The organism is Cyanobium gracile UHCC 0139, assembly GCF_034931325.1.
Taxonomy (GTDB): Bacteria; Cyanobacteriota; Cyanobacteriia; order PCC-6307; family Cyanobiaceae; genus Cyanobium; species Cyanobium gracile_B.
The window spans coordinates 71431-182175 of sequence record NZ_JAYGHX010000007.1; the positions used below are offsets into that span (position 1 = coordinate 71431).

The window sequence follows — 110745 nt, forward strand, 5'->3', positions numbered from 1 at the left end:
GGGGGGGGGGGGGGGGGGGGGGGGGGCAGGGGGGGGGGTCGGGGGGGGGGGGGTCTGGGGGGGGGTGCCGGCACCGCCGCTGCCGCGGCGGCTGGGGCTTGAGGCGCTGGAGCGCTGGCTGGTCGGCGTGGCGGCCTTGGCGGTGGTCCGGCGCGGCTGCCGGGTCGCCGGGCTGGAGCGGGCTGCCCGCGGGGCCCGGGTGGCGGCCGCTGGCTTGGGGTCTGCCGGCTTGGCCAGCGCCGCCGGTGGCAGAGCCGGCGGGGTGCCGCCAGCGGCCGCCGCCCCGGCCGCCGCGGCTGGAGCGGCCGCCGGCGTTCCCGGTGGGGGGGCCGGGACCGGGGCCGGGGTGGGGGTGGCGGCGGGACCGGATCGGGGCGTGCGGCTGGCCATGGGACGGGCGGGGAGAGGAGGAACGGTCGTGGAGGCGATGGGAGGGGCGCCTACCCGTCCGGCTCCCAGAAGTCGATGATGCCGCCGATGGTGAGATCGGTGTGCGTTTCGGGGTTGCCGCAGGCGAAGCGGGCGGCCGAACCGCTGGCGGTGAAGACCCAGTTGCCGGGGGAGGCCCCGACTGGATCGACGGCGACGCTGAGCTTGCCCTTGGTGCTGCGCAGCACCCGCAGGTTCCAGTGCTCGAGGCCGGGCACCCTCTGGGTGCAGACCAGCGATCCGGTGACCTGCATGATCTCCATCAGGCCTTGCCTCCCTGGGGCGCCGGCGCACCGCTGGGGGTGCCGCTCGGTGGCGGGGTGGCCTTGCCGGCGTCGGGATCCCAGTGGTCGATGATCCCCACGATCGTGAGGTCGCTGGGATAGGACTTGCTGCCCGCCGCTTCGCGGGCGGCGGAACTGCCCACACAGATCACCCAGTCGCCCGGGATGCAGCCCACGGCGTCGACGGCCACCTTCTGGGTGCTGCCGTCCTGGACCACCTGCAGGTGCTTGTGCTCGAAATCGGGGATGCGGTTGGTCGAGACCAGCGGTTTGACCACCTTGCAGATCAACATGCTCAGTGCCCTCCTGCGGTGGTGAGGCTGATCGTGGAACCTACCGCCTCGGCGGGCGTGTGACGCTCCTGATCGCGCACGGTGAGCAGGGCATGGAGCAGGCCCTGGGCGAAGAGGTCCGGGTACCGGTTCTCGATCGCCTCCTGCACCCGTTGGGCGTGGCGCACGGCCCGCTCCCGGGCACCGGGCACCTTGCCGTTGTAGTCGAAGCGCACCACCACGGGCACCGGCAGGCCCCGGGACACGTTGAGGCCCTTGAAGATCTTCACGCCCACGTCCATGTCGGGGGCGCCCTCCTCGACCGTGTCCATGTAGGCGAAGTAGGTGAGGTTGCGCAGGTGGATCTCCTTGAAGCCGATGCCCACGCCGATGAACCGCTCGGCATGGCCGGCATCGGCGTAGTGGCCGTCGTGGTACTGGCGCACGTAGTCGATCTGGGAGATGTTGTGCTCCAGCAGCCGGGCGATCAGGCGCACCATGCCGGGATCGGGGGCGGAAGCCGCCGCGGCCTCGGCCAGTTCGGCGATCCGGCGCCGGGCCTCCTCGGGATGCAGATGGCGGGTGGCCTCGTACACCGTGGCGGCATCGAGCCATTGATCCAGGCGGGTGCTGCCGTCCATGCCCGGCACGTGGACCCGGATGGCGTCGGTGTCAGTGTCGATGCCCAGCAGCAGCAGGTCGACGGAGGCGCCGCAGCAGAAGCTGTTCTCCACGGCCTGCTGGAACTCCATCAGCCGCTGGCGTCCGCAGCTGGCCGCCAGGGCGTCGTCACTGCCGTGGGCGGCACAGCCTTCGTGGGTGGGGTCGAGGGAACTGAAGTGGTAGAGCACCACCTTCAGGTAGCGGGTGTCCTCGTGGGCGGGGTTGGGGACGCCCTCCCGGTAGCGGCGGTGTTCGGTCTTGACCCAGCGGTTGACCGTGTTCTCGACGTCGAACAGGGCCCCGGCGTGGGGACGGCGCCGCACCGAGCTGAAGGGCAGCCGCAGGGCGAAAGCGATGGCATGGGCCAGGCGACCATCGGCGCAGGGGGTCACATCCAGCAGGTGGAAGCCGCAGGAGAGCAGGAAGGCGTTGAAGTCCTCGGCGGCGGCGCTGCCGGGCTGGCCGTGCAGCGGATCGTCCCGGAAGAAGCCGTCGCTGGTCTGTTCGTAGGTCTCGAAGACGCACCAGGCGAACAGGCTGCGCATGTCGAGCTGGCTGACCCAGGCCTTCTCCAGGATCGGCAGGGGCAGGCTGAAGCCCAGCTCCGACTGGGCCAGGGCCTGGGCCCGCTCGACGAAGTCATCCTCGTGCTGCAGGGCGGAGAGCCGCTTGAGCACGGGCACGATCCGGTCGAAGGCGTCCTTGACGCCGCGGTCGTAGCTCTCGAGGGCGGCGTTGGCCGCGTGGTCGGTGAGTGGATGGGAGCTGCCGGAGGCTGCCTGGCCGAGCCGCACCGCCGCCAGCCGCCGGGAGAGATCGGCGCCGGAGGGGGCATCGGGACGGCGCCGGGGGGCTCTCGGAGCGAGGGGACGGATCGTGGGGGCCGGGCGGCGGGGCATCAGGGGTTCAGCCGCGGGCTCCGCCGGAGACCGTGATCAGGGAACCGGCGCTGGTGCTGCCACTGGATCCGGTGATCTTGTTGGTGGGCTCGGGCAGGGTCTCGTTGCGCTTGTTCTGGAAGCCGGGCATGGCCGACATCGGGCCGACACGGCTCGGGTTGCGGCGGCGGGCCGAGGCCCCTTCGGTGCCGGTGACGTGCTTGCCCCGGTCCCAGTCGTCGCCGGTGATGTTGAGGCCGGCGGAGATGCCCTCACCGGTGACCCGGGAGGTGGGACGGGCGTCCTCATCAACGGTCACCGGAGCTGCCGCCGCCGGCTGGCGCAGGCGCACCCGCTCCTGGCCGGGACGGTCGAAGCGGAACTGCTCGGTGCCGGTCACCTTGTCGGCGGCCATGTCGAAGGGGCCGGTGATGCGGTTGCCCTGCTCGTAGCTGTTGCCGGTGACGCCACCGGGGCGCTGGCGGGCACTCTGGGCGGCCCGGGCCGGCGACTGGACGCTGAACTGCTGCCAGGGCTGGGCGGTCAGGGGCTGGGGGAAATCGGCGTCCTGGCTGGTGGCGGCCCCGCAGGCCTCGTTCAGCTGGTCGCCGCCGATGTAGGGGGTGCCGGTGATGTCCTCGCAGGCGCCGCGCTCGGCGCCGGTCATGACGCCGCCGATGCCGGGCTGAATCCCGGTCATCACGGTGCCCATGCGCACCGGGGTGCGCTGGCGGATCTCGCTCAGGCGGTCGGAGGAGCACCAGGCGCCGGCCTGCTCCATGCCGGCGTAGGGGGTGCCGGTGACGGCCTTGCAGGTGCCGGGCTCATCGCCGGTGACCTTCTCGGAGCGGCCGGTGCGGGTGCCGCTGACCACCAGCGCCTTGTTGGTGACGCTGAAGCCCACCTTCGCGGCTTCCGGAGCCGGTTTGGTGCCGCAGAACTGTTCGTACTGCTGGGTGCCGATGTATTCGTCGCCGGTGACCAGGCGGCAGGAACCCGGTTCGTCGCCGGTGACGTGCTCGCTGCGGCCCACATGGGTGCCGGTGATGCCGGTGCCCCGCAGGGTGTGCAGGCTGCTGACCTTGGCGGGGGCGCGGCCGGGCACCTCAGATTGGTCCCCGACGTACTGGGTGCCGGTGAGCTGGCGATGGGCGCCGGGCTCGTTGCCGGTGACCCGCTCGGAGCGTTCCACGATCACGCCGGAGACCGGCCGGCCCGCCGTCGTGCGGGTCAGGCCCACCTTGCGGGGGGAGGGGGAGGTGGTGCCGCACCAGGCGGCGCTCTGGTTGGCGGAGATGTACTCGGTGCCGGTGACGTTCTTGCAGGTGCCGGGCTCGTCGCCGGTGACCTTCTCGGAACGGCCGACCTCGTTGCCCGTCACCCGGTTGCCGTGGCTGGTGGCGCTGACGCGCACCTTGGCGGGCTGCAGGGGGGTGGGATCGCTTTGGCAGAAGGTGCGGAAGATCTCCGCCCCCAGGTACTCGGTGCCGGTGACGGGACGGCAGGTGCTGGCCTCGTTGCCGGTGGTCTTGAGGGAGCGGTTGGCCTGGGTGCCGGTGACCACCTGGCCCCGGACCGTCTCGCTCACCCCCACTTTCCAGTGGGCATCGGCGGCGGCATCGATCTTGGCCTGGCCGCGACGGGGGCCGGTGGGGCGGGAGCCGCCGCTGCGGGAACTGCCGGCGGAGCCGACCTTGCATTTGAGCTCCCGCACCTTCTGGGCCAGCTCACGGCTGCTCATGTCCGGGTTGGACTGGCGGGCCACCGAGGCGGCGACGGAGCTGGTGGGGGCGCTGGCGGACTTGCCCCGCTTGGAGAGGGCTTCGCGCCGAGCCATGACGATGGCCCGGCTGGGGTTGTGCTGGGCGGTGCGCTTGGGGGTGCCGTTGCGGCGCTCCCCGGTGCGGGCGCTGCGGTTGGCCAGTGAGGCCCCCAGACCGGAGGACGCGGGGGCGGGGGCAGCGGCGGCGGCCGGGCTGGCGACCACGGCGGGGGTGGCGGCGGCGCTGGACCTGGTGGAGCGCATCACCTCCTGACGGGTACGGTCGCTGGAGGTGTCGGCCCGCTTGCCACGGCGGGAGAGGGCCTCACGGCGCTCCAGCACCAGGTTGCGGCTGGGGTTCGCCAACGGCTTGGCGTTGCTGCGATGGCCGGAGACCGAGGCGGAGGAAAAAGAAGCGGAAACGCCCCGACGCGGGGCGGCGCCGCGGCGGGAGGGGGAGGCGGCCGGAGCCGGGGCCGGGGTGGCCGGGGCGGCACTCACGGCCTCGGTGCGGGTGCGTTGGGCGTCAGCGGCCGTGCGCACCCGTCCCGGGGAGGACATGAACTGGGCGGAGGCTTTCTTGCCGCCGTTGGTGAGGGCCTTGCGGCGCTCCAGAGCTGCTTCCCGACTGGTGGTTCTGGCCATGTCCGCCCCGTGAATGGATGATCAAAAGTGATGGATCCCGACCGCCGGCCGGGATCCGCTGTGGTCGCTGGATCAGCGGCCTTCGAACACGACGAAGCAGGCGCCCTGGCTCTGGGTGTAGGCGTCGTAACCGACGAGGCGCACGTGGTGGTCGGGGTAGGCCCGGTGGCAGGACTCCAGTTCGTTGACGATCACACCGAGATCCTTCTCACCGAAGAAGGGCAGCTTCCAGTACGACCAGTAGGTGGCCATGGAGCGGCTGGGGTGGACGTGCTCGACCAGGGGGCTCCAGCCCTGGGCAATGATGTAGGCGATCTGGTCGTAGATCTCGTCCTGGGTCATCGGCGGGAGGAAGCCGAAGGTCTCCAGGGTGGCGACTGTTTGATAGTCACCCACGGTGCTCTTGAAGGGCATGGGGATCCTTGTGGGGAATGGGTTGGGGAACCCGGTCCCGCTGACCGTGGGTGGGAGCACCCTCGGTCAGCGGAGGCAGGGCGTGGGGCCGGGGTGTCGGATCAGCCGACGTCGAGCTTGTCGACGGTGTCGAACTCGAACTTGATTTCCTTCCAGGTCTCGAGGGCGATGGCCAGCTCGGGGCTGTGCTTGGCGGCTTCCGTGAGGATGTCGCGGCCTTCCTTCTCGATCTCGCGGCCGGCGTTGCGGGCCTTGACGCAGGCTTCGAGGGCCACCCGGTTGGCGGCGGCGCCGGCGGCCGAACCCCAGGGGTGACCGTGGGTGCCACCACCGAACTGGAGCACGGAGTCGTCACCGAAGATGGCGACCAGGGCGGGCATGTGCCACACGTGGATGCCGCCGGAGGCCACGGCGAAGACGCCGGGCATCGAACCCCAGTCCTGATCGAAGAAGTTGCCGCGGGTGCGGTCTTCGGGGATGAAGGACTCGCGCAGCTGGTCGATGAAGCCCAGGGTGGTCTGACGGTCACCCTCGAGCTTGCCCACCACGGTGCCGGTGTGCAGCTGGTCGCCGCCGGAGAGGCGCAGGCACTTGGCCAGCACCCGGAAGTGGATGCCGTGCTTGGGATGGCGGTCGATCACCGCGTGCATGGCGCGGTGGATGTGGAGCAGCATGCCGTTCTTGCGGCACCACTTCGACAGACCGGTGTTGGCGGTGAAGCCACCGGTGATGTAGTCGTGCATGATGATCGGCTGCCCGAGTTCCTTGGCGAACTCGGCCCGCTCGTACATCTCCTCAGGAGTGGCGGCGGTGCAGTTGAGGTAGTGCCCCTTCTTCTCGCCGGTTTCTTCCTGGGCGAGCTGGACGGCTTCGGCCACGAACTCGAAACGGTTCTGCCAGCGCTGGAAGGGCTGGGAGTTGATGTTCTCGTCGTCCTTGGTGAAGTCGAGGCCGCCGCGGAGGCATTCGTAGACCACCCGGCCGTAGTTCTTGCCGGACAGGCCCAGCTTCGGCTTGATGGTGCAACCCAGCAGGGGACGGCCGTACTTGTTCATCCGGTCGCGTTCGACGCAGATGCCGTTCGGCGGGCCGGGGCAGGTCTTGATGAAGGCCATCGGGAAGCGGATGTCTTCCAGGCGCAGGTGGCGCAGGGCCTTGAAGCCGAACACGTTGCCCACCAGGGAGGTGAGCACGTTGGTCACGGAGCCTTCCTCGAACAGGTCGAGGGGGTAGGCGATGAACGCGTAGAAGGACTCCTTGTCACCAGGGACGTCTTCGATGCGGTAGCAGCGGCCCTTGTAGAAATCGAGATCGGTGAGGAGCTCGGACCACACGGTGGACCAGGTGCCGGTGGAGGACTCGGCGGCCACGGCGGCCGCCACCTCTTCCTTGGGCACACCTTCCTGGCCGGTGCACTTGAAGCAGGCCAGCAGGTCGGTGTCGAGGGGGACGTAATCGGGAGTCCAGTAAGTGTCGCGGTACTCCTTGACCCCGGCGTCGTACTTCTTGCTCATGGGATTGTTCGGATGGGTTCGGATGGAAAACTCAGAGGGTCAGTCGACCGCTCAGTCCTTCGATCCCAGGCCGAAGCTGCTGTTCAGCGCCGGCTCCACCTCACGGTGGGGACGGGCGATGATGTGGGCGGCCACCAGGCCGTCGCCCACCCGCTCGCAGGCATCGGCGCCGGCACGGACGGCGGCGTTCACGGCACCGGTTTCACCCCGCACCAGGACGGTCACGTAGCCGCCACCGACGAATTCGCGACCGATGAGGCGCACCTCGGCGGCTTTGGTCATGGCGTCCGCCGCTTCGATGGCGGGCACCAGACCGCGTGTCTCGATCATGCCGAGGGCGATGCCCATGGTTTCGTTTGCCATTACCTGCTCCTGGAGGAGGGGGGTGGAATGTTCGTGTGCAACCTTGCTCCTCCGTCAAACCCTCCGTCAAGCGATTGGGAGCCGGGCGGCCATCAAGGTTTTCGGATCGGCTGATAAGGGCAGCTGATCAGTGCAACATAAAAAGCAAGCTTTGCTTGATCGCCGCCGCGCGGCGCGCCGCCCCTGCGTGCCCCCAGCCCGTCCCGGAGGCTCAGAGCGGCTCGGCGCTGGAGACGAACCCGACCCCGCCATAGCGCTTCAGCAGGGGCCGCAGAGCGGTGCCCACGGCCCCCAGCAGCTCGTCCTCCACGAACACGATCACGTGGGCATTGGCCCCCAGCCCGCTGAAGTCCATCGCTTCGGAGATCTCACCCGAGGGGCCCATGCCGGTCACGTGCCGCATCACCGAATAGCCCGTCGCTCCGGCGGCGGTGATGGTGCGGCAGACACGGTTCAGTTCCCGTTCACTGAGAAAGAGATCGATGCGCTTCATGGGAATGGGGCGACGGGTCGGCAGGGGTCGGCGGGTGGTGGATTCAGCCGGCCGGAATGAAGTGGCGGGTCAGCGCCATGTAGAGCGGAATCCCGATCACCACATTGAAGGGGAAGGTGAGACCCAGGGCGGTGGAGATGTAGAGGCTGGGGTTCGCCTGCGGGACGGTCATGCGCATCGCCGCCGGCACGGCGATGTAGGAGGCGCTGGCGCAGAGCACCATGAACAGCAGGGTGTTGCCCTGTCCCAGCCCCAGCAGGAGGCTCACCAGCAGCCCCAGCAGGGCATGCAGGGGAGGGGCCAGCAGGGAGAAGCCGATCAGGAACGCCCCCGCCTGCTTGAGGTCCCGCAGCCGCTGGGCCGCCACGATGCCCATGTCGAGCAGGAAGAAACAGAGGGCTCCGTAGAAGAGTTTCTCGGTGAAGGGATCCATCTTCGCCAGACCCGCCGGACTGAAGGCCGCCACCACATAACCGATCACCAGGCTGCCGATCAGCAGGTACACCGAGCCATTCAGAAAGGCCTCCTGGAGAATCTCCCGCCAGCGCAGACTGCCGCCGCCGTTCTGCTGATCTCCGGCCATCTCCGCATCCTCGGCAGGGGCCGAGAGCCGGGCCAGGATCACCCCCACCACGATCGCCGGCGATTCCATCAGGGCCAGGGCCGCCACCATGAAGCCGTCGAAGTTCACCTCGACGACATTGAGGAAGTTCTCGGCGGTGATGAAGGTGACGGCGCTGATCGAGCCGTAGGAGGCGGCGATGGCGGCGGCGTTGTAGCCGTCGAGCCGCAGCCGCAGGAACAGGAAGCTGGTCAGCGGCACCAGCAGCGACATCGCCACCGCCGCCCCGACCGTCAGCAGCACCTGGGGGCCCAGACCGCTGTGGGCCAGCTCCATGCCCCCCTTGAAGCCGATCGCCAGCAGCAGATAGAGGGAGAACAGCTTGGGCAGCGGCGAGGGGATCTCCAGGTCGGAGCCCACCAGCACCCCCAGGATGCCCAGAAAGAAGAAGAGAACCGGCGCGGAGAGAAGGTTCTGTAGGACCAGGCTCGACTGCATCGCCCTCCGGCGCCCAAAGGGTGGAGGCAACCTAGGGGCGAATCCGGCCCCAGGCCGTCACCGGTCGCGCAACGTTGCTCCTCCGGTTCGTCCGATCGCGAGCGAATTCCCTATCGTCCGCCCGGGGCAGGAACCCTGGAGTTTTCCGGGGGTGGAATGTTCAACCCGTCCTGCCCCACCCCTTCCCTACCGCTCTGCACCACAATGGGGCCCCCCGTGGGCCCGGCTTGTCCCTTTCCCCCTCTCCACCGGTCCTGGTGATCGCCAGCGGCAACCCCCACAAGGTGGCCGAGATCACGGCCATGCTCGCGGGGGTCGGTCCGGAGGTGGGCCTGGACGTGCGTCAGCAGCCCAGGGACCTGGAGATCGAGGAGACGGGGCTCACCTACGCCGAGAATGCGCGCCTCAAGGCTTCCACGGTGGCCGCGCTCACGGGCTGCTGGTCGCTGGCCGACGATTCCGGCCTGGAGGTGGATGCCCTCGATGGCCGCCCCGGCCTGTTTTCGGCGCGCTACGCCCCCACCGACCACGAGAAGATCCACCGGCTGCTGCACGAGCTCGGCGATTCCCTCTACCGGGGCGGCACCTTCGTCAGCGCCATGGCCCTGGCCGACCCCACCGGCGCGGTGGTGCTGGAGTCGGAGGGGGTCTGCCGGGGGCTGATCCTGCGGGAGCCCTCCGGCCATGGCGGCGGCTACGACCCGCTCTTCCATGTGCGGGAGGCGGGCTGCAGCTATGCCGCGATGGGCGAGCACCTCAGGAGCCGGCTCGGCAGCCGCGGCAAGGCCGCCCGGGCGATGGCCCCGGGACTCAAGCGGCTGCTGGGGCTGGCCTGAGCCGGCCGGGTGCCGGGCCGCTGACGCTCAGCTGCGGGAACCGGCGTTGATCTGGGCCACGGCGCGCATGGCGGCGGCGGCGGCCTCCTCCACGTCCCCCTCCTTGCCCGCCAGGGTGAGGCGGCCGAAGGCCCCCACCGCCTTGACGTCCACCACGGTGATGTTGGAGCTCTTCTCGGCCTCGTTGGCGGCGATCAGCACGTAGCCCGCCGGTTCGGTCTCGAGGATGAACATGCTCATCCCCGCCTGGATCATCGAGCCGCGGCGGTTCTGGCGGTTGATCAGCACGGCGTGGTCGGGGGTGATCGCCCGGATGATCTCGGTCCAGGTGACCTCGCAGCGGCTGCGCAGCTCCACCCGGCTGCCGATGGCCTCCAGGACCACGTCGCCGGAGTGGAGCACGTTGCTCTGGTCGCGGTGGTAGAGGGCCAGGGAGCCGAAGGCCCGTTCCACCACCATCTGGCCGAGCCGCACCGTGCTGGCCTTGAGGGCGATGTCGGTGACCCGGTGCACCGCCATGCCCGGGGAGACCTCCAGCCAGAGGCAGGCATCACCGGGGATCGGCAGGAAGCCATGGGACACCGTGCCCATGTACGACGCCAGCTGGGGCTGGAGGGAATCCAGGAAGACGTAGGTGCGCAGTTCGATCGACTGCACGTGGCTCGACTGGCGGGCCAGCCGCCGGCCTTCGCTGTCGGTGGTGATCACGCAGCTGGCCCCGGAGGCCTCACCGCTCACATCGGTTCCCGTGATCCGCAGGCTCGCCGCCTTCCTGCGGGCGTCCGACCGGTCGTCGCGAAGGAAGGAACGGGCACTCTGCGAATCCATCACGGCGCGAGGCGCCAACCCCCGGAACAAACGGTCGTTTCGATCCTCGGGGTGGTTGAAGCGCCGGGATCTCTGGCCGCCGCCAGGGGCAGTCCAGAAGGGGAGGGTACTCCCGGGCGGAGCGCCGGCGGTGGGCGCCTGGTCTAGGGGCCGCCCCGGCTGGTTCCATCGGCCATGCAGACCCGATCGCGGCCGGAGCCTTTGGCCGCATAGAGGGCCCGATCGGCCTGCTCCATCAGCCGGGAGAAATCGCACGGCTGGGAGGAATTTTTGGTGCTGACCCCCAGGCTGACCGTGAGGCGCCCCCCGGGGGCCTCCCCCTCCAGATTGAGCTGCCGCACCGAGAGGCGGATCCGTTCGGCCACCAGCAGGGCCGTCTCCCGGTCGGCCTCCGGCAACAGCACCAGGAACTCCTCACCACCGAGGCGGTAGGTGTGGTCCTGCTCCCGCACCGACGCGTTCAGCACCCGGGCCAACTGCTTGAGCACCCGGTCGCCGGCTTCGTGGCCGAAGGTGTCGTTCACATCCTTGAAATGGTCAAGATCCAGCTCGATCAGGGAATAGCTGGCCGGCAACGTCGCCTCAGCCAGGGCCCGCCGGTTGGCCAGCCCCGTGAGCGGATCTGTGAGGGCCGCCAGGTTGAGGGTGGCCACCTCGACGGCCTTGCGCTGGTCCTCCAGCAGATGGTCCACCCAGGGGCGCATCGATTCGGTGAACTCTCGCAGCATCCGTTCCATGTCGGGATCGAACGTGTGCCGCCCCCCCTCGCCCTTCAGGGCCAGCACCATGGCGGGATGGCCGAGAAGGCAGATGTGGTGCCAGTCGGCGGGCGGCTCCCGCAGCTCGGGATGGTCTGTGAAGGCATTCCAGGTGGTCCAGCCGTCGATGGGCATGTTCACGGACAGCTCGCACTCTCCAGGCTGGCCGGAGGATTCGAGGATGGTGGCCATGGCGCGGACCATGCCCAGGGGGCTGCTCTGGTGCATGAGGGCATCGCTCAGCTGGCGCCGGGCCTCGGCGATGCGGAGGAGCCGTTTCAGGTCCACGTCAGCGTCAGCCAGGCAATACACACCGCATTCGGTGGCGGCCATGGCGGTGAACATCTCATTGACGATCGAGGCGGCAATGATGTGGCCGTGCTGGGGGGCGATCAGGTCGATCCGTGGCCAGCGGGAGCGGATGCGGGCCAGGCCGGCGCTGAGCAGCTCCCGGCTGGGCATGTAGTGCTGATGAAAAGGCTGGGCGTTCTTGATGATGTAGGTCGCATCGCTGGACTCCAGCACGCTGCTGTCGGGGACGAAGCCGCCGAACAGGTCCGAAGAAAAGAGGGTGTGGCTGAACGTGTCATAGGACACCATCGCGCCAGGGAAATGGAGATACGGCGTGAGCTGGAATTCCAGCCGTCGCCCCCCTTCCAGGGGCAGACACCAGCCGTGCTTCTCGACCAGATAGGTGGAGAAACGATGGGCGTAGTGGCGGATCAGGGCGTTGGCGCGCCATTCGGTGACCACCTGTACGTCGGGGTGCGTCAGGATGTCGCCCAGCCTGGGCAGGGCGGCGCAGATGTCAGGGTCGGGGTGGTGACAGACGAGCCAGCGGATCGCGCCGAGATCGGTGATCGATCGCAGCTTGGCCAGGGTGCCGTCGATCGTGAGCGGCGAACCCGGATCGATCAGGACGCCGTCCGAACCGTTGGGGATGAAATAGGTGTGGCACTGGAAATGGTCCTTATCCAGCCGAACTCCCACCCACCACACCCCCGGGGCAATTTCGACGGGATCGTCCGGGAGGGCTGCCGTCTCGATCCGCTGGGGGGGAGTCTGAGGACTGGGTCGATGCAGCGAACGGTCCATGGAGAAGGTGAGCCGGCTCCGCGTCGCGCAGGGATGGAGACACGAATGGAGACCGTCTTTCCATCGTGATTCAGCAGGTCCGGATACTTGCGACTCCGAAGGCAACCGATACCTTCCAGTTCAACCTTTCCAGGCGCGACCATGGCCACCCGGCGCACCGCCACCACCACCCCTTCCACCGCCGCCGACGCTTCCTCCGCACCCGGCGTGGCCAGCGAGACCCAGCCCTTGCGCCATCCCCTCGATCAGGACACCGTGTCCGAATGGATCACCCGGGCGCTCGATGAGGGGGTGCGGCCGGAGCAGGCCCTCGCCTTCATCGGACTCGGCCTGATGCGGCGCATGGGCGGCGGCCTCGGAGACGGCTTCGCTGACTGGAAGGACGACGCCGACGCGGATCACCCGGTCGACCTGACGGCGCTGCGCCAGCGGCTCGAGATCACCGACCTGGCCATCCGCACCGCCGCTCCCCTCAGCACCGCCGAGGTCACCCAGCTGATGGGGGCCCGGCCGGGGGCCGCGCTGGTCGAGCGGGGCGGACTCACCGCCCGCCGGCTGGGGCGCAACGTGTGGAAGCTCAGCCGCAGCGCCGACAGCGACCGCGAGGAGCGCAGCATCGGGTTCGGCGAGGGATTCCGGCGCCGTCTTTGAGCGCGGGAACCCGCACACGATCCCGAAAAGATGTAACGCAGTCGGGCGGGGACCCCGCCGTCCCCGCTAACCCATGGAGGCTCCATACCTGGCGATCCCCTCCATGGGTGTATCCGCTCCACCGGTTCAGCCGTCACCCCCGGACATCCTCAAGGAGAGCGGCCAGCGGGAAGTGTTCTGCGGCCTCACGTCCATCGTCTGGCTGCACCGCCGCATGCCCGACGCCTTCTTCCTGGTGGTGGGCTCCCGCACCTGCGCCCACCTGATCCAGTCGGCGGCCGGCGTGATGATCTTTGCCGAACCCCGCTTCGGCACGGCGATCCTGGGGGAGCGGGACCTGGCGGGTCTGGCGGATGCCAACGAGGAACTCGACCGTCTGGTGAAGGATCTGCTGGAGCGTCGGCCCGAGATCCGCACCCTTTTCCTGGTGGGCTCCTGCCCCAGCGAGGTGATCAAGCTCGACCTGGCCAAGGCGGCCGAACGCCTCAACACCCAGCTGCTCGGACGGGTGCGGGTGCTGAACTACTCCGGCAGCGGCATCGAGACCACCTTCACCCAGGGGGAGGACAATGCCCTGCTGGCCATGCTGCCCCTGCTGCCCTCCTCCGAGGAGGAGCAGCTGCTGATCGTGGGCACCCTGGCCGATGCCGTGGAGGATCGCTTCCGGTTGATCTTCGAGCGGCTGGGCATCACCACGGTGCGCAGCCTGCCGCCGCGGCGCTCCACCGACCTGCCTCCCGTGGGCAAGGGGACGCGGGTGCTGCTCGCCCAGCCCTTCCTGAGTGCCACCGCCCGGGCGCTGCAGCACCGGGGCGCCACCCTGCTGAGCGCCCCGTATCCCTTCGGCGTGGAGGGCAGTCGCGACTGGATGGCCGCCGCCGCCCATGCCTTCGCCGTGCCCGCCGAGCGCTTCAACGCGGTGCTCGACCCGCTCGTCGAGCGGGGGCGCCGCGCCCTGGAGCCCCACCGGCAGGTGCTCGCCGGCAAGCGGCTGTTCCTGCTGCCGGACTCCCAGATGGAGATCCCCCTGGCCCGCTTCCTGAGCCGGGAATGCGGCATGGAGCTGGTGGAGGTGGGCACCCCCTACCTGGATCGCCAGCTGATGGCCGCTGACCTGGCCCTGCTCCCCCCCGACACCCAGCTCAGCGAGGGCCAGGACGTCGACCTGCAGCTGGAACGGGTACGGGCCGCCCGCCCCGACCTGGTGCTCTGCGGCCTGGGGCTGGCCAATCCCCTCGAGGCCGAGGGCATCGCCACCAAGTGGTCGATCGAGCTGGTGTTCAGCCCGATCCACGGCTGCGACCAGGCCGGTGAACTGGCCGAACTCTTTGCCCGCCCCCTGCGGCGCCGGGCCGTGCTGCAGCTCTCCTGAAACCCCCATGGAACTGACCCTCTGGACCTACGAAGGCCCCCCCCACGTGGGTGCCATGCGCATCGCCACCTCCATGGAGGGGGTGCACTACGTGCTCCATGCCCCCCAGGGCGACACCTACGCCGACCTGTTGTTCACGATGATCGAGCGGCGGGGACTGCGGCCCCCCGTCACCTACACCACCTTCCAGGCCAGGGATCTGGGCGGTGACACCGCCGAGCTGGTGCAGCGCTCGATCCGCCAGGCCGTCGAGCGCTTCCAGCCCGAGGCGCTGCTGGTGGGCGAGAGCTGCACCGCCGAGCTCATCCAGGACCAGCCCGGCGCCCTGGCCGCCGGCATGAACCTGGGGGTGCCGATGGTGAACCTGGAGCTGCCCGCCTACTCCAAGAAGGAGAACTGGGGCGCCGCCGAGACCTTCTACCAGCTGGTGCGCACCCTGCTCAAGCCCCAGCTGCCGGCTCCGGGCACCCCCAAGCCGTCCCCGTCCCGCTGGCGCGAGGAGGGTCGCCGCCCCCGGGTCAACCTGCTGGGCCCGAGCCTGCTGGGCTTCCGCTGCCGGGACGACGTGCTGGAGATCACCCGGCTGCTGGCCGAGCACGGCATCGATGTGGCGGTGGTGGCCCCCCTGGGGGCCCGGCCCGCCGACCTGGAGCGCATCCCCACGGCTGACGCCAATGTCTGCCTCTACCCCGAGGTGGCGGGCCCGGTGTGCAGCTGGCTGGAGCGCAGCTTCGGCACCCCGGTGGTGCGCACGGTGCCGATCGGCATCGGCGCCACTGCCGCCTTCCTGCGGGAGCTGCACGGTGTTCTCGACCTGGCGCTGCCGGCCGAGCTGCAGGAGCTGGAGGGTCAGCCGAGCGAGGCCGAGCGCCGCTCGCGGCTGCCCTGGTACTCCAAATCGGTGGATTCCACCTACCTCACCGGCAAGCGGGTGTTCATCTTCGCCGATGCCACCCACGCCATCGCCGCCGCCCGGATCGCCTCCAAGGAGCTGGGCTTCCAGGTGGTGGGCCTGGGCAGCTACAGCCGCGAGCAGGCCCGGGAGGTGCGGGCCGCCGCCGCCGAGCTGGGCCTGGAGGCCCTGATCACCGACGACTACCTGGTGGTGGAGAAGGCCATGGCCGAGGCGGCGGCGGAGCTGGTGCTGGGCACCCAGATGGAGCGCCACAGCGCCAAGCGGCTGGGGCTGCCCTGTGCCGTGATCAGCGCCCCCCTGCACGTCCAGGACGTGCCGGCCCGCTACTCCCCCCAGATGGGCTGGGAGGGGGCCAACGTGATCTTCGACTCCTGGGTGCACCCGCTGATGATGGGCCTGGAGGAGCACCTGATCGGCATGTTCCGCCACGACTTCGAGTTCGTCGATGGCCACCGCAGCCACCTCGGTGACGGCGCCCCGGCGGCGGCCTCGGGCGCCGACAATGAGGCCCCCACGGCCACGGCCCCGACCCAGGTGCCGGTCCCGGCGTCCGTCGCCACCGCCGCCCCGGCTCCGGGCACCACCACCGCCGGTGCCGCCGTCCGGGAGGCCCTCGAAAGCCTCTGGACGGCCGATGGTGAGGCCGAGCTCGCCAAGATTCCCTTCTTCGTGCGGGGCAAGGTGCGCAAGAACACCGAAGCCTTCGCCCGCGAACGGGGCCTGGAGCGAATCGATGCCGAAGCCCTGTACGACGCCAAGGCCCACTTCAGCCGTTGAGGCCCCTCTTCTGCCGTTGAGGGACTCTCTGGCGATGTTTCGGTTTGCGTGATCCCCTGACAGCCGGGATCCGATCTGAGCAGGCTGTTTCTGACGCGTGATCCGCCGGTTGTCCGGCTTCCCCTTGTTTTTCCTATGACCACCACACTCACGTCTCCCCCGAGCACCAACCCCCGCGAAGATGGCGAGGGCAGCCTGCAGGTGCATCAGGACGCGTCGATGAACATCGAGGAGGGGGCCCTGGTGATCGCCGTCTACGGCAAGGGCGGCATCGGCAAATCCACCACCTCCTCCAATCTCTCGGCCGCCTTCTCCAAGCTGGGCAAACGGGTGCTGCAGATCGGTTGTGATCCGAAGCACGACTCCACCTTCACCCTCACCAAGAAGATGGTGCCGACGGTGATCGATATTCTCGAAACCGTCGATTTCCACACCGAGGAGTTGCGTCCCGAGGACTTCGTCTTCGAGGGCTACAACGGTGTGATGTGCGTGGAATCGGGTGGCCCCCCGGCCGGCACCGGCTGCGGCGGCTACGTGACCGGACAGACGGTCAAGCTGCTCAAGGAGCACCACCTGCTCGAGGACACCGACGTGGTGATCTTCGATGTGCTCGGTGACGTGGTCTGCGGCGGCTTCGCGGCCCCCCTCCAGCACGCCCACTACTGCCTGATCGTGACCGCCAACGATTTTGATTCGATCTTCGCCATGAATCGGATCATGCAGGCGATCAATGCGAAGGCCAAGAACTACAAGGTGCGCCTCGGCGGAGTGATCGCCAACCGCTCCGAGCAGACCGACGAGATCGACAAGTTCAATGAGCGCACCGGCCTGCGCACCATGGCCCATTTCCGCACCGTGGACGCGATCCGCAAGTCACGGCTCAAGAAGTGCACCATCTTCGAGATGGAAAGCACGCCGGAAGTGGAGGCCGTTCAGGAGGAGTACCTCAGCCTGGCCCGCAAGATGCTCAGCGATGTGGAGCCCCTGGAGGCCGAATCCCTCAAGGACCGGGAGATCTTCGATCTGCTCGGCTTCGACTGAGGGCCAGCTGACGGACCCCGGCGGGCCCGTCAGATCTCCGCGGCGGCCCGCTCCACCAGTCGACGGGCCACCGCCTGCACCCCCGTGTGCTGGTAGGTGTCGGTGAAGGCGTCGAGGAAGGTGGCCATCTGCTTGAAGCTTCCCTGCCAGGGGCCCAGGGTTCCCTCCAGGGCCTGAACCGCCTTCTGGCCGGTGAGACCCAGCTGGCTGGTGAAGCCGCCGGCCCAGCCCAGCCACGGTTCGATGCTCCGGCGCAGGAAGCTGAGATGGGCCCCATCACCACGTCCCGGCAGCAGTCGGGCCATGCCGGCATAGGCGGGCAGCTGGTGCAGGTCCCGCCTGTCAACGCCTCCCAGCAGGTCATCCAGCCGCGACAAGGCCTGGTCGCCCAGGGGCAGCAGGGCATCGAAGCAGATGAGGGCGGCCATCCTCACCCGGGCCTCCCCGGCGTAGTCGCCCAGGGCGGCGGCGAAGTCGCCGAAGCTGTCGCCGGGCAGGCCGTTCACCTGGGTGAAGGCCAGCATCTCGGCGGCCACCTTCAGGCTCAGATCCGCCGCCTGCAGGGTGTCGCTGGTGGGGGTGAGATCGGCGACCCGCTTCACCAGCGGCAGGGCGCCGCCGATGTTGGCCAGCAGCCTCAGGCCACCGGCCGCCTTCTGGGAGCGGTTGACGGCGTCGTACAGGCTCAGGGCACGGCCATAGCCCTCGTGGCGCGCCCGACTCAGCAGGTCGGCCCGCGCCCGCACCTGGCGGATCAGCTCCGGATCGGTGCTGCCCAGCACGTCGGCGATCAGCGCGTCGGCCCGGGTGATGTTGGGCCAGCCGCCGGGCACCAGGGTGCTGAGGCCCTTGAGGGCCAGCACCGTCAGGTTGCGCCGGGGCAGACGCTCGAGGCGCTCGAGAACAGCGCTCATGCCGCGGGCCCGGGGCTGGCAAGGCGCTCAAGGCTCTGGCGACCGGCGGACGGGTTGCCGCCGGGTAGAGCGGCCCGTGGCCCGGTCGCTGGCTGCAGTGCCGCCAGGCCCTGGAGGTTGAATCGCCCCAGCAGCTCCTGACGCTGCTCGGGGTCCAGTCCCTCCCCCTGGCCGATCACCTTGACCTGGAAGCGGTCGGCCACCAGCAGGGCGGTGGCCTGCGGACCCTGTTCCACCAGCGGCCAGCCCTGCAGGCGGCTCGGGCTGGCTTGGAACTTGTTGCGGGCCTCCGGAGCTGTGGTGACATCGGAGATGGCCAGCAGGGCCTTCAACTGGCCACCACGCTTGAGCCTGGCTTCGCTGAAGCCACGCTTTTCCTGGGTGAAGACCAACTGGTCTCCTTCCTCCGGCTCCGGAAACAGGCGGTTGAAGGCAGCACCGTTCACCACCTGGCTCAGCGGCACATCGGCCACCGTCCCGCCCGGCAGCCAGGAGCGGAAGGGCAGGAAGAGGAAGGCACCGATGGACAGGCTGACGACCAGCAGCAGCCCAACTCCCCAGCGCAGCGTGCGGGCCATCCTCAGGTCAGCCCCACCAGCTGGATGGAGAGGTCCCACATCCGCTGGGCCGTCACCGGGTTGCTGGCCTTCTCCGAGAGCTCCTGGCTGAACTGCTTGCCCCCCTTCGTCTGCCGGTTCCCCCAGCTCCAGTGCACCCCGGAGACGGCGAACTCCGGATCCGCCGCCACCTGGGCCACCCGTTCGCCCGCCAGGGCCTGGCTCACGTAACCGCCGGTGATGTTCTTCTGGAACCAGGGGAAGATCGTCTGGAAGGCCCGCGGCGTGTGGCGGAACAGGGGCGTGTCGGCCACACAGCCCGGATAGAGGGAGGTGAACACGATGCCGGTGCTGTCGTGCAGCCGGCGGTGCAGCTCCTGGGTGGTGATCATGTTGCAGAGCTTGCTGTCCTTGTAGGCCTTGCCTGGCTTGAAGCTCTTGCCGCTGGCCATGGCGATCGGCGCCTTGAAGCCGGCGGCGAAGCCCGACAGGTCGCCGAGATCGGCGGGCGCGGGGATGGGGATCTTGCCCCCCAGCTCCTTGGAATTGGCGGTGACGGTGCCCAGGATCACGAGGCGCCGCGATGGGTGGGAGGAACGCTTGAGGTCCTCCATCAGCAGGTGGATCAGCAGGAAGTGGCCGAAGTGGTTGGTGGCCATCGAGATCTCGTAGCCCTGGGGCGAGCGCTCCGGATGCTTCAGCCGCGGCAGGTAGACCGCCGCATTGCAGACCAGGGCATCAAGGGAGCGGCCGGTGGCACCGAAGGCGTCCACCAGGGCGCGCACGCTGTCGAGATCCGCCAGATCCACCTTCAGGTGGGTCACCGCAGCATCGGCGATGCCCAGGGCTGCCTGGGCCCGCCGGGCCTTGTCGGTGTCCCGGCAGGCCATCACCACATGCCAGCCCCGATCCACGAGGGCCTTGGCGGCGAACAGACCGACACCGGAGGAGGCGCCGGTGACCAGGGCCGTTCCGGGAACGCCGCTGCTGGCGGGGGAAAGGGCGGTGTCACCGGATGGGGTCACCATGGCGTTGCTGATCCGCGGGCGAAGGGGGCCCCAACCTACGGACGGGATCCCTGGTTTCCGGATCCGGACGCGGCGGATTCAACAGTTGGAAACGGACGGCTCGACTGCCAGATCACCCGCAGGCGATTTGGGGCGATCCACTGGCTCTGCTCCCGGATCAGGCGCTGCTCCCCCTCCACCATGAACAGGGCATCGAAGCGTTCCCGGGCCTTGACCAGCTTGGCGTTCTCCAGCTCCAGCACGGCGGCGATCTCCCCCTGGCTCTCCATGCGCTGCTGGTAGGCGCCGGCGAGGCGGAACAGGCTGACGCCGGTGAGGGCGACCAGTCCCAGCTTGACCGCCAGGCCGATCAGGCTGCAGACCAGCTCCTGCCGCTCGGCGGACAGGGAGAGGAGCTGGCTTTCACGGCTGTAGCCGCCGGCTTCGCCGCCGGCACGGACGGACTCGATGCCGGAGCCGGCGGCCGCCACCTGGCCCTGCAGGCCGGGAATCGGGTGCAACGGGAACGGACCGACCGCGCCATCCCCGGCCACCTGAAGAGACCGGGAACGCCGTGGACGGCCCGTGGAGCTGCGTGCAGCGGGGGGCTGGCGCCGGGAAGGCTGGGGCTGGGTCTGGCGCACCTGAGGGAAGGCTGCGAGCCCTCCGCTTGTAGCAGCCTGCCCGGGCCTTGCCAAGGGAGCGGCGCTGCAGCTTCAGGCTTTGTAGAGGCTGAAGCAGAGACGGACGGCCAGCACCCCGGCATGGGCCGCCACGATGAGGGCGATCAGCACTTCGGCCTGGTTGATCGGAGTGACCATATCCTTGACGGTGAATGGAGTTTGACCGACCCATTCTTCGGCCATCGCGAGCTACGGTCCAGCCTCCGGCCCTGCCCTGTCACAGCTCTTGATGGCGCCCCAACCCTGCCCCGAGCCCCTGAAGGTGTCCGCCGCCCAGGTGCTCGGCCTCGACCTCTCCCCCCTGGCGGGCCTGGCGTCGCTGGCGCCGGCCGCGCTGCTGACCGCGGCCGGCGGCCTGGTCCTCGACTTCGACTGGCCCCGGGAGGCGGAGGATCCGCGCGAACTTTCGGAGATCCCGGAACTGCGGCTGTGGAGCCTGCGGGCCGATGCGCTCCATCCCTGGCTGCCCCTGGTGCTGGAGCGCAGCGGCGGCCAGCTCACCCGCCATGTGGCCATGCTGCTTCCCCATGGCTTCAGCCCCACCGAGGGAATCCGCTTCGCGCCCGAGAGCCTGGAGCTGTGGATCACCCAGCGCCTGTTCCTGCTCGACCACTGGGCGGCCTCCGGGGGGATCGAGTGCCGCGCCAGCCTGGGCCAGATGGCCGCCGTGCTGGGCTACGAGCTCGACCCCGGCTTCTGGAGTGTGCTGCCCTGAGCCTCCAACCAGAGACCGAGGGCGCGGCGGCCGCTGTCCACCGCCAGCACCAAAGTGATGGCGCGCAGCATCCAGACCAGCCGTTCCTCCCGGACCCGCTCGAGCCGGGAGGCCGACCACTGGGCCGCCACCGCCGCGGTGCCCCCCAGCACCAGGCCGATGAGGGGATTCGCCCGGCCATCGGCCAGGAAGGCCAGCGAGGCGCTGCAGGCGGAGGCCAGCACCGCCAGGGTGCTGTAGCGGATTGCCGCGTGGACCGGCATCCGCAGCACCCCCACCATCACCGGCACCATCACCAGGCCGCCGCCCACCCCCAGCAGCCCGGCCGCCACCCCCGCCAGGACGCCCACCAGGGCCATGGAGAGGGCCAGTTCCAGCGGGCGCGACTCCGGCATCCCCTGCTCCAACGGGCTGCGGGGCCGGATGAGCCCGGTGAGCAGGGCATAGAGCAGGGTCTGCAGGCCCATCAGCTGCCAGCCGGCCAGCCCCTGGCCCAGGCGGCTGAACAGCCCGGCGCTGAGGGCGGCCCCGGCGATGATCGCCACCGCCCCCGGCCAGGCGAGCCGGCCGCTGCGCACATGGGCGATGCTGCCGCCGAGCGTGGTGGGAACGATCGCCAGGGTGCTGGTGGCCAGGGCCTGGTGGGGCGTCAGCCCCAGCAGCAGCAGCAGGGGGGAGAAGATCAGCCCACCGCCGATGCCCAGCAGTCCGGAGAGCAGGCCGGCCACCAGTCCCAGGGGCAGCAGCGGCAGCAGACTCCAGATCAGGGTCGGGGCCTTCGGCTGACCAGGGGGTCATCATGACAGGGCCACCTGTCCCGTCCACGCCGCCGGAGGCTCCGATGCGCTGGGTCCGTTCCACGTGCCTGGACGGGGACTGGCAGATGGCCATTGACGCTTGGCTGCTGGAGGGGCCGCCGACGCCGGCGTTCCGGCTCTACCGCTGGTCACGGCCCACCCTCTCACTGGGCTGGCATCAGCGGCGGCTGGAGCCCCACTGGTGGGACCTGCGGCGCCAGGGGCGCATCGACCTGGTGCGCCGCCCCAGCGGCGGCCGGGCCGTGCTCCATGGCGCCGACCTCACCTACGCCCTGGTGTGGCCCCGGCCGCAGGGAACCCGATCGGAGGTCTATGGCCGGGCCCTCACCTGGCTGGTGGAGGCCTTCGCCGCCATGGATCTGCCGCTGCAGTGCGGCCGCCAGGCGGCCAGCCTGCAGCGCAGCAGCTGCTTCGCCACCAGCACCGTCGCCGACCTGGTCCACCCCAGCGGTGCCAAGCGGGTGGGCAGCGCCCAGCTCTGGCGCGGCGGCCATCTGCTGCAGCACGGTTCGATCCAACTGGACCCCTGCCCCCATCTCTGGCGGGCGGTCTTCGGCGGCGATCCGCCGGACCTCGCTCCCCTGCCGCTGGCGGGGAACGACCTGGAGGAGCATCTGCTCGGCTCGGCGGCGCGCTTTCTGCCTTGGCCCTCCGTACCGGATCCCGGCGTTGAACCCCTGTCGTCTTCACGGCCGCCCCTGGCCCCCCTGGGTGGGGAGGAGCTGGCCTCGATCGAACCCCTGCGCGTCCGTTATCGGATGATCGCGTCGGCTACCGGCTCACCGAGTCCGTCAGTGGAGAGACCTCTCCCGAACTGACCATGCCGCGGGCCACCTGGCCGAGGGCCATGCCCAGGGGGTACCCATTCTCCCGGCGGGCGACGGTGAGCAGGTTGGCGGGGAGTCGCAGTCCCAGCTTCTTGAGCACCGCGTCCCCCAGTTCGGGGCGCTCCACGGTGCCGCAGGGAAGTCCAGCCGGACTGAGCACCAGCAGCCGCTGATGGTTGCCGTCGTCCAGCTGGAGGGCGGCCTGCCAGAGCGGGGCGGATTCGGGGATGGAGGGCAGGCTGGAGAGGGGCTGGAGGTGGTCCCCCACCCGCTCCCTGTCCCAGCACTGGACTGGCAGGGACTGCAGGGGTTCGTCATCGATGAACCCCTGCCAGCGACCTCGGTCGCAAACCAGCAGCCACTCCGCTGGGCCGTTGGTTTCCCGCTCGGCTGGGGGAGGAGCCCCGTCGCCGGCCTCGGCGATCGGTGGGGCCGCGCCGAGGCGCAGCCGACTCAGCTCCCGGAGGGTGGTGTCGGCCTCCAGCACCCGGAAGCGGCGCTGGGCCACATCCCGGACCTTGAGGTCCTTGAGGGCCTGCTGGACGACCAGCATCTGCTTCTGGTTGCGGGCCGCCCCAAGGCCGAACCAGCCAAGCAGGATCAGCCAGGCGCCGGCGATGCCACCCCCCCGCAGCAGCAGCACCGTGCCCATGCCGACGGCGAACAGGGACAGAAAGCGGCCGCAGGCATTGGCCACCTCGACCCCCCGCCGCTGGCTGCCGGAGAACTGCCAGACCAGGGCCTTGACGATCAGCCCACCATCGAGGGGCAGGCCGGGCAGCAGGTTGAACAGGCCCAGGATCAGGTTGAGGGCACCGAGCCGTTCCACCATCTGGCCCAGTACCGGGGCGACATGGCTGGCGGTATGGGTGGAGGCCAGCAGGCCGAACCCCAGCACCAGGCTCACTGCCGGTCCCGCTGCCGCCACCATCAGGGCGCCGCGGGCGGTGGAGCATTCCCGCTCGACGCTGGCCACACCGCCCAGCAGGAACAGGGTGATGCTCTTCACCTTGACCCCCTGGCGCAGGGCCACAAGGGAATGGCCGAGTTCGTGCAGCAGCACGGAGACGAACAGGGCCAGGGCCGTGACCAGGGCCACGGCCCAGAGCGCCGCCGGCGCAAGCTGGCCGCCCAGGCTGAGCGCGTACTGCTGCTGGAAGGCCAGGGTGGCGAGCAGCAGGATGACGAACCAGCTCGGGTGGATGCGCAGGGGGATGCCGCGGATCGTCAGCAGTTGCCAGCCTTCACCCACGGGCACCGTCCGCTCGGAGATCCGGCCGCGGCCGGAGTTGTACTGCCCATCCTAGAAAGACAGACCAGCCGCTCCGATTCCGGTCACCACTCCGCTGCTCAAGATCTGCGGGCTCCGGGAGCCGGCGCAGGCCACCGCCATCGCGGCCTTGGGGGCCGATGCGATCGGAGTCATCGCCGTTCCAGGCTCGCCCCGCTACGTGCCGCCGGAGCAGCGGTTCGGCCTGTTCGCCGCCATGGCCGCCGGTCGCCCCTCCAGGGCTGCCGGCCCCGAAGATTGCTTCGGCGTGCTGGTGACGGCCGATCCGGGGGACGACCAGCTGGAGGAGCTGGCGGCGGGCAGGGGCCATGCGGTGGTGCAGCTCCATGGCGACGAGAGCGTCGAGCGCTGCCGCGAACTGGGCCGGAGACTGGGGGTGCGCCTCTGGAAGGCCCTGCGGGTGAGGACGCCCGAAGACCTGGAGCGGGCGGCCGCCTACGCAGGTGTGGTGGAGGCCCTGCTGCTGGATGCCTGGCAGCCTGGCCAGCTGGGGGGGACCGGGCACCGGATTCCGATCGCGTGGCTGGAGGACTTCCGCCCGCCCATGCCCTGGTGGCTGGCTGGGGGCGTCGGGCCCGGGACGGTGGCCGAGCTGCTGGGCCGGCTGCGTCCCGATGGGCTGGATGCCTCCAGCGCCCTGGAGGAACGCCCCGGGGTCAAGGACCTGGGGCGGGTCGCGGCCCTGGTGGCGGCGGTGCGTGGATCCGGCAGCGGTTGATTGGCGTTTGGCCGTGCCGGGTGCAGGATCGGTGCAGCCCGATTCCTGACCCCGCACTTGGCCTTCCTCCGCTGTCCTTCGCGAGCCCGTGTCGTCCTCCCCCTGGCCCTGCTGCTGGCCTCACTGCCAGGGGCTCCCGTGCTCCGGGCCCAGGACCTGGTGGGCTGCCAGCTGGTGGACGGCACGCTTCAGTGTGTTCCCGGGGTGACGGCCGATCCCCAGCAGCAGATCCAGCTGCTGCGCCAGCAGATCGCCGGCGATCAGCGCATCGAGGGGGCAGTGGAGCAGCGGATCGCCGGACTCGATCAGCTCCTGCTCCAGGGCGAGGCCATGCAGGGGGCCCTGCTGCAGGCGACGGCGGCCGCCGAAGGGCTGGCCTCCCTTCCCCCCAGTGCCTTTCACTGGTACCGGCTGTCTCCCGGGCAGCTTCAGTGGCAGCTGATCCAGGGAGCCAGCGGCCCCACCTACGCGCTCACGCCCGACGATGTGGCCTCCCGGGTGATGGTGGTGGTGGCGGTGCCCACCCCCGGGGGGAGCCAGCGCAGCGTTTCCCAGGTGGTGGGGCCGATTGCTCCCCGGCCGGGGAACTGAGACGGCTCAGGTGCTGAGCAGGGCCTCCTGCTGGCGCACGAGCTCGAAGAACTCCTGCTTCAGGCTCGGGTCGTGGCGGAAATCACCGCGCACGACTGAGTTGACCATGCTGGTCTGGGGTTCTTTCACCCCGCGCCATTTCATGCAGTAATGCTGGGCCTTGACCAGGATCGCCAGTCCGAGGGGCTGGCAGAGCCGCTCGATCTCGTTGGCGAGGATGATCACCGCCTCCTCCTGAATATGGGGACGGGAGAAGACCCAGTCGGCGACGCGGGAGAACTTCGACAGGCCGATCACCCGCTCACCGGGTTTGATGCCGATCCAGCAGTTGCCGAGGATCGGCACCAGGTGGTGGGAACAGGCGGAACGGATGGAGATGGGCCCCACGGTGTAGATCTCATCGAGCTGCTTCACGTTGGGGAAGCTGGCGATCTTCGGCTGCTCGTGGTAACGGCCCTTGAACACCTCGTGGAGGTACATCTTGGCGACCCGCTCGGCCGTCTCCTCGGTGTTGTGGTCGTTCTCGATATCGATCACCAGGCTGCGCAGCAGGTCGCGCACCTTGCCGGCCACCTCGATCTCCAGCTGGTCGAGCTCACCCTCGCGCAGATGGTCGGAGATGTTGTCGTTGGCCAGAAACGGGATTCCTTCCTTCTGCAGCCGTTCGCGGATTCGCAGGCTGACGGGGATGGGGGTGGTGACCGGAGCGGCCTGACGGGCGCTGAGGCCGCTGGGGAGGGTGGATGTCATAAGGGGGGTTAGAAGGCTCCGGCGGCCGGCATCAGGGTGAGGTCCTCAACCGTCTGGCTGTGGGGTTGCCGCGCAAGGTAGAGCAGGGATTCGGCCACCTGCTCGGTTGAAAGCATGGCACGTCGGTCGAAGGAACTGTGGACGGTTTCACTGTCCCAGAGGGGTGTATTCACCGCCCCCAGGGTGAGGGTGCTCACGGCGATGCCGGCGGAACGCTCCTCCGCCTCGAGGCAGCGGCTGAAGGAGGCCAGGGCCGCCTTGCTGACGCAGTAGGCCCCCCACTCGGGAAAGGCGTTGCGGGCGGCGTGGCTGCTGACGTTGATGATCCGTCCGCCACCCGCCTGGCGCAGGGCGGGCAGCACCGCCTGGCAGACCTGGAAGACGCTGGTGAGGTTGAGTTGCAGCAGCCATTGCCAGCGCTCGATCGGCATCGCCGCCAGGGGACCGGTCCAGGCGGCCCCGGCGTTGTTGATCACCACCGAAGGCAGCAGGCCACGGCTGAGCAGTTCGGCCAGGGCGGGGGCGATGGCCTCCGTCCGGCTCAGGTCGAGGGACAGAGTCTCGACGCGGCGGCCCAGGGCCCGCAGCTCGGTGGCGAGCCCGTCGAGGTCGGCCAGGCTGCGGGCCACCAGCAGCAGGTCGTAGCCCTCGGCGGCGAAACGGCGCGCGCTGGCGGCGCCGATGCCGCGGGAGGAACCGGTGATCAGAGCGACGGGCAAAGGGCGGAGCGGCAGGGAGGCAAACCCTACGGCGCGTGGGCGTGGTCTGGCGTCGCCCCCTCCAGGACCTGTCCCATGCGACGGTATTTGGCGTAGCGGGCCTCCAGCAGGGCGGATTCGCTGCAGGTCTGCAGCTCCGCAAGGTGGCTGAGCAGCGCCTGGCGCAGTGTTTCCGCCGCCTGGACCGGCGCCCAGTGGTTGCCCCCGGAGGGCTCCTTCAGCAGGGCATCCACCAGGCCGAGCTGCAGCAGATCGGCGCCGGTGATGCGCAGGGCCTCGGCGGCGGCGGGGGCCTTCCCGGCGTCTCGCCAGAGGATCGAGGCGCAGGCCTCGGGGCTGGCCACGGTGTACACGCTGTGCTCGAACATCAGCAGGCGGTCGGCCACGCCGATGCCGAGGGCGCCGCCGGAGCCCCCTTCCCCGATCACCACGGCGATGATCGGCACCCGCAGCCGGAACATCTCGCGCAGGTTCACGGCGATCGCCTCACCCTGGCCCTCCTCCTCGGCCTTGACGCCGGCGTAGGCCCCGGGGGTGTCGATGAAGCTGAGGATCGGCAGGCGGAAGCGATCGGCATGCTCCATCAGCCGCAGCGCCTTGCGGTAGCCGCCCGGGGAGGCCATGCCGAAGTTGCGCGCCACGTTCTCCTTCATGTCGCGACCCTTCTGATGGCCGAGCAGCACCACGGGCTGGTCGCCGATGCGACCCACGCCGCCGACGAGCGCGCGATCGTCGTTGCCGCGGCGGTCGCCGTGCAGCTCGATCCACTCGTCGGTGATGACCTGGATGTAATCGAGGGTGCTGGGCCGCTGGGGGTGGCGGGCCACCTGGATCTTCTGGGCCGGGGACAGGGAGCTGAAGATCTCCTCCCGCCGCCGCGTGGCGAGGGTCTCCAGCTGCAGCAGCTGCTGACTCACGTCCACCTCGGAATCACGCGCCAGCTGCCGGATCTGCTCGATCTGCTCCTCGAGCTCCACCAGCGGTTTCTCGAACTCCAGCAGGACGCGGCGGGCCATAGGGGGCTCAGGCGGGGGGATCAGGGGATGGAGAGGCTGGGGACTGCTGCCGGCACGTCCAGGCCGAGGGCCTGGAAACCGTGGCGAAGGGAGGCGGCGCCGATCAGGTCCATCTTCTCGAGGGTGATGTTGTTGCGGCCCCAGCTGAAGTTGGTGTGCAGCCCTTCGAACTCCAGCAGCATCGCTTCGGCGAAGCAGGCGAACATCTGGCGCTGGGGTCTGGCCATTTCAGCGGCTTCCATCATCTGCCAGCCGATGTCGGAGCCGAATTCGACGATGCCGCCCTTGAGCACGTGGATGCCGTCGCCGGCGGCCCTGGTGTCCAGGTTCTTGGGGTAGCCGCCGTCGACCATCAGGCAGGGACGGGGCAGCCGGCTGGGGTCGATGCTGCTGGCCTGGGCCAGGCTGGCGACCCAGACCACCACGTCGGCTTCGGACAGGGCCTCCTCGAGGGGCAGGATCCGACCACCGCCCAACTCCTGCTGGAGATCAGCCAGGGGCTGGGGCCGACGGGCCACCAGCAGCAGCTCCTGCACGCCGGTGCGCTGGGAGAGCCAGCGGCAGACGGCGCTGCCGATGTCACCGGTGGCACCGACGACAGCCACTTTCGCCAGGTGCAGGTCGATGCCCAGCTTCGGGGCGTTTTCCTCCACCTGACGGCAGAGGACCCAGGCGGTGTGGGTGTTGCCGGTGGTGAACCGCGTCCAGTCCAGGGTGGTGGCCCGCACCTGCTGCTCCCGCAACAGCTTGAAGTCCTCGAAGATGATCGAGGTGAAGCCTCCGAGGGCGGTGATGTCGATGCCGGTCTTCTGGGCCAGCTCCATGGCGTTGAGCACCTTGCGCTTGGCCGTCTTGAAGCGACTCAGCATCTCGGGCACGAACACCGAATCGATGTAGGCCCCTTCGATGCGCTTGCCCGTGGGGCTGGTGACACTGATCCTCTCCACCAGCTGGGGGGGAGCACTGCACCACATGTCCAGATCCCCCTCGGCGTACTCCTCGAATCCCAGGCTCCGCGCCAGGTTGCGGGCCGCCGCGAAGCTGGTGGAATGACCGATCAGGCCGAACATGCAGAAAGGAGAAAGCGGCGGCAGGGACGGGGCCGGATGTCGCCGACGCTACATCCTCCCCAGGGGTGGGGAAGGGGGGCGGCTCAGCCCACCAGGGCCGCGGCGGCCATCCGGGCGATTTCCCTGGGGGTGAAGCCGATGTCGGTGAGGGCGTCCTGGTAGGCGATCAGGAAATCCTCGATCAGGTCTTCCTTCTCCATGTGCAGCACAGCGGCATCGGCGGCCACCCGATCCAACATGCGGCGCACGTGGGGGAGGTTGTCGCGGTTGGCCTGCTCCAACTCGGCGCGGGACTCCTCGAGATGGGCCTTGAGCCACTCCTGGCCGTAGTTGAGGTGGGTGTACTCGTCCTTGACGACCCCCTCGGTGATCTTGCGGGCGAACGGATCGGCCACAGGGATATAGATGTGATAAGCCGAGATGGCGAAGGCTTCGATCAGCAGGGCCTGGATCAGCAGGCAGGTGACCACCTTGCCCTCCTGGAGGGCCGCCTGGAAGTTGTTGCGCAGGGGGGAGAAGAACTCCTGGGCGAAGGGCATGTCAGCGGTGACGCCGAGGTTGTTGCCGCAGGCGGTGAAGCCCTTCATGTGCTTCAGCTCCATACGGGCCAGCCGGGCCAGTTCCTCGGCCTGGTCGGGCAGCAGGGTGCCGAGGGACATGTAGTTGTCGTGGGCTTCCTGCTCGCCTTCGATGACGATCGCGTTGATGCGGCTGTAAGCGTCCTTGTAGGCGGCGGTGCTGAAGTCGGGCAGGTCGCTCCCCTCGATCGGGCCCACCGGATCCAGGGAGGAATCGACGGACGTGGTGGTTGCGAGGGTGGGCATGGGAACCACGGGGATAAGCAATCTCACAACTTTAGTCACGCTCTGCCGGATGTCGGCGGCCAGTCGCTGCGCAGCAGGGCCTCCAGCCGCTGCTCCCAGCTCTCCACCAGGAGCCCGAACAGCTGGCGGCCCAGCTCCTCGCTGGCGCCGGAGGGATCACCGATCACGCCGCTGGCACTGATCTCCTGCGTGCGCCAGGCGCTGGGGCAGGCCCCTTCCAGGCTCCAGCCGGCGGGCGGTGCCAGGGTTTCACCGGGGCCGTCGGCGGCGGGGAGGGGGCCGGCGAAGGCCGGTTCGAGACACAGCATCAGGCTCGTCTCGGCCAGGCCGGCGTGAAGGCCGTTGCTGCGCTCCGGCTCGGGAATCAGCGCTGCCAGTCCATCGGCGCCGCGCCACAGGAAGCAGGGCAGCACCGCCAGGTCGGGTTCCAGCACCCGCAGCTCCCGGGCCGCCGCCTCCAGCAGGCCGATCTGGCCGCCGTGGGCGTTGAACAGCACCAGCCGCCGGAAGCCTGCCGCCGCGACCCCCCGGCCGACGGCGCGCACCAGGTCGATCAGCAGCCCGGCCGGCAGGCTGAGGGTTCCCGGGAAACCCAGGTGCTCCGGTGAGAAGCCCAGGCTCTGCAGCGGCAGGCGCCAGATCGGCAGGTCGGGAGCAAGCCGGTCCAGCACTGCTTCGGCCACCCGTTCCGCGAACAGGGCATCGGTGCCGAGGGGCAGCAGCGGACCGTGCTGTTCGACGGCGCCGAGGGGCCAGAGCACGGTGCTGCCCGGACGGGCCGCCTGCTCACGCACCGTCGTCCAGCTGAGGCTGGCGAGGCGTCGTTCGGTGCTGGGGGGCATCGGCGGGGGAGGACCGGCCTCCGAAGGGTGATTCGTACAGTGTGGAGCCCCGTGCTTCGCTGAGGACCTCCATGGCAGGAACCGGCAACCCCGCGCCGCGTCAGCCCCGGAACCCCGCCCAGCGCCCCACGCCGCCGGCGAGGCCTTCCGGGTCGGCCCCGGCGCCGCTGCGCAAGCCCCCCCAGGTGTTGATGATCAAGAAGGAGGATGAGGTGGCGCCCGAGCCCCCCCTCGCCCCGGCCGCCCCCGGCCCGTCCGTCGCCCCGTCGGCGGCCTCCGGACAGGTCGCCGCGCCGGTACGGCCCCCCTCGCCCCCCGCCGAGGACGGCGACCGCTTCGATCTGGAGGGCATCGAGGGCCTGACCATGGCCGATCTGCTCGGACCGGCCCCGGATCGGCGCGGCGGCTCGGCCCGGTCAGCCGGTCGGGGCCCCGCCGCCTCCGAGGCCGCCCCTGGTGAGCCCCCTCGCCAGGCCCGCACCGTGGATGACTTCGACTTCGATGAGGAGGCCTTCCTCGCCGCCCTCGATGAGAACGCCCCGGTCGGCACCACCGGTGAGGTGGTCCAGGGGGTGGTGATCGGCATGGAGAGCGACGGTGTGTATGTCGACATCGGCGGCAAGGCCCCCGGCTTCATGCCCAAGAGCGAGTGCGGCCTTGGGGTGATCACCAACCTCAAGGAGCGCTTCCCGAAGGGACTGCCGATCGAGGTGCTCGTCACCCGCGAGCAGAACGCTGACGGCATGGTGACGATCAGCGCCCGCGCCCTGGCCCTGCGCCAGAGCTGGGAGAAGGTGCGCCAGTTGGAGAAGGAGGGCAAGGTGGTGCAGGTCAAGGTGAACGGCTTCAACCGCGGCGGTGTCACCTGCGACCTGGAGGGCCTGCGGGGCTTCATCCCCCGCTCCCAGCTCAACGAGGGGGAGAACCACGAGGCCCTCGTCGGCCAGACCCTGGGCGTTGCCTTCCTGGAGGTCAACGCCGAGACCCGCAAGCTGGTGCTCTCGGAGAAGCGGGCCGCCACAGCCGCCCGCTTCGCCACCCTGGAGGTGGGGCAGCTGGTGGAAGGCCAGGTGGTGTCGATCAAGCCCTATGGCTTCTTCGTCGACCTGGGCGGTGTCAGCGGCCTGCTGCACCAGTCCTCGATCACCGGCGGTGCCCTGCGGGATCTGCGCGAGGCCTTTCAGCAGGGTGAGCACCTCAAGGCCCTGATCACCGCCGTCGATCCCGCCCGGGGCCGCATCGCCCTCAACACCGCCCTGCTCGAAGGTCCCCCCGGCGAGCTGCTGATCGCCAAGGACATCGTGATGGCCGAGGCCGAGGACCGGGCCCACCGGGCCCGCTCGCTGCTGCGCCAGCAGGAACAGGACGCAGGATGAGCGCAGCGGTAGCGGTGCAGGCCCCCGGCCCGGACTGGGAGCTCGATTACTACTCCAGGCCGATCCTGGAGGTTGATGGCAAGAAGCGCTGGGAGGTGCTGATCTGCTCGACGGCGGGTCTGCAGCCAGCGCCGGCCCCCTTTCGCTGGTCGATGGCCTGTCCGGCCGCCAGCGTCAACTCCCAGTGGCTGCGCGGGGCGATCGAGGCGGCCCTGGCGGCGGCCGCCGAGCAGGGCTACGGCCCGCCGCGGCGGCTGCGCTGCTGGCGCGGCTCGATGCGGGCCATGGTGCAGCGGGCCGCTGAAGGCCTCGGCCTGGAGCTGGTGCCGAGCCGGCGCTGCTATGGCCTGGTCGAGTGGCTGCGGGAGCGGCAGGCCAGCGTCTACCCCCTGGAGCCGGGCTACATGGCCGGCCCCCTCGCCCCGCCTCCCCAGCCCATTCCGCCGGTGGCCCTGCCCCTGCCGGAGGCAGCCCGGGGCGACAGCTGGAGCTGGGCCACCCTGAGCGCCGCCACCCTGGCCGAGGCCGGCGGCTGGGAGATCGCTTTCCCCGGCCTGGTGGCCCTGCCGTCCGACATCGATCCCGCCACACCGGTGCCCGGGATCCGGCTCTTCAGCCGCCGGCGGGCCCTGGCCATCGCCGGCTGGCTGTCCGGTCTGGAGCCGACCCGGCTTGAGGTCAGCGCCGGCCAGCTGGTGCTGGAGGCCGGCCTCGAGGATCGCTGGATCCTGGCGCGACTGCCGGAAGAGGAGGCGCGGCTGGCCCAGCAGGCCTTTGCGGAGGCCCGCGAGAGGGCCGGCGGCCTCCAGTTCATCGCCATCCAGGCCAGCGAGGAGGCTTCCACCCTCGAGGGCTTCTGGCTGCTGCGCGACCTGCCCGAGGGCTGAGGCGCATGGCTGAGGCGCTCGAGCCCCCCTTCGATCGGCCCGATGCCGGCTTCAACGACCTCCCCGGCTGGACCTGGGTGGGCACCTATGGCGGCCACTACCTCCAGTGCGACCTGCTGGCGGCGTTCGAGCACGGCTTCTTCACCCGCCAGTGGCAGGGCCGGCCGCCGGAGGAGCTGGCTGGCGCCCTCAGCGCCGGCGTCAGCGTGCACCGGACCCGCCAGGTGCATGGCGGTGCGGTGCTGCCTGCTTCCGCAGCCGAGCGGGAGCCCTGGCCGGAGGCGGACGGACTGCGCAGCGACCGGGGCGGCCAGAGCCTCTGGGTGTGCGGGGCCGACTGCACCCCCGTGCTGATCGCCGACCCCGCCAGCGGCCGGGTGGCGGCCTGCCACGCGGGCTGGCGCGGGGTCGCGGCCAGGATCGTGCCGGCGGCGATCGAGGCGCTGGTGGCGCGCGGCGCCAGCCGTGACCGGCTTGTGGTGGCGCTGGGTCCGGCCGTGGCCGGCTTCCGCTACCAGGTGGAACGCTCCGTGACCCTGCAGGTGGCCGCCGCCCTGGCGGCCGAGGACGGCGCCCCGCCGCAGGAGCAGGCCCTGGCCGATCTGGAGCGCTGCGGTGCCCTGCTGACGGATCCCGCCCCCGGCCGCGATCGGCTGGACATCCGACGGGCCACGGCACTGCAGCTGGAACGCCAGGGGATCGCCCCGGAGCGGATCGGCCACTGCCCGCTCTGCACCGTGGCCGAACCGGCCCTGTTCCACTCCTGGCGCCGCGACGGGGTCAGGGCGGTGCAGTGGAGCGGTGTGGTGTCGCAAGGCTGAGCGCCACCGCCTCGGCCACCTTGATGCCGTCGATCGCCGCCGACAGGATGCCGCCGGCATGGCCGGCCCCCTCCCCCGCCGGGAAGAGCCCCGGTGTGTTGAGGCTCTCGAGGCCGGTGGGGTGGCGCTGCAGCCGCAGGGGCGAGGAGGTGCGGGTCTCGACGCCGGTCAGCAGGGCCCCCGCCATGGCGTAGCCGGGGATGCGGCGGGCGAAGACCGGCAGGGCCTCCCGGATCGCATCGAGCACATAGTCCGGCAGGCAACCGTCCAGGCTGCCGAAGCGCAGGCCGGGCTGGTAGGAGCCCACCACCGCCTCCGGGGGGGGCTCCCGGCTGGGCCTGTGCTCCAGGAAATCCTCCAGCCACTGGGCCGGTGCCCGGTAGTCGCCGCCGCCGGCGCTGAAGGCCTGCCGCTCCCAGTGGCGCTGGAAGGCGATCCCGGCCAGGGCCTCCTCCCCCTCCCGGGCGTAGGGCGCCAGATCCTCCGGGGTGATCGGCACCACCAGGCCGCTGTTGGCATTGCGCTCCCGCCGGGAGTGCTGGCTCATGCCGTTGGTGACGACGCAGCCCTCTTCGGAGGTGGCCCCCACCACCAGGCCGCCGGGGCACATGCAGAAGCTGTAGACGCTGCGGCCGGCGTTGGCTTCGCCGTTGCAGTGGTGCACCAGCTTGTACTCGGCGGGGCCCAGCCGCGGATGGCCGGCCGCCTCCCCCCAGCGGGCCCGGTCGACCAGGGCCTGGGGATGCTCGATCCGCACCCCGACCGCAAAGGGCTTCGGCTCCATGGCCACACCGAGGTGATGCAGCATCGCGAAGGTGTCCCTGGCGCTGTGGCCCGGGGCCAGCACCAGATGGTCGCAGGCGATGGCGGTGCCGTCGGCCAGCCGCACGCCCGCCAGGCGCCGCTCGGGTCCGTCCCCCAGGAGCAGCGCGACCACGTGCTGACCGAAACGGACCTCGCCCCCCAGCGCCTCGATCCGGGCCCGCAGCCCCCGCACCACCGTGGCCAGCTTGAAGGTGCCGATGTGGGGGTGGTGCAGGGTGAGGATCTCCGGATCGGCCCCGGCCGCCACCAGCTCCTCCAGCACCTTGCGGATGTAGGCGGGGTTCTCGCTCACCTGGCTGTAGAGCTTGCCGTCGGAGAAGGTGCCGGCCCCGCCCTCGCCGAACTGGGCATTGGAGCCGGGATCGAAGCGGCGGCGGCCCTGCCAGAAGCCGAAGGTGTCCGCGGTGCGCTCCTTGACCGCCTTGCCGCGCTCCAGCAGCAGCGGGCGCCAGCCCATCTGGGCCAGCAGCAGGGCGGCGAAGTAGCCGCAGGGGCCGGCGCCCACCACCACCGGGCGCAGCTCCGCGGCGGCTCCCTCGGCCCGGGCCACCGGGCGGTAGCGGTTGTCCGGGGTCGGACGCAGATGGGGGTCGCCGGCGTAGCGGCGCAGCAGGCGGCGCCTGGCGCCGGCCTCGAGTTCCAGGTCGAGGCAGTACACCAGGGCGATGGCGCCGCGCCGCCGGGCATCGACGCTGCGCTTCACCAGGTGATGGCCGCGCAGCTCACCGGGGACGAGCCTCAGCCGGCGGGTGATGGCCGCCTCCAGGTCGGCGGCGCTGTGATCGAGCGGCAGTTTCAGCTCGCTGAGGCGCAGCACGGCCGTGGCAGGTGGAGGGCTGCTGGCGTTCTAGGGCACGGCGGGATTGGCGCCAACGCTTGTGGCGTCCCCTGCCGATCCGCTTCGGAAGGTGCCATGGTGGAACCTGATCGCGCCTGGGGCCGGATTTCGGATGGGTCTGGCTCACTGCCCTCTCTGCATGGGTCTGGCGGCGCTCTGCGTGGTGCGCTGCGGTGCCCATGGCCTGCTGCTCTGGCGCCTCCTGTTCCATCCTTCCGGCCCCGCGGCGGCCTCAGCCCCGGGCCGCTGGGGTGAGGCCGCCTGCTGAGGCTGCAGCGTCCAGCTCGGCCTCCAGGGCGGCGATGGCGATGCGGGTGGGTACCACCGCATCGGGGTTGAGGCTGATCGAGTCGATCCCCTCCTCCACCAGGAAGCGGGCGAAGTCGGGATAGTCGCTGGGGGCCTGTCCGCAGATGCCGATCTTGCGGCCGCAGCGGCGGGCCGTGCGGATCGCCAGCCGGATCATCTCCTTGACCGTGGGATGCCGCTCGTCGAACAGGTCCGCCACCAGGGCCGAGTCCCGGTCGAGCCCCAGAGTGAGCTGGGTGAGGTCGTTGGAGCCGATCGAGAAGCCGTCGAAGCGCTCGGCGAAGGCCTCGGCGCCGATCACGTTGCTCGGCAGTTCGCACATCACGTACACCTCCAGGCCGTCCCTCCCCCGCACCAGCCCCTCATCGGCCATCACCTCCAGCACCCGGTCCCCCTCCTCGGGGGTGCGGCAGAAGGGGACCATCGGGATCACGTTGGCCAGCCCCATCAACTCCCGCACCCGGCGCAGGGCCCGGCACTCCAGCGCGAAGGCGGCGCGGAAGGCGGGGGCGTAATAGCGCGAGGCCCCGCGCCAGCCGATCATCGGGTTCTCCTCCGCCGGCTCGAAGGCCGCCCCGCCCAGCAGGCGGGCGTACTCGTTGCTCTTGAAGTCGGAGAAGCGCAGGATCACCGGCCGGGGATGGAAGGCGGCGGCGATCCGGGCCATGCCCTGGCTGAGCAGGTCCACGTAGTAGTCGGCCGGCGCGTCGTACCCCGCCACCAGCGCGGCGATGGCCGCCCGGTCGGCCGCCGCCGTCACCCGCTCGGGCTGCAGCAGGGCCATCGGGTGCACCCGGATGTGGTTGGCGATGATGAATTCCAGCCGGGCCAGGCCCACGCCGTCGCAGGGGATCGAGGCCAGGTGGAAGGCCTCTTCCGGGTTGCCCACGTTCATCAGGATCCGGGTGCGGGTGGCCGGCAGGTCGCCGATGGCCTGCTCCTCCACCCGGAACGGCACCGCCCCCCGGTAGACGTGGCCCACGTCCCCTTCGCAGCAGCTCAGGGTGACGGTGTCGCCGTCGGCGATCCGGCCGGTGCCGTCGCCGGTGCCGACGATCGCCGTCAGGCCCATCTCCCGGGCGATGATCGCCGCGTGGCAGGTGCGGCCCCCCTGGTCGGTGACCACCCCGCTGGCCTTGCGCAGGATCGGCTCCCAGTCAGGGTCCGTGCGGCGGGTGACCAGCAGGTCGCCGTCCATGAACCGGGCGATCTCGCTGGGATCGCTGATCACCCGGGCCCGGCCGCTGTTCACCGAGGCGCCGATGGCCCGGCCGCTGGTGATCACTTCGGCCGTGTGCGGCTCCAGGTGCCAGCTGCGCAGCACCGCTCCGCCCCGGCGGGATTCCACCGTTTCCGGCCGGGCCTGGAGGATGAACAGCTCGCCGCTGAGGCCGTCCTTGGCCCACTCGATGTCCATCGGGGTGGGCACCCCGCGGCGTTCGCCGTAGTGGCGCTCGATCACGCAGGCCCAGCGCGCCAGCGTCAGCGCCTCCGCGTCGCTGAGGGCGAAGCGCCGGCTGTCCTCCGGGGACACGGCTTCGTTGCGCACCGCCCGGCCATCGCCGACGCCAGGGTCGGCATAGACCATCCGCAGAGCCTTGCTCCCCAGCCGCCGGCTCAGGATCGGGGCGAACCCCTGCTCCAGGGTGGGCTTGAAGATCAGCCACTCATCCGGGTTCACGGCGCCCTGCACGACGTTCTCCCCCAGCCCGTAGGCCGCCGTCAGCAGCACGGCGTCGCGGAAGCCGGTTTCGGTGTCGATGCTGAACATCACCCCGGAACTGGCCAGATCGGAGCGCACCATGCGCTGCACCCCGATCGAGAGGGCCACCTCCAGGTGGTCGAAGCCGTGCTGCTGCCGGTAGACGATGGCCCGATCGGTGAACAGCGACGCGTAGCAGCGCCGGCAGGCCTCCAGCAGCGCCGCCTCCCCCTCGACGTGCAGAAAGGTCTCCTGCTGCCCGGCGAAGCTGGCCTCCGGCAGATCCTCGGCGGTGGCGCTGGAGCGCACCGCCACCACGGCCGGGCCGCCTCCGAAGGCCAGCTCCCCGCACTGCTCCCGGTAGGCGGCCAGGATCGCCTGCGCCAGCGGTGGCGGCAGTTCCGCCTGGCCCAGCCGCTCCCGGGCCCCCTGGCCGGCCGCCTGGAGGGCTGCCAGATCGTCCGCATCCAGCCCGTCGAGCAGCTCGGCCAGCACCGGCCGGAGCCCGTTGGCGGCGATGAACAGCCGGTAGGCGGCGGCCGTGGTGGCGAAGCCTCCCGGCACTCGGACACCGGAGGGCCCCAGGCGCTGAATCATCTCCCCCAGGGAAGCGTTCTTGCCGCCCACCTCGGCGATGGCGTCGAGGCCGACCCTGGCCAGCGGCACGACCAGCCGATCGGAGTCCCGCATCCCCTTCGCCCTGACTGCTCCAACTCTGGGCCCGCCCACCCGTGCCGGCGCCGGGCTGTGATCTTTGGTCGTCGCGTTGGTGTCGCCGCCGGCGCTCAGGGTTCGGGGTCGGAATCGGTGGGGGGCGGGCCGGGTTCGGGCAGCAGCTGGGCCAGCAGACCGGCTCCCATCAGGACGGCGCCGAGGGTGAGGGCCAGGCCCCGGTTGGCGGCGGCCGGGCCGTCCACCCAGGTGCCGGCGGCCAGGAAGGCGGCCCCCAGCAGCAGGGTGGGCACCAGCACGATGCCTTTGGCGGTGCGGTTGAGGCTCACGGGCAGGCCTCCGGCCGCGCCAGGCCGGCATCGATCAGGCCGCTGGCGATGTCGTCGCCGCCGGCCAGCAGGCTCACCCGGGCCAGCAGGGTCCCGTCCCGCTGGCCCATGGGGCGCAGATTCACCCTGGTGCGGCGGGGCAGGGCCTGCCGCAGCCAGGCGACCGCCTCCGTCTCCTGGCCTGGCGCCAATTCCATGCAGGCCAGTTCGACGGGGTAGCTGCGGTTGCCGTCACCCACCTGGAGCAGGGTGCCGCTGCGCACCTGGAACACCTCCGCCGCCGCCGCCGCCCCGGGCCCGGCGATCACCAGGGCCAGTAGGAGCGCGAGCAGGGTCAGAGTTTGGCGCCGCAACTGGGGCAGAACAGGTGGGCGCTGGCGGTGGTGCTGCCGCATGCGTTGCATTGGCGGATGGTGTCGATGGCCAGTTCGGGATGGCTGGGCAGGCCCACCATCTGGGCGTTGCTGGCGCCCGGGGGCACCATCGGGTAGCAGTTCTCGTTGCGGCGCACGCGGACATCGACGAACACCGGACCCGGATGGGCCAGGGCCTCGGCCAAACCGGACCGGAGCTGGGCCCGGTCGGTGATGCCGATGCCCTTGACGCCGAAGGCCTCGGCGAGGGCGGGGAAATCGGGCATGCCGCCCGTCATCTCGGAACTGGAGTAGCGCTCCTCGTAGAAGCTTTCCTGCCACTGGCGCACCATCCCTTGCCAGCCGTTGTTGAGCACCACCACCTTCACCGGCAGCTGGTACTGGCTGAGGGTGCCCAGCTCCTGGATATTCATCAGGATGCTGGCATCACCGGCCACGCAGATCACCGTCTCGTCGGGGAAGGCGGTCTGGACGCCCATGGCGGCGGGCATGCCGAAGCCCATGGTGCCCAGGCCGGCACTGCTGATCCAGCGGCGGGGTCCGTTGCGCAGAAACTGGGCTGCCCACATCTGGTGCTGGCCCACATCGGTGGTGTAGTAGGCCTCGGGCGCCAGCTCCCGCAAGGCGATGACCACCTCCTGGGGGGCGATCTCACCGGTGGGCTGGGGGATCACCAGGGGGTAGTGGTGCTTCCAGGTGTCGATGCGCTCCAGCCACGCATCAGTGCGGCGGTTGGAGCCCTCACCGATCGAGGCCTGCAGCAGGGCCTCGAGGGCCTGCTTGACGTCGGAGACGACGGGCACCTCCGGCACCCGGTTCTTGCCCACTTCGGCCGCATCGATGTCGATGTGGATCACCTGGGCCCGGGGGGCGAAGCTGTCGAGACGGCCGGTGACCCGGTCATCGAAGCGGGCCCCGACGGCGATCAGCAGGTCGCACTCGGTGACGGCGAAGTTGGCGTAGGCGGTGCCGTGCATGCCGAGCATGCCGACGGCCAGGGGATGGTTCTCGTCGAAGGCCCCCTTGCCCATCAAGGTGGTGGTGACCGGCAGCCGGAAGCGTTCGGCCAGCTGGTGCACCTCGGCGTGGGCGTCGGAAGCGATGGCGCCGCCCCCGACGTAGAGCAGGGGCCGCCGGGCCTGGCGGATCAGGGCCAGGGCGCCATGGATGGCCTCCGGTCTGGGGGCCGGCGAACGCTTGAAGCCCGAAGGGATCGCCGATCCCGGTGCCACGGGGGTGTAGTCGAACTCCTCGGCCCCCACATCCTTGGGGACATCGATCAGCACTGGCCCCGGCCTGCCGCTGGCGGCGATCAGGAAGGCCTCCGCCACGATGCGGCCGATGTCGGCGGGGTCGCGCACCACCCAGGAGTGCTTCACGATCGGCAGGGTGATGCCGAAGATGTCGGTTTCCTGGAAGGCATCGGTGCCGATGGCAGCCCGGGGGACCTGGCCGGTGATGACCACCATCGGCACCGAGTCCATCTGGGCGGTGGCGATGCCGGTGACCAGGTTGGTGGCGCCGGGCCCGGAAGTGCCGAAGCAGACGCCCACCCGGCCGGTGGCGCGGGCGTAGGCGTCGGCGGCGTGGGTGCCGCCCTGCTCGTGGCGCACCAGGATGTGCTTCAGCCATCCCCGGGCCTCCGCCTTGTGGAGCTCGTCGTAGATGGGGAGAATCGCGCCGCCCGGATAGCCGAAGATGTGGCGCACGCCATGGCGGTGCAGGGCATCCATCAGGGCGTAGGCCCCGCTCACCCGCATCGGCGTCGACGATGGCTGGGACGCCTCAGTGTTGGGGGCACTGGGGCTGCTGGTCCCGGCGGCGGCGATGGCGGAAGGAAGGGGCGTGAGCGTCACGGCGGCGGCTGGGGTCGGGCGAAGGGGAGGGAATCGTCAGGATGGGAGAGCGGTGGGCCCGGGAGCCAGGCGTCCGGGCAGGGGTCTCGGAACCATCAGCGGAAGACACCAAGGTTAGGTCGCTGGAGGGGGTTTGGGTTGCGCCGACGCCGGCTCTCCGCCATGGCCCGCAACACGCGGGCCGGATCCATCCAGGCGCCCCGGTAACGCAGGCCCCAGTGGAGGTGGGGGCCGGTGGTGCTGCCCGTGAGGCCGATGTGGCCAATGACCTGGCCGGTGGCGACCCGCTGCCCCACCCGCAGCAGGACGCCACCGCTGCGGTAGACACCATGGCCGGCCTGACCCCCGAGGTGGCAGTAGATGTGCTCGTAGCTGCCCGAGCGGATCACCAGTCCGTTGCCGCAGCCGCCGTCGACGATCACCTCGCTCACCGTTCCGGCCCACCAGCTGCGGATCGGTGATCCCAGGGGCGCGGCGATGTCGATGCCGTAGTGGGGACGGACGTCGCCGCTGAGGGGATGGGAACGCATGCCGAAACCACTGGTGTAGCCAGCGAAGCTCGCCACCGGAAACACCCCCCGGCCCCAGAGGCTGGCGTTGCGGGCCTCGACGGGCAGGGTCTGGCTGCTCAGTCCCAGGGTGGCGGCGATCACCAGCGAACGGCTCCGCAGGCCGGGGCGCCTGGGGCGATCAGAGCAGTCCAAGGGCATGCAGGGGACCGTGACCGGTGAGCAATTCCAGCAGAAAAGCGGAGAATCCGACCATCGCCAGCCGGCCATTCCAGACCTCGGAGCTGTTGTTCCAGCCCCAGGCCCACTTGTCCTGGGGATAGAGCTTCACCTTCTTGGGCAGCTGGGCCGCCATGTCGAGGTTCACCTCCGGGCCCGCCATGGCTTCGTGCACCAGATCGGCGAGGCCCTGGATGAAGGTGGCGTCGGTGTCGAGGGCCGGCACGCGGCGGAAATGGCTGATACCGGCCTCGGTGGCGATCTCCCGATACTCGATGTCGATCTCCTCGAGGGTCTCGATGTGCTCGCTGACGAAGCTGATCGGCACCACCACCAGCTCCTGGACGCCCTGCTCCCCGAGTTCCCGCAGGGCATCCTCGGTGTAGGGCTTGAGCCATTCCACCGGCCCGACCCGGCTCTGATAGGCGAGGGTGGAGGGGTTGGGGTGGCCCAGCAGCTGTTCGAGGCGCTCCATCACCAGGGCGGCGCAGGCCTCGATCTCCTTTTGATAAGGGTCGCCGGCCTCCTCCACGTAGCTCTTGGGCACCCCGTGGGCACTGAAGAAGATGTGGGCCGAATCGGGTGCCTCGCAGTTGCCGATCTCCCGGGCGATCAGCCCGGCCATGGCATTGATGTAGCCGGGATGGTCGTACCAGCTGCGGATGCAGCGGATCGGCAGCCGGCGGAAGGCCGGGTCGGCCTGGCGGAGGCGCTGCAACTCCCGGAAGCTGGAGCCGCTGGTGCTGATCGAGAAGTGGGGATAGAGGGGCAGCACCACCACCTCCTCCACCCCGTCGGCCTTGATGTCGCCCACCGCCGATTCGGTGAAGGGGTGCCAATAGCGCATCGCCACGTAGCTGGTGGCGTCGACACCCTGCTGGCGCAGGCGGCTCTGCAGTTCCCGGGCCTGCTGCTCGGTGATGCGGCGCAGGGGGGAGCCGCCGCCGATGGAGCGGTAGGCCTCCTTGGACTTGCCGCTGCGCAGGGTGCTGATCAGCCAGGCCAGGGGTTTCTGCAGCGCCGGCGTCGGCAGGCGGATGATCTCCGGATCGGAGAAGAGGTTGTAGAGGAATGGCCCGACGTCCTCGATCCGCTCCGGACCGCCGAGGTTCAGCAGCAGCACGCCGACCCTGGCCATGCCTTCGATCAGAAAGGCAGAGCGTAACCCCGCCTCCCCACCGGCGGCTGCCCGGCGGGTCACCGAGGCCCACCCTGGCGGCGCCGGGACGGCAGGGGTAGCGTCCGGCCCAGCTCCCCGATCGCCCCACCATCCCCCCGGCCGCCGATCTGACAGAACTGGTGCGGCAGCGGAACCGGCAGCTGGCGGCCTCGGGCACCGGCCTGCGGCTGGAGATCCGCCAGCAGCGGCTCGGCCTGCGCGGGCCCCTGCCCTGTCCGAAGGGCACGGCGGCACGGCCGGTGCAGCGGATCAGCCTGGGGCTGCCGGCCACGGCGGAGGGGGTGGCCGCCGCCCTCGACCAGCTGGCCCGGGTGCGGGAGGCCATCGAGCGGGGTCGCTTCTCCTGGGAGCACTGGCGCCGTCGGCCGGCCGCGGCCGCCCCTTCCGCAGACGCCGTCCCCGCTGGGCAGCCATCCCCTGCTCCGGCACCCCTGGCCTCAGCTGGCGGCCCCGCCGGGGCCGCGGGACTCACCCCGCTGCTGGCGGGCTTCGAAGTCGCTTTCTTCGCCGATCCCCGCCGCCGCCGCCGGCCCGCCGGCAGCCGCAGCACCTGGAGCGGCGCCTACCGGCCCTATCTGCGGCGCCTGGCGACGCTGGCCGCCGCGTCGGGTGAGGCGACGGTGGCCGTCGATGTGCCCCTGCTGGAGCGGGTGCTGGAGAGCTATCCCCTGGCCAGCCGCAGCCGCCAGCAGTGCGGTCTCGCCCTGGGGGCCCTGGCCCGCCACCTGCAGCTGCCCCTGCCGGCCGACTGGAGCGAGCGCAGTGGCGGCTACGGGCTGCACGTGGCCCGCTTCCGGGGCCTGCCCAGCGACGCGCGCATCCTGGAGCTGGTGGCGGCCATCCCCAACCCCCGCTGGCGCCTGGCCTACGGCCTGATGGCCACCTACGGCCTGCGCAACCACGAGGTGTTCTTCTGCGACCTCTCCGCCCTGGCGCCGGGGGGCGACCGGGTGCTGCGGGTGCTGCCCACCAGCAAGACCGGGGAGCACCAGGTGTGGCCGTTCCAACCCGACTGGGTGGAGCGCTTCGGTCTGGAGGGCCTGGGGGAGGGTGGCGCGGAGCTGCCCCGGGTCTGCACCGACCTGCGCCGCACCACCCTGCAGCAGGTGGGCCGGCGGGTGGCGGAGCAGTTCCGCCGCTATGGGCTGCCGATCACCCCCTACGACCTGCGCCACGCCTGGGCCGTGCGGACGATCCACATCGGCCTGCCGGACACGGTGGCCGCCCGGATGATGGGCCACTCGGTGGCGATCCACACCCGCACCTACCACCATTGGATCACCCGGCGGGACCAGCAGCAGGCGGTCGACACGGCCCTGGCACGGCTCCGCCAGAGTGCCCCAAACGGACACCGCTCCCCATGACGGCGCACGCCTCCCCGACCCCTGCCGCCACGGCGGACGACACCCTGGCCCTGGATCGCCAGGCCGAGGAGCTGGGCCCGGGGGGCGACCTGGCCCCCGAGGTGGACCAGGAGGCCTACCGCCGCCGCATGCAGCGCCGCCGCGAGGTGCAGCAGCAGCGGGTGGGCGAGCGCAACCTGGAGAAGGGGCTGGTGCTCGTCTTCACCGGCGAGGGCAAGGGCAAGACCACGGCGGCCCTGGGCCTGGTGCTGCGGACCCTGGGCCACGGCGGCAAGGTGGCGGTGGTGCAGTTCATCAAGGGCGGCTGGCAGCCGGGTGAGGCCCGGGCCCTGGAACGTTTCGGCGACGACCTCCACTGGCACGCCCTGGGGGAGGGCTTCACCTGGGAGACCCAGGACCGGGAGCGTGACCGCCAGCTGGTGCAGAGCGCCTGGGAGCGCTCCTGCGCCTACCTCGCCGATGGCGAGCGCCAGCTGGTGGTGCTCGACGAGATCAACGTGGCCCTCAAGCTGGGCTATCTCGAGCCCGAGCGGGTGCTGGAGGGGCTGGCCCTGCGGCCGCCCCTCACCCATGTGGCCCTCACCGGCCGCGGCGCCCCGCCGGCCCTGCTGGAGCGGGCCGATCTGGTGACGGAGATGAAGGTGGTGCGCCACCCCTTCCGGGAGCAGGGGGTCAAGGCCCAGGCGGGCATCGAGTACTGAGATCGTTCTGAAGGCGGGCCAGGCTGCAGACCAGCACCGACAGCCCGCTGACCAGCAGGGCCCGGTGCACCTCCGGCTCGCGCCAGAACCCGGGGCTGCCGCTGGCCCGGTCCAGGGCCGAGAGCGTGAGCCGGGCCATCACATCGCTGCCGCGGGGGCCGCGGGGGGCGGGAGATCCGGGCGGGTCGATGGCCATGGCGGTGCTCCTTTGGGGCAGTGAAGCGGGTGTCGCCGGCGCCGGCAACCTGGTGGCGGCGAGGGAGGGGTTGCTACTGTTCGGCCGATCGCACGAGTCGATGGCCTACAGGCGCGTTCTCCTCAAACTCAGCGGTGAAGCGCTGATGGGTGACCAGGGCTATGGGATCGATCCCGCCATCGTTCAATCGATCGCCAAGGATGTGGTCGAGGTGGTCTCCGGTGGCACCCAGCTGGCGATCGTCGTCGGCGGTGGCAACATCTTCCGGGGCCTGAAGGGGTCGGCGGCGGGCATGGACCGGGCCACGGCCGACTATGTCGGCATGCTGGCGACGGTGATGAACGCCATCACCCTGCAGGACGGCCTCGAGCGGGCCGGGGTGCCCACCCGCGTCCAGAGCGCCATCTCCATGCAGGAGGTGGCCGAGCCCTACATCCGCCGCCGGGCCATCCGTCACCTGGAAAAAGGACGGGTGGTGATTTTCGGCGCCGGCTGCGGCAATCCCTTCTTCACCACCGACACCACCGCTGCCCTGCGGGCGGCCGAGATCAACGCCGACGTGATCTTCAAGGCCACCAAGGTGGACGGGGTCTACGACAAGGATCCCGCCAAGCACAGCGATGCGGTCCGCTACGAGACCCTCACCTTCCTCGACGTGCTGAGCGGCGAGCTGGAGGTGATGGACAGCACCGCCATCGCGCTGTGCAAGGACAATGCGATTCCGATCGTGGTCTTCGACCTGTTCGGCTCGGGCAACATCGGGCGGGCGGTCGCCGGTGAGCCCATCGGCACCAGCATCGTGCCAGCGCCCCCCCGCTGACGTCCCCTCCCCACCACCCTTCCCCTGCCATGGATCTCGAAGCCAGCATGCGCAAGTCGGTGGAAGCCACCCAGCGCACCTTCAACACCATCCGCACCGGTCGGGCCAACCCCTCCCTGCTCGACAAGCTGACCGTCGAGTACTACGGCTCCGAAACGCCGCTCAAGTCGCTGGCGACGATCTCCACCCCTGACGCCCAGACGATCCAGATCCAGCCCTTCGACAAGGGTTCGATGGCGCTGATCGAGAAGGCCATCGCCATGAGCGATCTGGGCCTCACCCCCAACAACGACGGCCGGGTGATCCGCATCAACATCCCGCCCCTCACCGAGGACCGCCGCAAGGAGCTCTGCAAGCTCGCGGCAAAGTACGCCGAGGAGGGCAAGGTGGGCCTGCGCAACCTGCGGCGCGAGGGGATCGAGCGGATCAAGAAGCAGGAGAAGGACGGCGAATTCTCCGAGGACCAGAGCCATGACGAGCAGGAGAAGGTCCAGAAGCTGACCGATCGCTACATCGCTGAGCTGGAGAAGCACCTGGCGGACAAGGAAGCCGACATCCTCAAGGTGTGAGCAGCCCTGCCGATGCCGACGTGATCGTCGTCGGGGCCGGCCCCGCCGGCGGCGCGGCGGCGTTCCACCTGGCCGCCCGGGGACGCCGGGTGATCCTGCTGGAGGCCCAGGAGCAGGGACGTTCCAAGCCCTGCGGCGGTGGCATGGCCGCCTCGGTGCAGCGCTGGTTCCCCTTCGATCTGGCCCCCGCCGTCGACCAGGTGATCCGTCGGGTGCGGTTCACCTGGTGCCTGGAGGATCCGGTGACGGCCGAGCTTCCCGGGGAGGCCCCGTTCTGGATCGTGCGCCGCAGCGTCCTTGATGCCTTCCTGGGGCAGCAGGTGGTCGAGGCCGGCGGCGACCTGCGCCATGGCTGCCGGGCCGAGTGGATCGAGCGCACTGGCGATGGCCTCTGGGAGGTCGCCGGTCCTGGGGATCTGCGGCTGCGGGCCCGGGCCGTGGTGATCGCCGATGGCTCCGGCTCCCGCTTCGCGGCGCCCCTGGGCCTGGGGCCGGCCCGGCCCCGCTTCGCGGCCACCGTGTCGGTGGAGGTGGCGGCGGATCCCGACCCCGCCGACATGGCGCGGTTTGAGTTCGGCCTGGTGCACCACGGCTTCTGCTGGGTGTTTCCCCGCCGGGGCGGCTACAGCATCGGGGTGGGCACCTTCGTCGGCCAGCAGGAGGCCGACAGCGGGGCGGTGCTCTCCGCCCTGCTGCCCAGCCTGGGGCTGCCGGAGTCGGCGGGGGAGAGGCGCCGCGGCCAGCTGCGCCTCTGGAACGGCCACCACCCCCTGCATGGACAGGGCCTGGTCGCGGTCGGTGACGCCGCCTCGCTCTGTGACCCGTTCCTGGCCGAGGGCCTGCGTCCGTCCCTCCTGAGCGGCTGTGAAGCGGCCGCGGCCCTCGACCGCTGGCTGGATGGCGACGGTCCCGCCCTGGAGCACTACAGCCTGCGCATGCGCGAGGCCTGGGGCGATTCGATGGCCTGGGGCAAACGCATCGCCCAGGTCTTCTACCGGGTGCCGCGGGTGGGCTACCAGCTCGGCATCAAGCGGCCCACCGCGCCCCAGCGGATCGCCCAGATCCTCTCCGGGGAGATGGGCTACGGCGAGATCGCCCAGCGGGTCATCCGCCGGCTGCTGTTCCAGCGGGGCTGAGCGCCCAGGATCGTTGCCAGGGCCTGACCGGGCTCAGTTGCGGGTCACCCCCTTGAGGTCCCGCAGGCGCTGGTCGATGGAGCCCAGCAGCTCGATGGCGAACATGGGCGCCTCCTGGACGGCGAACAGGAACTTCTCGCGGTTCATCACCAGCAGCCGGCAGGGGGTGAGGGCCGTGGCATGGCCATAGCGGCGGTGGTCCTGGGTGACCAGGGCCCCGGCCCCGAAGACGTCGCCGGCCTGGATGTCCTCGTGGCCGGCATCGGCGTTCCAGCTCAGCCGCACCGTCCCCTCCAGCAGGCCGAACATGCAGTCGCCGGGTTCGCCCGCGCGGAAGATGACGGAACCGGCCTCGACGTCCCTCACCTCACCCTTGTCGGCGAGGGCGCGCATGGTGTCGAGGGCGTGGACGGTGTGGGCCATGCGCGAACAGGGAGGGAAACCATCCTTGCCCATCAAGGTGAACAACCGTTCAAGGCCGGGGCCGCTGCCGGGTGGCCCGGGTTTCAGCGGCTGATCGCCAGCGGCGCGCCCAGGCCGCCACGCACATCCTCGGGGGCGAGACGGCCGTCGTTATCGGTGTCGAGGGCATCGAAGACGGCATCGCTGCCCAGCCATTCCTCCCGGGTGATGCAGCCGTCGCCATCGAGGTCGTTGAGCAGGAAGATCTCGTGCACCGCGTGGGTGAAGGCCGCCCCGCCCTCGATCACGGCCAGGCGATGGGCCAGCTGGCCTTCGAGGGTCTCGATCGCCTTGGAGAAGCCCCGGATGCCCTCATCCAGCTTCTCGCTGGCCATGGCATCGGACGCCATCATCGTGCGGAAGGTGGCTTCGTCGATGTGGATCCGCTCTTCGCTGGCGCCCGGATGGGCGGCATCGAGGCGGCGTTCCAGCAGACCGTCGCTCTGGCGCAGCTGGTCCATCAGGGCCGGGGAGATGGTCAGCAGGTCGCAGCCCGCCAGTTCGACGATCTCGTCGATGTTCCGGAAGCTGGCCCCCATCACCTCGGTGCCGTAGCCGTGGGTTTTGAAGTAGTTGAAGATCCGCGTCACCGAGAGCACGCCGGGATCCTCCGCCCCGGGATAGCTGTCGCGGCCGGTGGATTTCTTGTACCAGTCGAGGATGCGCCCCACGAAGGGGGAGATCAGGGTGATGCCCGCCTCGGCGCAGGCCACGGCCTGGGCGAAGCCGAACAGCAAGGTCAGGTTGCAGTGGATGCCCTCGCGCTCAAGCACCTCCGCCGCCTTGATCCCCTCCCAGGTGGAGGCGATCTTGATCAGCACCCGGTCGGTGCCGATGCCCGCCTGGGCGTAGAGGCCGATCAGCTTGCGGGCTTTGGTGATGGTGGCCTCGGTGTCGTAGCTGAGGCGCGCATCCACCTCGGTGGAGACCCGCCCCGGGACGATCTTCAGGATCTCCTTGCCGAAGGTGACGCTGATCTCGTCGATGGCCTCGCGCACGACGTCCTCGGCGGGGGCCTCAGCACCGATCACCTCCCTGGATTCGTGCAGGGACCGGTCGATCAGCTCCTGGTAGGTGGGAATCTGGGCGGCGGCCAGGATCAGGGAGGGATTGGTGGTGGCATCCCGCGGCGTGAACTGACGGATCGCGTCGATGTCTCCGGTGTCGGCCACGACCACGGTCATGGCGGCCAGTTGTTCGAGAAGGTTGGCCATCGTGGAACGGTGTCGGGCGCGATGTCTGCTGGCCCCGACGCTAGCCATGGCCCCCCGCGGCGAGGCACGGGGGTTGTGGGAATGAGGACAGGGCGGCTCAGGAGCGGCTGGCCTTGGCGGTGACCCGGGTGGTGGGCTCGGTGGGGGGCACCTTCTCGATCACCAGCAGGGCCTCGGCAATCTGTCGGGCCACCGGCAGGGCCACGGTGGAGCCGTAGGCATTCCCCCCCTGGGGCTCGTCGACCACCACCAGCACCACGTAGCTGGGATCCTCCGCCGGCAGGATCGCCACGAAGCTGCAGATCCGGGCCCCCGGGATGTACACCCCGTTGCGGGCCTTCTGGGCCGTGCCCGTCTTGCCGGCGATCCGGTAGCCAGGAATTTTCATCCCCTTGCCGTTCTCCACCACCGATTCCATCCACTTGACGACGGTGCGGGTGACGGCCGGATCGAGCAGCTGGACGCCCGTGGGTGCGGTGGCGCTGGCCAGGGCATCGCCGGAGCGGAGCCCGCGGGTGATGTGGGGGCTCACCAGCCGGCCGCCATTGGCGAGCATCCCGTGCAGCTGCAGCAGCTTGAGGGGGGTCAGGGAGAAGCCCTGGCCGAAGGCGGCGACCGCCGGCTCGATCGGCGCCGAGGTGAACTCGCTGCGGCTCTTGAGCTGACCGGCCACGGCCCCGGGCAGATCGGTGTCCGGCATCTCGTCGATGCCGAAGGCCCGCAGCCAGTGCCAGAAGCGATCGCGCTTCACCTGGGCCATGGCCTTCACCATCGCCACGTTGCTGGACACCTGCAGCACCGTGGGGAAGTCGATCAGGCCGTTGGCGCGGCGGTCATGGTTGAAGATCGGCCAGCCTCCGATCGTCAGCTGCCCCACGTCGTTCACCTTGTCGCCGGGGCGGATCGCCTTCTCCTGCAGGGCCAGGGCCAGGTTGATGGGCTTGAAGGTGGAGCCTGGCTCGTAGAGATCCTGCACCGACCACTCGCGGAACAGGGCGGGGCTGTAGCTCCAGAAGCGGTTGGGGTCGTAGGTGGGGGTGGAGGCCAGGGCCAGGATTTCTCCGTTGCGGGCATTCATCACGAGAGCCGCGCCCTGCTTGGCTCGCCACTGCTTCACCTGTTTGGTCAGCGCCTGCTGGGCCACCTGCTGCAGGCGGGCATCGAGGGTGAGCTGGAGCCGCAGGTCGTCGCCGTAGAGCGATCCGGCCTGGAGGCCGTCGGGCAGGGGGGTGCCGTCGGCGCCGCGGCGCATGCTCAGGGTCACCTCCTGGCGGCGCAGGTCCCGGTCCCGGCTCTGCTCCAGACCAGCCTGGGCGACCCTTTCGAGGTTGAGGAAGCCCACCACGTTCGCGAACAGGGACCCCTGGGGGTAGACGCGCTGGGGATAGGCCTCGAGATCAAGGCCGCTGATGCCGAGCTCCTTGACCCGGTTCGCCGTTTCCGGGTCCAGGCCGGTGGCGAGCTTGACGCCGCTGCGGCGGCTGCCGATGGTCTGCAGCAGGACGCCCGGCGGCTTGGCCAGCACCTTGGAAAGCTCCCTGACCACATCGGCGGGAGGACGGATCTGCTGGGGCTCGTCGCCGGGAAGGTTGAAATAGCGCGGGTGGGCCCACAGGGTGTAGCGCTCCTCATCGAGGGCCACCAGCCGTCCCATCCGGTCGACGATGGTGCGCCGTTTGCCGATGGGGGTGATCGCGTGGGTCTGGATCGCCCTGGCCCGGGCCTGGAGCTGGGGTGCCTGCACCACCTGAAGCCAGGCCAGCCGTCCGGCCAGCCCCACCAGGGCGGCACAGAGCAGGAGATAGACCGTGAGCATGCGGCCGGTGGGGATCGGCTGAATCTCCACAACCCGGCGGGTCGCCGCTCCCCTGGGGCGGCGACCGCCCCCGGCGGCGGTCGCCTGGGGCCGGCTCTCGCCAGGCCCGGAACGGGAGGCGGGGGGCATCAGTAGCCGGCCGGGATGGCCCGCAACTGAAAGCCGGCCAGCAGCGGCAGGGGGGCACGGGGGCGGCTGCTGCGGGGTTCAGGCAAATGGATGAGCTTGGCGCTGCTGGTGGGCTCCAGCAGGCCGGGGCGCCGCACCAGGCTGAGGTGATGCTGCTCGAGCAGGGCGGATGACTCCTGCATGCGGTGCTCGAGGGTCTTGGAGGCTTCCAGCTTGGCGAAGCTGTAGGCCCACTGGTTCTGCCAGTGCAGGGTGAGGGCGCTCAGGCCGAGCATCGAGAAGCCAAGCCCCACCAAGGCTCCGCTGCTGATCCGATGCAGTCCGGCCAGCCAGGGGGCCTGGCGTTCGATCCTGCGCGCCGAGAGGGATCCCTCAATCAGCTGCAGGGGCCTCTGCAAGGGCCTCGGTTTCGGCAGCGGCGTCTGGCTGCGTGGGGCGGGGGAGGCGGCCAAGGGACCTGATAGGCACTGCGCAAGTGAACCACCCATCGGGGACCGCAGCAAGCGGTGTCAGTCAGCGAGAAAGAGGAGATTCATGAAGGTCATCCCGTTCCAGAGGGCGTGCATCAGCACGGCGCTTCCCAGTCGACCGCTGCGCCAGCGCAGCCAGCCCAGGCCCAGGCCGAGCACGAACAGCGGGGCCAGTTCCGCCAGGCTCAGGTGGGCGATCGCGAACACGGAAGCACTCAGCACCACCGCGCCGGCTCCCCCGAGCCTCTGGCCTGCCACCGGCAGCAGCACCCCCCGGAACAGGACCTCCTCGAACAGGGGCGCCACCACCAGGGCGGTGACGGCGAAACAGGCGAGCGCCAACGGGTCGGCGCTGGTCAGGACGAGGTCGAGGAGGGGATTGCTGCCCCCAGGGTCGGCCCAGATCCGGTCGATCGCCCAACTCGAGGCCGTCACCACCGGCAGCACCATCAGCAGGCTGGCCAGGGCACCGGTGAGGGCGGACCTGGCCGGCCGCCATCTCCACTGCAGCCAGCCCCCCGCCGGCGGGACCCCCCGGCGGGGCAGCATCAGGGCCAGCAGCAGCAGCGGGGCGGCCATCAGGGCGGCGTAGAGCACCAGCACCTCGATGCCCTGGCTGAGGGCCCTCGGGGCGTCCAGCCGCTGCAGGGCGATCTGCAACGGCGGCTGCACCAGCATCGGTACGACGACTTCGCCGAGCACCACGAAGCCGCCAGCGATCAGCAGGGTCACATCGACCGGGCTCAGGGGCGGTCCCACCAGCGGCGGCGCGGCGGCAAGCCGGCCGCGCCAGGCCAGCCAGCCCTGCCGCAACAGCAGGGCGGCCCCACCGAGAAGAAACAGGGCCGGCAGGGTGGTCACCGCCAGCAGCATGAGCAGCAGCCGCAGGGACCTCTCCTCCGCTGGACAGGCCCCCGGGTCCCCCGGCAGCTGTTCACAGACCAGCTGCTGCACCATCAGGGGGGGCGACCAGGGGGCGAGCAGCTGCTGCCGCCGCTCCGCGGCCACGGATTGCCCGTCGAGCAGCGCCTGGATCAGGGGACGCCGCACGGCGTCCACCTGGGTAGCCAGCTGCCGCAGGCCGGTGTCGTCGTCCAGGGCCGCCGGGGTTCCGGCGTCCCGCTCCAGCAGGGCCCGTTCGAGGCGGCGCAGGGCCAGGGGCGGTTCATCGGCCGCCTCCATCTGGCGCCGGAGTTCATCGCCCAGCTCCCGGCGCGGGTCTTCCCCGGTCAGCAACGGCCGCAGTCCCTCGGGAACGGCCTCGGCCGCCAGGGCGGCCAGCTCGAGCTGCCGCAGGCTCAGGGAATCGACCACCGACGGCCGCTCGAGGCTGTCGATCAGCCCGCCCACCCAGAGCAGGGCGCACAGCACCAGGCTGAGCAGGGCCAGCAGGCTCTTCCAGCCCGGGGGGGAGGCGGGCGGTCCAGATCGGGAAGGGGTTCCGTTCAACCGGACCACCTCGGCGGCGATGGGTGCTGATTCTCCCCTGCGCCCGGCCACGGCCCGTCCCATACGATGGCCTCGCCTGCGCCACAAGCACCTTGCCCCTTCGCATCGTGCTGGTCCGCCATGGGCTGAGCAGCTTCAACCTGGAGCACCGCATCCAGGGCCGTGACGACCTCTCCAACCTCACCGAGGAGGGGCAGCTCCAGGCCCGTCGCACCGGGGAGGCCCTGGCGGAGCTCGCGTTCACCGCCGTCTACAGCTCGCCGCTGCAGCGGGCCAGCGCCACCACGGCCGCCCTGCTGGCCTGCCACGGCTCGCCGCTGGCCCCCGTCTACGACGACGATCTGCTGGAGATCGACCTGGCGCCCTGGAGCGGACTGCTGCGCAGCGAGGTGCGGGCCGTGGATCCGGAACAGGAGCGTCGCTGGCGTGAGGCCCCCGAGACCATGGAGCTGCGCCGTGCCGACGGCAGCCGTTTTCTGCCGGTGCCCGAGCTGCTGGATCAGGCGGGCCGTTTCGCCGATGGCCTGCTGGCCCGCCACGACGATGACGACACCGTGCTGGTGGTGGCCCACAACGCCATCCTGCGCTGCCTGGTGCTGCACCTGCTCGGCCTGCCCGCAAGCGGCTTCCTTCGCCTCAGGCTCGACAACGCCTCGATTTCGGTGCTCAACCTGGTCCGCGGCGAGGACGGGCGCCCGGCGGTGCAGCTGGAATCCCTCAACGGCACCGCCCACCTGGGCACCGCCCTGCCGCCGTCCGGACCGGGGTGTCGTTTGCTGCTGGTGCGCCACGGCGAGACCGACTGGAACCGGGAGGGGCGTTTCCAGGGCCAGATCGACATCCCCCTCAATGCCCATGGCCTGGCCCAGGCGGAGGCGGCGCGGGCCTTCCTGGCCCTGATCCCGCTGCAGCGGGCCTACAGCAGCGACATGGCCCGCCCCCTGCGCACCGCCGAGGTGATCCTGGGCTCCCATCCCGGCGTGCCGCTCACCACCACCCGGGGGCTGCGGGAGATCGGCCACGGCCTCTGGGAGGGTCGGCTGGAAAGCGAGATCGCCGCCGGCTGGCCCGACCTCCTCGCCGCCTGGAAGCGCACCCCCGAGACCGTGCAGATGCCGGAAGGGGAGACCATCGGTGAGGTCTGGGACCGGTCGCTGGAGGCCTGGAAGCGGATCGTCGCCGGACTGGATCCGCAGGAAACGGCCCTGGTGGTCGCCCATGATGCGGTCAACAAGACCATCCTCTGTGCCCTGCTCGGCCTCTCCCCCGCCGACATCTGGGCCATCAAGCAGGGGAACGGCGGCGTGACCGTGATCGACTATCCCCGGGGGGCGACGGCGCCGCCGGTGGTCAGCGCCCTGAATCTCACCGCCCATCTGGGGGGCGTGATCGACCGCACGGCCGCCGGCGCCCTCTAGCCGGCCCACCCCACCGAGGCCCCTGCCATGGTCCGTCAGCTGCTGATCCGCGGGGTGACTCTGCTGGAGGCCCCGGGGCGGCCGCCGCGGCGGGCCGATGTGCTGCTGGAGGACGGGATGCTGCGGGCGATCGATCCGGAGCCGGGCGTGGTCTCCGGGGAGGGCGGCGCCACGTTCGACGCTGAGGGCTGCTGGCTGGCACCGGCCCTGGTGGATCCCCACAGCGTGCTGGAGGACCCCCTGCAGGGGCGGGCCGAAACCCTGGCCAGCCTCGGGGAGGCCGCCGCCACGGGCGGGTACGGCACCGTGGCCCTGCTGCCCTGGGCCTCCAGCTGGCGCGACCGGCCCGAACGGCTGGCGTGGAGCTGGCCGGAGCCGATGCGGCTGCTCCGCTGGGGCAGCTTCAGCGTCGAGGGCCTCGACCGGGACCTGGCCCCCCACGGCGACCAGCTGGCCGCCGGCGCCTGCGGCCTGGCGGCCGGGGCGGCCCTGCCGCCGCTTGATCTGCTGGAGCGCGGCCTGCGGCTCGGGGAGATGGGGGACCGGCCGGTGCTGTTGCCGCCACGGGACGGTTCCCTGGCCCGGCGGGGGTTCGTGCGGGAGCGGGTGGAGGCCCTGCGGGCAGGCTGGCCCCTTGATCCCCCCGGCAGCGAGACCCTCCCCCTGGAGACCCTCCTCTCCCTGGCCGACGACCTGCCCGGCGCTGGCCTGCGGCTGATGAATGTCTCCACCGCCGAGGCGGTGGCTCGGTTGCGGCGCCATGGCCGTCCGCCACTGACATCGGTGGGCTGGTGGCATCTGGTCGCCGACAGCGGCGGCCTCCATCCCGGCGATGAGGGCTGGCTGGTGGAGCCGTCCCTGGGGGGACCGGACGACCGGCACGCCCTGATCGAGGCCCTGGCCGAAGGGGTGATCGCCGCCGTCGCGGTGCACCACATCGCCCTGGATGCGGAGGAGGAACTGCTGCCCCTCGACCAGCGCCGCCCTGGCGTGGCGGGTCACGGCCTGGTGCTGCCGCTGCTGTGGGAGGAACTGGTGGGACGCCGGGGCTGGCGGCCTGAGCAGCTCTGGCAGGCGCTCTGCTGGGGCCCGGCCCGCTTCCTCGACCTGCCGGAGCCGGCCCTGGCGGCCGGCACGGGCCAGTGGTTGCTGTTCGACCCCCGCCGCCCCTGGCGCTGGGAGGACGCTCCCACCGGCTCCCTGGCGGCCAACCGGCCCTGCCGGGGGCGGGCGCTGCAGGGACGGATCCTCGCCAGCGGTCTCAGCGATCCGGCGCGTTGGGCTCTGGCAGCGGACCGGCCGAGCTGAACGGGAAGAAGCGCCAGAAGGCCCGGCCGATCAGTTCGCTTTCGGGCAGCAGTGGCCCGCCCGGCCAGAAGCGGGCATCCCAGCTGTTGGCCCGGTTGTCGCCCATCACCACCAGATGGCCGGGGGGCACCACGACGTCGATGGTGCGGCAGGGGCCGACCCCCTGGCGATCGACCGGGCAGTAGTTCCTCACGTAGGGCTCGTCGAGGGGGCGGCCGTTGATGCTGACCCGACCGCGGGGGTCGGCCACCACCCGCTCGCCGGGCAGGCCGATCACCCGCTTGATGTAGGCATCGCAGGCCGGCTGCTGGATCCCGGGCAGGGAACCGATCAGGGGAAGGTTGACCAGCAGGCAGCGCAGCGCCCCCGGCTTGGTCGGACCGGTGAGGATCGGATCGAAGTGGTAAGGGGAGCGGAACACCACCACCTCGCCGCGCCTCGGGGGGCGCTGGCGGAAGGACAGCTTCTCCACCAGCAGCCGGTCCTGGAGCTGCAGCCCCGGAAGCATCGAGCCGGAGGGGATGTAGCGGGCCTCCAGCAGGAACTGGCGGATGCCCAGGGCCACCGCCAGGGTGATCAGGACGCTGCGCCAGAAGGCCCAGGGGCTCTCCTCCTGCTCCTCGTGGCGACGGCGCGGCCCCGGGGGGGGCGTCGGCTCGTCGTGGGCGCCGTGGTCGGCCGGTGGATCCGAGGGGCTCAAGGGGTTCGTGCGGCAGGTTCCATGGTCGGCAGGCAGATTAGGCACGCACCCGCCCGCTGCGTCCCCGATGGCACGCCCACGCTGGCACCAGACCCTGACCGCGCCCTCGAGTCGGCTGGAGCGGCGCTGGGATCGCTTCGTGGCGCTCTGGGCCGCCCTCAACCTGCTCTGGGTCGCCTTCGACATCAGCTACATCCCCCTGCGCACCTTCTGGCTGCAGCGCAACCTCTACCCGCTGCCGTCGGTGCCCCTGGCGGTGCCGCTCACCTTCATTCCCGACATCACCCCCTGGGTGGATCCGATCAAGGGGATCGAGCCCCACCGGGAGACCCAGGCCTACCTGCGCCAGTTCGACCGCCTGGATGCGGCCCTGGGCCAGGGTCCGACGGGAGCCGTCACTCCGATCCAGCGCCAGCTGCTGGCGGAACAGGCGCGGCTCACCGCCGAGATGATCGATTCCAACCCGATGCAGGCCTCGGGCACCTCCGGCACCCTGGAGAAGATCAAGAACCGACTGCGCCAGCGGGCCGACCGGGACTCGGCCAAGCAGGCGGCGGCGGTGCTGCTGAGCCCGGCCTGGATCGATGCCCATCCCTGGTCGCAGGAGCGCCTGTTCTGGCGCCAGCAGGTGCTGCCCCTGGTGGCTACCACCTACTGGCGATCGATCGACGAGAACGGTCGCCCCACCGACCACTTCTGGCGGTACGACCTGCTCCTGTTCCAGAGCGTCTTCGCCCTCGACATCCTGCTGCGGGCCATCCGGCTGCGCCGCCGCCTGCCGGGCCTGAGCTGGGGCCGGGCCCTGCTGCGGCGCTGGATCGACCTGCCCCTGCTGCTGCCGTTCTGGCGCTGGCTGCGGGTGGTGCCGGTGATGGAGCGGCTCCACACCAGCGGCCTGATCAGCATCGAACCGCTGCGGGCGGTGATCAGCCGGGCGGTGGTGGCCCTGCTGGCGGTGGAGCTGTTCGAGGTGCTGGCCCTGCAGCTGATCGACGGCCTTCAGCAGCTGATCCGCTCGCGCCGCTGGCCGATGCGGATCCGGGCGCTGCGCAGCCATCAGATGGTGGTCAGCAACGACGAGCGGGAGCTGGTGGAACTGGTGCGGATCTGGGGCCCCCTGCTGCTGGTGCGGGTGGCCCCGCGCCTGGCCCCTGAGCTCCAGGGGGTGCTCGGCCATGCCCTGCAGCAGAGCCTGCAGAACGCCATCGTGCCGCCGGGCCTGCGCCAGCTTCAGCCCCTGCTGCAGGTGGAGAAGGGGCTCAGCCGCCAGCTCGCCGGGGGCATGGTCGAGAGCCTGCTCGACCTCACCCGCACCACCGGTGAGCGGCTCAGCCGCCGCGACGACCAGCAGCTGGAGCTGCTGCAGCGCTGCATCGACCGTTTCTGGGAGGAGCTCGCCGAGGCCCTGGAAAGCGGTCCGGCCCTGGAACGCTCCCAGCAGCTGCTGTGCACCTTCCTTGAGGAGTTCAAGGGCAACTACCTCAGCCAGATCAGCAGGGCCGGCATCGAGGGGCTGATCGAAGAGCTCGATCAGATCATGGTGAAGGGCTCCCAGGGGCCCCAGGAGCGGACCGATGCCCCTTAGCCCAGCAGCCCCTCCCATTCCTCTGGACGGAATCCGGTGAGGATGCGCCCGGCCGGCGTCACCAGGAAGGGACGCTTGACCAGGCGCCCATCGGCCGCCAGGGCGGCCAGGGCCGACTCCCTGTCCATCGCCTTCACGGTGGCGGCACCCAGGGCCCGGTAGCTCTGGCCACTGGTGTTGAACAGCCTGCCGAAACCCCCGAGCTGTTGGTGGGCCTCGGCCAGCAGGGCCACGGACGGCGGCCTGGTGGTGATGTCGATGAGGTTGAAGGGAATCTGGCGTTCCCTCAGCCAGGCCAGCGCCTTGCGACAGGTGCCGCAGCCGGCGTACTGATAAACGACGAGCTCGGCCTGGTCGTCGGCCATGGTGCCTACTTGCGGCCGACCAGCGCCTTGAGGGCCCCGACCAGGCTGTTGGACCCCTTGCCCACTCCGGCATCGGGCTTGGTGCGGATGGTCACGTCACCGTTGACGGTGGTGCGGCAGCTGAGGCGGTAGCTCGCGGGCCGATCCGCCAGGTAGACCTCCTCCACGTCGCTGCGGGGGGAGAGGTTGCGGGCGCCCTCCACCACCTCAACGACACAGGTGCCGCACTGGCCGAGGCCACCGCAGTTGTTGAGGTTGTTGAGGCCCGTGTAGGGATTGACGCCGGCGTCGAGGGCCGCCTTGCGGAGATTGGCCCCTTCGATGCAACCAACCTGCTGGCCTTCCTTTTCGAAACGGATGGTGGGCACGGTCGATCAGGGGTGAGGGGCGCCGCCCAACTTAGGTCACACCACGTCCTTTCGATCCCCGTTTCGTTGCCTTGAGAAAGGATCGGGAGGCTCGGGAGGGGCTGCCTACGATGGCCGGGTTGCCCGCACACCTTGCTCTCCTCCGACCCCGCCCCGGCCCGGCAAGGCACCTACGACCTGGTGGTGCAACAGCTGATCCCCGGCTACGCCAGCCTCGCCCGCCTCTCGGTGGCGCTGCTCTCCTCCTCTCCCCTGGCCTCGCGCCAGGACGCCGCCGTGCTGGTGGCTGGATGCGGCACGGGGGCCGAGCTGCTGGAGGCTGACGCCCAGCGGCCGGACTGGCAGCTCACGGCCATCGATCCCTCGGCGGAGATGCTGGCGGTGGCACGGCAGCGCCTGCAGAACCGGGGCCGGATCGACTGGCACCACGCCACGGTGGAGCAGCTGGGAGCCGAGGCCCGCTTCGATGGCGCCCTGTCGGTGCTGGTGCTCCAGTCCCTGCCCGACGACGGCACCAAGCTGGCCTTCCTTTCCGCCCTGGCCCGCAGCCTCCGGCCCCAGGGGCAGCTGGTCCTGGTTGACCTGATGCGTCCGGAGCGCTCCCCCCTCTCGGGTCAGGTGGCGGAGGCCTGGCGCTGCTTCCAGCGGGCCAGCGGGGTGGATGGCGAGGCGGTGGATCTCACCGCCCAGATCCAGGGCTTCCATCCCATCGGCATCGCCCGTCTCACGGCCCTGGCGGAGGCGGCCGGTCTCAGCGATCCGGCGCCGTTCTTTCAGGCCCTGGACTTCCAGGGCTTTCTGCTACAGCGACGGGCCTGAGGCGACGATCCCCCGATTCCTGCTGGCCGGGAAGCAGCGGTCGGTCCATGACCACTCCGGCCAGGGGCACCAGCAGGGTCAGCAGACCCAGCAGAACACCGCCGAGGGCACCGACGGGCTGGTCGAAGAACAGGGCTGCCGAATCCTCAAGGCCTCTCCCGGGGCTTTTGCCGCTGCGGGTGGGGCCTCCGGAGGCGGAGGGACGGGGAAGGGGCGTTCGGGGGCCCGGACTGTCCGGGTCTCCGTTGGATTCAGCTTCACCGCCATCGGGGACGGGGCCGAGGCCGGCTGGGATGGGACCCGGCATTCCGGTGCCCGGGGAGGCGAGGGCGGCGGTGGTTCCGCGATGGGAACCGGAACGGGACTGGGGACGGACGGGTCGGACGTGATCCATGCGTTCGTGCAGCGGAGAGACCCGGTGCACTGGACGGAGAACAAAGGTTGTTTGGAATGATTGTGCCACCGATCGGCTCGATCAGCTTCCGGCGACGGCAGAACGCCAGGGTGACCTGACTCAGGCCGCCGGTCGGGACTGGGAGTGCCTGTGCAGGTGCAGGTCGGCGGGAGGGACCTCGGCCCCGTCGAGGCGGGCGCGGATCGCCCGCAGCTCCTCCAGGATCGACGCCAGCAACTGCTGGGTGGCGGTGGAGGGCGAGTTGAGCACCTCGACGGTCACCTCCTTGATGCGCAGCACGTCGCGGGCGAAGCGGGCCACTTCGTGGGGGTGGAAGACCAGGGGCTCCTTCTGGTCGCTGCGGTATTCGGGATTGAGCTTGCGGGGGTTGAAGGGGGGGTTGAGATTGCGGGGATCGGTGTTGGTGTAGCGGTACACCGAGGCGCGGGAGCGGTTCAGGGAGCGCTGAACCTCATCGATGCCGATCAGGGTTTCGGTGTCGGTGCGGGATTCCCCCTGCAGGGCCAGCGGCGCGGCCGGCGAAGCGGTGGAACCGCCCGCGGGAGAGCCGACCGGTGCAGGGTGAGCAAGCATGAGACTGGCGTTGGACGCACTGGACTAACGGCAGACCATAGCAGAGTTTTTCGTCGGTGGCCCGCCGCCATCAGGGGCAGGCTCGTTGCGGCGACTCGCTCCCGGCGGCAGGCCGCGGGCACGCCGGGCCGGCGGTGATAGCGTCCAGCGCCGAACAGGACTTTCTCCATGCGCGTCTCCCGCCTGATGCTGGTGACGCTTCGCGACGACCCGGCCGAAGCCGAGATCACCTCCCACAAGCTGTTGCTCCGCGCGGGCTACATGCGCCGCCTGGCGCCCGGGATCTTCGCCTACCTGCCCCTGCTCTGGCGGGTGCTCCAGAAGATCTCCGCCATCGTCCGCCAGGAGATGGCCGCCGTGGACGCACTCGAAACCTTGCTGCCCCAGCTGCAGCCCGCCGATCTCTGGCGCCGCAGCGGCCGTTGGGACGGCTACACCGCCGGGGAGGGGATCATGTTCCATCTGATCGACCGCCAGGAGCGCTCCCTCGGCCTCGGCCCCACCCATGAGGAGGTGGTCACCGAACTGGCGGCCGACCTGCTGCGCTCCTACCGCCAGCTGCCGGTCTGCCTCTACCAGATCCAGACCAAGTTCCGCGATGAGATCCGCCCCCGTTTCGGCCTGATGCGGGGGCGGGAATTCATCATGAAGGACGCCTATTCCTTCCATGCCGACGAGGCCTGTCTGCGGCGCACCTACGCCGCCATGGACGGGGCCTACCGGCGCATCTTCGAGCGCTGCGGCCTGCGGGCGGTGGCGGTTGAGGCCGACAGCGGCGCCATCGGCGGTTCCGCCAGCCAGGAGTTCATGGTCACCGCCGAGGCCGGCGAAGACCTGATCCTGGCCAGTCCCGACGGCCGCTACGCCGCCAACCAGGAGCGGGCGGTCTCCCTGCCGGTGCCCGCCGTTCCCCTGCCGGCGGGCCCCTGCCGGACCCTGGCCACCCCGGACCAGACGAGCATCGAGGACCTCTGCACGGCCCACGGCTTCGATCCCACCCAGACGCTGAAGGTGTTGCTGCTGCTGGCCCGCTTCGCCGCCGCACCCCCCCGTGGGGTGCTGGTTTGCCTGCGGGGCGACCAGCTGCTCAACGAGGTCAAGCTGGCCAACGCGGTGACGGCCCGCTGCCCTGACGCCGGCTCCCTGCTGGAGGTCGTGCCGTTGCTGGCCGGTCATCTCGAGTCGCCCGTGCCCTTCGGCTTCCTGGGCCCCCATCTGCCGGAACCCCTCCTGCGCCAGGCGGATCCCCCGGCGGCGGCCGCCCCCCTGCTGCGTCTGGCCGACCCCTCCGCCGCCGAGCTGGAGGCCTTCGTCTGCGGCGCCAACCGCGTCGACGCGCACCTGGTGGGGGCCCGCTGGGGCGAGCTTTGCCCGCTCCCCGAAGTGGTGGATCTGCGCGCGGCCCAGCCGGGGGAGCGCTGCCTCCACGACCCCTCCCAGCGGCTGGAGGCGGCCCGGGGCATCGAGGTCGGCCACATCTTCCAGCTGGGCCGGAAGTATTCCGAGGCCCTGGAGGCCCGCTTCACCAATGAGGCCGGCGAGGACGAAGCCCTGTGGATGGGCTGCTATGGCATCGGTGTCTCGCGTCTGGCCCAGGCCGCCGTGGAGCAGAACCACGATGCCGACGGCATCCGCTGGCCCGTGGCGATCGCTCCCTACGCAGTGATCATCGTCATCGCCAGCAGCCAGGATCCGGTGCAGGTGGCCCTGGCCGAGGAGCTCTACGGCCGCCTGCTCGCGGCCGGGATCGATGTGTTGCTGGACGATCGGCCCGAGCGGGCCGGTGTGAAGTTCAAGGACGCCGATCTGATCGGCATCCCCTGGCGGCTGGTGGTGGGCCGTGGCGCCGGGGAGCGGACGGTGGAACTGGTGGACCGCAGCGGTGGCACTGGCAAGCGGGACCTGTCGGCGGACGCCGCTCTGGAGCAGCTCGTGGAGCGGGTCGGGCTCCAGGGTGCATCCCCGTAGGATTTCGCCAGACGCCGTTCCTCCCTTGGTCGCCTTCCTGCGCCGCAGCCTGCTCCGTCCCCTGCTGGCCCTCGGCCTGTGTCTCTGCCTCGGACTGAGCGGCTGCAGCCAGGCCCCCGGCGGCCTCAGCGGCAACTACGTCGATGACACCGTCAGCGTGGCCCAGACCCTGCTGACCACCATCGCCCTGCCCCAGGACGACCCCGCCCGCCAGGAGGCGGAGGTGCAGGCCCGCCAGCTGATCAACGGCTACACCGCCCTGTACCGCCCCCGCCAGGACATCCACGGCCTGGCCTCCTTCACCACCATGCAGACCGCCGTCAACGCCCTGGCGGCCCACTACGCCGGCTACGCCAACCGCCCCCTGCCCGATCCCCTGCGCAGCCGCCTGGAGAAGGAGCTCAAGAAAGCTGAAGCGTCGGCGGTGCGTGGCGCCTGATTCTTTGACGTAGGGGGCCTCGATCTGAGAAGCTCTCCCCTTGTGCTTAGAAGCGGCTCCGGGCCGCTGTTTCCTTGGCCAATGTTGTCGTCATCGGTGCGCAATGGGGTGACGAAGGGAAAGGCAAGATCACCGATCTGCTGAGTCGCTCCGCCGATGTCGTGGTCCGCTACCAGGGCGGGGTCAACGCCGGGCACACCATCGTCGTCGAGGACCGGGTCCTCAAGCTGCATCTGATCCCGTCCGGGATCCTCTACCCGGACACCATCTGCCTGATCGGGTCGGGCACGGTGGTGGACCCCAAGGTCATGCTGGGTGAGATCGACACCCTGCTGGAGCTGGAGATCGACGTCTCCGGGCTGAAGCTGGCCTCCACGGCCCACGTGACGATGCCCTACCACCGCCTGCTCGACCTGGCGATGGAGCAGCGCCGCGGCGACCGCCGCATCGGCACCACCGGCCGCGGCATCGGGCCCACCTATGCCGACAAATCCGAGCGCAACGGTATCCGGGTGATCGACCTGCTCGACGCCGACTGCCTGCGCGATCGCCTGCTGGGGCCCCTGGCCGAGAAGAACGACCTGCTCGAGAAGGTCTACGGGATTCCGGCCCTGGATCCGGAGGCGGTGATCGAGGAGTACGCCGCCTACGGTCGCCGCCTGGCCCCCCACGTGGTGGACTGCACCCGCACCATCCACGAGGCGGCCCGAGCCCGCAAGAACATCCTGTTCGAGGGGGCCCAGGGCACCCTGCTCGACCTCGACCACGGCACCTACCCCTACGTCACCTCCTCCAACCCGGTGTCGGGCGGTGCCTGCATCGGTGCCGGCGTCGGCCCCACCCTGATCGACCGGGTGATCGGCGTGGCCAAGGCCTACACCACCCGGGTGGGCGAAGGCCCCTTCCCCACCGAGTTGGAGGGCAGCCTCAACGACCACCTCTGCGACCGGGGCGGCGAGTTCGGCACCACCACCGGCCGGCGCCGCCGCTGCGGCTGGTTCGACGGGGTGATCGGCCGCTATGCGGTGCAGGTGAACGGCCTCGACTGCCTGGCGATCACCAAGCTGGATGTCCTCGATGAGCTGGACGAGATCCAGGTCTGCGTGGCCTACGAGCTCGACGGCCGCCGCATCGACTACTTCCCCAGCAGCTCCGACGAATTCGCCCGCTGCCGGCCCGTCTTCCGCAGCCTGCCGGGCTGGCAGTGCTCCACCGCCGACTGCCGCAGCCTGGAGGAGCTGCCCCCCACCGCCATGGCCTACCTGCGCTTCCTGGCCGAGCTGATGGAGGTGCCGATCGCCATCGTCTCCCTGGGCGCCCAGCGTGACCAGACGATCGTCGTCGAGGATCCGATCCACGGTCCCAAGCGGGCCCTGCTCAGCGTCTGAGCCGGAGCCCTACGGCCTCTCCGATCTTCAGCTCTCTCCTCACCCCCCTCCCGGATCCCCTTGACCAGCACCGCCAAGCGCTTCGACGTGGTCGGCATCGGCAACGCCATCGTCGATGTGCTCGTCCAGGCCGACGACGCCTTCCTCGAGACCCACGGCCTCACCAAGGGCACCATGGCCCTGGTGGATGAGGCGCAGGCCGAACGGCTCTATGCCAGCGTCGGCGCCGGCCTCGAGACTTCCGGCGGTTCGGCCGCCAACACTCTGGCGGGCATCGCCCAGATGGGCGGCCAGGCGGGCTTCATCGGCCGGGTCCGGGACGACCAGCTCGGGGCGATCTTCGCCCACGACATCCGGGCCGTGGGGGCCAGCTTCGAGACCCCCCCCGCCGCCAGCGGTCCCTCCACCGCCCGCTGCCTGATCCTGGTCACCCCCGATGCCCAGCGCACCATGTGCACCTATTTGGGGGCCTCGGTGGGGCTGGATCCCGCCGACCTTGATCTGGAGATGGTGCGCCAGGCGAAGGTGCTGTATCTGGAGGGCTACCTCTGGGACAGCGAGGAGGCCAAGCGCGCCTTCATCGCCGCCGCCGAGGTGATGCGCGCCAGCGGTGGCGAGGTGGCCCTCTCCCTCTCGGATGCCTTCTGCGTCGAGCGCCACCGGGAGAGTTTCCTGGAGCTGGTCGACGGCCATGTCGACGTGCTGTTCGCCAACGAGATGGAGATCACCGCCCTCTACGGCGCCGACAGCTTCGAGGCGGCGGCCGACCAGGTCCGCGGCCGCTGCAAGGTGGCGGCCCTCACCCGCAGTGAGCAGGGCTCGCTGCTGCTCAGCGGCGACACGACCCTGGCGATCGCGCCCTTCCACCTCGGCCCCCTGGTGGACACCACCGGCGCCGGTGACCTCTACGCCGCCGGGTTCCTCTACGGCCACACCCGGGGCGAGAGCCTGGAGCGCTGCGGACGGCTCGGTTCGCTCTGTGCCGGCCAGGTGGTCACCCAGCTGGGTCCCCGTCCCCAGGCGTCCCTGCAGGAGCTGGTGGCCCGCCACCTGGGCTGAGCGGCAGCTGCTCCAGCAGCCAGCGGCCGTAGGGGCCATCGCTGGCGGCCGTCCAATGGATCCATTCGGGAGTGTCGTAGCTGTGCAGCTCCCCCAGGGCGCGGCACAGCTCCTCCAGCTGAGCGGGGGTCGTCTTGAGCAGCAGCTGCACCTCCTCGCTCCGCTCCAGCCGGCCCTGCCAGCGGTAGTGCGACACCACCGGGTGCAGGCTGGCGCAGGCCACCAAGCCCCGCTCCAGCAGCTCCCGGGCCAGGGACTCGGCCCGCTCCCGGTCGGCTTCGGTGGTGAGCACCAGGCTGAGGGGAGTGGGAGGGGGCATGGGCGGGGGCGAGGGCGGGCGCAGGGGCTGACTTCAGCCGTCCCGCCCACTTTCGTCCAGCCGCTGCAGCAACTGCTCCAGTGGCAGGGCCTCCACCCGGCCGGGCTCCCCGGGCCGCTCCAGGAGCAGCAGGCGCACACCCAGGGCGGCGCAGATCCGGTGCCAGCGCTCTTCGTTGGCGCCCCCGGAGCGGCGGCAGAGCACGGTGTCGATCTGCCACTGGCGGCAGAGGGCGCGCTCGATGCGGCCGTCACCCCCGGGCCGCAGGGGGGCCAGCCGCTGCGGCGGCAGTCCGGCGGCCAGGGCCGTCGCCAGGGCGTCGCCCTGGGGCAGCAGGCGGGCGTGATGCAGCACCCCCGGCGAGGCCGCCACGGCCTCGGCCAGGCGGCGGGCGCCGATGGCCAGCAGCAGCCGTTCCCCCGGCCGGCACAGGCGCCCGAGGCCGGCCAGATCGTCCAGGGGCTGGGCGCCGGGGGCGTTCAGGTCGGGCCGCAGCAGCCGCAGCAGGGGCTGGGAGCGGGCCGCGCAGCCGTCGGCCAGGGCGGCGCTGATCCGCGTGGCGAAGGGGTGGGTCGCATCGATCACCCAGGCGTAGGGGGCGCCCCGCTGCCCGGCGTCGGCCAGTTCGGCGGCGACCCCGGCCGCAGGCCCGTCGCTCCCCCCGATCGCCCCCACGGCCAGCTCCAGGCGGGGATGGGCGCCATAGGCCAGGGCGGCGGCCCGGCTCACCAGCGAGACCTTCAGGCCCCATCCCCTGGCCAGGAGCTCCCGGGCCAGGGGCGGCCCCTCCCCCGTGCCGGCCACCAGCCAGATCCGGCCGCCACCACAGCCGCCGGCACGACCGGGCGCATCGACCTGGATCCCGTGGGGCGGATGCATCAGGATGGGTCCTTCCATCCGTTGGTCCGGGCGTGAATCACTGCTTGCTGGAGGTGGAGGTCCTGGAGGCGCCCCAGGTGCGTTACACCCAGGACAACCAGACGCCGGTGGCCGAAATGGCCGTCCAGATCGAGGGTCTGCGGCCCGATGATCCCCCGGGCCAGCTCAAGGTGGTGGGCTGGGGCAACCTGGCCCAGGATCTGCAGAACAGGGTGCAGGTGGGCCAGCGCTGCGTGCTCGAGGGCCGGCTGCGCATGAACACCGTTACCCGCCAGGACGGGGTCAAGGAGAAGCGGGCCGAGTTCACCCTGGCACGTCTGCATCCGCTCAGCCCCGGCACGGGCGGCGCCACGGTACCGGCGCCTGCGCCGGCACGCGGTGTGGCCCCCCTGCCGACCCCGCGCCCCGCCGGGGCCGGTGGCGCCGCCACCCCCGCCCCACGGCGGGCTCCCGCTCCGGCCCCCTCCCGCTCGGCCGCTGCAGCCCCCGCTGAGCCCGCCGCCCCCGTCTGGGACACCTCTCCGCTGGTCCCCCTGGGGGACGATGACGAGATCCCCTTCTGATCAGAGCCGTTCGCCGGCCTGGTCGATCAGCTGACCCAGTTCCCGCTCCAGGGCCGCCAGATCCAGCCGCCATTCGCTCCAGCGGCCGCTGTCCAGCTGGCGCAGCAGCCAGAGCCGGTCCTCCCCCAGCTGGGTGAGCAGCTCGGCGGTGGAGGGGGGCTCAGGCAGGCTCCAGGGGGTGTCGACGTCGGCGGATGCCCCCACGGGGCTGGCGGTGAAGCCGTCTTGCGAGCTGGCTTGGGGGCTGGCCATGGGGCGTCGGGGCGGAGCCTTGGATCGCCATCCTGCCCCCCGCTGACGGAGAATGGGGCGATGCAAGCGTTTCTTTCCCCCGGTAGCCTGGTGACCGTGGCCGGTGCGGTTCTCACCGTGATCGGATCGATCGCCTACGCCACCGACAGCCCCAACATCAGCTTGGCCGGTGTCTTCTACGGCGTGCCGATCCTGCTGGGGGGCCTGGCCCTGAAGTCCTCCGAGCTGCCGCCCGCCGAGCGGCTCACGCCCGCAGCCCGGCTGCGCGACCTGCGCCAGCAGCCCGGCAACGAACCCCTGCGCAAGCTGCTGGCCGACGTCACCCGCTGGCGCTACGGCCAGAAGGCCCACCTGGAGAGTTCCCTGGAAGCCCTCAAGCTCTGGGACGAGGACGCCCCACCCCAGCTGGTGGCCGTCGAGGAGCTGGAGGCCGGCGGCGGCTACGGCCTGCGGCTCACCATCGAGTGCCATGGGGTGGCCTACGAGCGCTGGCAGGATCGGCGGGAGCGCCTGGGCCGTTTCTTCGGTCCCGGCCTGACGGCTGACCTTCAGCAGGCCGGCCCCGGACGCCTGCATCTGAGCCTGCTGCCGGCTCCCGCCACCTCCGACCCGTCCCTCGCCGCCCCCGTCCCTTGAGTCCCGATCGGCACATCAGCCCGGAAGACACCCTGCGGGTGTCTGTGCTCAGCGAAGCCTTGCCCTACATCCAGCGCTTCGCCGGCCGCCGCATCGTGATCAAGTACGGCGGAGCCGCCATGGTCCGCGAGGACCTGCGTGAGGCGGTCTTCCGGGACCTCGCCCTGCTCGCCTGCGTCGGCGTCCAGCCGGTGGTGGTGCACGGCGGCGGCCCGGAGATCAACCAGTGGCTGGGCAAACTCGCGATCGAGCCCCGCTTCCAGGACGGCCTGCGGGTCACCAGCCCCGACACCATGGACGTGGTGGAGATGGTGCTGGTGGGGCGGGTCAACAAGCAGATCGTCAACGGCCTCAACCGGGTGGGCGGCCGGGCCGTGGGCCTCTCCGGCAGCGATGGCGGCCTGGTGCTGGCCCGCACCATGGGCGACGGCACCCTCGGCATGGTGGGCGACGTGGCCCGGGTGGATCCCTCGGTGCTCACCCCCCTGCTCGCCGCCGGCTACATCCCTGTGATCTCCAGCGTCGCCCCCAACGTCGATGGCCTGGCCCACAACATCAATGCCGACACGGTGGCCGGCGAGTTGGCCGCGGCCCTGCAGGCGGAGAAGCTGATCCTGCTGACCGACACCCCCGGCATCCTGCGCGACCGCCACGCCCCCGCCAGCCTGATCCGCCAGCTCAGCCTCTCGGAGGCCCGCGGGCTGATCGCCGACGGGGTGGTGGAGGGGGGGATGACCCCCAAGACCGAGTGCTGCATCCGGGCCCTGGCCCAGGGGGTGAAGGCGGCCCACATCGTCGATGGCCGGGTGGCCCATTCCCTGCTGCTGGAGGTGTTCACCAACGCCGGCATCGGCACCATGGTGGTGGGCAGCCCCGGCCTGGTGCATGGTTGAGGAGGATCCCCTCGCCGAGGCCCGCCGGGCGCTGGATCGCGGTGAGTACGGCCAGGTGCTGCGGCTGCTCGAGCCCCTCCAGGAGGAACGCTCCCCCCTCACGGCCGCCGGCGCCGAGCTGCGGCTGCTGATGGCCACCGCCCTGATGGGCCAGGGGCGCACCGACCAGGCGGCGGCCTGCTGCCGCGGCCTGGTGCGCTGCCGCGATGCGACCCTGCGGGCCCAGGCCAAGGCCCTGCTGCTGGTGCTGGAGGCCCCGGAGCTGCGCCGTCCCAGCAACTGGTCGCTGACCCTGCCGGATCTTGCCGGCACCACCCCCCTCGAAGGGGTCGGCGGCGGCGTCAGCCGCCGCTCCCGCCGCCGCCCGGAGCCGCCGCCGCCCCCGCCGGTGGGGCCCACCCGCGCCCCGGTGGGCTTCGCGGTGGTGGTGGCGGTGGTGCTTCTGCTGCTGGCCGCCCTTCTGGGGGGCTGCATGGAGGTGCGCACCGAGCTGCGCTTCGAGGGACCCGGGCGGCTCCAGGTCAGCCACCAGCTGCGCAGCGACACCGGCACCGAGAGCCCCTGGCAGCGGCGCTTCCTCGCGGCACTGGAGGGGCACGCCGCCGGGATCTCCGCCCCCGGGCCGTTCCGCCCCTCCGGCGGGGGCGGCGACTGGCTGGTCTCGACCCCCGTGCTGCCCGGCCTGGAGGCCCTCGGAGCGCTGGCGGGAAGTCTGGAAGTGGCGGGCCGGCTGAGCGGCGTCCCCCTCGCGGCGCCGGTGGTGGTCTGGGAGGAACGCAACTGGCTGCTGGGCGTCCGCCAGCACCTGCTGCTCGAGCTCGATCTTCAGGCCCTCGAAGCGATCTCGGGACTTGATCTGGCGGTCGTGCTTGACCCGGTGCGGCCGGCGGCAGTGCTGCGGGCGAGCCCCGCCGCGATCGCCGCGGCCCCTCCCGGGGACGCCGGCGACCGCCGCCGTCTGCTCTGGCCCCTCCAGAGCGGCCAGGTCAATGTCCTGGAACTGCGCTGCTGGCGCTGGAGCGGTCTTGGGCTGGGGGCGACGGCGGTGGGCCTGGCCCTGCCGCTGGTGCTGGGTCTGCAGGCGATCCGGCGGCGGCTGGGCTTCGGCCTGCCGGAACTGCCGGCCTGAACCCTACGGCCCGTCCCCCGGCCGTGGCCGCCGGCGGCGATCTCAGAGTTCCAGGGGGTCGGGATCGATGGTCAGGCTCACCCCTGGGGGCAGGGCGCGGCGCAGATCGGCTTCGGGGGGAAGGGGCAGCGTCGTGTCCCCTTGCGGCGCTCCATCCGCCGCACCATCTGCGGCCATCGGGCTGCCGTGCAGCAGCAGTTGCCAGCGGCTCCGACCCGCCGCCCGGGCCACCGGAGCGGGGGCCGGCCCGATCACGACCCAGCCGGCCGCCTCCACGGCGGGACGGATCCGTTCGGCCAGGGCGGCGGCGGCCGTGGCCGTGCCGCTGGCGGTGGGACCGGCCAGCCGCAGCAGGCAGGCCCGGCCGAAGGGCACCATGCCCCCCTGGCGCCGCAGCTCCAGTTCCTCGGCCAGGAAAGCGGCGTAGCGGCCATCCACCAGGTGACGGATCACGGGGTGGTCTGGGCTGTAGGTCTGCACGAGGACCTCGCCGGGACGTTCGCCCCTGCCGGCGCGGCCGGCGAGCTGCAGCAGCAGCTGCAGGCACTGCTCCGCGGCGCGCAGGTCGGGCCGGTGCAGCAGGCCGTCGGCCGCCAGCACCGCCGCCAGCGTCACCCGGGGCAGGTCCATGCCCTTGGCGAGCATCTGGGTCCCCACCAGCACGTCCGCCTCGCCGGCCGCGAAGCGCTCCAGCAGGCGGCGGTGGCCATCCCGGCCCCGGGTGGTGTCCCGGTCGAAGCGGATCAGGCGCAGTCCCTCCAGTTCCGTCGCCAGCTGCTCCATCACCCGCTGGGTGCCGGCGCCGAAGGGCTTGAAGGCGGTGGAACCGCAGTGGCCGCAGCGATCCCCCATCTCCTGGCGGTGGTCGCACCAGTGGCAGCGCAGCCACTCCCGCCCCTCACGGCCGCCGGCGCGGGGGCCGCGGTGGACGGTGAGGGCCACGTCGCAATGGGGGCAGAGCACCACCTCGCCGCAGCTGCGGCAGCTCAGGAACGAGCGGTAGCCACGCCGGGGCACCAGCACGACGGCCTGTTCGCCGCGCTCTTTCAGGGTCTCCAGCCGGGCCATCAGGGGGCGGCTGATCAGGCGCCGGTGGCCGTCCACCAGCTCCTGGCGCATGTCCACCAGCCGCACCGGTGGCAGGGGCCGGCGGCCGATCCGCTCCGGCAGCGCCAGCAGGCGGGTGTCGGCGGGCTGGCCATGGGGGCGCGGCTGGCAGCGCCACCAGGTCTCGAGGGAGGGGGTGGCACTGCCGAGCACCAGCCGGGCCCCCGTCTGGCGGGCCCGCAGCCGGGCCACCTCCCGGGCGTGGTAGCAGGGCATCGGGCTCTCCTGCTTGTAGGAGGCATCGTGTTCCTCGTCGAGCACGATCAGGCCCAGCTGGCCCAGCGGCAGGAAGATGGCGGATCGGGTGCCCACGGCCAGGCAGGGCTCGCGCCGCCGGGCGGCCTCGAGGCAACGCCGCCAGGCGACGACCCGCTCCCCGTCGCCCATGCCGCTGTGGTACTCGATCACCGCGGGACCGAAGCGGCGACGGCAGCGGTCCAGCAGCTGGGGGATGAGGCCGATCTCCGGCGCCAAGATCAGCACGCTGCGCCCCGCCGCCAGCGCCCGGGCCGCGGCCTGCAGGTAGACCTCGGTCTTGCCGGAGCCGGTCACCCCCCAGAGCAGCAGGCTCTGGCCCGGAGGTGCGTCGGCGATGGCCGCCATCGCCGCGGCCTGGGCCGGACTGGGGGGCTGGGCGCTCTCCAGGCGGGGCGAGCCAGCGCCCGCCCCGCCGCCGGCCAGGCCCGGGGCGCCGCCGGACTTCGACGGGCCGCGGACGGCCTCCCTCAGGATCAGGCCCCGGCGCTCCATCGTGCCGATCAGGGAGCGGCCGAAGCCGGCCTCCTGCACAAGATCGCGCAGCAGCCGCCCCCCCCCGTGGCTGGCCAGGTGGTCCAGCAGCTCCTGCTGGCGGGGGGTGACGGCCTCACCGGCCGGGGCCAGGTTGGGCCGCACCGTCCAGAGGACCCGCCCCTGGCCGGGGGGGCGGCGGGCCTGCCCCAGCCAGCCCGGCGGCAGGGCGCTCTTGAGGGTGCGGAACAGGCCGGTGTGGCACTGCCGGGCCACGACCTCCAGCAGGGCCTGCCAGAGCGGATCGATCGCAGCGCTCTCCAGCACCGCGTCCAACGGCAGGATCGAGCGTCCCTCCATGGCGGCCGGACAGGCCGCGGCTGTCGCCACCACCAGACCCGTGTGGGGCCGCCCCTGCAGACGGACCCGCACCAGATCCCCCACCCCGATGGCCAGGCCTGAGGGGTTGGCATAGGTGAAGGTCCGCCCCTCCCGGCCGGCCTCCAGCCAGACCTCCAGCCAGCCTGGAGGGGCGTGCCCGGGTGGGGAGGGTGAGGAGCTGGCTGGCAATCTTGCAAAGATCTCATGCCATTCCTAGGATGACGGGGTTGGGTGGCCCAAAAGGCTGCCGTCGGAACCGCGCAGAGTTCCGTCCACAGGGAAGACCCGCTGAGGATCCAGGGATTCAGTCCCTGTTCATTCCTCCGGTCTGAGACCACCCGTGACAGCCCTGCACCGGCTCTGGCCGACTTCCACCATCCCATTCACGCTCCTGGAGCGATCCATCCACCATCCATCGGCAAGGGCTACGTGAGGGGAGTCCTCCCATCCCGCGACGTCCTGTTGCTCTCCTTGCCCTCCCGTCCGGCTCCGCACCGGGACCGTGGAGGATGGGGGCCGGAGTCATCGATCCGGAGCACCGCAACCGGCTGATGGGATCACGCTCCTGACCGTTCCCGGGCCCCTTGTCCCGCCCGCGTTTCCCTCGCCCGCTTCATTCCCCCGTCACCCACTCCCCTTTCGCGTCGTTTCCATGAGCCCAGTCGCCGCCAAGGCCAAAGCCGCCGTTCCTGAGATCCTGGCCACCGTCTCCGCCAACGGCGACCTGCTGCCCATCGACCCCTCGGCGGCGACGGCCAGGAAGACCGCGGCCCGTGCCCGAACGGCCGCCCCCAAGGACGGGGCTGCCAAGCCTGCGGCCAAGGCGGGCTCCCGGGCCACCGCCAAACCCGCAGCCGCCAAATCCTCGGCCGAGAAGCCCCCGGCGGTCGTCCTCGACGATGGCGGCGACGGGGATGGGGATCTGCCCGAGACCGGCGGCGACCTCCGCAAGGACGCCAAGGGCGCCAAGGCCCTGGCCAGTATCAAGGTGGGCCCGAAGGGCGTGTATACGGAGGATTCGATTCGCGTCTATCTCCAGGAGATCGGCCGCATCCGCCTGCTGCGGCCCGATGAGGAGATCGAGCTGGCCCGCAAGATCGCCGATCTGCTCGAACTTGAGGAGAAGGCCGCCGAGTTCGAAGCCGACAAGGGCCACTTTCCTGACACCAAGGAATGGGCGGCGATCTTCGATATGCCGCTGATCAAGTTCCGCCGTCGACTGATGCTGGGTCGGCGGGCCAAGGAGAAGATGGTCCAGTCGAACCTGCGACTGGTCGTCTCGATCGCCAAAAAGTACATGAACCGGGGTCTGTCCTTCCAGGATCTGATCCAGGAAGGCAGCCTCGGCCTGATCCGCGCTGCCGAGAAGTTCGACCACGAGAAGGGATACAAGTTTTCCACCTATGCCACCTGGTGGATCCGTCAGGCCATCACCCGTGCGATCGCTGATCAGAGCCGCACCATCCGCCTTCCCGTTCACCTCTACGAGACGATCTCTCGGATCAAGAAGACCACCAAGACCCTCTCCCAGGAGTTCGGGCGTAAGCCCACTGAGGAGGAGATCGCCGAGAGCATGGAGATGACGATCGAGAAGCTGCGCTTCATCGCCAAATCCGCCCAGCTGCCGATCTCTCTAGAAACTCCCATCGGTAAGGAGGAGGATTCCAGGCTCGGCGACTTCATCGAGGCCGATATTGAGAATCCGGAGCAGGACGTCGCCAAGAATCTGCTGCGTGAGGATCTCGAGGGCGTCCTGGCCACCCTCAGTCCCCGCGAGCGGGACGTGCTCCGCCTTCGCTACGGCCTCGATGACGGCCGCATGAAGACCCTCGAAGAGATTGGCCAGATCTTCGATGTCACCCGCGAGCGCATCCGTCAGATCGAAGCCAAGGCCCTGCGCAAACTCCGCCATCCCAACCGAAATGGCGTCCTGAAGGAATACATCAAGTAGCCTCCATCTGCCTCTGGAGAATCAAAAACAGCTTGGCGAGTGCATGGTCATCATCTTTGGCAGCTCGCTTGAACTCCGATGAGGGAACACTCTGAGTCCCTGCGTCTGACGGTTGTGCTGCCCACCTTCAACGAGTGCTCCAATGTGGAGCCCATCGTGGAGGAACTGCTCCCCTTGCGAGACAGCTTCGACCTCGAGTTGTTGTTCGTGGATGATGATTCCAGTGATGGAACATCGGAAAAAGTGCGGATGCTGGCCCACCGCCACGGTTGCGTCAGACTGATCCGCCGCGTTGGGCGCTTTGGGCTTTCCAGCGCCATCAAGGAGGGAATCCTGGATGCCACCGGCGATGTGGTGGTGGTCATGGACAGCGATGGCCAGCATGAACCCGCCTCGGTGGCCCATGCCGTCTCGGCCCTGATCGAGAGTGGCGGCGATCTCATGGTCGGCAGCCGCTTCCATCCCCAGGCCAGGATCCTGGGCCTGAGTGAGCGGCGGGAGCGGAACTCCACCTGGGCGAACACCGTGGCCCGGTTCAGCCTGCCCCGCTACCGCCATCTGACCGACTACATGAGCGGTTTCTTCGCCCTGCGACCCGAGCGTTGTCTCCCCTATGTGCGGCAGGTGGATGTCAACGGCTTCAAGTTTCTCTACGAACTGCTGGCCCTCAGCCACGGCCATCTGGCGGTGGGCGAGGTGCCCCTGAGTTTCCAGCCCCGCAGTGCCGGCGAATCGAAGCTCAACCTCGCGGTGATCTGGGATCTGGGTGTCTCGATCCTGCACACCCTGCTGCTGCGCATGGTGCCGCGGCGGGCCGTCAGCTTTGCCCTGGTGGGCGGCACGGGCATCGGCATTCACCTTCTGGTGTTCGCCTTCTCCCAGGACCTGCTCGGCCTCAGTTTCGAGCAGGCCCAGGTGGTGGCCGTGGTCAGCGCCGGCTGCTCCAACTACCTGATCAACAATGTGCTGACCTTCCGCTCCCAGCAGCTCAGCGGCATCGCCCTCGTGTTCGGACTGATCCGCTTCCTGCTGGTCACCTCCCTGGGGATGGCGGCCAACGTCGGGGTGTCCTCGGCGTTCTACCGGCAGGTCACCCCCCAACCGCTGCTGGCCCTGCTGGCCGGCATCGCCGTCGACTTCGTCTGGAAGTATGCGGCGTCCTCCCGCTTCGTCTGGAACACGCCCTAGGGGCGTTCCTGGCCAGTCCCGGTCCAGGTCGGCGGGCCCTGGCCTTAACTTCCCCTTGATCTCGTCGTCGACCCAGCATGGTGTCTGCTGCCCGGGGTGCCCGGCCGGAGGGTGTCCGCGCCCGTAGCCACAGGCAACTGGTCTGGGTGCTCAGTGGCCTCTGGCTGCTGCTCATCTGCTGGCTGGCCTTCTTCCAGGGCCTGGGCAGCGTCGGCCTGATGGACAAGACCGAGGCCCTGTTCGTCGAGGTGGGCCACCAGATGCTGGAGCGGGGTGACTGGGTCACCCCCTGGTGGAACGGCGAACGCTTCTTCGATTACCCCGTCTGGGGCTACTGGATGGTGGGGCTGAGCTTCCGGCTGTTCGGGGTCAGCGAATGGGCGGCCCGGCTGCCGGTGGCCCTCGCCGCCAGTGCCGTGGTGGTGGCGGCCTTCGCCCTGATGCTGGCCTGGTCCCCGGCGGGCGAGGCCGGACGGCCCCGGCTGCTCAGGGCCGTGGTGGCGGCCGGGGTGATCGCCACGACCCCGGGATGGATCGGCTGGGGACGCACCTCCACTACCGACATGTTCCTCTCCAGCGCCATCAGCCTGGCGCTGTTCGGCTTCCTGCTGGCCCATCGCCACCGGGCCGATCCCTGGCGGGCGCCCCTGGGCCGGGTGGCCATGGCGCTGTTCGCGGGCATCGCCGTGCTGGCCAAGGGGCCGGTGGGTCTGCTGCTGCCGGGGCTGGTGGTGGTGGTCTTCCTGCTGCTCACCGGCCAGTGGCGACCCTGGCTGCGCTGGCGTCCCCTGCTGGCCATGGTGGCCCTGTTCCTCGGGGTGAGCGCCCCGTGGTACGCAGCGGCGGCGGCCGTCAACGGCGGCGAGTTCCTCGGCGGCTTCCTGGGGTTCAGCAACCTGCAGCGCTTCACGACGGTGCTCTACGACCACCCCGGCCCCCCCTGGTTCTACCTGCCCTGGCTGGTGCTGCTGGTGCTGCCCTGGTCGCTGTTCCTGCCCCTGGCGATCGCGGCCCAGGGCTTCTGGCGGCCCTCCCGCTGGCGAACGGCGGCGGCCGGCCCTTCCGGGGACGGCGGCGCCCCGGGGGACCTGGGGCTGTTTCTGCTGCTTTGGCTGGTGCTGGTCGTGGCTTTCTTCTCCGCCGCCGCCACCAAGCTGCCCGGCTATATCCTGCCGGCCCTGCCGGCGGCGAGCCTGCTGGTGGCGCTGCACTGGCGCCCCCTGCCGGAGGCGACAACCCCAGCATCGGCGGCCTCAGGGCGGGTGGGGGTGCGGATCGCGGCAGCCCTCGAGGTGCTGCTGCTGGCTGCCATGGCGGTGGCGGCCGCCCTGGCCCCGGGCTGGGTGGCGGGGGATCCCGCCTACCCGGAGTTCGGCGCCGCCCTGTCCCGCTCAGGCCTTCCCCTGGTGCTCTCGGTGTGTCTGGGGCTGACGGCCCTGGCCCTGCTGGTGCTGCTGCTGCGGCCGGCGGCCACCGACTGGCTGTGGCTGCCCAGCCTGGCCGGGTTCCTGGCGGTGCTCGGCCTGGTGATCGCCCCGCTCGCTCCGCTGCTGGACCGCGAGCGTCAGGTCCCCCTCCGACAGATGGCCCGCACCGCCCAGGCCGCCGCCAGGCCCAACGAGCCGTTGCTCATCGTCGGCACCAAGCGCTACAGCCTGCTGTTCTATGGCGAGCCGGAGGCCGTCTTCGTTTCCGATCGCCTCCACATCACCCAGCTCGCCCTGCAGGGCCCCGGCGCCCTCGCCCTCTCGCCGGGCAGTCGCTCGGTGCGTCTGGTGGGTGATCGCCGCGATCTCGAGGCCCTGGCCCTGCCACCGCAAGGCATTGAGCGGCTGGCCCGTACCGGCGAGCTGACCCTCTGGCGGGTGCCCCGACACCATCTGGTGCCGTGATGGGGTTCCATCTGCTTCCCCGGGACAGGATCCTTCTGCCCGGCTGCCTGATCGTGCTGGTGGGGCTGTTCGTGGCGGTGGCCCCGGGCCGCCCCCTGGCCCTGCTGGACGCGGCAGCCCTGGACTGGCTGGGCAACCATCTCCACGGCCTGGTGGGTGGGGTCCTGACCCAGGTCTATCGGGCGACGGGCGTCGGCTTCACCGCCGTCCTGGTGGCGATGGCCCTGCTCCATCTGCTGCGGCGGCGCTGGTGGAAAGACCTGCGCCTGCTGGTGATGGCCACGGGAGGCATCCTGATCCTGGTGGATCTCGTCTTCAAGCCGCTGTTCAGCCGCCAGCGGCCGCCGGGCAGCCTGCTGCCGCTCGACGGGCACAGTTTTCCCAGCGGCCATGCCGCCGGGGCCGTGGCCTTCTACTTCGCCATGGTGGTGATCCTGGGGTCCCACCATCCCCGCCTGCGGCGCCCCCTGGCGATGCTGGCCTGCGCCCTGGTGGGCCTGGTCTGGCTCAGCACCCTTTACGTGCGCGCCCACTGGCCCACGGACCTGCTGGCGGGCGCCGCCGTCGGGCTGGCCTGGCTGACGGTGTGCCTGGCCTTCTGGCGTGATCCGCCCCCCGCCGACCTCCAGAGTGGGACGGCCCGATCGCTGCGATCCCCTTGACGACCGACCTGCCCACCTCCGGCCTGGCCGGTCTGCGGGGCCTGCGCACCGCCCCTTCCCTTGACGCCGAGACGGGGGCCCTGCTGCGCCAGGAGCTCAGCACCCGGTTGGGGGCCTGCGCGTGGTTCACGATCGGGATCATGGCGCCCTCGGCGGTGGCGGCCCTGACGGCCCTGCGGCAGCTGGAGGCGGTCCAGGGCTGGTCGGCCCTGCAGCAAGGGGATCCCGGCGAGGGGCAGCCCGGTCCGGTGTTTCTCAAGGGCAACCAGCGCACGGGACTGCTCCATCTGCGCCACGAGGAGGGCCTCGGCGAGGGGATCCTGATCACCGGCCACGACGCCTCCGATCCGGCCGCCGAGGACACCTGGGGACCCCTGCCGCTGGATCTGTTCGCCTGATCCCATCAGCTGATCACGTTCCGCCCGCCGGCCGGAAACAGGGACAGGCCGGTCCCTAGGCTGGGCGGCTGTTGCCTGGCAGCCGTCGCTGCCGCCCGAAGCGTCCAATGGCCAGCTCCACCCTGCGCATCGCCTCCCGCCGCAGCCAGCTGGCCATGGTCCAGACCCACTGGGTGCGGGACGAACTCTCCCGGGCCCACCCCGAGCTGGCGATCACGATCGAGGCGATGGCCACCCAGGGGGACAAGATCCTCGATGTGGCCCTGGCCAAGATCGGCGACAAGGGCCTGTTCACCAAGGAACTGGAGGCCCAGATGCTGGTCGACCGGGCCGACATCGCCGTGCACAGCCTCAAGGACCTGCCCACCAACCTGCCGGAGGGTCTGATCCTGGGCTGCATCACCGAGCGGGAGGACCCGGCCGATGCCCTGGTGGTGCAAGAAAAGCACCGGGAGCTCAGCCTGGCCACCCTGCCCGAGGGCAGCGTGGTGGGCACCAGCTCCCTGCGCCGCCTGGCCCAGCTGCGTCACCATTACCCCCACCTGGTGTTCAAGGACGTGCGGGGCAACGTGATCACCCGGCTGGAGAAGCTCGACGCCGGCGTCTACGACTGCCTGATCCTGGCGGCCGCCGGGCTGACCCGGCTCGGCCTGGGCGAGCGCATCCACGAGCTGATCGATCCCTCGATCTCCCTCCATGCGGTGGGTCAGGGGGCCCTGGGCATCGAGTGCCGCGCCGGGGACCAGGCCGTTCTGGACACCATCGGCGTGCTGGAGCATCTCCCCACCGCCCGTCGCTGTCTGGCTGAGCGCTCCTTCCTGCGCAGCCTGGAGGGGGGCTGTCAGGTGCCCATCGGCGTCAACACCCACTTCGAGAACGACGAGCTGGTGCTCACCGGCATGGTGGCCAGCATCGACGGCCAGCGCCTGCTGCGCGACAGCTGCCGCGGCCCGGCCAGCGATCCTGAAGCGATCGGCCTGGCGCTGGCGGAGACCCTGCGGTCCCAGGGGGCCGGGGAGATCCTGGAGGAGATCTTTGCCACCGTCCGCCCCGGAAGCTGAGGCCAACGGCCACCTGGCCCCTGGGCCCGAGGCCGACCTGCGCGGCCTGCCGTTCCAGTGGAACCTGCTGGCCTGGGCGGCCCTGGTCGGCACCCTGACCGGCCTGGCCGTGGTGGCGTTCCACGAGCTGTTGGGCTTCATCAACAACTTCCTCTTCGGCCCCTTCGTGGAGGGCCTGCTGGTCATCGGGCGCTCCTCGCCCGCCACCCCCGCCAACCTGCCGCCGATCGACCTGCCGCCGCTGGCGCCCGACAGCGGCACCCCCCTGCGGGCCCTCCTGCAGCTCGGTCTCGATGGCATCGGCCTGCTGGCGGCGGCACCGCCCCCGCCGCCCGAACCCCCGCCCATCAGCCTGCCCACCCCGCCGGACTGGCTGGCCCTCTGGCCCGTGGTGGTGGTGCCCACCCTCGGCGGTCTGGCGGTGGGTCTGCTGCGCCATGTGGCCGGCAGCATCGGTCCGGGTCTCTCGAGCCTGATGGCGATCGCCGACGGCCGCCAGGGGGGCGAGCCGCGCCTGCCCCTGCTGCGGCTGGTGGCCGCGTCCCTCAGCCTGGGCAGCGGCGCTTCCCTTGGCCCGGAGGGGCCCAGCGTGGAGGGGGGCGGCAACATTGGCCTCTGGGTGGCCCTGAAGGGCCGCCTCTCCCCCCAGGCCCAGAAGGCGCTGGTGGGGGCCGGGGTGGCAGCGGGTCTGGCGGCCGGGTTCAAGGCGCCGATCGCCGGGGTGTTCTTCGCCTTCGAGGGGAGTTACAGCGCCATCCCGGGACGTCCAAGTCTGCGGGCGGTGCTGGTGGCGGCGGTGGCCTCGGCGCTTGTCACCCAGCTGTGCCTCGGAGACACGCCGATCCTGCGCCTGCCCGCCTACGAGGTGCGCTCACCGTTGGAGCTCCCCCTCTATCTGGGACTGGGCCTGCTGGCCAGCCTGATGTCCTGGCTGCTGATCCGGCTGCTGGCCGCCGGCCGCGATGAGCGGGTCCAGGCTGTGGTGCAGCGGCTGCCGCCCGGCCTGCCCACGGCCCTGGGTGGGGCGGCGCTTGGCGGGATGGCTCTGGTGTTCCCCCAGGTGCTCGGGGTCGGCTACGACACGATCGAAGCCCTGCTGGGTCGGGACGGCGGCATCCCCCTGCTCACCCTGGTGGCCCTGATCGGTGTGAAGCTGGTGGCCACCACCGTCAGCAACGCCACCGGCTTCGTGGGCGGCGGCTTCGCCCCTTCCCTGTTCCTGGGGGCGGTGCTGGGGAGCTGTTACGGCCAGGCCCTGGGCAGCGGCGGCCTGAATCTGCCGGTGGCCGAACCCCCCGCCTATGCCATGGTGGGCATGGCGGCGGTGCTGGCGGGCAGTGCCCGGGCACCGCTCACGGCGCTGCTGCTGCTGTTCGAGCTCACCCGCGACATCCGCATCGTGCTGCCGCTGATGGCGGCCGCCGGTCTCAGCGCCGCCCTGGTGGAGCGCTGGCAGGGCATCCAGGACCCCGGCCTGATGGGGCCTGACCCCCTGGAGGAGCGCCGCCGCAGCCAGCTGGCGGCGATCCCGGTGGAGGAGGCCTTCGAGCCGGAGGCCCCCCTGGTGCTGCCGGCCGCCATGACGGCCTCTGCCGCCCTGGCCCGGCTGATCGACAGCCATGGCCATTGCCTGCTGGTGGAGCGGGCCGGGCTGGCCCTGGGACTGGTGACGATCGGTGATCTGCAGCGTGGCCTGGCCTCCGATCTCAGCCGCCCGCAGCCGCTGCGCCTTGAGGATTGCCTGCGCACGGACTTGGTCTGGTTGCCCTCCGGAGTGAACCTGGATCGCCTCGAGGATCAGCTGGGGCCCAATGGCCTGCGTCAGTTGCCGGTCTTTGAGGTGGCTGGAGGAGCCGGGGATCACCTACCCCATGGGCTGCCCCCCGGAGGACTGGCCGTGGACCGGTTGCGGGGAATGGCCAGCCGCGACGGCATGGCCAGGGCCCAGGCGCGACGCTTTCAGGCCGCTTCCGAGCGACCCTCCATCAGGGCTTCGGCGACCGGATCGACCTGAGAGAGCAGGCCCAGAATCCGCTGCAGGTCCAGTTCGGAGAGCTCACCGTCGTTGCCCCACTTCAGAGAGGTGCTGTTCAGCTGGTCAGTGGTGGGTTCGTGAGTGGATTCGAACATGGGAGGAAGATCGGCGGTTCTGGAGGGTGCCGCTGTTGATCGAGTTTCAAGACATTAGGTGTTTGCACCCAGACATCAAACCCTTCCTGGGCAATCTCCAGAATCTCTTCGGTCGCTCCCTGATTCGCTGCAATCGCCCTTCGGTGTTCAGGGTTTGACAACCACCGGTGTTCCCACCTCCACCTGGTCGAACAGGGCACGCACATGGGGGGTGAGCATCCGGACACAGCCGTTCGTGACGGCGGAGCGGGAGGTGACGGTCCAGGCCCAGGAGCTGGGGGTGCCGTGGATGCCGTACTGGTTGGGGCCGCTGCGCTTGAAGCCGATCCAGCGATCACCCAGGGGGCCATTGGGGCCCTTGGTGGGGTTGACCTTGCCGCTCACCGTGCTCTGGTACTGGGGATTGACCACCTTGGTCTCCACCAGGAAGCGTCCTTTGGGGGTGGGGGTGCGGGAATCGCCGATGGCCACGGGCCAGCTGCCCAGCACCTTGCCGTTGTCCCGCAGGCTGATCGTGCGCTTGCCCAGCTCCAGCACGATCTCGCGGGTGCTGGTCACGGTGGCCTTGGCCGGTGCGGGGACAGCAGTGGCGGGCGCGGTCACGCCGGGGGCTGCCGGGGCCACGCTGGTGGGAGCGGTGGCGGCGGCCGGTGTCAGCAGGGGCGCTTCGACGGCTCCCGCGGCCGCCACCAGGCCGGCCCCCCAGCCGGTGGTCAGGAGGAAGGACAGGACCAGGGAGCGCGACATGGGCGGAACGGGATCGGAGGGACCGCGGCGAGCGGTGCCGGAGGACGTCAGTCGACCAGGCGAGGATCGACGACGGAAAGATAGCGATCTTCGCATTCCTTGATGATGCGCACGGCCTCACCGGCGTCATGGAATCCGTTGACCTTGCAGGTGCCAGGCTTCTTCAGATCCTTGTAGTGCTCCCAGTAGTACTGGGTTTCCTTCAGCCAGTGCTCACCCAGCTGGCTATAGCTGGTGATGTGGTCCATGCGCTTGTCGTCGGCCAGCACGGCGATCACCTTGTCGTCCACCTCGCCGCCATCGTCGAAACACATGATGCCGATGATGCGGGCCTCCACCAGACTGCCGGGCACCAGGGGCTCGGTGACCCCGACGATTTCGATGTCGAGGGGGTCGCCATCCTCGTCCCAGGTGCGGGGAATGCAGCCGTAGGCGAAGGGGTAGGCGAGGGAGGAATAGCCCACGCGATCCAGCTTCAGATGGCCGGTTTCGGTGATTAGTTCGTACTTGTTGATCGTGTTGGAGTTGAGCTCCACGATGGCGTTGAGGCGCAGCTCGGCCTCATCGGCGAAGGCCGGCAGCACATGCAGCAGGTTCAGCATGGTGCGGCTGGGGGCGTGGTCGATGTTCGCCATGGTGGGGGCTTTTCTGCGGCGGCATCTTAGGCATCGGGCCCTGACGACCCCGCTCAGACGGCCCCGGTCAGCTGGCCGACCTTGGCGCGCAGGTAGGTGAGGAAGGGTTCGGCTCCCAGGGGCCGGCCCGTGACCCGCTCGACGAGTTCCTCGGCGTTCACCGCGCGGCCATGGGGCCAGATGTTGCTGGCGAGCCAGTCCTGCAGGGCCGCCGTCTCCCCCGCAGCGACCCGAGCCTCGATGGGGCCGATCTCCTGCTCAAGGGCCTCCGAGATCTGGGCGCTGATCAAATGGCCGAGGGCGTAGGAGGGGAAGTAGCCGAACAGCCCTTCGGCCCAGTGGATGTCCTGGAGACAGCCCTCGGCGTCCGTCGCCGGCTGCAGCCCCAGCAGTTCCTTCATGCGCCGGTTCCAGGCGGCGGGCAGCTCCTCCACCGGCATCCCCTGCTCTAGCAGGGCCAGCTCCAGCTCGAAGCGCAGGACGATGTGGAGGCTGTAGCTCAGCTCATCGGCCTCCACCCGGATCAGGCCCGGCCGCAGGGGATTGAGGGCTCGCCAGAAACCGAAGGCACCGCCCCAGGGGTCGGACCCCAGTCCCCGCTGGAAGCGGGGATGCCAGCGCTCGGCGAAGGCCCGGCTGCGGGCCACCCGGCACTCCCAGAACAGCGACTGGGACTCATGCACCCCCATCGACGTGGCCTCCCCCAGGGGCCAGGGGAAGTAATGGTCGTCGCCGCGGGGCAGGCCCTGCTCGTAGAGGGAGTGGCCCCACTCATGGGCGGTGGCCAGGAAGGCCGAGAACGGCTGGCCCCCCACCACCCGGGTGGTGATGCGGAAGTCCTGGGGGCCCACCGTGCAGGAGAAGGGGTGGGCGGATCGGGACCGCTGGCAGCGGGCCGCGTCGTAGCCCCAGCTGTCGAGCAGCTCACTGCAGAGTTGCTCCTGCAGACCCTCCGCCAGCTCAAACGGCTCCTGTGGGCCCGCGGAAGGGGCGGCCGCCACCGTCTCCAGCAGCCCCGGCAGTTCCGCCGCCAGGGGGGCGAACAGCTCCGTCAGCCGGGCCTTGCTGCAATCGGGCTCGAAGGGCTGGGCCAGGATCTCCCAGGGGCTGCGGGCCACCGGTTCAGCGTCCGCCAGCTGGCCGGCCTGCTCACGGCGCAGCCGGATCAGCTCCCGCAGCGCCGGGGCGAAGCTGGCGAACGTGCTGGCCGCCCGGGCCTCCTGCCAGATGGCATTGCCGTGGGACTGGGCCCGGGCCAGGGCGGTGACAAGGGCCGGATCAAGGCAGCGCTGGCGGTTCAGCTCCAGACGCAGCAGCTGCAGATTGCGGCGGCGCTGGGGTGGGGCGGCCCCATCGAACTCGGCCTCCGCCGCGGCCACCAGATCGGCGTAGGCGTCACTGCTCTGGCGCTCGTGCAGCTGGGCGGCCAGCAGGGCCAGCTGCTCGCCGCGCCAGGGCGCACCGGCGGCGGGCATCACCGTGTTCTGGTCGTAATAGAGGGTGCTGCTGATCGAGCCCAGCAGACGGGTGGTGTGCAGGTGCCGCTGGAGCTGGTCGAGGGCCGAAGCCGCTGCAGGCATGGGATCGGTGGAGCCGGTGACGCCATGCTGGCCCAGGGCGGTCCTGATGCGGATCGCACAACGGCTGTCCCGGCCGGCCGCCGGCGGCGCCATGGTGGAGGACGACCTTCCCGGCGCCGGATCGATGCATCCCCCCTCCCCGGAGCAGGCCCTGGTGCTCGCGGCCATCGAACGGTTCATGGCCGACCCCGACCTCGCCCTGCAGGGCCAGCCCGCCGGCGAAGGGGACGCGGGTGACGTGCTGAGCGCGATCCTGCGGGCCCTGACCATGGTGCTGCCGCTCGAGGAGATCGAGCTGGCGGTGACGGGCCTGCTCACGGTCCACTGCGACCGGCTCGATGACGACACCCAGCTGGTGCTGGAGGCCCTGCTCACCGCGATTGAGCGGGACGACGACGAGATGGCCCTCGACACCCTGCTGGCCAGTGAGGCGAGCCTGCTGGAGGCCAATGCCCTCGACGGCAACTATCTGCTGGTCTGGGATCCGGCCGAGGCACCTCCGCTGCGGGAGATGGAGATCCTCGATGTGCTGGAGCGCTACCCCTGCCGTGGGGAGGCGGCCCGCTGGAACTGCGACGACTTCGTGGCCCTGCTGGAGGGCAAGATCCTGCAGTGGCGCAAGACCATGGTGGCCCTGGAGATCCTGCAGGAGCAGCCCGGCACCCGCCCCGCGGCCAGCACCATGGTGCTGCTCGTCCCGGAGGATCCTGCGGCTCCGCTCGAGCAGCTGGAGGTGGGGGTCACCCTCAGCCCGCCGCCGCCGGGTTCCAGTGGAGCCGCATCGGCACGCAGCCTTCCAGACTGACCTTCACCGGGCAGCGCTCGCCGGCGCGGATCAGCACGTCCCGCTGCCCGTCATCGAGGCCGGCTGGCAGATCGATCCAGGCCTCCAACAGGGCGATGCGGCGCTCGCCGCTGCCGGTCATGCCCTTCTCCACCCGCACCCGGGCGCCCTCCAGCACCATCCCCTCGCGTTCGGCCACGATGCCCATCACCGTGAGCAGGCAGGTGGCCAGGGCCGTCGCCACCAGGTCGGTGGGCGAGAACGCCTCCCCCTTGCCCTGGTTGTCCACGGGGGCATCGGTGATCAGCTGCGACCCGGACGGGGCGTGCTCCGCCGTGCAGCGCAGGGCTCCCTCGTAGCGGCAGGTCATCGTGGTCATGGTGGGGGCGGGACGGCGAACGTCCCACCAGGCTGGCAGGGGCCGTCGCCCTAGATTCGGGGCTGCGATTCCCGCATCCTTGGCCCTGATCCTGGTGGTGGCGCCCCATCCGGCCGGAGCCCTGCCGGAGACGATTCGCCTGGCGGTCACCCCTGTGTTCCTGCTGGCGGGCATCAGCGGTCTGCTCGGGGTGATCACCACCCGGCTGGCCCGCATCGTCGATCGGGCCCGGCTGCTCAAGGAGCGGACCAGGGCCGCCACGGTGGCCCAGGAGCGGGAGCTGCAGGGGGAGCTGATGCTGCACCGCCGGCGCATGATCATGGCCTCGAGGGCCTTCGCCTGTGCCACCACCAGCTTCCTGCTCGTGGCCACCGTGGTGGTGGTGCTGTTCGTGAGCACCCTGGCCACGATCGATCTCACCCCGCTGGTGGCCCTGCTGTTCGTGCTGGCGATGGGCTCGCTGATGACGGCGGTGGTGCTGCTGCTGCGGGAGGTGCAGCTGGGCAGTCTGGCCCTGCGACGCTTCTGAGCGCCGGATCCCCCCGTGCGGCCCACCTCGGTTCAGGGCTCCGTCAGGCCGATCTCCTCCAGCAGTTGTCGCTGCTGGCGCGCGGCCACGAAACGGTGGGCGGCCATGGCACCGCTCACCGCCACCGGCGGCACGCCGATGCCAGGGAACACGCCGGCCCCGCAGAGCACCAGCCCCTCGACCGGGGTGGACCCGCCGGGGAAGGGGCCGCCGCTGGCGGGCCAGGCCGGGCCATAGCTGCCCTGGTGCATCCGCAGATAGTGGCGGTGGGTGAGGGGGGTGCCCTGCAGTTCGAGCACCACCCGCTCCCGCCAGTCGGGCAGCACCCGGTCGAGCGCTTCGCCGAAAACGGCGCAGCGTTCCTGCTTGAGGGCGTCGTAGGCGGCGCTGCCCCGCTCCAGCCCCTGCCACAGCTCCCAGGGTTCGTTGGCCGGGGTATAGCCGTGCAGCACCTGGTGGCCCGCCGGCGCGCAGGACGGGTCGAGCCGGGAGGGCATCGAGAGCACCACCATGTTGCGTTCGGCGCCGATCCCCCGCTGCCAGTCGCCCACCCAGACGTGGTGGATGGGCAGGTGGTCAAGGTCGTCGCCCCGGAGAGCCAGGTGCCAGTGCAGGAAGCCGGCGCAGGCCGGCGTGGCCACCTGGCGCCGCCGCCAGCGCGACGGTACCGCCGCCTCCGGCAGCAGGGTGAGCAGGTCCTAGGGGCTGATGTTGGCGATCACCCCCCGGGCGGCTTCGAGGCGCTCCCCGTTCGCCAGCCGCACGCCCACCGCCCGGCCCTGCTCCACCAGGATCTCTGCCACCGCCGCGCCCGTGCGCAGCCGGCCGCCATGGCGCTCCATCCCGCGCACCAGCGCCGCCGCCACGGCCGCGCTGCCGCCGATGGGGTAGTCGAGGCAGGCTTCGGGTTCGAACCATTCGCCGAACAGGGTCGCCATGGCGGCGGCGCTGGTCTGGTCCATGGGCAACCCGGAGATCAGGAAGCAGAGCAGGTCGACCCAGTGGAGCAGGAATGGATCGCTCAGGTGGCGACGGGCGATCGGCCCGAAGGCGCCGCCCAGGGCCGCCAGCCGGCCGGCCTGGCCCAGCAGGCGCAGGGCATTGCCGCCGCCGAGGGTGGTGGCCAGGCCCGCCCCGGGCCGCAGGGCCAGCAGCGGCAGGGAGCGGGCCGCTTCGCAGCTGGGCTGCAGGGCCGAGAGGAAGCGGTCCCACTCGGCCGCCACCGCCGGGCCGCGGAGATCCCGCAGCAGCGCCAGGAAGGGGCCTTGCCCCACCCCCACCCGCAGGGACCCCTCGGGCAGCAGCAGCCCCCAGTCGCGGTAGGTGGCCACGGGCAGGGTTTGCCCCACCGCCCGCAGCACCTGGGCCAGGGGGTTGGTGCTGGGCCACCGGCCCAGGCCGCTCCAGAGCGACGGGCCCGATTCGAAGTGAAAGGGACCGCGCCGGAATCCGTGGGCGGCGCCGCCGGGAGAGGTGTGGGCCTCGAGCACCAGCACCTCCAATCCATGGCGGGCGGCGATGGCGGCGGCGCACAGGCCGCCCAGGCCACTGCCCACCACGATCAGGTCGCTCACCTTGGGCGCAGCATTTTCGCTGCAGATCTTATTCAGATTTCCTTCGCATCGAAGGGGAACGGATTGTCCTCCTCCTCACTAGGATCGTTGGATATAGCAAAGGTTTTGCATTGTCGCAGGGCTTCCCTTCCGCCACCCTGTCTGATAGCACGCCGCCCGTTTCCCCTGATGCGGTCGCCGGCCCCACGGCATTGATGCGTCAGCCCAAGCGGGGCGATTTTCAGCTGAAGTCCTTCATGGACAGCTCCAATCTGCGGGGCTCCTGGCAGATCGCCAACACGGTGATCCCCTACGCAGCCCTGTGGTGGGTGGCCGACTGGAGCCGCCAGCACGCTCCCCTGCTGCTGATCCCCACCATGGTTGTCATGGTGCTGCTGCTGGCCCGCTGCTTCTCGCTGATGCACGACTGCGGCCACGACTCCCTGTTTCGCAGCCGGCGGGCCAACCAGGTGTTCGGCTTTCTGCTCGGTGTTCTGAGCGCCATTCCCCAGTACCCATGGTCCCGTGGCCATGCCTACCACCACCGGCACAACGGCGACTGGGAGAAGTACCAGGGACCTTCGGCCCTGGTCACCACGGGGGCTTTCGCCGCCCTCAGCCCTGGCCAGCAGCGGTTCTACGGCCTGCTCCGCCATCCGGCGATGCTGTTCCCCGGAGGGTTCTTCTATCTGGTGATCAAGCCCAGGGTGGCCCTTGTCCTTGGGCTGGCAGGCTTCTTCCCCCACCTGCGGGCCTGCCTGCGCAGCCCGCAGCCGATGGGCCCGGGCCAGATCCTTTCCAGCTATCGCTCCAGGCACTGGTACACCCAGGGTGAATTCCGCCACCTGCTGGCCAACAACATCGCCGTGATCGGCTCCTGGTGGCTGATGGCCCACTGGCTCGGTGCCGGCGTGTTCTGGTCGATCTACGCCCCGGTGATGGCCTGCGCGGCGGCAATCTTCATCTGCATTTTCTTCGTGCAGCACAACTTCCCCGGTTCCTACGCCCACGCCACCGCCGGCTGGAGCGAGATGACGGGGGTGCTCGAAGGCACCAGCGATCTCGAGCTGCCGCCGCTGTTCAACTGGTTCTCCGCCGACATCGGCTGCCACGCCATCCATCATCTGTCGTCCAAGATCCCCAACTACCGGCTGCGGGCCTGTCACGAGCGCAATGCCCACCTGCTCACCGGCGTGCGGCGGCTTTCCCTGGCTGACATCCCCGGATGTTTCAGCTACATCCTCTGGGACCCCCAGGCCTGCCGCCTGACCACGATCGACGCGCTGCGCTCCGCCACGCCAGCTCCTGCCGCGAACTGAACGGTGCCAGGTGGAACCGATGCTGCGCCAGACCCTGAATCAGTTGGAGGTGTCCACCCGTGGGGAAGGCTTCGATGACATCACCGGGCCCCTCAACGGCCTGATCGCCGCCAGCGGCCTGGTCCTCGGCACGGCCACCATCGCCAGCCTGCACACCTCCTGCTCCCTGACGATCAACGAGAACGCCGACCCCAGGGTGCTCGTCGATCTCGCCGCTTTTCTGCGGGCCCTGGTGCCCCCGGAAGGGGTGCGGCCCCTCAGCGGCCAGGGGGAGCGGCGCGAGTGGGTGCACGATGACGAAGGCCCCGATGACATGCCCGCCCACATCCGTACCGCCCTGACCTGCACCAGCCTGGTGCTCCCCTTCCAGTCGGGTCGCCTGCTGCTTGGCACCTGGCAGGCGGTGTATCTGTGGGAGCACCGGGCCCGACCCCACCACCGCCGCCTCAGCCTGCATCTGGTGGGCGAATGACCTCCTGCTTTCTTCTCCCATGGCCGCCCAGCCCCTGACCCCCTCCCAGATCGCCGCGCTGCCCGCTGATCTGCCGCAATGGACGCTGCGGGAGGGCAAGCTGCACCGCGAACTGCGCTTCGCGGACTTTTCCGCCGCCTTCGGCTTCATGGCCCGGGTGGCCCTGGCGGCCGAGTCCCTGGGCCACCACCCGGAATGGTGCAACGTCTGGAACCGGGTGACGATCAACCTCACCACCCACGACACCGGTGGGCTGTCGGACCTTGATGTGGAACTGGCCCGCCGCATCGACGCCTGCGTCTAGTTTCCCTGGGTGCTGCCTCCGCCCCACCCATGGGATTTCGCTATCTCGATCGGATCGCCACCGAGGAGAACATCCATGCGTTTCTCGAACTCGCCGATCTGGCCGCCGGAGCCGGTGCTTCGGCCAACAACGTCTTCCTGCTCTCCCATCGGCTGCGCCAGTCCCGTCCGATGCGGGTCTGCCGGGCGTTGCTGGGGCGAGATCCGGCCGCCGCAGCTCTGATCGAGCAGCGGCGGCTCAGCGGCCCTTACGACGCGGCTGTCCTGCGTGCGCTGCCGAAGGGAACCCTGGGGCACACCTACGCCACCGTGCTGGAGGCGATGGGGTACGACATCAATTTCTTCCCCAAACCCGAGTTCTACGCCAACTTGGAAACGGACGCCGATTACATCAACTACCGGGTCTACGCCACCCACGACATCCATCACATCGTCAGCGGCTTCAGCCTCGACAATTTCGGCGAACTCGGTGTCATCAGCATGAGCGTGGCCCAGTTCGCCCATCCGGGCCTGGCCTTCACCGATCTGATGGCCCTGCTGCTCAACTGGTTCCGCAACGACACGCCCATCGACGAACTGGAAACCCCGGCCGAGCAGGCCCGCACCGCCAGCTACGCCTTCGGCATGATCAGCAAGGGGCTGCACATCGGCGCCGAGGCCCAGCCGCTGTTCCCGGTGATCTGGGAGGAGCGGATGGGCCAGGACCTGGAGGAATTGCGCACCGAACTGGGCGTCGCGGCGGTGCGGGAGGGGCCCTTCAGCTGGTACGCCAACCCCTCCCTGGTGGCGGCGCTGGCCGCCTGAGACCTCAGACGAGGGCGGGCAGCCGGGAGGGTTCGGCCGGGCGGAAGCGCAGCCGTTCATGCTCCACATCCACCACGATCGTGGAGCCGGGAAGGTAAGTGCCGGCCAGGATCGCTTTGGCGATCGGCGTCTCCAGTTCCCGCTGGATGGCCCGCTTGAGGGGCCGGGCGCCGTAGACCGGGTCGTAGCCCACGGCGGCCAGCCAGTCGAGGGCGGCACCGTCGAGCTCCAGGCCCAGCTTCCTGTCCTCGAGCCGCCTGGCCAGCCGCTGCACCTGCAGCTCCACGATCTGGCGCAGTTCCTCGGCCTTGAGGCTGTGGAAGATGATCGATTCATCCAGCCGGTTGAGGAACTCGGGGCGGAAGTGGCCCCGCAGGGCCTCGTTCACCCGTTTCTCCATCTCGCCGTGGCGGGCCGGATCGCCGGCCAGATCGAGGATCGAGGCGCTGCCGATGTTGCTGGTGAGGATCAGCACCGTGTTGGTGAAGTCCACCGTGCGGCCCTGACCATCGGTGACGCGGCCGTCATCGAGGATCTGCAGCATCACGTTGAACACATCGGGGTGGGCCTTCTCCACCTCATCGAACAGGATCACCGCGTAGGGCCGGCGCCGCACCGCTTCGGTGAGCTGGCCTCCCTCTTCGTAGCCCACGTAGCCGGGAGGGGCTCCGATGAGCCGGCTGACGGCGTGCTTCTCCATGTACTCGCTCATGTCGATGCGCACCATCGCCTCCTCGCTGTCGAACAGCTGGGACGCCAGCGCCTTGGAGAGCTCGGTCTTGCCCACGCCGGTGGGACCGAGGAACAGGAAGCTGGCGATGGGTCGGTTGGGGTCGGACAGACCGGCCCGGGAGCGCTGGATGGCATCGGCCACCGCCGTCACGGCCTGGTCCTGGCCGATCACCCGGGTGTGCAGCTCGTCCTCGAGATGCAGCAGTTTCTCCATCTCCGATTGCACCAGCTTGCTGACTGGAATCCCCGTCCACTTGGCGATCACCTCGGCGATGTCGTCCTCGGTGACCTCCTCGCGCAGCAGGTTCTTCTCGCCAGCATGAGCGCTGAGCTCGCTTTCCTTGCCGGCCAGCTTCTTGTTGAGCTCCGCCAGGGTGCCGTATTCCAGTTCAGCGGCTTTGTTGAGGTCGTAGTTGCGCTTGGCCTGCTCCACCTGCAGCTGCACCTGCTCGATCTCCTCCTTGATGGCGGAGAGTTCGTCGATCGAGCCCTTCTCCTTCTGCCACTGGGCGTTGAGGCTGCTCTGCTGTTCGGCCAGGTCGGCCAGCTCCTTCTCGAGCTTCTCGAGCCGGTCGCGGCTGGCGGGGTCCGACTCCCGCCCCAGGGAGAGCTTCTCCATCTCCAGCTGCAGGATGCGGCGGTCGAGCTCGTCAATCTCCTCGGGCTTGGAGGTGATCTCCATCTTCAGCCGGGCTGCCGATTCGTCCATCAGGTCGATGGCCTTGTCGGGCAGGAAGCGATCGGCGATGTAGCGGCTGCTGAGCACGGCGGCGGCCACCAGGGCGTTGTCGGCGATCCGGACGCCGTGGTGCACCTCGTAGCGCTCCTTGAGGCCGCGCAGGATGGAGATGGTGTCTTCCACCGTGGGCTGGTCCACGAACACCTGCTGGAAGCGGCGTTCCAGGGCCGGATCCTTCTCGATGTGCTGGCGGTGCTCGTCGAGGGTGGTGGCGCCGATGCAGCGCAGTTCGCCGCGGGCCAGCATCGGTTTGAGCAGGTTGCTGGCGTCCATGGCACCGCCGCTGGCGCCGGCCCCCACCACGGTGTGGATCTCGTCGATGAACAGGACGATCTGCCCCTCGCTGGAGGTGACCTCCTTGAGGACGGCCTTGAGGCGCTCCTCGAACTCGCCGCGGTACTTGGCGCCGGCGATCAGGGCGCCCATGTCGAGGGCGATCAGCTGACGGTTCTGCAGGGCCGTGGGCACGTCACCGTTGACGATCCGCTGGGCCAGCCCCTCGACGATGGCGGTCTTGCCGACGCCGGGTTCGCCGATCAGCACCGGGTTGTTCTTGGTGCGGCGCGAGAGGATCTGCACGGTGCGGCGGATCTCCTCGTCGCGACCGATCACCGGATCGAGCTTGCCCTCGCGAGCGGCGGCGGTGAGGTCCCGGCCGTACTTCTCGAGGGATTCGTAGGTGCCCTCCGGGTTCTGGTCGGTCACACGTTGGCTGCCCCGCACCGCCAGAACGGCTTCCTTGATTCTGGCCCCATCGGCGCCCGACTGGGACAGCAGCTGGCGGCCGCAGCGGTCATCGCCGGCCAGGGCCAGCACCAGGTGCTCCACGGCGATGTAGCTGTCCTGGAACTCCTGCTTGAGGGCGTCGGCCCGGTCCAGCACCGCGTTGAGCCCCTTGCCCAGGTAGACGTTGTCGGGGGCGGTGGCCAGGCTGGGCTGGGCGGCGATGAAGGCTTCCAGCTTCTGGCCCAGCACCCCCAGATCCACGCCGGCCTTCTCCAGGATCCGGCTGGCCAGGTCCTGCTGGGCCAGCAGGGCAGCGAAAAGATGCTCGCTGTCCATCTGCTGCTGGCGCCGCTGCTGGGCCAGCTGCTGGGAGGCGACCACGGCGCCCCAGGCCTTTTCGGTGAACAGTTCGGCGGTGGGATGCATGGTTGACGTTCTCCCTTCGGACAGTGACTGGAGCCAACGTATGAATCCTGTCGGGATCGGCCGAGTGGGAGGACCGAACCGCGGCGTTCGGCCCTCCTCCCCGAGGGTGGGCAGGCCGTACCGAAGGGGGTGGCCAACCGCCCGGTGGGGTCACAGGAGCTAGGGGCCCACGAACTCCGGCATGGGCACCTGGAAGCCGTGCTTCTGGCCGCAGAGCTGGCTGGGGCAGCCGTCCGGGCCATAGAGGGCATCGGCTGCCGAGAGGCAACCCAGGCTGTTCTTCTGGGCCACCTGGGCCGGATGGATCCGCAGCGGCTGCAGCACCGCTTCGCTTCTGGGCACCAGCAGCCGGCAGGGAGGAGGCGACAGCCCGGGGCTGGCCTCGATGGCCAGGGGCTGGTTGGGGGTCTGCCCCTGGGCCAGGACAGGCGCGGCGGCGGCGGCCATCAGGGCCAGGGGCATCCCTGCCGACAGCAGGCCCCCCAGCAGGCCCGGCAGCAGCCCGGCAGAGGTGGGGATCGCCATGATGGGAGCTCGGCTGCGCCCCATTCTCGCCTCTGCAGCCCTGCTGTCTCCGATGCCCTCTCCCGCCGACGACCAAGCCCTGGTGGCCGAGCTCGCCAGAGCGTCCCTCACCCTGGGCGGGGCTGCGGAGCCGGAGCGCGACTGCTGGCGGGTGGTGCACCGCCATGTCCACGGGATGCTTCCTAGCGAGTACGACATCCGCGAGGTGCCCGAGGAGCTCTACCTGGCGGTGCTGGCCGCTCGCCGTGCCCTGGCCTGAGCCATGAAAAAGCCCCGGCTCTGCCGGGGCTCCTGACGGCTCGAGGGGCCGTCGCTGAATGGGATGGAACCGAGTGGATCAGGCCCAGCCCTTGGAGGCCATGTCCTCGACGTAGGCGGCCACGTCGGCGATGTCGGTGTCGTTGAGCTTGCCGAGGAAGGCGGGCATGGCGTTCTTGCCGTTGGTCACCTGGTGGGCGATGGCGGCCTCGTGATCGGCGTTGTAGTCGGCCAGGTAGGCGCTCAGGGCCTCGGCCTTGAGGGTGCGCTCGGCGTTGACCACGTTGCCGCCGCCCATGTGGCAGGCGGCGCAGTTGGCGGAGAAGATCTGGGCGCCGTGGGCCACATCGGCGGCAAAGCTCGGGGTGGCACCCAGCACCAGCGCCAGGCAGAGAGCGAAGAGGGAAAGGAGACGACGCATGGGAGGGCGCGAAGGGGGGTGCCGAAAAGCACTTGCAACCGGCACAAATTAGGCAATGGCCGTGTCCCGGTGCGGAGCGCCGACAGATTCGCAACAATTCATGGCGGCGTCCCGCTGGGGGGCCCGCGGCCGGCTCAGGGGCGGGGGCCTGCCCCGATCCGGCCCCGCTGGGGCACCCCCGCCGTCTCCAGCACCGCGTCGAGGCTGGGGGCGAAGCTCACCAGCCCGAAGCGCTCGGGCGGGCTGACCGGCTGGTGCACAAAGTGGCGCTGGCGGATTGAGAAGCGGTCCCAGGCGTTCACCTCGATGCGCAGCAGCTTGATCAGTCCCTCGATCAGCCAGCCGCGCAGATCGATTCCCACCGGCGGCACCCACACCTGCCGCCAGCGGCACAGGGAGGCCACGGCGCCGTTGATCGTGACCGGCGCCTGGCCCAGCACCAGCCGCCGCACCGGCCCCTGGCCCGGCTCCGGATTGGGGCCATGGGGGGTGGTGGCCAGGTGGGCGCAGACGGTGGCGATGTCGGCGGCGTGGATGAAGTGGAAGCTGGCGTCGGTGCGCAGCCAGCGGGCCAGCCACAGCCAGCCGAAGGCCTCCTTGAGCCCGGCGGTCAGGTAGCTGGTGGGGTGGGGATCGGCGCCGGCCACCGAACCGCCGAACACCAGCGTCGGGAACACCGCCACGATCCTCCCAGCCAGGGGGTGGCGCTCCAGGTCCTGCAGGCAGGTGGCCTTGGTCTGGATGTACTCGGTGCCGTAGGCCATCGCTTCGGGCAGCAGCTGCAGCTGCCGGTCGAGGATGCTGGCGGTGGAGAAGTAAATCACCTGCTGCAGGCGACCTGGATCGGTCAGCCGCAGCAGCTCCTTCACGGCCACCACGTTCACCGCCTGGGCCCGCTCGGGATCCCCCCAGGCGGTGGCGGTGTGGATGATCCGGTCGGCGCTGGCGATGGCGGCGGCGTGGGGGCCCAGCTCCCGCAGGTCGCCCACCAGCAGGGTGATGCGCGGGTGGTCGGCAGGGACGGCGCTGAGCTTGGCGGGATCCCGCAGCAGCAGCAGCAGGTGGGCGTCGCTGTTGGCCAGCAGGTTTTCAGCGATGTACTGGCCGACGCAGCCGCTGGCGCCGGTGATCAGGATCCGCTGGGGCCCGGAGGTGGGGGCGCTCAAACAGCAGCCCCCAGCAGCTCGTTGACGGCCTTGCCGGTCTCGAAGAAGACGCGGGCGTTGTCCTCAGGGGTGCCGGGCAGGATGCCGTGGCCCAGGTTGAGGATGTGGCGACGGCCGCGGGCCTTGCGCACCGTGTCGAGGATCCGCTCGCGGATCGCCTCGGGGGTGCCGAACAGCAGGCCGGGATCCACGTTGCCCTGCACGCCCAGGTGCTGGGGCAGGCGGGCGCAGCCGTCGGCCATGTCCACGGTCCAGTCGAGGGAGATGAAGTCCACCCCGGTGGCGGCCATGCGCTCCAGCACGCCGGCGCTGCCGGAGATGTAGAGGATCAGGGGGGTGTCGGGGTGGGTGGCCTTCACCTGATCGACCACCCGCTTCTGGTAGGGGGCCGCGAACACGTCGTAGTCGATCGGGCTCAGCTGCCCCGCCCAGGAGTCGAACAGCTGCACCACCTGGGCGCCGCTGTCGATCTGGTAGCGGACGTAGGTGGCGATCGAATCGGCCAGGTGACCCAGCAGCTGGTGCAGCAGGGCGGGCTCCTGGAAGGCCATCGCCTTGATCACCGAATAGGTCTTGGAGCTCTTGCCCTCCACCGCATAGGCGGCCAGGGTCCAGGGCGCGCCGACGAAGCCGAGCACCGCCGCGGCGTTGCCCACGTCGGCCCGCAGCCGCCCCAGCACCTCGCCCACGAAGGGCAGGGCCTCGGCCGGATCGAGGGGCCGCAGCGCATCCACCTGGGCCTGGCTGCGGATGGCGGGCTCGATGATCGGCCCGCGGCTCTCGATGATGTCGAAGTCGATGCCCATGCCCGGCAGGGGCGTGAGGATGTCGGAGAAGAGGATCACGCCGTCGGGACGGAAGGCGTGGAAGGGCTGCATCGAGATCTCGTAGGAGAGATCGGGGTTCTCGGAGCGCTCGCGGAATCCGGGATGGCGGTCACGCAGGTCGCGGTACACCTTCATGTAACGACCCGCCTGGCGCATCATCCAGACCGGCGGCCGCTCCACCTGCTCACCTCGGGCGGCGCGCAGCAGCAGGGGGGCGGATTCGCTCATGGGGCCGGTCGGAAGGTCAACGGCGAAACCTAACCGAGCACCCCCGGCCTGCGGACGCTCCTGTCACCAGTCGTGGCATGGGCGGCCCCGGAGCAGCGCTCAGCCCTCGCCGATGGCCGGCCGCAGCAGGCTGCGGGACTCGTCGAGACGGAACACCACGACGCTCAGGGGCGGCAGGCAGAGCTCCAGGGAGTTCTCGTAGTCGTGGATGGCCCAGGCATCGGTGAAGCGGCCGCCCAGGTTGCCCAGGTTGCTGCCGCCGTAGCGGCTGCTGTCGGTGTTGAAGACCTCGGCGTAGAAGCCCTCCAGCGGCACACCCACCCGGTAATGGGAATGGCTCTGGGGGGTGAAGTTGGCCACCACCACCACCCAGCGCCCACTGCCGCTGTCGCGGCGCATGAAGCTGATCACCGAGTGGCGGTTGTCGTTGCAGTCGATCCACTGGAAGCCGTACTGATCGAAGTCGTCGCCCCAGAGGGCCGGCTCCGATCTGTAGAAGACATTGAGGTCGTCGACCAGGTTGAGCAGGCCTTGGTGGGCCTCGTACTGGAGCAGCTCCCACTGCAGATCGCCCCAGACGTTCCATTCGGACCGCTGGCCGAACTCCATTCCCATGAAGATCGTCTTCTTGCCCGGATGGGTCCACATGTAGGCCAGCAGGGCACGCACATTGGCGAATTTCTGCCAGTCGTCACCGGGCATCTTGTGGAGCAGGTTGCTCTTGCCATGCACCACTTCATCGTGGCTCAGGGCCAGCATGAAGTTTTCGGTGAAGGCGTACCAGATCGAGAAGGTGACGTGGTTTTGATGGAACTGGCGGAACCAGGGATCCAGCTCGAAGTAATCGAGCATGTCGTGCATCCAGCCCATGTTCCACTTGAGGTTGAACCCCAGGCCGCCCATGTCGGTGGGCTGGGTCACCATCGGCCAGGTGGTGGATTCCTCGGCGATCGACAGGGCACCGGGGAAGTGCTGGAACAGCACGTGGTTGGCCTGTTGCAGGAAGCGCACCGCTTCCAGGTTCTCCCGCCCGCCATGGTCGTTGGGCAGCCATTGCCCGTCAGGACGCAGGTAGTCGCGGTAGAGCATCGAGGCCACGGCATCGACGCGGATGCCGTCGATGTGGAACTCCTCGAACCAGTAGATGAGGTTGGCGACAAGGAAGTTGCGCACCTCGTTGCGGCTGTAGTTGAAGATCAGCGTTCCCCACTCCTTGTGCTCGCCGATGCGGGGATCGGCATGCTCGTAGAGGTGGGCACCATCGAAGAAGGCCAGACCGTGGCCGTCCTTGGGGAAGTGTCCGGGCACCCAGTCGAGGATCACGCCGATGCCTTCGGTGTGGCAGCGGTCGACGAAGGCCCGGAACTCATCCGGGCTGCCGAAGCGACTGGTGGGGGCGTACCAGCCCGTGACCTGATACCCCCAGGAGCCGTCGAACGGATGCTCGGAAACCGGCATCAGCTCGATGTGGGTGAACCCACGGGCCTTCACATAGGGGATGACCTTGTCGGCCAGCTCCGGATAGGTCATCAGCCGGGCGCCCGGCTTCAGATCGGCGGCGGGCACTGGGGGCCGGGGGCTGCCATCGGCTTCGAGGAAGGGCTGGTCGGCGGCGGCATGCATCCAGCTGCCCAGGTGCATCTCGTACACCGCGATGGGTTGGGGAAGGGGATCGCGGCCATCCCGCTCCTCGATCCAGGCGCCGTCGTTCCACGGGTAACGGCCCAGTTCGGAGACCACCGAACCTGTGTTCGGCCGGATCTCGTGGCGGAAGCCGTAGGGGTCGGCCTTCTGATAGCAGTGGCCGTTCTGGGCCCGCACCTCGTACTTGTAGATCTGGCCGGCGCCGAGGTCGGGGATGAACAGCTCCCAGATCCCCCCGATGCGCTGCTGCATGGGGTGGTGGCGGCCATCCCAGCCGTTGAAATCACCCAGAAGGGCGACGCTGCGGGCATTGGGGGCCCACAGGCAGAACTGCACCCCGGCGACGCCGTCGCGCTCGACGACATGGGCTCCCATGCGTCGCCAGATGTGGTGGTGATTCCCTTCGGCGAACAGGTGGCGGTCCAGTTCCCCCATCCACTCGTGCCGGAACGCCCAGGGATCGTGCTGCTCGTGCTCGATGCCGCCGCGGCTCACATGGACGCGGTAGCCGCAGCCGGGATCGGCGTCGACGCGGGCCTCAAAGATCCAGGGGTGGTGCGGGTTGGCCATGGCCAGCCGTTCGCCGCTGCGGAGCAGTTCCACCGTTTGGGCGTCCGGCATCCAGACCCGCACCACCCAGCCACCGTCGTCGAGGGGCTGGGGCCCGAGCACGGAGAAGGGATGGTCGTGGCGGCATTCCGCCAGCCGGCGGGCATCCTCAACCATCCATTCGAGGCTGGGCAGGGCCATGGAAGAGGGGGCGTGCATGCGCCGGGAGCTTACGTCGGTGGGAGGGCCGACTCAGCGCGGCGGAGAGGGAGGGGCTGGATCGGTGGGGAAATCCACGCCGATGATCCGGTTCTCGGAATCCAGGGTGACGAAGAGGTTGTCGGTGAGGCGGTTGAACTCGGTGTTGACGATCACCAGGCGCATCTCCGGCGTACTCTCGGCCCGATTGATGCGTTTCACCCGGACGAAGTTACCGGTGATGCGCTGCAGATTGAGCCATTTCTGCTGCAGCTGGCCCTGGGGGATCTGCTCCTGCATCTGCGGCGAGAGAAAGCTGCTGGCGGAGATGAAGTGGCCGCTGGAGAGGGCAGAGATGAAGTCACGCACCACCTTCTCGGCCGGCTGGTCGGTGACGTTGAAGTGATAGCCATCGATCCGGCCCTGGCCGTCGATCACCATCAGCAGGTCGCGCTCGCCGGCGCTGGTGAACAGGGTGGCCTCGACCGTGCTCGAGTCGAAGCCGGGCTGGATGCTGCGGATGGCCCAGCGCAGCAGTTTCGGCTGGGTCTTCATGGTTTCGGCCACCATGCGGGGACTGCTGACGCTCTGCAGGGCCGGGGAGAACTGCTCGAAACGGGCCTGGGCGTCGCCGTTGCGGATCGTGTTCAGGATCCGCTCGGCGGCCGCCTGTGCCTGGGCTTCGCTCAGGGCCGCACTGGGCTGGCCGGAGGTGGCCGGCGCCAGGGCGGCCTGGGACCATGCCCCGCGCGGTGCCAGCAGGGCCTGGCTGCCCAGCAGCAGCATCAGGCCGATCAGGGCTCGGCGCGGTTGGGAGCGCGGCATGGGCGGCGGAGTTCGGGTCGGCTCAGTTTGCCCGAATCAGGGGCTCCAGGCCCAGGTGGGCGCCCGCCAGCTCCAGCGTCAGGCTGATCACCCGGTGCCCGCTGCTGCTGCCCCCCGCCGGCAGGCTGCCGTCGCCGGGGTTGACGGCGATCTGGGGCCAGGCCGCCGCCGCCAGGGACAGCCGCAGCCGCTGGCCGGCCTCCACCAGCGTCGCCAGGGGCTGCAGGGTCAGGGTGCGGGGGGCGTCGGCGGGGGCCGACGAGGGCCCGAAGCGGGCCAGGCCGGTGCTCAGCTGGCGCACGGCTCCCCCCTGCGGAGACACCGCGGAGAGGGCGGCGCAGAGATCGAAGCTGGGCTGGTCGGCGCTCACCCGCAGCCGCAGGCGGAAGGTCCCCAGCAGCCAGAGGGCCTGCTCCAGCGGGGCTGTGCTGAAGCAGGCCACGTCACCGCGCCGGTCGAGATCGGCCCGGTCCACCGGCCCCGGGTCGGGGCCCAGGTGGCCGCCCCGGCCCGGCACCGGCCGCCAGGGGTCGTGGACGATCACCACGCTGCCGCCGGCCGCCGGGCCCGACGCCGGCCTTGCCCCCGGTGCGGCCAGCGGCCGCAGCTCCCCCTCGTCGCAGCGGATCGCCGCCAGGCCGCTGGAGTGAAGCGACCAGCCTGCGGCCGCCACCGCCGCGGGACTGGAAGCCTCCGCAAGGCTCATGCGGCGCCAGGTGGCCGTGGCGGCGCATTGCAGGCGGATCGGGGCCGGTGCGGCGGCCTGGTGAGGGGTGGGCTCCGACGGGCCCGGGCGGGGCAACGAATCCTGCAAATGGCGGCGGAAGAAGGCCAGCAGCTCGTGGTCGAGACCCCCTTGCCAGTCGAGATGGCTCCAGGCGCCGATGACCAGCTCAGGGCCGCCCCCGGCGCCATGGGCCCGCTGCCAGAGGTCGAGCACCCCCCTCAGATGCGGATCGTGCCAGCCGCCGATCAGCAGCAGGGGGCGCCGCAGCAGGGCCCCCGCCACGGGGTGCACCGTCCAGCCCTCCGCGCCGGCCGGGTCGCGCCGCAGCCAGCCCAGGCCCATGCCGTCGGGATCGTGGCGTTCCAGCAGGGCCAGCCCTTCATCGGTGTAGTCGCCGTGCTGGAGGCTGCGGCGGATGTCGCGCCAGCCGGCCCCGTCGCCCCGGCGCCGACATCCCTCCGCCGCCAGCTGCAGGGCCCAGCCCAGGCCCAGGGCCCACCAATGGGCTCCCCCCTCGCTGGCCCAGTGGAGGCGCTCATCGAGGCCACACATGGCCGGGGCGAGGCAGTCCGGCAGGGCGTCGTCGTCGCTGGTCTCGCCGCCGGCGTTGAGCAGCTGGGTCAGGCCCTGGTAGGAGAAGCCGTAGGTGCCCACCCGGCCGTTGCTGCCCTCGAGGGTCCGGGCCCAGCGGATCGTGGCGGCCCCATCGGCCGTCTCCTGGGCGAAGCCGCCGAAGTCACCCTCCGATGCGCCGCGGCCCCGCACGTCCTGCACCACCACCAGAAACCCGTGGCTGGCGTACCAGCTGGGGTGGGCGTAGGTGACGGTGGAGGCGATCGCCCGCCCGTAGGGCTGCCGCATCACCAGCACCGGCCAGGGGCCCTCCCCGTCGGGATGCCAGACGCGGCTCACCAGCCGGACCCCATCCGCCAGCAGCAGGGTGGCGTCCCGGGCCCGGACCACGGGGATCAGAACACCGTCGAGCAGTGCAGGCCGATCACGTAGGTGGCCAGCACCTCCGCATCCATGGGGCTGAGGCCCCGGCTGCTGGCCAGGCTGGCGATCGACGCCTTCGAGGTGGCCGAGACGCCCTGGGCATTCAGCTGGCGGAACTGCTGGCAGAGGCTCTGGGCCAGGGCCGGGTTCTGCTTCACCGATTCCAGCAGGGCGGACTGGGCCCGCACGCTGGGAACGGCCACGGCGCCCAGACAGGCGACGCCGAGAAGGGCGGTGAAGCAGCGGCGAAGCCGGGTGCTCGAGCGGGTGATCAGGCTGTGGCGGCGGTCGTCGCGAAGGGGGTGGTTCGTGGCTTTGGGGGGAGAAAGGCGGGTTGTTCGGGGCATCACTGCCTCCGTCCGTTTTCCCTATTCCAGTCACCCGTGCCGGGGCCGCGCAGGAGCGGAGGGTCAGTTCGGGGAGCGACCGGAGGCCTGCCGGGCCCGGCGGATCCAGGACAGGACCAACGGCAGGTCGACCGGGGGGACGGCTGAGCCCGTGAGACGGCGTTGCAGCCGACCCAGCTGCACCAGCAATTGCTGGGGATCGGCGGCGGCGAGCCCGGCGGGGCTGGCGATGCCCCCGTGCAGCAGCAGGGCCGCCTCCTCCGGCGCGAGCCCCACCGCGCTCACCAGCCGGGCCTGGCCGCGCAGGCGGATCAGGCGGGCCTCGCTGGCCTCGCCGGAGGCGGCCAGATCACGCAGGCGGGCGTCATCCAGACCGGCCAGCGCCACCCAGCTCGCGATGCCGGCCCGGCGCAGCCGCTGCTCCTCCCGCCTCAGGTGGGCCGCCGGCCGGAAGGGGTGGGTCACCGGGGTTCAGGCGGCGTCGCCGGGGCTGCGGGCCGCCAGATCCCGGGTGGTTTCCGCCAGCACCAACGGCCGCGCCAACCCAGCCTCGACGGCCTCGACCCGGCGCAGTCGCACCCGCACCTCGCCGCCGCTGCCGCGACCGCCGCCGCGCAGGTTGCGGGCCACCTGATCAAGGGTGGGGGCCACCGCCTCGGCCGCAAGGTCCGCCGGGGCGGCGGCGATGACCAGATCGGTGCCGTTGTCGAACACGACCGGCACCTGGATCGCCCCCGGCACGCTCACCCGCGGGTTGTAGCTGACCGAGAAGGCCAGGCAGGAGAGCGCCAGCAGGGCCGTGAAGCTGGTGATCCCCACCAGGCGGAAGCGGATGCCCCAGCGGGCGAGGAATCCGGCGATGGTGAGCACCGCCAGCACCCCGCTGGCGGCACCCAGCCAGGTACCGGCCACGAGCAGGATCGGATCAGCGGCCATGGGGCTGGGGAAGGCGTGACAAGCCCCCTATATTGCGGCCGCCCATGGACGGCGATCGACCCCGGTGGATGCGATGGAAGCCTGACAGTCGGCCCCTGCCTGCCCGCAGGCGTGTGTGGAAGGGGCTTCTCGTGGTCGGTTTCCTGGGGGCGGGCCTGGGGGTCGGGGTGTTCTGGTTCGATCGCATCGTCGCCGGCCTGTATGGCCGTTTCCGGCCAACCCTGGAACGGCAGATCGGCGCTGCCATGGGCCGTCCCCTGGTCCTGGGCCCCTACCGAGGGCTCAAGCCCGACGGACTCTGGATCGGCGCCAGCCGGTTCCAGCCCGGCCCCAGGGACGCTTCCTCGGCAGCGGTGGAGGGCGTGCGGGTACGCCTCGACCCGTTGGCCAGCCTGGGGCTGCGCGGGCTGGTGCTGGATGTGGGCCTCGAAGGGGCCAGGGCCGAGCTGCGCCGCAACGCCAGCGGCCAGTTCTGGGTGCTGGGCTCGGTCCCCCCGGGGCGTGAGCCGCCGCGGATCGACCTGCGCCTGGGTCTGCTCCAGCCCGCCGACCTGCGGGTCCGGGGCGCTGGAGCGACGGCCCTGCCCCTCGACCTCAGGCTCTCCGGCCAGCTGGCCCTGCGCCTGCACCGCCGGGAGATCGACCTGGGCCTGCGCCTGGCGCCTCCCGTCGGCCAGGGCGGCGGCTCCCTGCGGCTGGACGGTGAGGGTCAGTGGCAGAAGCAGACATGGCAGGGCCGGCTGACGGCCCGCCGCCTGCCCCTGGCGCTGCTGCGGCCGCTGCTGCCGGCGGGGGATCGGGCCGGAGGCAGCCTCGCCGGGGAGGCCGATGGACGGGTGGGTCTGCGGATCCAGCGGGGACTGGCCCGCTGCGAGGGGGGCCTGGAGCTGCGGGACGTGCGCTGGAAGCTGGGAACCGGTGCCACGCCACTGACGGCCCAGCGGCTGCCCCTGAGCTGCCGCGATCGGGCCCTGATCCTGCCCGCCAGCACCTGGCGGTTCGGCCCCTGGGGCGGCCGCCTGACGGCCAGGGCCGACGCGGATCGCCGTCTGGCCCTGCAGCTGGAAGCCCAGCCGCCGCCGCGCCATCCGCTCGGCCGCCAGCCCCTCAAGGCCGATCTCCAGGGCCGCTGGGGAGAGGGCCTGCTGCGCCTCACCCGGCTTGATGGCCGGCTGGGGGGCTCCAGCGTGCGGGCCAGTGGCAGCGTCGGCCGCTCCCTGGCCCTCGATGCCCGCTGGCTCCTTGATCCCGACGACGTTCCCGCCGCTGCCCGTCTGCCGGTCTGGGCGCGGCAGCCCCTGGCCGGTCGCCTGCGGGTGGACGGCCCGCTGGCGACACCGCGCCTGCGGCTGGAGACGGGCCAGGCCTCCCAGCGGCTCCTGGGGCCCTGGCAGGCGGCGCTGGTGTGGAGCGACCGGCTGCTGCGGCTGGAGCGCTTCGATGCCGACCGCCTGGCGGCCACGGCCCGGCTGCCCCTGTCCTTCCAGCCGGGCAAGGGCCTGGTGGCCGGTCCGCTGCTGGCCCGGGTGGATGTGCGCAACTACCCCCTGGCCCGCCTCGACCCGCTGCTCGGCACCACGCTCCAGGGCCAGCTGGATGCGGAGGGCACGATCGCCGGGCCCCTGGCGGAGCTGCGTCCCGACCTGCAGCTTCGCCTGCAGCAGCCCGGCGCCGGCCCCCTGCTGCTGCGGGAAACCTGGCGCGGCCGCCTGCGCGATCGGTCCCTGGATCTGACCACGGTGGCGCCGACGCCGAACGGACACCTCACGGCCCTGCTGGACCGACGCTGGCAGCCGGTGCGGGCCGCCATCGAACGGGATGGCGGCGTGCTGACCCTGGAAGGCCGACCGGCGGACTACCGCTGGCTGGCCCGCGCCTTTCCCCTGCGGGGTCTGGCGGTGGCCACCGGCCCCCAGCGCCGCCTGCGTCCCCTGCAGGGGGACCTCAGCGGCAGCGGCCGGCTGGGGCTGCAGCCGCTCGGCTTCGACGGCCGGGTGGAGCTGCTCTCGCCCGAGTTCCTGGGGGTGGGGGGACGGCGGATCCAGGCCGATGTGGCCTACGACGACCGCCAGTACCGGGTGAAGGGGCAGATCGAGCCCCTCGGTGAGGGCAACATCGCCGCCACGGTCTCCGGACGCTGGAACGGACCGTTCCGGGCCCGCTTTGAAGCGCGCCAGCTGTCCACCTTGCTGTTCCGCCAACTCACCGACGCCTGGCCCATCTGGCGCGGGGCGCCGGCCCCGGCCCGCGGACGGGCCAGTGACCTGGGCAGTCTGGTCATCGACACCATGGCCGGAACGGTCACCGACCAGTTGCTGGCCCTGACCCGGGCCGAGGAGCGCGTCGCCGCCCGGGTGCAGGCGGCCAGCCGGGCCAGCCGGGCGGAACGGCTGGAGCGGCTGCAGGCCCGCATCGATGCCGATCTGCTGCTCAGCGGCCCGGACTTCGCCCGCACCCGGGCCGACCTCAAGGCCACCGGCCACCTCTGGTTCAACCAGGGTGACCGGGCCCAGGCCCTCGCCGGCAGACCGTTCGAGGTGCGTCTGGAGGGGCCGCTCAGCGGCGGCAGCGGCCGCTTCAGCCTCGCCGACCTGCCCCTCTCCCTGCTGGCCCTGCTGACGCCGCTGCCGGACAACCTTCGCGGCAGCCTGGCCGCCAAGGGGCGCTACCGCCTGGGCGGCCCCCGCCCCGAACTCAGCCTCGACCTGGCGCTGGTGGAGGGGCGCCTCGGGGAGCAGGCCCTGGCGCTGGAGCGGGGGCGGGTGGAGCTGAAGGCCGAGGGGCTCGGTCTGGATCTGGCCCTGAGGGCCGAGGGGGCCTCCCGCAGCGTCGACCTGGCGGGCACCATCCCGCTGGTGGCCTCCCAGCAGGGGCTGGAGCTGCGCCTGGCCACCCGGGGCGACGGCCTGCGCTTCCTCACCCGGCTGGGGGGTCAGGCCTTCGAGTGGCAGGAGGGCGGCGCCGACCTCCAGTTGCTGGTGCGCGGCAGCCTCGACGACCCGATCGCCAACGGCTTCCTGCGGCTGCGGGAGCTCCGCTGCCGCTTCATCGGCCAGGAGGTGCGGGAGGTGGACGCCACGATCCTGTTCGACTTCGAGCAGCTGGTGGTCCAGGAGTTCCGGGCCCGGGTGGGGCCGCAGGGGCTGGTGGGCGGCGAGGGTCGCCTGGGCCTGTTCCGGCCCCTGGCCGAGGAGCGGACCCTGCAGGTGAAACTGGAGCAGGTGCCCTTCAAGGTGCCGCGCCTGGAGGCGGTGGGGGACGGCCAGCTGCATCTGAGCGGCAGCCTGGTGGCCCCCGTGCTCGGCGGCGACGTGGCGATCAGCCGCGGCACCATCAACGTCCAGCCCGGCCAGCTGGCGGCCAGCGAGCCGGTGTCCGACCAGCCGGTCCAGCCGCGCACCATGCCCGAGCTGCTGGAATCGAAGTGGAACTTCCAGCAGCCCCTGGTGCTGCTGGGCCCTGATGTGGAGTCCACCACCGCCGAAGCCCTGCGGGCCTCGGTGCCCCGCTTCCCTTACCTGGCCTTCGAGGACATGATCCTGCGGCTGGGGCCGGATCTGCGGGTCGTGATTCCCAACATCGCCAACTTCACCACGGCCGGCCAGCTGCGCATCGCCGGGCGGTTGGATCCCTCCCTGCGGGCCTCCGGCGTGGTGCGGCTGCTGGGGGGACGGCTCAACCTGTTCACCACCAGCTTCAGCCTGGACCCCGATGCCCCCAACGTGGCGGTCTTCACCCCTTCCCTGGGGCTGGTGCCCTACCTCGACATCGCCCTGCGCACCCGCATCTCCGACAGCCTGAGCGTGCTCTCCCCGTCCGGGGTGGGGGACCTGGGCCCCTCGGTGCAGAACGCCCCCAATCAGGCCGGCCTCTCGGCCCTCAACCAGCTGAATCTCATCCTGGTGGTGGTGTCGGTGAGCGGGCCCGCCGACCGCATCGCCGAGAACCTCAAACTGCGCAGCAGCCCGCCCCTGCCGCAGGAGCGGCTGGTGGCCCTGATCGGCGGCAACTCCCTGGCGGGCCTGAGCGGCGGCGGTGCCGGAGCTGCCCTGGCCACAGTGGTGGGCCAGACCCTGCTGTCGCCGCTGCTGTCGTCCCTCAGCGATGCCTTCGGCCAGCGGGTGAGCCTGGCCCTCTATCCCACCTACGTCAACCAGGCGATCGACACCCAGCAGGAGGGCACCACCCGGCGGCGGGTGCCGCCCCAGCTGGTGCTGGGCGCCGAGATCGGCGTGGACATCACCAACCGCTTCAGCATGTCGGTGCTGGCGGCCCCGAACCGCTCCGATGTGCCCCCCCAGATGACCCTCACCTACAAGGCCTCCGACACCTTCAACCTGCAGACCTCCGTCGACACCGAGGGGGCCTGGCAGTCGCTGCTGCAGGTGTTCCTGCGCTTCTGAGGCCGTCGGCCGCCCTGCTGGGTAGGGTGCGCCGATGGCGTCGTCCCCCGCACGTCCTCCCGGTGAGGCCCAGCTGATCGGCATCGATCTGGGCGGCACGGCCATCAAGCTGGCCCGCTGCGATGGACGTGGCACCGTGCTTGCCGAGGCCGAGGTGCCCACGCCCCGGCCCGCGGTGCCTGGGGCGGTGTGCATGGCCCTGGCCGAGGCGGTCGAGGCGATCGACCCCGACGGCCTTGCCGAACGGGTGGGCATCGGCCTGCCGGGGCCCTGCGACGCGGCGGGTCGGCTGGCGCGGATCTCCATCAACCTGCCGGGGTGGCGGGATGTGCCCCTGGCCGCCTGGCTCGAAGCCCAGCTCGAGCGGCGGGTGATCCTGGGGAATGACGCGAACTGCGCCCTGCTCGGTGAGGCCTGGCTGGGGGCGGCTCGCGGTGTGGGCGACGTGCTGCTGCTCACCCTGGGCACCGGTGTGGGCGGGGCGGTGCTGCTGGAGGGCCGGCTGTTCACCGGCCACGGCGGCGCGGCAGCCGAACCGGGCCTGATCGGCGTCGACCCCGATGGCCCCCCGTGCCGCAGCGGCAACCGGGGCTCCCTGGAGCAGTTCTGCAGCCTTGGCGGCCTGGCCCGCCTCAGCCCGCTCGATCCACGCGAGCTCTGTCGCCGCGCTGACGCCGGCGACACGGAGGCCCTGGCGGTGTGGGAGGCCTACGGACGCCCCCTCGGTGTGGGCCTGAGCTCATTGCTCTACGTGCTCACCCCGGAGCTGGTGCTGATCGGTGGCGGTCTGGGCGCCGCCAGCCACCACTTCCTGCCGGCGGTCTGGCGGGAGGTGGAGGAGCGGGTGCTGGCGGTGAGCCGCCAGGGGTTGACGATCCGCCGCTGCGCGCTGGGCAACGGCGCCGGCCGGCTGGGGGCGGTGCGGCTGGCGCTGGACCGCTTGGGATGATGGGGGCCATGAGCCAGACCCTCACCTCTCCCGCCAGCGTCGTGCCGGAGCCCGACCCCCAGCTGCTGCAGCGGGCCGCGGCGGTGCGCCGGGCCGCCATGGCCCTGGGCCAGGCCAGTGACGCCGAACGCCGCGGCGCGGTGGCGGCGATGGCCGATGCCCTCGATGCCGCCAGCAACGGGATCCTGGAGGCCAACCGGGCCGACCTGGCCGCCGCGGCGGCCGAGGGTCTGGCGCCGGCCCTGGTGGCCCGCCTCAAGTTGGATGCCCCCAAGCTGGCGGGCGCCATCACCGGGGTGCGGCAGGTGGCGGCCCTGGAGGATCCGGTGGGCCGGCGCCAGCTGCACACCGAACTCGATGACGGGCTGGTGCTGGAGCGGCTGAGCGTGCCCCTGGGGGTGCTGGGGGTGATCTTCGAGGCCCGGCCCGACGCGGTGATGCAGATCGCCTCGCTGGCGATCCGCTCCGGCAACGGCGCCCTGCTCAAGGGGGGCCGGGAGGCCAGCCGCAGCTGCCAGGCGATCGTGGCGGCCCTGCAGCGGGGCCTGGCCGGCGGCGCCGTCGACCCCGGCTGCCTGGAGCTGCTCACCAGCCGCGAGGAGAGCCTGGGGTTGCTGCGGCTCGATGGCCTGGTGGACCTGATCATTCCCAGGGGGTCGAATGCCCTGGTGCGCTTCATCCAGGACAACACCCGCATCCCCGTTCTCGGCCACGCTGATGGCATCTGCCATCTGGTTGTGGATCGCGCCGCCGACCCGGCCCTGGCGCTTCGGATCGCCCTCGACAGCAAGACCCAGTACCCGGCGGCCTGCAACGCCATTGAGACCCTGCTGGTGCACCAGGCCATCGCCCCGGCCTTTCTGGCGGCGGCCCTGCCCGCTTTTGCGGCGGCAGGTGTGGAGCTGCGCGGGGATGCCGGTGCCTGCGCCCTGGGGGTGGCCCAGGCCGCGGGGCCGGGCGCCTGGGACACGGAGTACTCGGATCTGATCCTCAACGTGAAGGTGGTGGAGGATCTCGAGGCGGCCCTGGAGCACATCCGGCGTCACGGCTCCCGTCACACCGATGCGATCGCCACCACCGATCCGGCGGCCGCCGACCGGTTCCTGCGGGCGGTGGACAGCGCCGGGGTTTTCCTGAACTGCTCCACCCGCTTCGCCGACGGCAACCGCTACGGCTTCGGCGCCGAGGTGGGCATCAGCACCCAGACCCTGCCGCCGCGGGGGCCGGTGGGGCTCGAGGGGCTGGTCACCTACCGCTACCGGCTGCGGGGCGAGGGCCACATCGCCGCCGACTATGCCGACGGCACCAGGAAGTTCAGCCACCGCCCCCTGCCCCTGTGACCGAGGCGATCCATGTGCGGGGGCTGCGGCTCTGGGCCCACGTGGGGGTGTACGAGCAGGAGCGGCGCCACGGCCAGTGGTTCGAGCTGGCCTTCTCCCTGGGGGTCGACCTGGGCGCGGTGGCCCGCAGCGACGACCTGAGCCAGGGCTTCGACTACGGCCGCGGCATCGCAGCGTTGCAGGAGCAGGCCCGCACCGTCCGCTGCCTCACCCTGGAGCACTACAGCGAGCAGATCCTTGACGCCCTGGAGGCCTGCTATGGGCCGATCCCCCTGGCGGTGGAGGTCAGCAAGTGCCAGGTGCCGGTTCCCGGCTTCGACGGCAGCGTGGCGGTGAGCCGGCGGCGGCGGTGGGGGTGAGGGGGCAAGGCGCCTACTCCAGGATCTCCCTTAGCGTTCGTTCCCCATCGGAACTGCGCGCCATGGTCCGTTCAGAAGCCAAATCGTACGGGCCTGTAGCTGCGATGCTCTTGGGCTCTGCTCTGGCTTTTGGCGTACCGGCTGGCGCGGTAAGTATTTCAGCCGATTCTTCCGGCGATGCGTTTCAAACCACGAGTGAGCTGGAGTTCCATGCGCAGAAGCCCACCTCATTGCCTGCGGAGATCCAGGCCTGGATCAATCAAGCAAATGAGTTGGAGCTAAAGGGGGCGTACGAGAAAGCAGCTGAGCTCTGGAAAAACATCCTCTCTTGGTGCGAAAGGACGCTGGGTAATGACGATTCCGCTACAGCAATTTCTCTTAATAACTTAGCACTTTTGTATGACAACCTTGGGCGCTATCGAGAGGCCGAGCCCCTATTTAAGCGCTCTCTTGGGATTAATGAGAAGACGCATGGTTCAGATCATCTTGAAACCGCAATGAGTCTCAATAATCTGGCCGCATTGTATGTCAGCCAGGGGCGCTATGGCGAAGTCGAGCCTCTGCTAAAGCGTTCACTGGCGATTCGGCAGAAATCTCTTGGAGCCGACCATCATGAAACGGCCACCAGCTTAAACAACTTAGCGGTTGTGTTCGGTTACCAGGGGCGATACGGAGAAGCCGAGCTGCTTTACAAGCGTGCGCTTGTCATCCGAGAAAAGACACTTGGCCCTCAGCACTCTGACACAGCCGAAAGCATCGCGAACTTGGGAGAACTCTATCGGGACCAGGGCCGTTATGTGGAAGCCGAGTCGATGCACAAACGTGCCCTGGCGATCAAGGAGAAGGCGTTGGGGCCTGAGCACCCAAGCACAGCGCTAAGTCTTAACAATTTGGCACTCTTGTATGCCAGCCAGGGGCGAAATGTTGAGGCCGAATCTCTGTACAGACGTGCGCTGGCGATGAATGAGAAGGTGTTGGGGCCTGAACACCCAGATACGGCTACAAGTCTCAGTAACTTGGCGTCTCTTTACGACAATCAAGGTCGTGTTGTGGAATCCGAGCCTCTCTACAGACGTGCACTGAAAATCCGGGAGATAGCGCTTGGTGCCGAGCACCCAGATACTGCAA

The 110745-nt window shown here is 70.6% G+C and carries 110 protein-coding genes and 2 pseudogenes (1 of these 112 only partly in view); 49 read left to right on the forward strand and 63 right to left on the reverse strand.

What is annotated here, in order from left to right; translation table 11 throughout:
• The 10 genes and pseudogenes from VB738_RS12020 to VB738_RS12065 all read right to left on the reverse strand — a co-directional run.
• Positions 1–390: pseudogene (locus VB738_RS12020) on the reverse strand (carbon dioxide-concentrating protein CcmK); the annotation flags it as partial.
• Between the two features lie 50 nt (positions 391–440).
• Positions 441–692: a carboxysome peptide B gene (locus VB738_RS12025; protein WP_015107689.1), complete on the reverse strand. Its 252-nt coding sequence runs from the start codon at positions 690–692 to the stop codon at positions 441–443.
• Positions 692–1006, reverse strand: a complete 315-nt coding sequence (locus VB738_RS12030; protein WP_323305958.1) for a carboxysome peptide A — start codon at positions 1004–1006, stop codon at positions 692–694. Before VB738_RS12030 ends, VB738_RS12025 begins: the two co-directional genes overlap by 1 nt.
• A 2-nt stretch (positions 1007–1008) precedes the next feature.
• Positions 1009–2547, reverse strand: coding sequence for a carboxysome shell carbonic anhydrase (locus VB738_RS12035; RefSeq protein WP_323305959.1), 1539 nt, complete (start codon positions 2545–2547; stop codon positions 1009–1011).
• 7 nt (positions 2548–2554) lie between these two features.
• Complete coding sequence (locus VB738_RS12040; RefSeq protein ID WP_323305960.1) at positions 2555–4933, reverse strand: CsoS2 family carboxysome shell protein; 2379 nt, start codon at positions 4931–4933, stop codon at positions 2555–2557.
• A 72-nt stretch (positions 4934–5005) separates the two neighbouring features.
• Positions 5006–5347, reverse strand: coding sequence for a ribulose bisphosphate carboxylase small subunit (locus VB738_RS12045; protein WP_015107693.1), 342 nt, complete (start codon positions 5345–5347; stop codon positions 5006–5008).
• Between the two features lie 101 nt (positions 5348–5448).
• Entirely contained in the window at positions 5449–6861 is a 1413-nt protein-coding gene (locus VB738_RS12050; RefSeq protein ID WP_323305961.1) for a form I ribulose bisphosphate carboxylase large subunit, read from the reverse strand.
• A 51-nt stretch (positions 6862–6912) separates the two neighbouring features.
• Positions 6913–7224, reverse strand: a complete 312-nt coding sequence (locus VB738_RS12055) for a BMC domain-containing protein (protein WP_015107695.1) — start codon at positions 7222–7224, stop codon at positions 6913–6915.
• Between the two features lie 211 nt (positions 7225–7435).
• A complete protein-coding gene (locus VB738_RS12060; protein ID WP_323305962.1) occupies positions 7436–7717 on the reverse strand; it encodes a P-II family nitrogen regulator in 282 nt (93 codons plus the stop codon).
• Positions 7718–7760: 43 nt separating this feature from the next.
• A complete protein-coding gene (locus VB738_RS12065; protein ID WP_323305963.1) occupies positions 7761–8777 on the reverse strand; it encodes a sodium-dependent bicarbonate transport family permease in 1017 nt (338 codons plus the stop codon).
• Positions 8778–9004: 227 nt separating this feature from the next.
• Between VB738_RS12065 and VB738_RS12070 the strand changes: the two genes are divergently transcribed.
• Positions 9005–9613, forward strand: coding sequence for a non-canonical purine NTP pyrophosphatase (locus tag VB738_RS12070; protein ID WP_323305964.1), 609 nt, complete (start codon positions 9005–9007; stop codon positions 9611–9613).
• A 27-nt stretch (positions 9614–9640) separates the two neighbouring features.
• Here VB738_RS12070 and VB738_RS12075 read toward each other — a convergent pair whose 3' ends face one another.
• Together VB738_RS12075 and VB738_RS12080 are read right to left on the reverse strand one after the other, a co-directional pair.
• Positions 9641–10441 (reverse strand): BMC domain-containing protein, encoded by an 801-nt coding sequence (locus tag VB738_RS12075; RefSeq protein ID WP_094586897.1) that lies wholly within the window; start codon positions 10439–10441, stop codon positions 9641–9643.
• A gap of 143 nt (positions 10442–10584) precedes the next feature.
• Positions 10585–12189: a diguanylate cyclase gene (locus VB738_RS12080; protein WP_323305965.1), complete on the reverse strand. Its 1605-nt coding sequence runs from the start codon at positions 12187–12189 to the stop codon at positions 10585–10587.
• 246 nt (positions 12190–12435) lie between these two features.
• Here VB738_RS12080 and VB738_RS12085 point away from each other — a divergent pair, with 246 nt between their 5' ends.
• From VB738_RS12085 to bchL, 4 genes are all read left to right on the forward strand, one after another.
• A complete protein-coding gene (locus tag VB738_RS12085) occupies positions 12436–12945 on the forward strand; it encodes a hypothetical protein (protein ID WP_323305966.1) in 510 nt (169 codons plus the stop codon).
• Positions 12946–13048: 103 nt separating this feature from the next.
• The gene (locus VB738_RS12090; RefSeq protein WP_323305967.1) at positions 13049–14317 is read left to right on the forward strand and encodes a ferredoxin:protochlorophyllide reductase (ATP-dependent) subunit N; all 1269 of its coding nucleotides are present in this window, start codon (positions 13049–13051) and stop codon (positions 14315–14317) included.
• A 7-nt stretch (positions 14318–14324) separates the two neighbouring features.
• On the forward strand, positions 14325–16010 hold the full coding sequence (locus VB738_RS12095; RefSeq protein ID WP_323305968.1) for a ferredoxin:protochlorophyllide reductase (ATP-dependent) subunit B: 1686 nt from the start codon (positions 14325–14327) through the stop codon (positions 16008–16010).
• Between the two features lie 135 nt (positions 16011–16145).
• Positions 16146–17051 (forward strand): ferredoxin:protochlorophyllide reductase (ATP-dependent) iron-sulfur ATP-binding protein, encoded by a 906-nt coding sequence (bchL, locus tag VB738_RS12100; protein WP_323305969.1) that lies wholly within the window; start codon positions 16146–16148, stop codon positions 17049–17051.
• A 29-nt stretch (positions 17052–17080) separates the two neighbouring features.
• Here the strand turns inward: bchL and VB738_RS12105 are convergent, their stop codons facing one another.
• The 5 genes from VB738_RS12105 to psaM form a co-directional block, all read right to left on the reverse strand.
• Complete coding sequence (locus VB738_RS12105) at positions 17081–17965, reverse strand: hypothetical protein (RefSeq protein ID WP_323305970.1); 885 nt, start codon at positions 17963–17965, stop codon at positions 17081–17083.
• Positions 17962–18543 (reverse strand): hypothetical protein, encoded by a 582-nt coding sequence (locus VB738_RS12110; protein ID WP_323305971.1) that lies wholly within the window; start codon positions 18541–18543, stop codon positions 17962–17964. The genes VB738_RS12105 and VB738_RS12110 overlap by 4 nt, the downstream gene beginning before the upstream one ends.
• Positions 18544–18545: 2 nt before the next feature.
• Complete coding sequence (locus VB738_RS12115) at positions 18546–19550, reverse strand: protochlorophyllide reductase (protein WP_323305972.1); 1005 nt, start codon at positions 19548–19550, stop codon at positions 18546–18548.
• Positions 19551–19585: 35 nt separating this feature from the next.
• Positions 19586–20050, reverse strand: coding sequence for a hypothetical protein (locus VB738_RS12120; RefSeq protein WP_323305973.1), 465 nt, complete (start codon positions 20048–20050; stop codon positions 19586–19588).
• Positions 20051–20245: 195 nt separating this feature from the next.
• Positions 20246–20350, reverse strand: a complete 105-nt coding sequence (gene psaM / locus VB738_RS12125; RefSeq protein WP_043325215.1) for a photosystem I reaction center subunit XII — start codon at positions 20348–20350, stop codon at positions 20246–20248.
• Positions 20351–20441: 91 nt separating this feature from the next.
• Between psaM and VB738_RS12130 the strand changes: the two genes are divergently transcribed.
• Positions 20442–20927, forward strand: coding sequence for a CRR6 family NdhI maturation factor (locus VB738_RS12130; RefSeq protein WP_323305974.1), 486 nt, complete (start codon positions 20442–20444; stop codon positions 20925–20927).
• Here the strand turns inward: VB738_RS12130 and VB738_RS12135 are convergent.
• The gene (locus tag VB738_RS12135) at positions 20888–21694 is read right to left on the reverse strand and encodes a sulfite exporter TauE/SafE family protein (protein WP_323306056.1); all 807 of its coding nucleotides are present in this window, start codon (positions 21692–21694) and stop codon (positions 20888–20890) included. The two genes, VB738_RS12130 and VB738_RS12135, sit on opposite strands and share 40 nt — an antisense overlap.
• Positions 21695–21810: 116 nt before the next feature.
• On the opposite strand from VB738_RS12135, the gene VB738_RS12140 reads away from it, so the two are divergent.
• Complete coding sequence (locus VB738_RS12140; protein ID WP_323305975.1) at positions 21811–22563, forward strand: lipoyl protein ligase domain-containing protein; 753 nt, start codon at positions 21811–21813, stop codon at positions 22561–22563.
• Here VB738_RS12140 and VB738_RS12145 read toward each other — a convergent pair.
• Positions 22517–23824, reverse strand: coding sequence for a site-2 protease family protein (locus tag VB738_RS12145; protein WP_323306057.1), 1308 nt, complete (start codon positions 23822–23824; stop codon positions 22517–22519). The two genes, VB738_RS12140 and VB738_RS12145, sit on opposite strands and share 47 nt — an antisense overlap.
• Positions 23825–23900: 76 nt before the next feature.
• Here VB738_RS12145 and VB738_RS12150 point away from each other — a divergent pair, with 76 nt between their 5' ends.
• Positions 23901–24581: a phosphoribosylanthranilate isomerase gene (locus VB738_RS12150; RefSeq protein ID WP_323306058.1), complete on the forward strand. Its 681-nt coding sequence runs from the start codon at positions 23901–23903 to the stop codon at positions 24579–24581.
• A 57-nt stretch (positions 24582–24638) separates the two neighbouring features.
• Entirely contained in the window at positions 24639–25172 is a 534-nt protein-coding gene (locus VB738_RS12155; protein WP_323305976.1) for a hypothetical protein, read from the forward strand.
• Between the two features lie 6 nt (positions 25173–25178).
• Here VB738_RS12155 and folE read toward each other — a convergent pair whose 3' ends face one another.
• The 6 genes from folE to VB738_RS12185 form a co-directional block, all read right to left on the reverse strand.
• Complete coding sequence (folE, locus tag VB738_RS12160) at positions 25179–25922, reverse strand: GTP cyclohydrolase I (protein WP_323305977.1); 744 nt, start codon at positions 25920–25922, stop codon at positions 25179–25181.
• Positions 25923–25930: 8 nt separating this feature from the next.
• A complete protein-coding gene (locus VB738_RS12165; RefSeq protein ID WP_323305978.1) occupies positions 25931–26641 on the reverse strand; it encodes an SDR family oxidoreductase in 711 nt (236 codons plus the stop codon).
• Positions 26642–26667: 26 nt separating this feature from the next.
• Positions 26668–27657 (reverse strand): acetyl-CoA carboxylase carboxyltransferase subunit alpha, encoded by a 990-nt coding sequence (locus VB738_RS12170; protein ID WP_323305979.1) that lies wholly within the window; start codon positions 27655–27657, stop codon positions 26668–26670.
• A 20-nt stretch (positions 27658–27677) separates the two neighbouring features.
• A complete protein-coding gene (locus VB738_RS12175; protein WP_323305980.1) occupies positions 27678–28727 on the reverse strand; it encodes a long-chain acyl-[acyl-carrier-protein] reductase in 1050 nt (349 codons plus the stop codon).
• Between the two features lie 83 nt (positions 28728–28810).
• Positions 28811–29551: an aldehyde oxygenase (deformylating) gene (locus VB738_RS12180; RefSeq protein ID WP_323305981.1), complete on the reverse strand. Its 741-nt coding sequence runs from the start codon at positions 29549–29551 to the stop codon at positions 28811–28813.
• Between the two features lie 35 nt (positions 29552–29586).
• The gene (locus tag VB738_RS12185; protein ID WP_323305982.1) at positions 29587–30393 is read right to left on the reverse strand and encodes a creatininase family protein; all 807 of its coding nucleotides are present in this window, start codon (positions 30391–30393) and stop codon (positions 29587–29589) included.
• A 71-nt stretch (positions 30394–30464) separates the two neighbouring features.
• Between VB738_RS12185 and VB738_RS12190 the strand changes: the two genes are divergently transcribed.
• From VB738_RS12190 to VB738_RS12200, 3 genes are read left to right on the forward strand one after another with little or no spacing between them, the layout of a single operon-like run.
• The gene (locus tag VB738_RS12190) at positions 30465–31769 is read left to right on the forward strand and encodes a S1 RNA-binding domain-containing protein (RefSeq protein ID WP_323305983.1); all 1305 of its coding nucleotides are present in this window, start codon (positions 30465–30467) and stop codon (positions 31767–31769) included.
• A complete protein-coding gene (locus tag VB738_RS12195; protein WP_323305984.1) occupies positions 31766–32656 on the forward strand; it encodes a Tab2/Atab2 family RNA-binding protein in 891 nt (296 codons plus the stop codon). Before VB738_RS12190 ends, VB738_RS12195 begins: the two co-directional genes overlap by 4 nt.
• Before the next feature lie 5 nt (positions 32657–32661).
• Positions 32662–33477 carry a polyphenol oxidase family protein gene (locus tag VB738_RS12200; RefSeq protein WP_323305985.1) on the forward strand — a complete coding sequence of 272 codons (816 nt, stop codon included), beginning with the start codon at positions 32662–32664 and terminating at the stop codon, positions 33475–33477.
• On the opposite strand, the gene VB738_RS12205 is transcribed toward VB738_RS12200, so the two are convergent.
• On the reverse strand, positions 33437–35119 hold the full coding sequence (locus VB738_RS12205) for an NAD(P)/FAD-dependent oxidoreductase (RefSeq protein WP_323305986.1): 1683 nt from the start codon (positions 35117–35119) through the stop codon (positions 33437–33439). The genes VB738_RS12200 and VB738_RS12205 overlap by 41 nt on opposite strands.
• A gap of 133 nt (positions 35120–35252) precedes the next feature.
• Here VB738_RS12205 and VB738_RS12210 point away from each other — a divergent pair, with 133 nt between their 5' ends.
• A complete protein-coding gene (locus VB738_RS12210; RefSeq protein ID WP_323305987.1) occupies positions 35253–35408 on the forward strand; it encodes a hypothetical protein in 156 nt (51 codons plus the stop codon).
• On the opposite strand, the gene ppsA is transcribed toward VB738_RS12210, so the two are convergent.
• The 6 genes from ppsA to hemH all read right to left on the reverse strand — a co-directional run bounded on the left by ppsA (position 35373) and on the right by hemH (position 42248).
• The gene (ppsA, locus tag VB738_RS12215) at positions 35373–37841 is read right to left on the reverse strand and encodes a phosphoenolpyruvate synthase (RefSeq protein ID WP_323305988.1); all 2469 of its coding nucleotides are present in this window, start codon (positions 37839–37841) and stop codon (positions 35373–35375) included. The genes VB738_RS12210 and ppsA overlap by 36 nt on opposite strands.
• A 95-nt stretch (positions 37842–37936) precedes the next feature.
• The gene (locus tag VB738_RS12220; RefSeq protein WP_323305989.1) at positions 37937–38152 is read right to left on the reverse strand and encodes a GIVxVP protein; all 216 of its coding nucleotides are present in this window, start codon (positions 38150–38152) and stop codon (positions 37937–37939) included.
• Positions 38149–38505, reverse strand: a complete 357-nt coding sequence (locus tag VB738_RS12225; protein ID WP_323305990.1) for a hypothetical protein — start codon at positions 38503–38505, stop codon at positions 38149–38151. Before VB738_RS12225 ends, VB738_RS12220 begins: the two co-directional genes overlap by 4 nt.
• Positions 38487–40286: a biosynthetic-type acetolactate synthase large subunit gene (gene ilvB / locus VB738_RS12230; RefSeq protein WP_323306059.1), complete on the reverse strand. Its 1800-nt coding sequence runs from the start codon at positions 40284–40286 to the stop codon at positions 38487–38489. Before ilvB ends, VB738_RS12225 begins: the two co-directional genes overlap by 19 nt.
• Before the next feature lie 191 nt (positions 40287–40477).
• Complete coding sequence (locus VB738_RS12235; RefSeq protein ID WP_323305991.1) at positions 40478–41092, reverse strand: M23 family metallopeptidase; 615 nt, start codon at positions 41090–41092, stop codon at positions 40478–40480.
• Entirely contained in the window at positions 41073–42248 is a 1176-nt protein-coding gene (gene hemH / locus VB738_RS12240) for a ferrochelatase (RefSeq protein WP_323305992.1), read from the reverse strand. Before hemH ends, VB738_RS12235 begins: the two co-directional genes overlap by 20 nt.
• A 161-nt stretch (positions 42249–42409) precedes the next feature.
• Here hemH and VB738_RS12245 point away from each other — a divergent pair, with 161 nt between their 5' ends.
• Together VB738_RS12245 and cobO are read left to right on the forward strand one after the other, a co-directional pair.
• A complete protein-coding gene (locus VB738_RS12245) occupies positions 42410–43654 on the forward strand; it encodes a site-specific integrase (protein ID WP_323305993.1) in 1245 nt (414 codons plus the stop codon).
• Complete coding sequence (gene cobO / locus VB738_RS12250; protein ID WP_323305994.1) at positions 43651–44355, forward strand: cob(I)yrinic acid a,c-diamide adenosyltransferase; 705 nt, start codon at positions 43651–43653, stop codon at positions 44353–44355. The genes VB738_RS12245 and cobO overlap by 4 nt, the downstream gene beginning before the upstream one ends.
• Here cobO and VB738_RS12255 read toward each other — a convergent pair.
• Entirely contained in the window at positions 44327–44551 is a 225-nt protein-coding gene (locus VB738_RS12255) for a hypothetical protein (RefSeq protein ID WP_323305995.1), read from the reverse strand. The two genes, cobO and VB738_RS12255, sit on opposite strands and share 29 nt — an antisense overlap.
• A gap of 100 nt (positions 44552–44651) precedes the next feature.
• On the opposite strand from VB738_RS12255, the gene pyrH reads away from it, so the two are divergent.
• From pyrH to VB738_RS12270, 3 genes are read left to right on the forward strand one after another with little or no spacing between them, the layout of a single operon-like run.
• Positions 44652–45371, forward strand: coding sequence for a UMP kinase (pyrH, locus tag VB738_RS12260; protein ID WP_106221345.1), 720 nt, complete (start codon positions 44652–44654; stop codon positions 45369–45371).
• Between the two features lie 29 nt (positions 45372–45400).
• Positions 45401–45940: a ribosome recycling factor gene (gene frr / locus VB738_RS12265; RefSeq protein ID WP_254948838.1), complete on the forward strand. Its 540-nt coding sequence runs from the start codon at positions 45401–45403 to the stop codon at positions 45938–45940.
• Positions 45937–47076, forward strand: coding sequence for an NAD(P)/FAD-dependent oxidoreductase (locus VB738_RS12270; protein WP_323305996.1), 1140 nt, complete (start codon positions 45937–45939; stop codon positions 47074–47076). The genes frr and VB738_RS12270 overlap by 4 nt, the downstream gene beginning before the upstream one ends.
• A 33-nt stretch (positions 47077–47109) precedes the next feature.
• Here the strand turns inward: VB738_RS12270 and VB738_RS12275 are convergent, their stop codons facing one another.
• The 5 genes from VB738_RS12275 to VB738_RS12295 all read right to left on the reverse strand — a co-directional run bounded on the left by VB738_RS12275 (position 47110) and on the right by VB738_RS12295 (position 52625).
• Positions 47110–47499: a Crp/Fnr family transcriptional regulator gene (locus VB738_RS12275; protein ID WP_094587380.1), complete on the reverse strand. Its 390-nt coding sequence runs from the start codon at positions 47497–47499 to the stop codon at positions 47110–47112.
• 83 nt (positions 47500–47582) lie between these two features.
• Positions 47583–48752, reverse strand: a complete 1170-nt coding sequence (locus VB738_RS12280) for a transaldolase (protein ID WP_323305997.1) — start codon at positions 48750–48752, stop codon at positions 47583–47585.
• Between the two features lie 97 nt (positions 48753–48849).
• A complete protein-coding gene (locus VB738_RS12285; protein ID WP_323305998.1) occupies positions 48850–50697 on the reverse strand; it encodes a penicillin-binding protein 2 in 1848 nt (615 codons plus the stop codon).
• On the reverse strand, positions 50697–51149 hold the full coding sequence (locus VB738_RS12290; protein ID WP_323305999.1) for a hypothetical protein: 453 nt from the start codon (positions 51147–51149) through the stop codon (positions 50697–50699). The genes VB738_RS12285 and VB738_RS12290 overlap by 1 nt, the downstream gene beginning before the upstream one ends.
• 57 nt (positions 51150–51206) lie before the next feature.
• The gene (locus VB738_RS12295; RefSeq protein ID WP_323306000.1) at positions 51207–52625 is read right to left on the reverse strand and encodes a CPBP family intramembrane glutamic endopeptidase; all 1419 of its coding nucleotides are present in this window, start codon (positions 52623–52625) and stop codon (positions 51207–51209) included.
• A gap of 83 nt (positions 52626–52708) precedes the next feature.
• Between VB738_RS12295 and VB738_RS12300 the strand changes: the two genes are divergently transcribed.
• Together VB738_RS12300 and VB738_RS12305 are read left to right on the forward strand one after the other, a co-directional pair.
• A complete protein-coding gene (locus VB738_RS12300) occupies positions 52709–54034 on the forward strand; it encodes a histidine phosphatase family protein (RefSeq protein WP_323306001.1) in 1326 nt (441 codons plus the stop codon).
• A gap of 27 nt (positions 54035–54061) precedes the next feature.
• The gene (locus tag VB738_RS12305; RefSeq protein WP_323306002.1) at positions 54062–55342 is read left to right on the forward strand and encodes a dihydroorotase; all 1281 of its coding nucleotides are present in this window, start codon (positions 54062–54064) and stop codon (positions 55340–55342) included.
• Here VB738_RS12305 and lepB read toward each other — a convergent pair.
• The gene (gene lepB, locus VB738_RS12310; protein ID WP_323306003.1) at positions 55296–56042 is read right to left on the reverse strand and encodes a signal peptidase I; all 747 of its coding nucleotides are present in this window, start codon (positions 56040–56042) and stop codon (positions 55296–55298) included. The genes VB738_RS12305 and lepB overlap by 47 nt on opposite strands.
• Positions 56043–56109: 67 nt before the next feature.
• On the opposite strand from lepB, the gene VB738_RS12315 reads away from it, so the two are divergent.
• Positions 56110–57627: a hypothetical protein gene (locus VB738_RS12315; RefSeq protein WP_323306004.1), complete on the forward strand. Its 1518-nt coding sequence runs from the start codon at positions 56110–56112 to the stop codon at positions 57625–57627.
• Here VB738_RS12315 and VB738_RS12320 read toward each other — a convergent pair.
• Positions 57624–57992, reverse strand: a complete 369-nt coding sequence (locus VB738_RS12320) for a Spx/MgsR family RNA polymerase-binding regulatory protein (RefSeq protein WP_323306005.1) — start codon at positions 57990–57992, stop codon at positions 57624–57626. The genes VB738_RS12315 and VB738_RS12320 overlap by 4 nt on opposite strands.
• A gap of 5 nt (positions 57993–57997) precedes the next feature.
• Positions 57998–58360 (reverse strand): 2Fe-2S iron-sulfur cluster-binding protein, encoded by a 363-nt coding sequence (locus VB738_RS12325; RefSeq protein ID WP_254948827.1) that lies wholly within the window; start codon positions 58358–58360, stop codon positions 57998–58000.
• A gap of 132 nt (positions 58361–58492) precedes the next feature.
• Between VB738_RS12325 and VB738_RS12330 the strand changes: the two genes are divergently transcribed.
• The gene (locus VB738_RS12330; protein ID WP_323306006.1) at positions 58493–59179 is read left to right on the forward strand and encodes a class I SAM-dependent methyltransferase; all 687 of its coding nucleotides are present in this window, start codon (positions 58493–58495) and stop codon (positions 59177–59179) included.
• 514 nt (positions 59180–59693) lie between these two features.
• On the opposite strand, the gene VB738_RS12335 is transcribed toward VB738_RS12330, so the two are convergent.
• Complete coding sequence (locus VB738_RS12335; protein WP_323306007.1) at positions 59694–60167, reverse strand: resolvase; 474 nt, start codon at positions 60165–60167, stop codon at positions 59694–59696.
• Positions 60168–60335: 168 nt separating this feature from the next.
• Here VB738_RS12335 and VB738_RS12340 point away from each other — a divergent pair, with 168 nt between their 5' ends.
• From VB738_RS12340 to VB738_RS12355, 4 genes are all read left to right on the forward strand, one after another.
• A complete protein-coding gene (locus VB738_RS12340) occupies positions 60336–62135 on the forward strand; it encodes a proline--tRNA ligase (protein WP_323306008.1) in 1800 nt (599 codons plus the stop codon).
• A 25-nt stretch (positions 62136–62160) separates the two neighbouring features.
• A complete protein-coding gene (psb27, locus tag VB738_RS12345) occupies positions 62161–62574 on the forward strand; it encodes a photosystem II protein Psb27 (protein WP_323306009.1) in 414 nt (137 codons plus the stop codon).
• Positions 62575–62648: 74 nt separating this feature from the next.
• Positions 62649–63962 carry an adenylosuccinate synthase gene (locus tag VB738_RS12350; protein WP_323306010.1) on the forward strand — a complete coding sequence of 438 codons (1314 nt, stop codon included), beginning with the start codon at positions 62649–62651 and terminating at the stop codon, positions 63960–63962.
• Positions 63963–64022: 60 nt separating this feature from the next.
• Positions 64023–65021, forward strand: coding sequence for an adenosine kinase (locus VB738_RS12355; RefSeq protein WP_323306011.1), 999 nt, complete (start codon positions 64023–64025; stop codon positions 65019–65021).
• On the opposite strand, the gene cutA is transcribed toward VB738_RS12355, so the two are convergent.
• The gene (cutA, locus tag VB738_RS12360) at positions 64957–65340 is read right to left on the reverse strand and encodes a divalent-cation tolerance protein CutA (protein ID WP_323306012.1); all 384 of its coding nucleotides are present in this window, start codon (positions 65338–65340) and stop codon (positions 64957–64959) included. The two genes, VB738_RS12355 and cutA, sit on opposite strands and share 65 nt — an antisense overlap.
• Positions 65341–65373: 33 nt before the next feature.
• Positions 65374–66237: a precorrin-6A/cobalt-precorrin-6A reductase gene (locus VB738_RS12365; protein WP_323306013.1), complete on the reverse strand. Its 864-nt coding sequence runs from the start codon at positions 66235–66237 to the stop codon at positions 65374–65376.
• A 14-nt stretch (positions 66238–66251) separates the two neighbouring features.
• On the opposite strand from VB738_RS12365, the gene VB738_RS12370 reads away from it, so the two are divergent.
• Complete coding sequence (locus VB738_RS12370) at positions 66252–66782, forward strand: single-stranded DNA-binding protein (protein ID WP_323306014.1); 531 nt, start codon at positions 66252–66254, stop codon at positions 66780–66782.
• Here VB738_RS12370 and VB738_RS12375 read toward each other — a convergent pair whose 3' ends face one another.
• Positions 66783–67034 (reverse strand): hypothetical protein, encoded by a 252-nt coding sequence (locus VB738_RS12375; RefSeq protein ID WP_323306015.1) that lies wholly within the window; start codon positions 67032–67034, stop codon positions 66783–66785.
• A gap of 60 nt (positions 67035–67094) precedes the next feature.
• Here VB738_RS12375 and VB738_RS12380 point away from each other — a divergent pair, with 60 nt between their 5' ends.
• The 3 genes from VB738_RS12380 to VB738_RS12390 are packed head-to-tail and all read left to right on the forward strand — an operon-like array spanning position 67095 to position 69692.
• Positions 67095–67670, forward strand: a complete 576-nt coding sequence (locus VB738_RS12380; RefSeq protein WP_323306016.1) for a DUF2854 domain-containing protein — start codon at positions 67095–67097, stop codon at positions 67668–67670.
• On the forward strand, positions 67667–68563 hold the full coding sequence (gene argB / locus VB738_RS12385; RefSeq protein ID WP_323306017.1) for an acetylglutamate kinase: 897 nt from the start codon (positions 67667–67669) through the stop codon (positions 68561–68563). Before VB738_RS12380 ends, argB begins: the two co-directional genes overlap by 4 nt.
• Complete coding sequence (locus VB738_RS12390) at positions 68556–69692, forward strand: DUF3153 domain-containing protein (RefSeq protein ID WP_323306018.1); 1137 nt, start codon at positions 68556–68558, stop codon at positions 69690–69692. The genes argB and VB738_RS12390 overlap by 8 nt, the downstream gene beginning before the upstream one ends.
• Before the next feature lie 42 nt (positions 69693–69734).
• Here VB738_RS12390 and priA read toward each other — a convergent pair whose 3' ends face one another.
• Complete coding sequence (priA, locus tag VB738_RS12395; RefSeq protein ID WP_323306019.1) at positions 69735–72098, reverse strand: replication restart helicase PriA; 2364 nt, start codon at positions 72096–72098, stop codon at positions 69735–69737.
• A gap of 463 nt (positions 72099–72561) precedes the next feature.
• Here priA and rpoD point away from each other — a divergent pair, with 463 nt between their 5' ends.
• From rpoD to VB738_RS12430, 7 genes are all read left to right on the forward strand, one after another.
• On the forward strand, positions 72562–73860 hold the full coding sequence (rpoD, locus tag VB738_RS12400; protein WP_323306020.1) for an RNA polymerase sigma factor RpoD: 1299 nt from the start codon (positions 72562–72564) through the stop codon (positions 73858–73860).
• A gap of 78 nt (positions 73861–73938) precedes the next feature.
• Positions 73939–75048, forward strand: a complete 1110-nt coding sequence (locus VB738_RS12405) for a glycosyltransferase family 2 protein (protein WP_323306021.1) — start codon at positions 73939–73941, stop codon at positions 75046–75048.
• A 77-nt stretch (positions 75049–75125) separates the two neighbouring features.
• Entirely contained in the window at positions 75126–76940 is a 1815-nt protein-coding gene (locus VB738_RS12410) for an ArnT family glycosyltransferase (RefSeq protein ID WP_323306022.1), read from the forward strand.
• Entirely contained in the window at positions 76940–77602 is a 663-nt protein-coding gene (locus VB738_RS12415; RefSeq protein WP_323306023.1) for a phosphatase PAP2 family protein, read from the forward strand. The genes VB738_RS12410 and VB738_RS12415 overlap by 1 nt, the downstream gene beginning before the upstream one ends.
• Positions 77599–78000, forward strand: a complete 402-nt coding sequence (locus VB738_RS12420) for a DUF1824 family protein (RefSeq protein ID WP_323306024.1) — start codon at positions 77599–77601, stop codon at positions 77998–78000. Before VB738_RS12415 ends, VB738_RS12420 begins: the two co-directional genes overlap by 4 nt.
• A 107-nt stretch (positions 78001–78107) precedes the next feature.
• Positions 78108–79061: a hydroxymethylbilane synthase gene (gene hemC, locus VB738_RS12425; protein WP_323306025.1), complete on the forward strand. Its 954-nt coding sequence runs from the start codon at positions 78108–78110 to the stop codon at positions 79059–79061.
• Positions 79036–81075, forward strand: a complete 2040-nt coding sequence (locus VB738_RS12430) for a chloride channel protein (RefSeq protein WP_323306026.1) — start codon at positions 79036–79038, stop codon at positions 81073–81075. Before hemC ends, VB738_RS12430 begins: the two co-directional genes overlap by 26 nt.
• Here VB738_RS12430 and VB738_RS12435 read toward each other — a convergent pair.
• From VB738_RS12435 to VB738_RS12450, 4 genes are all read right to left on the reverse strand, one after another.
• Entirely contained in the window at positions 81021–81191 is a 171-nt protein-coding gene (locus VB738_RS12435) for a hypothetical protein (RefSeq protein ID WP_323306027.1), read from the reverse strand. The two genes, VB738_RS12430 and VB738_RS12435, sit on opposite strands and share 55 nt — an antisense overlap.
• A gap of 147 nt (positions 81192–81338) precedes the next feature.
• A complete protein-coding gene (locus VB738_RS12440; protein WP_323306028.1) occupies positions 81339–81938 on the reverse strand; it encodes a L,D-transpeptidase in 600 nt (199 codons plus the stop codon).
• 47 nt (positions 81939–81985) lie between these two features.
• On the reverse strand, positions 81986–82573 hold the full coding sequence (locus tag VB738_RS12445; RefSeq protein WP_323306029.1) for an inorganic diphosphatase: 588 nt from the start codon (positions 82571–82573) through the stop codon (positions 81986–81988).
• 53 nt (positions 82574–82626) lie between these two features.
• A complete protein-coding gene (locus VB738_RS12450) occupies positions 82627–84153 on the reverse strand; it encodes a carboxypeptidase M32 (RefSeq protein WP_323306030.1) in 1527 nt (508 codons plus the stop codon).
• A 46-nt stretch (positions 84154–84199) separates the two neighbouring features.
• On the opposite strand from VB738_RS12450, the gene VB738_RS12455 reads away from it, so the two are divergent.
• Positions 84200–84958: a hypothetical protein gene (locus VB738_RS12455; RefSeq protein ID WP_323306031.1), complete on the forward strand. Its 759-nt coding sequence runs from the start codon at positions 84200–84202 to the stop codon at positions 84956–84958.
• On the opposite strand, the gene VB738_RS12460 is transcribed toward VB738_RS12455, so the two are convergent.
• A complete protein-coding gene (locus VB738_RS12460; RefSeq protein ID WP_323306032.1) occupies positions 84900–85316 on the reverse strand; it encodes an OsmC family protein in 417 nt (138 codons plus the stop codon). The two genes, VB738_RS12455 and VB738_RS12460, sit on opposite strands and share 59 nt — an antisense overlap.
• Before the next feature lie 79 nt (positions 85317–85395).
• On the opposite strand from VB738_RS12460, the gene VB738_RS12465 reads away from it, so the two are divergent.
• Positions 85396–85845, forward strand: a complete 450-nt coding sequence (locus tag VB738_RS12465) for a DUF2721 domain-containing protein (RefSeq protein WP_323306033.1) — start codon at positions 85396–85398, stop codon at positions 85843–85845.
• Positions 85846–85877: 32 nt separating this feature from the next.
• On the opposite strand, the pseudogene VB738_RS12470 reads toward VB738_RS12465, so the two are convergent.
• Positions 85878–87419, reverse strand: a pseudogene (locus VB738_RS12470) (phytoene desaturase family protein).
• 236 nt (positions 87420–87655) lie between these two features.
• Here VB738_RS12470 and VB738_RS12475 point away from each other — a divergent pair.
• The 4 genes from VB738_RS12475 to VB738_RS12490 are packed head-to-tail and all read left to right on the forward strand — an operon-like array spanning position 87656 to position 90296.
• The gene (locus VB738_RS12475; RefSeq protein WP_323306034.1) at positions 87656–88717 is read left to right on the forward strand and encodes a fatty acid desaturase; all 1062 of its coding nucleotides are present in this window, start codon (positions 87656–87658) and stop codon (positions 88715–88717) included.
• A gap of 19 nt (positions 88718–88736) precedes the next feature.
• Positions 88737–89189, forward strand: a complete 453-nt coding sequence (locus VB738_RS12480) for a secondary thiamine-phosphate synthase enzyme YjbQ (protein ID WP_323306060.1) — start codon at positions 88737–88739, stop codon at positions 89187–89189.
• 19 nt (positions 89190–89208) lie between these two features.
• Entirely contained in the window at positions 89209–89493 is a 285-nt protein-coding gene (locus VB738_RS12485; protein ID WP_323306035.1) for a 4a-hydroxytetrahydrobiopterin dehydratase, read from the forward strand.
• A 29-nt stretch (positions 89494–89522) separates the two neighbouring features.
• Entirely contained in the window at positions 89523–90296 is a 774-nt protein-coding gene (locus VB738_RS12490; protein WP_323306036.1) for a Coq4 family protein, read from the forward strand.
• 4 nt (positions 90297–90300) lie between these two features.
• Here VB738_RS12490 and clpB read toward each other — a convergent pair whose 3' ends face one another.
• The gene (clpB, locus tag VB738_RS12495) at positions 90301–92919 is read right to left on the reverse strand and encodes an ATP-dependent chaperone ClpB (protein ID WP_323306037.1); all 2619 of its coding nucleotides are present in this window, start codon (positions 92917–92919) and stop codon (positions 90301–90303) included.
• Between the two features lie 159 nt (positions 92920–93078).
• Entirely contained in the window at positions 93079–93444 is a 366-nt protein-coding gene (locus VB738_RS12500) for a hypothetical protein (RefSeq protein WP_323306038.1), read from the reverse strand.
• Between the two features lie 52 nt (positions 93445–93496).
• On the opposite strand from VB738_RS12500, the gene VB738_RS12505 reads away from it, so the two are divergent.
• A complete protein-coding gene (locus tag VB738_RS12505) occupies positions 93497–93703 on the forward strand; it encodes a hypothetical protein (RefSeq protein WP_323306039.1) in 207 nt (68 codons plus the stop codon).
• Between the two features lie 78 nt (positions 93704–93781).
• Here VB738_RS12505 and VB738_RS12510 read toward each other — a convergent pair whose 3' ends face one another.
• The 9 genes from VB738_RS12510 to VB738_RS12550 form a co-directional block, all read right to left on the reverse strand.
• A complete protein-coding gene (locus VB738_RS12510; protein WP_323306040.1) occupies positions 93782–94123 on the reverse strand; it encodes a c-type cytochrome in 342 nt (113 codons plus the stop codon).
• Between the two features lie 134 nt (positions 94124–94257).
• A complete protein-coding gene (locus VB738_RS12515; protein WP_323306041.1) occupies positions 94258–95289 on the reverse strand; it encodes an NAD(P)-dependent oxidoreductase in 1032 nt (343 codons plus the stop codon).
• Entirely contained in the window at positions 95286–96344 is a 1059-nt protein-coding gene (hemE, locus tag VB738_RS12520; RefSeq protein ID WP_323306042.1) for a uroporphyrinogen decarboxylase, read from the reverse strand. The genes VB738_RS12515 and hemE overlap by 4 nt, the downstream gene beginning before the upstream one ends.
• Before the next feature lie 99 nt (positions 96345–96443).
• Positions 96444–98738, reverse strand: coding sequence for a 1,4-alpha-glucan branching protein GlgB (gene glgB, locus VB738_RS12525; protein WP_323306043.1), 2295 nt, complete (start codon positions 98736–98738; stop codon positions 96444–96446).
• A 51-nt stretch (positions 98739–98789) separates the two neighbouring features.
• Positions 98790–99560, reverse strand: coding sequence for a DUF3887 domain-containing protein (locus tag VB738_RS12530; RefSeq protein ID WP_323306044.1), 771 nt, complete (start codon positions 99558–99560; stop codon positions 98790–98792).
• Positions 99561–99582: 22 nt separating this feature from the next.
• On the reverse strand, positions 99583–101250 hold the full coding sequence (locus tag VB738_RS12535; protein WP_323306045.1) for a CocE/NonD family hydrolase: 1668 nt from the start codon (positions 101248–101250) through the stop codon (positions 99583–99585).
• Between the two features lie 5 nt (positions 101251–101255).
• Entirely contained in the window at positions 101256–101630 is a 375-nt protein-coding gene (locus VB738_RS12540) for a hypothetical protein (protein WP_323306046.1), read from the reverse strand.
• Positions 101631–101693: 63 nt separating this feature from the next.
• Complete coding sequence (locus tag VB738_RS12545; protein WP_323306047.1) at positions 101694–102095, reverse strand: DUF4332 domain-containing protein; 402 nt, start codon at positions 102093–102095, stop codon at positions 101694–101696.
• Positions 102096–102101: 6 nt separating this feature from the next.
• Complete coding sequence (locus VB738_RS12550; protein WP_323306048.1) at positions 102102–102566, reverse strand: DUF2518 family protein; 465 nt, start codon at positions 102564–102566, stop codon at positions 102102–102104.
• 113 nt (positions 102567–102679) lie between these two features.
• Between VB738_RS12550 and VB738_RS12555 the strand changes: the two genes are divergently transcribed.
• The 5 genes from VB738_RS12555 to VB738_RS12575 all read left to right on the forward strand — a co-directional run.
• A complete protein-coding gene (locus VB738_RS12555; protein ID WP_323306049.1) occupies positions 102680–106969 on the forward strand; it encodes a translocation/assembly module TamB domain-containing protein in 4290 nt (1429 codons plus the stop codon).
• Positions 106970–107003: 34 nt separating this feature from the next.
• Positions 107004–107918 carry an ROK family protein gene (locus VB738_RS12560; protein ID WP_323306050.1) on the forward strand — a complete coding sequence of 305 codons (915 nt, stop codon included), beginning with the start codon at positions 107004–107006 and terminating at the stop codon, positions 107916–107918.
• A gap of 8 nt (positions 107919–107926) precedes the next feature.
• On the forward strand, positions 107927–109258 hold the full coding sequence (locus VB738_RS12565) for a glutamate-5-semialdehyde dehydrogenase (RefSeq protein ID WP_323306051.1): 1332 nt from the start codon (positions 107927–107929) through the stop codon (positions 109256–109258).
• Positions 109255–109617 (forward strand): dihydroneopterin aldolase, encoded by a 363-nt coding sequence (locus tag VB738_RS12570; protein WP_323306052.1) that lies wholly within the window; start codon positions 109255–109257, stop codon positions 109615–109617. Before VB738_RS12565 ends, VB738_RS12570 begins: the two co-directional genes overlap by 4 nt.
• 62 nt (positions 109618–109679) lie before the next feature.
• Positions 109680–110745: part of a tetratricopeptide repeat protein coding region (locus VB738_RS12575; protein ID WP_323306053.1), annotated on the forward strand (this coding region is incomplete at its 3' end). Its footprint extends 347 nt past the window's final position; the window shows 1066 of its 1413 annotated nt.

Excerpts from the sequence above, each read along its gene's own strand:
- VB738_RS12025 (WP_015107689.1), bottom strand. The coding sequence starts at position 692 with ATGGAGATCATGCAGGTCACCGGATCGCTGGTCTGCACCCAGAGGGTG.
- VB738_RS12030 (WP_323305958.1), bottom strand. The coding sequence starts at position 1,006 with ATGTTGATCTGCAAGGTGGTCAAACCGCTGGTCTCGACCAACCGCATC.
- VB738_RS12035 (WP_323305959.1), bottom strand. The coding sequence starts at position 2,547 with ATGCCCCGCCGCCCGGCCCCCACGATCCGTCCCCTCGCTCCGAGAGCC.
- VB738_RS12040 (WP_323305960.1), bottom strand. The coding sequence starts at position 4,933 with ATGGCCAGAACCACCAGTCGGGAAGCAGCTCTGGAGCGCCGCAAGGCC.
- VB738_RS12045 (WP_015107693.1), bottom strand. The coding sequence starts at position 5,347 with ATGCCCTTCAAGAGCACCGTGGGTGACTATCAAACAGTCGCCACCCTG.
- VB738_RS12050 (WP_323305961.1), bottom strand. The coding sequence starts at position 6,861 with ATGAGCAAGAAGTACGACGCCGGGGTCAAGGAGTACCGCGACACTTAC.
- VB738_RS12055 (WP_015107695.1), bottom strand. The coding sequence starts at position 7,224 with ATGGCAAACGAAACCATGGGCATCGCCCTCGGCATGATCGAGACACGC.
- VB738_RS12060 (WP_323305962.1), bottom strand. The coding sequence starts at position 7,717 with ATGAAGCGCATCGATCTCTTTCTCAGTGAACGGGAACTGAACCGTGTC.
- VB738_RS12065 (WP_323305963.1), bottom strand. The coding sequence starts at position 8,777 with ATGCAGTCGAGCCTGGTCCTACAGAACCTTCTCTCCGCGCCGGTTCTC.
- VB738_RS12075 (WP_094586897.1), bottom strand. The coding sequence starts at position 10,441 with ATGGATTCGCAGAGTGCCCGTTCCTTCCTTCGCGACGACCGGTCGGAC.
- VB738_RS12085 (WP_323305966.1), top strand. The coding sequence starts at position 12,436 with ATGGCCACCCGGCGCACCGCCACCACCACCCCTTCCACCGCCGCCGAC.
- VB738_RS12090 (WP_323305967.1), top strand. The coding sequence starts at position 13,049 with ATGGGTGTATCCGCTCCACCGGTTCAGCCGTCACCCCCGGACATCCTC.
- VB738_RS12095 (WP_323305968.1), top strand. The coding sequence starts at position 14,325 with ATGGAACTGACCCTCTGGACCTACGAAGGCCCCCCCCACGTGGGTGCC.
- bchL (WP_323305969.1), top strand. The coding sequence starts at position 16,146 with ATGACCACCACACTCACGTCTCCCCCGAGCACCAACCCCCGCGAAGAT.
- VB738_RS12105 (WP_323305970.1), bottom strand. The coding sequence starts at position 17,965 with ATGAGCGCTGTTCTCGAGCGCCTCGAGCGTCTGCCCCGGCGCAACCTG.
- VB738_RS12110 (WP_323305971.1), bottom strand. The coding sequence starts at position 18,543 with ATGGCCCGCACGCTGCGCTGGGGAGTTGGGCTGCTGCTGGTCGTCAGC.
- VB738_RS12115 (WP_323305972.1), bottom strand. The coding sequence starts at position 19,550 with ATGGTGACCCCATCCGGTGACACCGCCCTTTCCCCCGCCAGCAGCGGC.
- psaM (WP_043325215.1), bottom strand. The coding sequence starts at position 20,350 with ATGGTCACTCCGATCAACCAGGCCGAAGTGCTGATCGCCCTCATCGTG.
- VB738_RS12130 (WP_323305974.1), top strand. The coding sequence starts at position 20,442 with ATGGCGCCCCAACCCTGCCCCGAGCCCCTGAAGGTGTCCGCCGCCCAG.
- VB738_RS12140 (WP_323305975.1), top strand. The coding sequence starts at position 21,811 with ATGGCCATTGACGCTTGGCTGCTGGAGGGGCCGCCGACGCCGGCGTTC.
- folE (WP_323305977.1), bottom strand. The coding sequence starts at position 25,922 with ATGACATCCACCCTCCCCAGCGGCCTCAGCGCCCGTCAGGCCGCTCCG.
- VB738_RS12170 (WP_323305979.1), bottom strand. The coding sequence starts at position 27,657 with ATGGCCCGCCGCGTCCTGCTGGAGTTCGAGAAACCGCTGGTGGAGCTC.
- VB738_RS12175 (WP_323305980.1), bottom strand. The coding sequence starts at position 28,727 with ATGTTCGGCCTGATCGGTCATTCCACCAGCTTCGCGGCGGCCCGCAAC.
- VB738_RS12180 (WP_323305981.1), bottom strand. The coding sequence starts at position 29,551 with ATGCCCACCCTCGCAACCACCACGTCCGTCGATTCCTCCCTGGATCCG.
- VB738_RS12185 (WP_323305982.1), bottom strand. The coding sequence starts at position 30,393 with ATGCCCCCCAGCACCGAACGACGCCTCGCCAGCCTCAGCTGGACGACG.
- VB738_RS12190 (WP_323305983.1), top strand. The coding sequence starts at position 30,465 with ATGGCAGGAACCGGCAACCCCGCGCCGCGTCAGCCCCGGAACCCCGCC.
- VB738_RS12195 (WP_323305984.1), top strand. The coding sequence starts at position 31,766 with ATGAGCGCAGCGGTAGCGGTGCAGGCCCCCGGCCCGGACTGGGAGCTC.
- VB738_RS12200 (WP_323305985.1), top strand. The coding sequence starts at position 32,662 with ATGGCTGAGGCGCTCGAGCCCCCCTTCGATCGGCCCGATGCCGGCTTC.
- VB738_RS12210 (WP_323305987.1), top strand. The coding sequence starts at position 35,253 with ATGGGTCTGGCTCACTGCCCTCTCTGCATGGGTCTGGCGGCGCTCTGC.
- ppsA (WP_323305988.1), bottom strand. The coding sequence starts at position 37,841 with ATGCGGGACTCCGATCGGCTGGTCGTGCCGCTGGCCAGGGTCGGCCTC.
- ilvB (WP_323306059.1), bottom strand. The coding sequence starts at position 40,286 with ATGCGGGTGAGCGGGGCCTACGCCCTGATGGATGCCCTGCACCGCCAT.
- VB738_RS12235 (WP_323305991.1), bottom strand. The coding sequence starts at position 41,092 with ATGCCCTTGGACTGCTCTGATCGCCCCAGGCGCCCCGGCCTGCGGAGC.
- hemH (WP_323305992.1), bottom strand. The coding sequence starts at position 42,248 with ATGGCCAGGGTCGGCGTGCTGCTGCTGAACCTCGGCGGTCCGGAGCGG.
- cobO (WP_323305994.1), top strand. The coding sequence starts at position 43,651 with ATGACGGCGCACGCCTCCCCGACCCCTGCCGCCACGGCGGACGACACC.
- VB738_RS12255 (WP_323305995.1), bottom strand. The coding sequence starts at position 44,551 with ATGGCCATCGACCCGCCCGGATCTCCCGCCCCCCGCGGCCCCCGCGGC.
- pyrH (WP_106221345.1), top strand. The coding sequence starts at position 44,652 with ATGGCCTACAGGCGCGTTCTCCTCAAACTCAGCGGTGAAGCGCTGATG.
- frr (WP_254948838.1), top strand. The coding sequence starts at position 45,401 with ATGGATCTCGAAGCCAGCATGCGCAAGTCGGTGGAAGCCACCCAGCGC.
- VB738_RS12275 (WP_094587380.1), bottom strand. The coding sequence starts at position 47,499 with ATGGCCCACACCGTCCACGCCCTCGACACCATGCGCGCCCTCGCCGAC.
- VB738_RS12280 (WP_323305997.1), bottom strand. The coding sequence starts at position 48,752 with ATGGCCAACCTTCTCGAACAACTGGCCGCCATGACCGTGGTCGTGGCC.
- VB738_RS12285 (WP_323305998.1), bottom strand. The coding sequence starts at position 50,697 with ATGCCCCCCGCCTCCCGTTCCGGGCCTGGCGAGAGCCGGCCCCAGGCG.
- VB738_RS12305 (WP_323306002.1), top strand. The coding sequence starts at position 54,062 with ATGGTCCGTCAGCTGCTGATCCGCGGGGTGACTCTGCTGGAGGCCCCG.
- VB738_RS12315 (WP_323306004.1), top strand. The coding sequence starts at position 56,110 with ATGGCACGCCCACGCTGGCACCAGACCCTGACCGCGCCCTCGAGTCGG.
- VB738_RS12320 (WP_323306005.1), bottom strand. The coding sequence starts at position 57,992 with ATGGCCGACGACCAGGCCGAGCTCGTCGTTTATCAGTACGCCGGCTGC.
- VB738_RS12335 (WP_323306007.1), bottom strand. The coding sequence starts at position 60,167 with ATGCTTGCTCACCCTGCACCGGTCGGCTCTCCCGCGGGCGGTTCCACC.
- VB738_RS12340 (WP_323306008.1), top strand. The coding sequence starts at position 60,336 with ATGCGCGTCTCCCGCCTGATGCTGGTGACGCTTCGCGACGACCCGGCC.
- cutA (WP_323306012.1), bottom strand. The coding sequence starts at position 65,340 with ATGCCCCCTCCCACTCCCCTCAGCCTGGTGCTCACCACCGAAGCCGAC.
- VB738_RS12365 (WP_323306013.1), bottom strand. The coding sequence starts at position 66,237 with ATGGAAGGACCCATCCTGATGCATCCGCCCCACGGGATCCAGGTCGAT.
- VB738_RS12375 (WP_323306015.1), bottom strand. The coding sequence starts at position 67,034 with ATGGCCAGCCCCCAAGCCAGCTCGCAAGACGGCTTCACCGCCAGCCCC.
- VB738_RS12380 (WP_323306016.1), top strand. The coding sequence starts at position 67,095 with ATGCAAGCGTTTCTTTCCCCCGGTAGCCTGGTGACCGTGGCCGGTGCG.
- VB738_RS12390 (WP_323306018.1), top strand. The coding sequence starts at position 68,556 with ATGGTTGAGGAGGATCCCCTCGCCGAGGCCCGCCGGGCGCTGGATCGC.
- rpoD (WP_323306020.1), top strand. The coding sequence starts at position 72,562 with ATGAGCCCAGTCGCCGCCAAGGCCAAAGCCGCCGTTCCTGAGATCCTG.
- VB738_RS12405 (WP_323306021.1), top strand. The coding sequence starts at position 73,939 with ATGAGGGAACACTCTGAGTCCCTGCGTCTGACGGTTGTGCTGCCCACC.
- VB738_RS12410 (WP_323306022.1), top strand. The coding sequence starts at position 75,126 with ATGGTGTCTGCTGCCCGGGGTGCCCGGCCGGAGGGTGTCCGCGCCCGT.
- VB738_RS12415 (WP_323306023.1), top strand. The coding sequence starts at position 76,940 with ATGGGGTTCCATCTGCTTCCCCGGGACAGGATCCTTCTGCCCGGCTGC.
- hemC (WP_323306025.1), top strand. The coding sequence starts at position 78,108 with ATGGCCAGCTCCACCCTGCGCATCGCCTCCCGCCGCAGCCAGCTGGCC.
- VB738_RS12435 (WP_323306027.1), bottom strand. The coding sequence starts at position 81,191 with ATGTTCGAATCCACTCACGAACCCACCACTGACCAGCTGAACAGCACC.
- VB738_RS12440 (WP_323306028.1), bottom strand. The coding sequence starts at position 81,938 with ATGTCGCGCTCCCTGGTCCTGTCCTTCCTCCTGACCACCGGCTGGGGG.
- VB738_RS12445 (WP_323306029.1), bottom strand. The coding sequence starts at position 82,573 with ATGGCGAACATCGACCACGCCCCCAGCCGCACCATGCTGAACCTGCTG.
- VB738_RS12450 (WP_323306030.1), bottom strand. The coding sequence starts at position 84,153 with ATGCCTGCAGCGGCTTCGGCCCTCGACCAGCTCCAGCGGCACCTGCAC.
- VB738_RS12455 (WP_323306031.1), top strand. The coding sequence starts at position 84,200 with ATGCGGATCGCACAACGGCTGTCCCGGCCGGCCGCCGGCGGCGCCATG.
- VB738_RS12460 (WP_323306032.1), bottom strand. The coding sequence starts at position 85,316 with ATGACCACGATGACCTGCCGCTACGAGGGAGCCCTGCGCTGCACGGCG.
- VB738_RS12475 (WP_323306034.1), top strand. The coding sequence starts at position 87,656 with ATGGACAGCTCCAATCTGCGGGGCTCCTGGCAGATCGCCAACACGGTG.
- VB738_RS12480 (WP_323306060.1), top strand. The coding sequence starts at position 88,737 with ATGCTGCGCCAGACCCTGAATCAGTTGGAGGTGTCCACCCGTGGGGAA.
- VB738_RS12485 (WP_323306035.1), top strand. The coding sequence starts at position 89,209 with ATGGCCGCCCAGCCCCTGACCCCCTCCCAGATCGCCGCGCTGCCCGCT.
- VB738_RS12490 (WP_323306036.1), top strand. The coding sequence starts at position 89,523 with ATGGGATTTCGCTATCTCGATCGGATCGCCACCGAGGAGAACATCCAT.
- clpB (WP_323306037.1), bottom strand. The coding sequence starts at position 92,919 with ATGCATCCCACCGCCGAACTGTTCACCGAAAAGGCCTGGGGCGCCGTG.
- VB738_RS12500 (WP_323306038.1), bottom strand. The coding sequence starts at position 93,444 with ATGGCGATCCCCACCTCTGCCGGGCTGCTGCCGGGCCTGCTGGGGGGC.
- VB738_RS12505 (WP_323306039.1), top strand. The coding sequence starts at position 93,497 with ATGCCCTCTCCCGCCGACGACCAAGCCCTGGTGGCCGAGCTCGCCAGA.
- VB738_RS12510 (WP_323306040.1), bottom strand. The coding sequence starts at position 94,123 with ATGCGTCGTCTCCTTTCCCTCTTCGCTCTCTGCCTGGCGCTGGTGCTG.
- hemE (WP_323306042.1), bottom strand. The coding sequence starts at position 96,344 with ATGAGCGAATCCGCCCCCCTGCTGCTGCGCGCCGCCCGAGGTGAGCAG.
- glgB (WP_323306043.1), bottom strand. The coding sequence starts at position 98,738 with ATGGCCCTGCCCAGCCTCGAATGGATGGTTGAGGATGCCCGCCGGCTG.
- VB738_RS12530 (WP_323306044.1), bottom strand. The coding sequence starts at position 99,560 with ATGCCGCGCTCCCAACCGCGCCGAGCCCTGATCGGCCTGATGCTGCTG.
- VB738_RS12540 (WP_323306046.1), bottom strand. The coding sequence starts at position 101,630 with ATGCCCCGAACAACCCGCCTTTCTCCCCCCAAAGCCACGAACCACCCC.
- VB738_RS12550 (WP_323306048.1), bottom strand. The coding sequence starts at position 102,566 with ATGGCCGCTGATCCGATCCTGCTCGTGGCCGGTACCTGGCTGGGTGCC.
- VB738_RS12560 (WP_323306050.1), top strand. The coding sequence starts at position 107,004 with ATGGCGTCGTCCCCCGCACGTCCTCCCGGTGAGGCCCAGCTGATCGGC.
- VB738_RS12565 (WP_323306051.1), top strand. The coding sequence starts at position 107,927 with ATGAGCCAGACCCTCACCTCTCCCGCCAGCGTCGTGCCGGAGCCCGAC.